Raw genomic sequence first — 96593 nt, 5'->3', positions numbered from 1 at the left:
GTGGAAGCCGGGGTCGTCCAGTTCGAGGCCGAGCGCGTACTTGAAGTCGATGCGACAGCGCACGGCCTCGGCGGCATCGCGGTCGGAAAGGTCCAGCACGAACTGCAGCACGCTCACCGTGGCCAGTTGGGCGGGTGAGAGTCCCGGCCGGCCGTCGCGGGGATACCACTGCGCGAAGTCCTCATCGCTCCATAACCCGTCCAGCCGGTCGCGGATCCACATGGCCGGGGTGCCACGGGGATTACTCGCTCGTGCTACCTGGGCGGTGAGCTCCGGGATCTCCAGCGCGGACCGGGGACGAACCGGTAGAGACACCTGACCACCTTGGGGGAATGACCGACTTCGCCGACCCCAGAAGCCTCACAGTTACTGATCAGTCGCCCTTCGCGACATGCCGGATGTTTTCAAGATTCCCGACAGAGTCAAGCTGAGGCCTCCGCCGACGCCACCCGGAAACTCATGAGCTATTACGGGGCCCTGATCGCCGACCGCCGCGCGCACCCGGGCGACGACATGGTTTCCGCCCTCATTTTGGCCGAGGTCGACGGGGAGCGGCTCAGCGACCAGGACGTGGGTGCCGTGCTGCTGCTGCTCGGGGTCGCCGGAAACGAAAGCACCACGAAGATCTTGGGTAACGCCTGGCTCCAGGCCGCCCGCCACCCCGAGCAGCGGCGCATGGCGTTCCAGCCTGGCCGGACCGACGACTGGGTGGAGGAGACGCTTCGCTATGACTCTTCCGGCCAGATGACCGCGCGGCTCGTCACCCGCGACGTCGAGTGGTACGGCACCATCGTCCCGGCTGGATCTCGGCTGCTGCTCATTTTCGCCGCGGCCAACCGCGACCCCCGCGTCTTCCCGAACCCCGACACGTTCGACATCGATCGCGACCACAGCCGCACACTCGCATTCGGGACAGGCCCGCACTTCTGCCTGGGTGCGAGCCTGGCCCGCCTCGAAACTCGTATTGTGCTGGAGGAACTGATCGCCGCCATCCACGACGACTACGATGTCGGCACCCCCGTTCGCGTTCACCACCCAAACATCCACGGGTTGAGCAGCTTGCCGACCGTCATCAAGCCGCGCTAGGGAGCGGGACACGGCCGAGGCCGCCGAGGATGCCAATCTCCTGGCCGCTGACCCCTTCGGAGATTCCGTCCGGATGCCAGTCGGTGATGGGGACCAACCCGGGCTCGATCAGTTCGAGCCCGGTGAAGAATCGGTCAATCTGTGCCCGGGTGCGCATCTGGTATGACATCGCGTGCTCGTACACCGACCGCACGCCGGCGACCTTTTGGGGGTCAAATCCGTCGAGGGTACCGTGACTGATGACCAGGTAACTGCCTGGCGCGAGCGCGCTGACGCAGGAGGCGACCGCCTGGTGGGCTCCTTCCTGATCGCGGACGAAATGCAGTAGGCCGACCATCAGAAGCCCTATCGGCTGCCCGAAGTCGAGGTGCTCGATTACCTGCGGGTCCTCGAGTATCGCATTCGGATCGCGCACGTCGCCTTGAATGACCCGCACCTGGCCGCCGTCCCCGCCAGCCATCAGCACCTCCGCGTGTGCGATCACCACGGGATCGTTGTCCACGTAAACTACGCGCGCTTCCGGCGCGATCTCATGCACATTGCCCGCAGAGGGTAGACCTGCGCCGATGTCGAGGAATTGCCGAACCCCGAGCTGGGTCAGGTGCCGTACGGTACGGCGCAGGAAGTGGCGGTTCTCGCGCGAGGCCGCCATGGTGATCGGCACCAGATCCTGAACCTTACGAGCCGCCGCAACGTCTGCGTCGAACCTTGCCGCCGATGAAGTAGTTATACATGCGAGCAGAGTTGGGGAGATTCGGGCGAACTCCGGTGCGCCAGTCTACGGAGGAATCCTGATCTTTCATGAAGATCACCATAAATCCGGGCGTCGCTCCTGTCAGCTCCAACGTCAAAGTAATGACACGACATCCCGACTAAGGACTGTTTCTTAGATCAGGTGCGGAGCCAGATGGCCAGGGCGGCCAGGGTGACGGTGCCGAGGAAGATGTAGGCGCGTTTGTCGTATCGCGTGGCCACGGCCCGGAAGTTCTTCAGCCGGTTGATCGCCCGTTCGACGACGTTCCTGCCTTTGTAGCGTTCGGCGTCGAAGCCGGTGGGCCGTCCTCCGGCCGAGCCGCGCCGACGCCGGTTGGCGCGTTGATCGCGTGGTTCGGGGATGGTGTGGCGGATCTTGCGACGGCGCAGGTGGGCGCGGTTGGCGCGGGAGGAATACGCCTTGTCCGCGGCCAGGCTGTCCGGCCGGGTGCGCGGGCGTCCCGGTCCGAGCCGGGGTATGCGGATGTGGCCCAGCACCCGCCGGAACTGCGGGCTGTCGCCGTACTGGCCCGGCGTCAGGACCAGCGACAGTACCCGGCAGCGGCCGTCCGCCGACAGGTGGATCTTGGTGGTGAACCCGCCCCGGGAGCGGCCTAAGCACTCCCCAGTCTGACCACCTCCGCCAGCCGGGCGGTCAGTGTGGCCAGCACCGGATCGCCCCGGTTTGTCCCGGCGACGTCCCCCTTTTTACCGCCCGGCGCGGAAGACGGCGAAGCCGCCGACGGCGGCGTACGTGGCGCGCCGGCGGCGTGCTGGTGCGCCCGGACGGTGGTGGAGTCCACCGAGATGTCCCAGTCCACCCGACCCTCGCCGTCCTGCTCGGCCTGGATCGCCGTCAGCAGCATCTGCCACGTGCCATCAGCCGACCAGCGGCGATGCCGCTTGTAGACCGTGATCCACGAACCGAACCGCTCGGGCAGATCACGCCAGGGCAACCCGGTCCGAGCCCGATACAACACACCGTCGATCGTCGTGCGATGGTCATTCCACCGCCCGCCCCGACGACCCCCCTCGGGCAACAGCGGCCTGAGCCGCTCCCACTCGGCGTTCGTTAAGTCACCACGACCCATGCGCCAATCGTGACAACATCACCACGAATAGTCATCAGATCTAAGAAACAGCTCTTAAGAGCTGAACGTCCTGTCAATCCATTGCCCAGGCGGCTTCCCGCTCCACCCGCGCTCGAATCCTCACCAGCTCCTCCATCGCATGCTGCGGTTTCGACGAGGACAGCGCCAGCCGCGCATGAGCCATGGAATACGCCATCACGCTCGGAGCGTCGGCCACCAGCATGTCCTCCGAGAGCTCCGGCACCCACACCACATCCGGCTGCCCATCCTCCGGCAGCCGGAAAAGCATGAACGTGCCACCCCGCGGACGATAGCAATCCGGCCCCCCGCGGTTGATCTGAATGCTGACATCGCGCCTCTGGGCCAGCTCTATCAAATGGTCGATCTGGCGTAGCTGTACATCCGTCCCGCCCACATCGTTCAGCAGTGCTGACTCCTGCAGCACCGCCCAAATTGGCACCGGGCGCTCGTCCAGCAACCGCCGCTGCCGCTCGCGCGTCAACTCCATCGCGAGATCGATCTGGTCAACCGGCACCTCTGGATAATGGGCCGACCGCCGCACCGCCACGGCGTAGTCCTCGTGCTGGAGCAGAGCTGGCAAAGTCGCGTCGGCGTACATGCGTATCTGGTCGGCGCTGTCCTCCATCTCCAGATTCATGATCAGCCACAAGGGCAGGCGCTGGAAGTAGCGGAACCACCATCTCGTATCCAAACGGCCCAAGGCGGCCGACACGAACAGTTCCTGTCGGTAGGAGTCGCTCACCCCGTATCGGGTCAGTAACGTCCGCAACATGGCGATAGGCGGCATGGTGCTGCCCGCCTCGATCCCTTCCACCAGGCCCCGCTCCCCGCCGATTACCAGGTCAGCCTCAGCCTCAGACAGTCGTGCCAACTTGCGCAATTCACGCAGCCGGCCGCCCACCCGATTCGGCGGAGTGTGGTCTCCTCCCGGTGCGAACGCCTGCTGGACGTACTCGAACGGAAATGGATGATGAATCCCCTGGCTGGCCGAGTTGGCGGCCGGGTTGGGCCGTCTCCGTGCCGGCGGATTACTGCCCCAGCCCACTGGGGGCAGTCGATCTGCCCGCCGCGCCAACGCAAGCACCACTCGCATCACGTCGCGCGACTCGTTCGACAAGCTGGCGAATGGTGCATCATCAGCAGGGTCGGATTCACCCAGGAGGTACGACGCTCGCACCTCCAGCACGTGGGCCAGCGCCGTCAGATGCGCGATGCTCGGATTCTTGCGCGCGTCAGTCCGCAGTTGCGCAACGTATTCGCGGGTTATCTTTACGTTGGTCTGGTCGCAGACCATGGCCGCCACCTGAGCGTCCCTCAGTCCACGACGTTCCATGACTTCTTGCAGCCGCGCGGCGAACAGTTCCACCCGGTACTCCTCCTATTGGCGCTTCAGCGCATTCGGCTCAGGGTGACACAGCCGCCCATCATCGGCGTGCACATGTTGACATAGCGTGCCCGAAGCGCGACTATCGAACGCCTTGCTTGTAACTGACGACCGCACAAATGTAACTGGCGCCGCAAGGCGCTGCCTACTGTCACGCGGGGGCGGATGGTGGACGGGTGCGGCCGCGTCTGTCGTCGTACCGGCCGTCGCCCAGAGAGGCCCGGATGTCCCCGCAAGTCGCAATTCGTTTAGTTGCCCCGGCCGAGCTCGGTCTCGGCCGAGTCGTCACCCGACAGCGCGGCGGGAGCCTTGAGCTTCTACTGGACCGGACCGTCGTTGACCCCGCTGCGCTCCCTGCACTGCTTGAAGCGCGGGATATCGCGTTCGCCAGAGTCCTCCCGATAATCGAGTCGGACCGTCCACCGCCCCTGATCCGCTATTTCATGGAACGCAACATTCCGGGCGGCGGACTTGTGAGTGTGGACGTTCACCCCGTGCAGACCGACGTGTATCTGCAGTACGGCCTCATGCCGCAGGACATGGCCGACGAGGTCGCCGGCCACTCGACAAATATGCTCCGTCATTTCACCCTGTAGGAGATCGTGATGGCAAAACCCGTCAAACGATGCAACTGCCGTGATGGGAACGGCAAGTTACTCGGTAAGGCATGCCCCAGGCTGACCAAGCGCGATCATGGCGCCTGGTGGCAGCGCTACGAAGCACCACGCGGCCCCAATGGCGAGCGGCGGCGGCCCTGGGCCGGACCCTATAAGACCAAAACCGAGGCCGAGCGAGAGGCCTCGAAACTGGCCCACAGCGTCGCGTCCGGCGCCCCAGTCCCTGACCGCTCGCTCAAGGTAGGGGCGTACCTGCGTAGCTGGATCAAGGGCAAGAAAGGCCTCAGCGAGAGGACACGAAGCGGCTACACCGAGCACATCGACCTTTACCTGGAACCCGGACTGGGCCATGTGGTGCTCAACGAGCTCCGCGAGGAGCACGTTAGCGAGCTGTATGAGGCGATGGGGCAGATTAACCGACCGTTGAAGGGCGAGCCCAGCGAGATACTGCGCCGGCTACTCGCGGTACGTGCGAAGGCCACTTGGGATTCGGCTCGGCCGAATCAGCTGCACAACAGAAGGCCGTTGTCGCCAGCGCGGATCGTCCGCGTGCACGCCACGCTGTCCAGTGCAATGTCGACGGCGAAGCGCCAGAAGAAGATCAGGCACGATCCCTCAAAGAATGTCGAGTTGACGCGACCGAAGAAGCGCCGTCCCCTGCTGTGGACTCCGGAGAGGGTGGACCGGTGGCGGGCGATGATGGCCGCCGAGGCGGCCAAGCCGTCCGAGCGTAAGCCGATGCCGCGGCCAGGACCGGTCATGGTGTGGACGCCGGACCTCGCGGGTGAGTGGTTGGACCTGCTGGTGGAATGGGAGGTGCGGCTGTATCCGCTGTTCCACTTGATCATCACCCGCGGGCTACGCCGCAGTGAGGCGTGCAATCTGGAGTGGCCCGACACCTCGCTCACCGGTCCCGGCCCCAAGACGATCAGCGTCCTGGAGGATGAGGACGCCGAAGCCGAAGCCGGGATCAAGTCGGAGTCATCACGCCGTACGGTGGTGCTCGATGACATCAATACCAATCTGCTGCAGAGTTGGCGCAAGCTGCAGCGGGCCGAGCAACTCGCCGCCAGCGAAAAGTGGCCAGACAGCGACAAGATCTTCACCGACGAGTCGGGGAGACCGCTGGACCCTGCCAGACTGTCGGACCACTTCGAGTGGCTGATCAGGCGATCTGGCCTACCGCCGGTGCGGCTGCACGACCTTCGGCATTGTGCGGCCACCATCATGCTCGCGTCCGGCGCCGACATGAAGGACGTATCGGCCACTCTCGGACACCGGCAGTTCTGGTTCACGGCTGACACCTACACCGTGGTGTTGCCCGAACTGGCCGCAGCCTCGGCCCAGGCCGCCGTAGCGATGATTCCACGACGCAAGCCGGCGTGATGACGTCGATCCGCCGGAGGCAGAACAAGAGGCGGCACGCACAGCAAGACGTTCGACTGGCGGCAGCAGGCCCGTGACTGGGGACTTCAAACGGAGCAGGCGATCCGGCACGGTACGTGGGAGGACCCGCGGCTCGCGCAAGCAACGCCATCGCTCGGATCTTCGCAGAAACGCGGTCCTCCGCCGGATGGTCCAGCAATGGTCCGATTCAGCGATCATTCGACAGTCGGACCCTAGTAGACGATCAAGGAAATGCCTGGTAGAAGCTAAGCGCGCCCTGCAGGATTCGAACCTGCGACCGTCGGATTAGAAGTGAGGGCGACATCGAACGGCTTTCATGGCACTGACCTGGGGAGATGCTTATAGCATCAGCAACGCCCATCATGCGCGGGGAACGTATTGGGAATCGACACCCGCTGAAAGCGCCTTCGTAGAGACGACAGCCGCCCCTGAGCACCGAGTCCAGACAGAAGACGTATGACCCCTCTCCAGGACACTGGAGAGCTTGATTGATGGATCGAATCTTGGCTGCGACGTAGCTCCATGAGCCACACAGCCCTACACGGAGTGATTGCCGTGACCTTGACATTCCCTCTCGCAGTCGGGCTCTGCCCAAGCGCACCGGACATGCATGAACATCTCCGATACGATCAGCCCGGCGAGCATGGACGAGAGGTGTCACATGAAAAAAGGCTTGGCGTTGCTATTGGTCGCCATGACAGGGATTGGTGGATGCGGAGGTTATGGCGCAGCTGGATCTCATCAAACGCTAGACGAGTGCTACAAGGAAGATGGCCGCAAGAGCCAGCAGCTCGCGAGAGAGATAGGACCTCTGTTGGAGCCGGATGTGCGGTCGACGCTTCATGAGGGCAGTGCCTGCGACTCCGAGCCAGAGGGAGGTGCGTACGTAACCTATATTCTGGATCCTCATGTCCCTCTAAAAGAAGTTATGGAAGAATTCTATTCCACTGGCTGGGTTGATTCGCCGCAGGCTATAAGGCCCTGCCCAGACTCCTGCATCGCGGGGGTAGGCAAGAAGGTCGATGGCGGACGCATTGAGGCAACGGTGGAAGAGTCTGACCAAGGATCCCGTACGCTTGACGCTTCATTCATCGATAACAGCTAATCATTCGCCGTAGCCCTCTGGGTGACATTGATATCCACGGCAGCCATTGCCTGATGATCTTCTCGTTGGCGACTGTTATCACTCCTCGCACACGCAAGTTGAGACGTCCATTCGGGCATGTTGATGACGAGATCCAGATAGGCACGGCCCGTGACGAAGGCTGGGGAACGAGCAAGTCGCGAGGCGGTGTTAACTTGGCCAAGGCGGCTCCGGAGGGCTCGCCCTCACTCTTGTTTATGGACCTATCCGGAAACTTCCCTCTCTCCTTCCAGCAGGCACTGACACCGTTGACACTGTTGACGCCGTCGGCCTACGGGGACCATGCGAAGCCACTGCCCCGCTTCTTCCTGCGTTGACGAGTGTTGACCAGCGTTGACACTGCTCCGAACCCGCCCCGCTCTGTCACCGAATGTCATCAGCAGTCAACACGGCTGGCTGGCGAGAAAGTCACACCAACTTGTGCTCCTGCGTGCCCGTCAGCATCGTCACCTGCGTCAACACTCTGTGAGTCTCATCATCCTGCCCCACGCTCATCAGAGTGACCTCGTCAGGGAGAGTCGAAGGTGACTTGCCAACCAACCTATCCATGCCACCGGTCCGAGCCGTCCCCATGCCGACTCCGTCCAGGGCGCCCGACGTGCAAAGATGAAAGACTTAGTGGATTACAGCGGTTGCGGGCAGAACGGTTGCGGGGATATCCGCCACCTTAATGATTTGGTTCGGACCGATGAAACGTGCCCCCACTAGTACTCCTGCATCATGGGCCATCTGGCCCGCATGACTCGCTGAGGCGTCTTCGATGAGCCAGGGCGTAAGGTCCAGTTCGAACGCATCCACGGCTGTCTTGAGTACACAGCTCTCCGTGGCAATGCCACAGACGTAGAAGTCTGTCCAGCCATTCTCACGTACGAGGCGAAGCCCTTCGTTGTTGAAGAGGCTATACATGGTCTTGTCCACAACAGCCTTCGCCCTCTCAGCGTATGGCATGAGTTCGGGCACGATGTCGATCTCTGGCGACTCCATGCACTTCGACCAATCGAAGAGCTTCTCAAAGTTGCTCCCCGGATAGTTGAGATAGCGCGTGAATACGACGTCAGCGCCAGCCGCCTGCCAGCGCGCCACTAGATTGACGATTACTGGGACTACATAGGCTGACTCTTCGCGAATGAAGCCATTCTGAACATCTACGACAATTAGGACGGCCGAGTTGTTCGGCATTGGACCTACCTCTCGCTTTCACGAAGGACGTCGATGGCTTGAGCGAGGTGGTCTAGGAGACCACTCGTTTCCAGTATGGCTGATCGCATAGAGCGGTGCTGGGAAGTTTCCTGTGGCCTAGCGTTAGTAAGCCGGGAGCGCACGCCACGCAGAAAGCGCCAACCATATTCGTCTGGCACATAGGGATCTTTGCCTTGCTCGACCTGGCCATTGATATGTTCGCAGTAGGTCCACATTGCTTGCGTCGCGAGTTCCGTCGTCACCAGTTCCTCTTGCGTCAGCGCGCGCCGAGGAGCAAGCGGACAGTAGACGACACCAGACCATGAGGCATGGCCGATCGCAATGCCCTTCAAGCCGAAGGGGACGATCTCGGCGTGGTCGAAGCCTTGAGTGAATAGCGAGCGCTCGACCAGCTCGGCGTGCCCAAGTGAGGCATCGTTTTCCTCGTCATCTCGCTCAAGGAGCACACGCGGCGTGGACATGATGCGGACCGCAGTGTCCAGCTCGCCGCCAGACCATATCGGCGAGTGCAGCCAGTAGAGGCTGAGGACGTAGGAGGCATTGACGGCTTCGCCAACGAGGCTTGAAAGATGGCCGGACGCCCACCGCAGGTTCTCCACATACGACCGGCGACGCCATATCGCCAGGTTGGCGATGTTGGGGAGGTTCAAGTCCTCTGCGAGATGAAGGATGGCCGTGCCGAAGGGCCACGCGTACAGGTGACAGGGGCCACTCGAGTGGGACGCTTCGGCGACGTGGCACGCGAGGCCGAAACACGGTTCTCCGGGCGCGGCCTGGCCGGTGGCCACGAGGCCGGCGGCCTGCTCTGCGCCGATGAAGGCGCACACGAACTTGTGGGAGCGGACGCCGAAGGTATCCGCCTGAGACGGGGCCGGAGCCGTGACGTGGCCGAACAGTTCGTGCTGCGTGGCCTCGTAGACCAGGCAGTACAGCTCGATGTAGAGCGGATCGCGGCAGGCGGCCCGGCCGGTCTCGTGTCGATACAGGGCCTTCTCGATCGCGTCGGCGTCAGGGACGCTGAGGCCGCGACCGAGCCCGGCCCGTTCGAGTTCGCGCGCCGCCCGTATGCGGCTCCACCCCTTCGCCTCCCGGCGGGTGATGAGCACAGTGTTCGGCATCAAGCGCTTCGCCGCCTGACTCCCGTCTCCGGACATGACGCGTGTCCCCCCGTGTCCTCTCCGTCATCTAGATCTCACTCAGTGTGACGGGCACTGTTGATGTTGTGAAGGACACGGCGACTGAATCAGTCGGAGGAGGTGATGCGCAGATGAGCTTCGATGGCGGCCACTCGTTCGCGGAGTTCCGCCAGCTCGTTGCGGAGCTCCGCCACGGTGGCGGACTCCCCCGACGACTGGACGGGCTCGCGGCCAGTGTCGGCTACCTCCTGGAGGTAGGCGTCAGGCAGGCCGAGCGCGCGGGATATAGCCGTCAGCAGGGCGGGCTGCCGGTTCTTGTCTTGCCCTTGCTGGATCTGTCGCAGGGTGGCCGTCGAGACTCGCGAGACCTCCGCGAGCTTCTTCTGAGTCCAGCCGAGCGAGGTAAGGCGCTCGTTGATCACTCGTGCCACGGCGGGCCAGTCGCCCACGTGGGCCTCCTAGGTCGTAGGTAAAGATTCGCCTGTTCGCAGCGTAACCAACCGACTGCGCTATTGACAGCGCTACTTCTAGCGCTGAAAATAGCGCTAGAAGTAGCACCAAGCCAAGGAGACGTGCTTCATGACTGACCGTTCGCACCTCGTCAGCGTGGATCTGACCAGGACCGACACCGTCCCGACCATCGACGACCTTCGAGACGACCTCATCGACGCCGGACCGCTGTGCGGGCCGGAGGACGGTGAGCTGTTCACCGGCCCCGACGAGGACGAGGCCGACGACGTACGGCTCGCCAGGGAAGCGCTGGCCAAACAGATCTGCGCGGGTTGCCCGGCGATCACCGAGTGTCTCGCCTATGCCCTGGCCGTTCGCCCCGAGGTGGGCGTCTGGGCGGGCCGTACGGCTGAGGAGATCAACGCCATGACCGCCCTGAGCGGACGGGAGGTGGCGTGATGAGCCTCTTCCAGTGCCCCGACTGCGGGACCCGCTCGCGCAACGGCATCAGTTGCCGCCGCTGCGGCACCACCGCCCACCGGCAGATCCAGGTCTGCCAGATGCACGGCACCCGCTGCCTGCCTGGCTGCCGAGTGTGCCGCATCCTCACCCGCTCTCAGTCCGACCACTGATGGGAGGCCAGACCATGAACGCACAACAGCCCCGCCCGCTCAGCGAGGGCGAGCACACCGCCGTCATGGTGACCGCTGCGGTTACCGGCGTGCTGGGCCTGCTCGGCTTCGTCAACAGCTTCGACCGAGTGGCCGAGGCTGCCGCGCCATCGTTCGGATGGTTCGCCTGGACCGTTCCACTCGGCATCGACCTCGGTATTGCGGTCTTCTCCGCCCTGGACATCGTCCTTGCCCGCCTCGGTATGCGGCTCCCCTGGCTGAGGCTCATCCCGTGGGCACTGACCGCCGCCACCATCTACCTGAACGTCGAGACCTACCTCCTGGCCGACCAGATCGACGGGTTCGCCGTCGTCTCACACGCGGTGCTGCCGCTGCTATGGGTCCTGGCCGTCGAGGTCGGCGCGCACGTCATCCGGAAGCGCGCCAATCTCACCAAGGCCGACCGGATGGACGGCATCCGCCGCTCCCGCTGGCTGCTCGCTCCCCTGCCCACCTTCGCCCTGTGGCGCCGCATGGTGCTCTGGGAGATCCGCTCCTACCCCGACGCTCTGGGCCGCGAGCGTGACCGCATCCTGGCCAAGACCGACCTGCAAGACCGCTACGGCCTCATGTGGCAGTTCAAGGCCACGCGCCGCGAACGTGCTCTGTACCGCCTGGGCGAACTCGCTCCCAAGGACACCATCACGGTGGAGGCCATCCAGATCACTCCCCCGGTACCGGCACCTGCCGCTCTCCCGCCCGCCCCGCCGCGTAAGCGGACCTCACCGGCGAGTACCAAGCGGACCCGCGCGACCAAGCGCCCCACGCCTGATGTGGACGACCTCATGCCGCTCGGCTGGAGGATCGCCGCCGACCTCAAGACCAAGGACCTGCCGCTGACCAGAGACCGACTGCTGTCCGCCGTCCGCGAGACCGGACAGTCCCTGTCCACCGAGCGCGCCTCAGCGCTGCTGACCCGCCTCAAGACCGAAGAGCCTGCGACCGAACCGACGCCACTCGTAGCCGTACAGAGCAAGCCGGAAGACGAGGCCGCCTGATGAACCGCCCCACCAGCACGAACGACCCACCCACCACTGACGGGACCGTCCGACCGGACGACGCGCGGATCGACCGCACATCGTCCCCGACCACAACTGAACAGGGCGCGGCCCCAACTCCGCCAAGAACCGTGACCGCGCCCCGCCACCCCGCCGCCAGCAACGACCACGAGGTGACCTCATCATGACGCACAACCCGGACCGGTCCGACGACATGCCAGAGCAGCCCGCCACGCCAGACGAGGACAGCAAGGGCGCGGACATCGTCAACCTGAACGCAGCCCGCGACCGCCGCCACCCGAACACCCCGGACGAGTCCGCCGGACCGGACGCGGACCGTCCGGCGGACGGACCGCCCGTCAGTCCGCCGGTCGGTCCGGTGCTGGAAGGCGAGATCGTCCGCGTGGACCAGCCGGGCGGCGAACGCCTCGACTGGCTCACCGACCTGGAGAACAAGGCGCGGACGCGACGCCCGATCGTCCCACTGTGGCTGCGCTCCCGTGGCGAAGCCGTCGCCACCATGAAGTGGGTCAGCCTGCACTACCTGCACGTCGCCGGTTACCAGGCGAGCCGAACCCCGCTCTACGCCGGTCGGCTCACCTTCCGGTCTCCGCGCGGACTGTTCCGGCTCGTCGCGGGCGTGATCAAGTGGACGTTCGACCTGGAGGGCGTGCCGGTCCGGCTGGCCGCCGTACAGAAGGCCGACCACGAGGCATACCTCAAGCTGTCTCGGCAGCGAGATGTGCGGGTTCGCGGACGCGGCATCGTCGCTCTGATCGCCCTGGGCACGGTGATAGCCGCAGGCATCTTCGTCGCCTTCGCGCCGACCGCAGCGCAGTGGGCCGCACTCGCCGCGACCGTGGCGGTGCTGGGCACGCTCGGCAAGCCCGCCGACCGGCCGCTGATCAACCGCGCGGTCATCCCGACCACGGTAGAGAAGCTGACCAGCGACATCGTCATCCGGGCTCTGAGTGCCATCAGCGTCGCGGGACTGAACGGCAAGAACTCCGACATCCGGTTCGTGGCCCCGATCACCCGCGACGGCCCCGGCTGGCGCGCCGACGTGGACCTGCCCTATGGCGTCACTGTCACCGACGTCATGGACAAGCGCGACCGCCTGGCCTCCGCGCTGCGCCGCCCGATCGGCTGCATCTGGCCCGAGGGTGACAGCTCCATCCACGAGGGCCGCTTGATCCTCTGGGTCGGCGACAAGGACCTCTCCAAGACGACCGTTCGCACTCCGCTGGCCAAGGCGACCAGCCACGACGTGTTCAAGGGCGTGCCCTTCGGTGCCGACCCGCGAGGCCGAGCCGTGGTCGTGCCGCTCATCCAACACAACATCCTGATCGGCTCCCAGCCGGGCCAGGGCAAGACCGCCGCCGTGCGCGTGCTCGCCTCCGGCGCGGTGCTCGACCCGTCGGTGGAGCTGTGGATTCAAGAACTCAAGGGCACCGGCGACCTCGACCCGCTGGAGCCGAACTGCCACCGGTACGTCTCCGGCATCGAGGACGAGGCCATCGCCTACGCCGCCGACTCGCTGACCCTGCTGCGTAAGGAGGTCATGCGCCGGGCCGCCGCGCTCAAGACGCTTCCCGCGGATCTGTGCCCGGACAAGCGCATCACCCGTCAGATCGCCGACAAGCGGTCCCTGGGCCTGCACCCGCTGGTCTGCATCATCGATGAGTGCCAGAACTTGTTCGCGCACCCGGACTTCGGCGACAAGGCCGGTGACGACGCCGAGTTCATCATCAAACTCGGTCGCGCCCTGGGCGTGGTGCTGATCCTCGCCACCCAGCGCCCCGACAAGGACAGCCTGCCAACCGGCATCTCCGCCAACGTCTCCATCCGGTTCTGCCTGCGGGTGGCCGGCCAAATCGAGAACGACATGATCCTCGGCACGTCGGCCTACAAGAACGGCATTCGCGCCACGGTCTTTCAGCCCGGCGCGGACGCCGGTATCGGCTACCTGGTCGGCGCTACGCCGATGGCCAAGGTCGTCCGAACCGCCTACCTCGACACCCCGGCCACCCAGCGCATCGCTGACCGCGCCCACGCGCTCCGCAAGGCCGCTGGAACGCTCTCCGGGCACGCGATGGGCGAGCGTCCCGAGGCCATCACTCCGGCCTACGACCTGCTGGCCGACATCATGGCCGTCGTCCCGACGAGCGAGGCCAAGGTGTGGAACGAGGTCGTCGTGGATCGCCTCGCCGAGCTGCGCGCCGAGATCTACGGCGCATGGGCCTCTCTGGAGGGCGGGGCCAAGACCGCCCAGCTCACGACGGCGCTCAAGCCGTACGGCATCCGCACCATGCAGGTGTGGGGCACGCCGCAGGGCGGCGGCAAGGGAGCCAACCGGATCGGGATCGCCCGTGAGGACATCCTCACGGCCATCACCGAGCGTGATGGCAGGAAGGGTTCTGGGGCCGCCTCGTAGCCCTCAGTAAGCCTCTAGGTCTAGAGGCCAGCACCTCTAGACCTAGAGGCCCGCCTAGACCCAAAAACCGATCTCCACCAGGGATCTAGCAACTAGACCCTGACCTGCGGAAATCCACGAAAACGGCTCTGGAGGCCCCTGTGGCTACCGTCATCGTCCTTCTAGCACTCTGCCTACTCATCGTCACTCTGAGCTATCTCGTCTGCTGCCTCGCGTCACCCTGGGGCACCTGCCTGCGGTGCCGACCGGGCGGCAAGAACCGCACCTGCCTGGCCTGCAACGGCACCGGCAGACGGCCGCGCATCGGTTGGCAGCTCTACGTCTATCTGCGCCGCTTGCACCGCGACGGCGGCCAATGAGCAGCCGTCCCGCCGACATGGAACGGCCCCGGCGCATAGCCACCAAGCCCGACGCCGAGGCCACGCCCCAACCGAAGACCAGCCCCAGCGGGCCGGTAGAAGGAGCAACGCCCATCATGACACTCGCATCCAAGAGCGCCCAGGCTCACCGCCTGGACCACGCCCTGGCCGCCGCCCGCCGAGGCTGGCACGTCTTCCCGCTCCGCCCCGGCGACAAGCGGCCCTTGAAGGGCTTCACCGACTGGGAGCACCACGCCACCACCGACCCGGAGGTCATCCGCCGCTGCTGGTCCCGCGCGCCGTACAACATCGGTATCGCCTGCGGCCCGTCCCACCTCGTGGTGCTCGATCTCGACACCCCGAAGGACGGCAAGCGTCCGCCCGAGCCGTACGACGTGCCCGGCGTCAACGACGGGGCCGACGTGCTGGCACTGCTGTGCGAGCAGCACGACCAGCCACTACCGCTGGAGACGTTCAGCGTCCGCACGCGCCGCAACGGCCTGCACCTGTACTTCACCGCCTCGGAAGGGCCGCCACTGGCCAACACCTCGGGACGGCTCGGCTGGCTGATCGACACCCGCGCCTGCGGCGGGTACGTGGTCGGCCCCGGCAGCCACGTCACCCTGCCGGACGGCACGGGCGGCTATGACGTCCTGCACGCTCCCGAGCCCGCGCCGCTGCCTGCCTGGCTCGCGGTACTACTCGCACCCACCGTCCCGGCCGCCGCGCCGACGACTCTCACAGCCGCCGACGTGCTGACCGCGACCGGCGGGAGCCGAGCTGCTGGCTACGCCCACGCGGCGCTCCGCAACGAGCTGGAGCGCGTCTTCGCCGCCGCACCCGGCACCCGCAACGCCACGCTCAACCAGGCCGCGTTCGCCCTCGGCCAGCTCGTCGCCGGTGGGCTTCTGCCGCGCCACCTCGCCGAGACCGCCCTGCACACCGCAGGCCACGCCATCGGCCTGTCCGTCACCGAGACCTTCGCCACCACCCGCTCCGGCCTGGACGCCGGAGAGCACCGACCACGCAGGAGCGCCGCATGACCGCCAGCAACGCCAAGCCCGCAGATCGCGCCGCCGCTCTGCTCGCCAACCTCGGAACGGACCAAGTCCTGAACGCCATGCACGCACCCGCCTGGGACCCACCAGTCCCGCTCAACGCCCGCGCCGCGCTGCCGAGCTTCCCGGCGCACACGCTCCCGGCCTGGGCCGGAGACTTCACCACGGCGCTCGCCGAGGAGACGCAGACGCCGGTGGACCTGGCCGGATGCATCGTGCTCTCCGCGATCTCGACGGCCGCCGGGGGCCGCGCGCTGGTGAACGTACGCGGCACCTGGTGCGAGCCGGTCAACCTGTTCATCGTCGTCGCGATGCCACCCGGCTCCCGCAAGTCACCGGTCTTCCGCGCCATCGTTGGGCCGCTCCAGGCCGCCGAGAAGGCCCTCCAGGAGAAGGTCCGGCCCATCATCACCGAACGCCAACTCGCCCAGAAGGTCGCCGTCGAAGCAGCCGACAAGGCCGCCCGCACCGCCGCCAACGCAAGCGGCGCATCCGCACACGACGCGCTCTCTGACGCCACGTCTATGGCACTCGCGGTGGACGGCATCAGCGTGCCAGCCGAACCCCGCCTGATCGCCGACGACATCACACCCGAGGCCGCCGCCACCCTGCTCGCCGAACAAGGCGGACGCCTGGCCGTCCTGTCCGCCGAGGGCGGCATCTTCGCCACCCTCGCCGGTCGCTACTCCGGCGTGGCCAACCTGGATCTCTTCCTCAAGGGTCACGCCGGAGACCTGCTGATCGTGGACCGCCGCAACCGGCGCGAACGCGTCGACCACGCCGCGCTCACACTCGGCCTGGCCGTCCAGCCCGACATCGTCACCGAGATGGCCGCCTCACCCGGTTTCCGAGGCAAGGGCCTGCTCGGCCGCATCCTCTACAGCCTGCCCGCCAACAACGTCGGCTTCCGCCGCATCGACCCGCCCGCCGTACCCGACGCGGTAGCCGAGACCTACCGCGCCAACCTGGAACGCCTCGTCACCACCATGTGGGCCTGGGAAGACCCTGCCCGCCTTCTGCTTTCACCAGGAGCCGCCGACCTCATCCACGCTCAACGCGAACGCACCGAACCACGACTGCGCCCCGACTCCGGAGACCTCTCGCACATCTCCGACTGGGCCGCCAAGTTCGACGGCGCGGTAGCCCGCATCGCCGGACTCCTGCACCTGGCCACTCATGTAGACGACGGCTTCCGCCGTCCGATCGAGGCCGACACCATGGCCGCCGCCATCGAACTCGGCGAGTACTACACCGCCCACGCCCTGGCCACCTTCGACGCCATGGGCCAGGACCCGAACATCGCCGCAGGCCGCACCCTGCACGCCTGGCTCACCCGCACCGGCAAGACCCACGTCACCAAGCGCGACGCCCACCGGGCCCTGCAACGCCACTTCAAGAAGGCCGCCGACCTGGAACCCGCCTTCGACTACCTCGAACAGCTCGGCTGGCTCCGCCGCGAGCCCGAGCCGCCCGGCACACGCGGCAACCCATCGCCCCGCTACGCCATCCATCCCGACCTGCACAAGCCCGGCGCATAGCCACCAAGCCCGCCGCCGGCCACCCAACCGAACAGCACCAAAACAGGGAGCACCACCATGCCAACCGGCACCAAACCACGAGGGACCATCACCCTCGCCGAACTCTGCGAAGAACTCCAGATCGCCCGATCCACCTTCTACGACTGGCGAGCCAAAGGCCGCGCCCCGCGCTGCCTCAAGCTCCCCAACGGCGACCTACGCATCCGCCGCATCGACCTGGACCGCTGGCTCGCCGACCTGGAGGACGCCGCCTGATGAAAGACATCACCTACAGCACCCGCGTCTACGCCATCGAGACGCGCAAGAACACGGACGGCAAGGTGACTTCCTACCGCGTGGCCTGGCGAACCGGCGTACGGACGTGGAAGCGATCCTTCAAGAACATCGCCCAGGCCGACACCTTCCGAGGAACCCTGCTCACCGCAGCACGAGGCGGAGAGGCATTCAGCCTGCTCACCGGAGAGCCCATCTCTTGGAAGAGAACCGAGGCCCCGGTTATGGGCTGGTACGAGTTCGCCTGCAAATTCGCAGACATGAAGTGGAAGGGAGCGTCCGCGAAATATCGCCAGGACATCGCCCGTGCACTGACCGCAGCCACGCCCGCCCTACTCACAGGTCAGCGTGGGAAGCCTGACGACCTCGTTCTTCGCACGGCCGTGCGCCGCTGGGGCTTCAACAAGAAGCAGAGGGACGAAGCCCCAGAGGAGATGGCCGCCGCGCTGCGGTGGCTCGCGAACAACAGTCAGCCCGTTTCCGCACTCGCGGACAACCCGACGCTCATGAGGAGCGTTCTCGACACCGCCACCTCGCGGCTCGACGGCAAACGCGCCGCGACCAGCACCGTACTAAGGACCAAGACCATCCTGCAGAACGCTCTCGACTACGCCGTAGAGCTCAAGCTTCTACCGACCAACCCCATCAAGGGCCTGAAGTGGAAGCCGCCAAAGAGCACCTACGAAGTGGACAGTCGCAGCGTCGTCAACCACACCCAGGCCCGCGCGCTGCTGGCCGCCGTAAAGGCCCAGAAGCCGAGCGGAGAACGGCTCGTGGCCTTCTTCGCGCTCATGTACTACGCCGCTCTCCGGCCGGAGGAGGCCATCAACCTGCGGGACTACAACATCAACCTCCCGCCCCTGCTCCTGGACGGGAAGTCAGGGCAGATGATGGAGCCCACGGAGGAATGGGGAGAACTGCGCCTTACCAAGGCTGCGCCCTTCGCCGGACGTGAATGGACCGACGACGGCACCCTCCGCGAGGAACGCGCTCTCAAGCATCGCGCGGACGGCCACAGCCGCCACGTCCCGATCCCACCCGCACTCGCCACCATCCTGCGGGCTCACCTGGCCGCCTCGTACGGCAAGAACCCCGGCGGCCACCTCTTCCGAGGCACGCGCGGCGGCGAGCTGCCAGACATCACCTACCGACGCGTATGGGCTAGGGCACGCACCGACGCGCTCACGACGAAGGAGGCCGCCTCACCGCTGGCCAAGCGGGTCTACGACCTGCGCCATGCCTGCGTCTCCACCTGGCTCAACGCAGGCGTACCGGCCACTCAGGTAGCTGCCTGGGCCGGACACAGCGTGGAAGTGCTGCTGCGCATTTACGCCAAGTGTGTCGCTGGTCAGGACGAGGCCGCCAAGCGCCGCATCCTGACCGCCCTCCAGCAGGACTGATCGCCTGGGAAGGCATTGGGAAGGATCATCCGGTGATGCCTGGCGATAGCCGTACACCACCGGACTCATAAAGAGGGCCTCTGACCGGCGTTACCGCAGGTCAGAGGCCCTCTTGTGCTGCTTGTGAGTTGCGCGCCCTGCAGGATTCGAACCTGCGACCGTCGGATTAGAAGTCCGGTGCTCTATCCAGCTGAGCTAAGGGCGCTCCCGCCTTATTGTGCATGATCCGGCGACTTGTCACGCACAAGTTTTCCCCGTGTCAGCCTGTCAACCCGATCACACCCCACATGAACAGCGTTCCCGCCACCGTCATCATCAGCGTCCAGCCCGTGGCTCGGCGGGGTGTGTGGGCCTCCGGGAGGATGTCCGAGGTGGCCAGGTAGAGCAGGAAACCCGCGAAAAACCCCAGGTACGCCCCCAAGGCCCCGTCTGGGATCGTGATCACGGTCGTCAGGGTGGCCCCCGTGATGGGGGCGAGGGCGTCCAGGAGGAGCAGGGTGAGGGCGCGGCGGCGGGCGTTGCCGTACAGGGAGGTGATCGTGTACGTGTTGAAGCCGTCCGTGAAGTCGTGAGCGATGACTCCTATCGCCACCGCCACGGCCAGGGAGGTGTCCGTCTGGTACGCGGCGCCTATGGCGGCCCCGTCCAGGAAGCTGTGGATGATCAAGGCGGAGCCGGCGGTGAGGCCGACGCCCGCTCGGGCGTGTCGGTGGGTGGCGTAGTCGCCTTCGTGCGCGTCGTGCATGCCCATCGCGCGCTCCACGATGTGGATGCCCAGGAAGGCCAGGGCGAGGGTGAGCATGGGGACGGGTACGCCGTGCAGGCGCGCCGGGTCCAGGGCCAGGGACTCCGGGAGGAGGTCGAAGGCCACGACGCCCAGCATGACGCCGGCCGCGAAGCCCAGGACGAGGTGGCGGCGGTGGCCGACGCGGTCGGCGACCAACCCGCCGAGGAGCGTCATGAGGAACGCCGCCAGCGACAGCAGGATGGGCACGGAGGCCCACGCTAGTGGGGGCGGTACGCGGTGCCCAGCTTGGAAAAGGCCAGGCGGGGGCGGGGCAAATTGGTCTAAGCTGTGGTCGCATGGTCGCGACGCTCCTGCGTGAAATTCCCTTGCAGGGCGGGGACGTGACTGACGGGGTGGTACGTGTTGGTGACACCGTGCGCAGACCGTCCAGTACGTCGACGCCCTCCGTGCACGCCCTGCTGAGGCACCTGGAAGCCGCCGGGTTCGACGGCGCGCCCCGAGTCGTGGGGATGGACGGTGCCGGGCGCCAGATCCTCACCTATGTCCCGGGTACGACCGGGTTGCGGCTGGAGAGCGTGAGTGATGGGGCGCTGGCCGAGTTGGCGGTGTTGCTGCGGCGGTATCACGATGCGACCGCGGGGTTCCCGCTGTCGGCCAAAGGCTGGGAAGGCGGGTCGAATGACGACAAATCGCCAGAAGTCATCGGGCATTGTGATTTAACGCCAGAAAACGTGATCTTTCGCAACGGGAGCCCCGTCGCGGTGATCGATTTCGACCTGGCCCGCCCGACCACCCGGCTCTTCGACATCGTCACCACCCTCCGCCACTGGGCCCCGCTCGCCGACCCCCTCGACCGCCACCCCCTCCTCCGCTCCCTCGACGTGGGCGCCCGCCTGCGCCTCTTCTGCGACGCCTACGGTGTCCCGTCCCGCGACCGCCGCCGCCTCCTCGAGCTGGCCAGGGTCCGGTTCCAGCGTTCCTACACGGTCATGCGCACCCGCGCCACGACCGGCGGCAACTGGGCGAAGATGTGGGCGGGCGGCGCCGGTGAGCGGATCCGCCGGGCGGCGGCATGGCTGGACGTGCACGAAGATGAGCTTCATGCCCATTTGGTATGACCCCCTGGGCCTCGCTCTCGGCGTGGCCCTCGACCGGCTCGTGGCCGATCCGCAGAGCCCGGCCCATCCTGTCGCGCTGTTCGGCCGGGCGGCCGGGCGGCTGGAGACGGCGCTGTACCGCGACGAGCGGCCGCGCGGGGCCGTCCACGTCGTCATCTGCGTCGGGAGCGCCGCCGCCCTCGGCGTGCTGGCCCAGCGGGTGCCGGGCCGCGCCGCGCGTACGGCCGTGACCGCCGTCGCCACCTGGGCCGTGCTCGGCGGCACCACGCTCGCCCGCGAGGGCGCCTACCTGGCCGACGCCCTCGAGCACGGCGACCTGGAGCGCGCCAGGGCCCGGCTCCCCCACCTCTGCGGCCGCGACCCGTCGCGGCTGGAGGCCCCCGAGCTGGCGCGGGCCACGGTGGAGTCGCTGGCCGAGAACACCTCTGACGCGGTCGTGGCGCCGCTGTTCTGGGGGGCGGTGGCGGGGGTGCCGGGGTTGCTGGCGTACCGGGCGGTCAACACGCTGGACGCCATGATCGGGCACCGCTCCCCCCGCTACGAGCGCTTCGGCTGGGCAGCCGCGAAGCTGGACGACGTGGCGAACTACGTACCGGCACGCCTGACCGGGCTGCTCACGGTGCTGACCGGGCCCGACCCGCGGCAGGCGCTGGCCGTGCTGCGGCGGGACGGGCATCGGCACCCCAGCCCGAACGCCGGCAGGTGCGAGGCCGCGTTCGCCGGCGCGCTCGGGGTCACGCTGGGTGGAAAGAACGTGTACGGCGGGCGGACGGAGAACCGGCCCACGATGGGCGACGGACCGAAACCCGGCGTCAAGGACATCCGCCGCGCCGTACGACTGACGCGCGCCGTGAGCCTGGCCGCCGCGGGGACCGCCATCATCACGGCCTGGGCGCTACGGCGCGCGATCGTTCGGTGATCGGCTGATCACCGTCCTCACATGACGCGGTTGAGGTTGAGCACCAGCCAGACCACGAATATGGCGAACAAGGTGATACCGATCATCGACCTCGCGGCGTTGTGCGCCGTCACCTTCCTGGCCGTGACCTGCCTGGCGCTCTGTTTCCAGACCTGACGGGTGAGGAGCATGGTCTGGAAGCGGCGGCCCAGCGCGAACACGGCCAGGCCGATGAGGATGAACAAGATGACGCGACCGTCTGCGGGTTGCATGGAGATCCCCCCTGCACCTGGAAGAGACGCAACGCCCCCGAAACATTTGCGAACACAGAATACTCGGGCGACAGCAAGATGTAATGGGATTTATGCCTCCATGTCCACCACGATCGGCGCGTGATCGGACGGACCTTTCCCCTTGCGGGCCTCGCGATCGACGTACGCCGACCGCACTCGCCCGGCCACGTCCGCGCTGGCGTACACGAGGTCGATGCGCATGCCCTTGTTCTGGTGGAACATCCCGGCCCGGTAGTCCCAGTACGTGAACGGGTGCGGCCCCTTCATCGGCGTCGGCACCACGTCCCGCAGCCCCAGCGAGAGCAGATCGTCCAGCGCCTGCCGCTCGGCGGGGGTGACGTGGGTCGAGCCGACGAACAGGGCCGGATCCCACACGTCGGCGTCCGTCGGCGCCACGTTGTAGTCGCCGCACGCCACCAGGGGCCCGGCCGCCAGCTCGGCCGCCAGGGCCTCCCGCAGCGCGGCGAACCAGTCGAGCTTGTAGGCGAAGTGGGGCGAGTCGACCGTGCGGCCGTTGGGCGCGTAGAGGGACCACACGCGCATCCCGCCACAGGTCGCGCCGATCGCGCGGGCCTCGGGGCGGGCCGCGCCGACCCCGTCGGCCGCGGCGAAGCCGGGCTCGCCGGGGAAACTCAGGGTCACCTCGTCCAGCCCGGCCCTGGACAGGATCGCGACCCCGTTCCAGCGCCCGTCGCCGTGGGCGGCGGTGGCGTAGCCGAGCGCGCCGACCTCCGCCGCCGGGAACGCCTGCGCGGGGCACTTGGTCTCCTGCAGGCAGACGATGTCGGGCCTGGTCTCGGCCAGCCATTCGAGCAGGCGGGGCAGCCGTGCCTTGACCGAGTTCACGTTCCAGGTTGCCAGGCGCATCCTCCTAGCCTGCCATCGACGGCACCCGTTCCGGGGCCCGGCAGGCGCGGCGCACCGGCGACGGCCGGGCGGCCGTCGCCGGATCACCCCGGATTCCGGGTTCAGGCCGTGGTCACCGGATTCCGGGTTCAGGCCGTGGTCACCGGATTCCGGGTTCGGGCCGTGGTCAGCGGATTCCGGGTTCGGGCCGTGGTCAGCGGCTGGACCAGAGGGGCTTGTTGTCCTTCGAGTAGATGATGACCCGGCCGTCATTCGTGACCGCCAGCCAGGCGCCGGGGTTGCCGGCCGTCTTGGTCGTCCACAGCGCCTTGTCGTTACGGTCCACCACGACCCAGTTGCCCTCGGGCTGCATGATCGATCGGGCGCCGGGGTTGCCGGCCGTCGGCGTGGTGAACAGGGGCTTCTGGCCGTCGTACAGGACCGCGTTGCCCTCGTCCTGCTGGATCAGCCGGTAGCGGCCGTCGGCCGACTGGATGGACTGGCCGGGCCGCAGCACGTGCCCCGAGGGCAGCTTGCCGACGTGCGCCTTGGTCGACCACAGCGGCCTGTCGTCCCTGGAGTAGATCACCAGGTTGCCGCTCTCCTTGGGGAGCAGCAGGTACGCGCCGGGGTTGCCGGCGGTCGGGGTCGACCACAGCGGCTTGTTGTCGACGCCGTAGATGACGAGGTTGCCCTCCTTCTGCATGGTCGCGCGGGCGCCGGGCTTGCCCGAGGTGGGCGAGGTCCACAGCGCCTGGGTGCCGTCGTAGAACACCAGGTTCCCCTGCGCCTGCTGGACCAGCTTGAACCGGCCGGAGGTCAGCGACCGCCCGGGCAGCAGCCATTCGCCGGGGCCGAGCCTGTCCCCCCTGAGCGTGGTCACGGCGCCAGCCGGCTGTGCGAACGCGACAGTGGCCACCGGGCCGGCGAGGAGCGAGCCCGCCAGGACGGCGATCGCGGCCTTCTTCGTGATCAACTTTCGTCTCTTCCTGTGTAGGCGTAGATCGTGAGCCCAAGACGTTGGCAGAGGCCGTTGGCGTTTCGTTGGCGTCCGGGGACGTTTAGCGCACTTTTAGCGCGTTGCAGCATGCTGTGACAGGTGGATCACTTGGAGTTTCGCCTGTTCGGCTCCATTGACGCCTGTGCTGGGGGACGCCGCCTGGAGCTCGGGCCGCGTAAACGTCGTCAGGTCCTGGCCGCGCTGCTGCTGGACCTCAACCGTCCGGTCCCGGTGGAGCGGCTGATCGACGCCGTGTGGGAGACCGATCCCCCTGACAGCGCGCGGATGACCGTGCAGGGACACGTGTACCGGCTGCGCCGCGCACTCGCCGGCGCCGAGGGCGCGGAGGTGGAGACCGATCCGTCCGGCTATGTGCTGCGGGCCGACCCCGAGCGCGTGAACGCGCTGCGCTTTCGCCGCCTGATCGCCGAAGCGGCCGGGGAGGGCGACGAGGCGGGCGCGGCGCTGCTGGAGGAGGCGCTCGAGCTGTGGCGCGGCGCGGCGCTGGGCGAGTCGGGGGGCGGCAGGTCGCTGGAGGTGGCGGCGGTCGAGCTGGAGGAGGCGCGGCTGGCGGCCGTGGAGGAGCTGGCCCGCAGGCGGTTGCGGCTGGGCCAGCCCGAGCGGGCCGTCGCGCCGCTGCGCGCGATCGTGACGGCCGGGCCGCACCAGGAGCGCCTGGTGTCGCTGCTCATGACGGCCTTCTACCGGGTGGGCCGACAGGCGGAGGCGCTGGAGCTGTACGAACGCACGCGCCGCCTCCTGGCCGACCAGCTCGGCGTGGACCCGGGCCCCGAACTGCGCGCCACGTTCGAGTCACTCCTCACCACCCAAGCCTGACCCGGGCACCGCGATACCGCTCAAGCCCGACCGAGCCGCCGCACACCGCCCCGCTCAAGCCCGGTCGAGTACGGCCAGCGCGGCGGCCTCGTCGAGCCGGTGCCCGTACGCGCGGTGCAACTCGGCGGCCTTGCGCGCGTGCTCGCGCCCGGGCGGGCAGGCCCTGGCCAGCACGGTGAGCGCCTGCCCTTCGAGCCGCCGCAACCCGTGCCGCCCGGCCGCGTCGCCCGCCTCGCGCGCCAGGTCCGCGGCCTCCTCGGTCCGCCCACCCTCGAGGAGCACCTCGGCCAGCCACACCCGGGCGCGGACGTCGATGTAGGGATAGGTGCGATCCCGGTAATAGTCCAGGACGTCTCGCAGCACCCGGATCCGCTCCCCGATCGCCATGGACGCGTCCACCTTGGCGAGCGTGCTGCGGGCCTCCTCGTACTCCCTGACCATCCCCCCGGACGCCGCCACCTGGACGGCCCGCCGCGCCAGCTCCACCGCGCCGTCTCCGTCGTCCCGCGCGTGGGCGACGATGGCCGCGCTGGACAGCGCGGCGGCCAGTTCGCCGCTCTCGGCCTGCTCCAGGCCGCGCTCGAACGCCTCCATGGCTGCGCCGAGGTCGCCCAGCGCCAGGTGGATGTCGCCCAGGATGGAGTAGGACCTGCCCCGCCAGCCCTGCGGCTGACGGTCCGGGTGCTCCTCGCGCAGCCGTACGGCGCGCTGCTGCCGTTCCAGTGCCTTGCCGGCGAGCCCCGCCCACATGAGCTTGATCGCGAAGTTCTCCAGCAGCGCGGGCAGCCGGGACGGGTCGTGGGCCTCCCACAGCCGCACGATGCGCTCGTACTGGTCGAGGCCCTGGTGCAGGACGCCGAGCGTGCCGCCGGCCACGACGAGGTTGCTCAGCGCGACCAGCACGCCGGTCTTCCAGCCGATCTCCTCGTAGAGCTCGGCGGCCCGCTCGCAGTGGCGGGCGGCGGGGCGCGGCTCATTGAGCGTGAACCAGGCCCCGGCCAGCGTGTGGTGCATGGCCGCCTGCGCGCTCGGTCTCCGCCAGCACCCGGCTCGCCACCGAGATCACCACGCGGGGGTGGTAGTCGGCGTACGTGAACGCGCGCGGTGTGCAGATAGTACGCCTGCAGCGGCGCCGGGTCGTCGTCCTCCGTGCAGTGCCCGCGGGCGTAGAGCCCGACGAGGTCGTGCACCCGGAACCGGCCGGGTACGTGCACCTCGACCAGGTGGGCCGAGGCGAGCCGGGCCAGCACCCGCCTGGCCGCCGCCGGATCGCCCCCGGCCAGCCTGGCGGCGGAGGACGCGGTGAAGTCGCAGCCCGGTGCGCCCGATGAGGTTCGCGCCCGCGATGGCCAGGGCCAGCGGCAGGTGGCCGCAGAGCTCGGCCAGCTCGGCCGCCCCCTCGGGGTCGGACGTGAGCAGGTCGCCGCCGACGAGACCGGCCAGGAGGTCGCGGGACTCGCCGGGCTTAGCGTGGCCAGCCGGACGGGCCGGGCCCCCTGCAGGGCCAGGCCGCGCAGCGTGTCACGGCTGGTGACGAGCGCGGCGCAGGACGGGCCGCCGGGGAGCAGGGGGCGTACCTGCTCGGCGTGCGCCGCGTTGTCGAGCACGACGAGCACCCGCCGGTCGGCCAGCGTCGAGCGGTAGAGGTCGAGCTGCGCGGCGGCCTCGCCGGGGACGGGCACGCCGAGCGCGCCCAGCAGGCGGGGCAGCACCCGCTCGGCCGGCAGCGGCTCGCCCTGGCCGTGGCCGCCGAGGTCGACGTGGAGCTGCCCGTCGGGGAAGTCGGCGGCGACCTGGTGGCCGACGTGCACGGCCAGCGCCGACTTGCCGATGCCGGCCGGGCCGGTCACGACGGTGACGCGGCCGGCGCGCAGCAGCGTCCGCAGGTGCTCGGCCTCGGCCTTCCTGCCGACGAAGCCGGCACGTCCCTGGGGAGCTGGCGCCGTCATGGCCAGCGCGTGCGGGGTCTCCCTGAGCGGCTCCTCGTTCCTGAGCCCCTGCAGCAGCGTGGGCACCTCGCGGTGGCGGCCCAGCCCGATCAGGCCGGCGGCGTGCTCTTCGAGCAGGTCCCAGAGCTCGCGCAGCAGCGGCACGCGTACGCGCCGCTCGACCCAGGTGGCGCCGACGCCCTGCAGCGGCTGCCCGCGCCACAGCTCGATCGCCCGCTCCCAGGCGGCGGCCGCCTGTTCGGGGCCGCGCGCCGAGCGGCCCTCGGCGGCCAGGCGGCGGAAGCGGGCGAGGTCGACCTCCTCGTCCGGCACGGCCAGTGAGTAGCCCGCCGTCGTGCTGGAGATGCGCCCGGCCAGTGTCTTGCGGAGCTGCGAGACCTTGAGCTGCACGATCGTCTTGGCGGTCTTGGGCGGGTCGTCCTCCCAGAGGGCCTCGATCAGGCGTTCCACCGGCACGTAGGAGCCGTGGTAGGCGGCCAGGACCCCGAGCACGCACTGCTGCTGGGCCCCCTCGATCGGTAGCTCGGTGCCGCCTTCGCACACCTCGACCGGGCCGAGCACGCGGATGTCCATCCCGACCGAGCATAATGCGTCAAACCGCCTTCATCAGCGCACCCGACACCTCCGTCAGCAGCCCGCCGACGCCCTGGTCCATGGCCGCCTTGGCGTGCCGCGCGGCGTCGAGCGCGTTGCCCGCGGCGCTGGGCGAATCCTCCACGACCATGCGCAGCTCCAGCTCCAGCGGGGATCCGCCGAACCCCTCGCCCTGCAGCCGGATGAAGGCGATCTTGCGGTCGTCCATGAACGGTACGTACTGGGCGCCGACGTGCGTCGAGGTGCCCGCGCCCGTCGTCTTGGTGGCCTTCTTGCTCTTCATGCGGGCGGGGTCCTCCAGGTTGACGAAGTCCATGTTGCCGCCGCCGAGGAGCTGGTAGCCCTCGGTGAGCCGGACGCCGCTGCCGGTCAGGGCGTCGACCAGCGCGCGGTGCACGAGCGTCGCGCCGAACGAGCTCTTCAGGTCGTCGCCCACCAGCGGCAGCCCGGCCCCGGCGAAGCGGTCGCGCCACTCGGGCGAGCGGGCGAGCACGGCGGGCATGCAGTTGACGAACGCGCATCCGGCCTCGATCGCCGCGCCCGCGTACAGCTCCGTGGCCCGCTGCGCGCCGGTGGGCAGGAAGTTGAGCACGACGTGCGTGCCCGTCGCCCTCAGGTGGGCGGCGACCTCCCCGGGCGTCGCGCCGCCGCGTGGGTCGATCAGGCCGGCCGAGCCGGGCCCCACGCCGTCGGCCAGGATCCCCTCCACGACGGGCACGCCCAGACGGGGTACGCCGGCGAACCTGCGGGAGTTGTTGGGCGGCGTCCAGATGGCCTCCGACAGGTCCAGGCCGAGCTTGGCCGCGCCGACATCGAACGCGGCGGTGAAACGGACCTGGGAGATCGCGTAGCCGGCGCAGACCGGGTTCGGCAGGCCGGGGGCCTTGCCGTCGCGGTAGTGCTCGACGCCCTGCACCAGGGAGGAGACGCAGTTGCCCACGCCGATCACGGCGACGTTCACAGAAGTCATGCCGGGATTAGATCAGGCCGGTACGGCGGGCCAGCGCGGCGGCCTCCACCCGGGAGGCCACGCCCAGCTTGGCCATGATGTTGGACACGTGCACCCCGGAGGTCCTGGCCGAGATGAACAGCCGCTCGGCGATCTGCCGGTTGCTCAGTCCCTCGGCGACCAGGCCGAGCACCTCGCGCTCCCTGGCCGACAGCACCAGGCCGTCGGACAGGCTCACCCGCAGCGTGGCCGCGGCCGTCTCGACCTCGCGTCGCAGCGGCTCCGAGCCGAGGTCCGCGGCGATCGCGGCGGCCTCGCGCAGCGGCCCGGTGGCCTGCGCCGGGTCCTGCTCGGCCGCCCGGACGAGGGCCTGGCCCAGCGCGTACGGCTGCCCGACCGCCCGCCAGCCCGCCACGGCCGTCGTCCAGGACCCGCCGCACTCGGCCTCGAACGTCGCCCGGTACGCCTCCTGGACCCGCCCGGTCGTGGCGATGCCCGCGGGAGCCCGGCGTACGCGGCCGATCCTGGCGGCCAGGGCCAGCAGCGGCCAGGCGTAGCGGCGGCTCAGCGTCAGGTCGTGCTCGGTCAGCACGTGGTCGACCGTCCGCCGTGCCGCCTCCAGGTCGCCGCGGGCCACGGCGAGGCGGCATTCGAGCAGGTCGGGTTCGAGGCACGAGTCGTAGCCCCGTGACCGTCCCCGCATCAGCGGCCGGGTCCGGCCGACGATCTCCGCCGCCTCGGCGTGCGCGCCCTCCCAGACGGCGACCGTGCCGAGCACCATGAGGATCCAGGCCCGGTGGATGGGCGGCGGATCGAGCGCGAGCGCCGTGCGCATCACCTCGCGCGCCTCCCGCCAGCGGCCGAGCGAGGCGAGCGGCTCGGCCAGGTTCGCGGCCAGGTGCCCGCCTCTCGATCGGGCCAGGCCCAGGCCGCGGGCCCTGGCGATGCCCCTGCGGGCGACCGACTCGGCCCTCGTGTGCTCGCCCGCGGCCTCCAGGACGTCGGCCTCGCTGGCGTACGACATGAGCAGGGTGTCGTCGTCGGGCGCGGACGTCCTGGCCTCGGCGTACAGTCTCGAGGCCGCCGCGAGGTCGCCGTCCAGGGCGGTGAGGGCGGCCAGCGTGATGAGGGACCGGTCGTCACCGAGCAGGAGCGCCTCCTCGGCGTGGGCGCGGGCCTCGGCGTCCTGGCCGTTCCAGGCCAGCACGGTGGCCAGGGCTCCGATCAGCCTGGACTCGCGCGGCGCCAGGCGTACGGCCTCGCGCAGGTCGCCGAGCCCCTCCTCGCCGAGCAGGTCGCGGATGGCGACGCGCAGCTCCAGCAGGTGCGCGGCCCTGAGCGGGTCGTTCACCTCCTCGATCGCCCGGGTCGCCAGCTCCTCGGCCCGCTCGGCGTCGCCCTCGGTCAAGGCGTCGCGCGCGGCCAGCTCCAGCACCCTGGCGTGCTCTCCGGCGTCATCGCCCGCCGCCTGGTCCCACAGCTCCAGGACGCGCTCCCAGCGGCGGGAGCGCCAGGCGGCCTGGAAGGCGCGCCGCCGGTCGCCGGCCGCGTACCAGTGGTCGGCGGCGAGGTCGGGCTGGGCCTCGGCGCAGCGGGCGTGCAGCCGGCGCCGCTCCCCCGGCAGCAGGTCGTCGTAGACGGCGTCGCGGATGAGGGCGTGCCGGAAGGTGTAGCCGTCGCCGTCCACGAGCAGCAGCCGGGCGCGTACGACCGGCCGCAGCGCCTCGTCCAGCGCCAGGTCGTCCAGCCCGGCGACGGCCCGCAGCACCTCGTGCGGCGTCCTGCGCCCGGCCACGGCGGCGATCCGCAGCACGTCGAGCCCGTCGGGCGGCAGCCGCTCGGCCCCGGCGAGCAGCACCTCCCGCAACGAGGCCGGGGTGGCGACCCCGGCGCGGCCGGAGGAGGCCCGGGCGCGGGAACCCGCCTCGGCGTCGGCGAGGGCCTCGGCGAACAGGGGGTTGCCCTCGCTGCGCGCCACGATCGACTCGACGTCCTCGCGTCCCAGCATGCGCGCCACCTCCTCACGCCCCAGCGGCGGCACCCTGATCACCTCGGCGTCCGGCAGCCGCAGCGGCTCCCTGGAGGTCGCGACGATCAGCACGCCGGGCGTCATCAGGTTCCGCAGCAGGAACAGCAGCAGGTCGATGGCGGCCTGGTCGGCCCAGTGCAGGTCCTCCAGGACGATCACCAGCGGGCGCCGCTCGGCCGATCGCTCGACCAGCAGCAGGACCTCCTCGAACAGCCGCGCCCGCCCCAGGCCGGGCAGGTCCTCGACCTCGCCCAGCTCGGGCAGCAGCCGGGCGAGCCCGCGCCGGCCACCGCCCGGCAGCAGCCCGGCGCCGTACTGCCGCACCAGGCGGCGCAGCACCGGCACGAACGGCGCGTACGCCGTGCCGCCCGGATCGGCCCCGCCCTCGGCGACGAAGACACCGAGAGGGCCGGGGGCGCCGAGCCCGGACACGAACTCGCGGACCAGCCGCGACTTGCCGATCCCGGCCTCACCGACGACCAGCACGGCGCCCGGGGTGCGCTGCCGCGCCGCGGTCAGGCGGGCCAGCTCCGCCTCACGTCCCACGAACACGCCACCCATTATGAAGAAGCGGCTAAGCATCATGCCCGATGTGCCCGGAACGCCGTTTCGCGACCGTCGTACGCATGATGACGCGCTCGATGAACCTGATGATGGCCGCATCCACGGCCGGGCTGCTCGGCTTCTATCTGCTGTTCTCCGCCGTACCGCTCTATGCCACGACCGGCGGCGCCGGTGGGCTCGGCGCCGGGTCGGTCACCGGCGCCATGATGCTGGCCACGGTGGCGGCCGAGCTGGCGGTCCCGTGGCTGCTGTCCCGGCTCGGCTACCGCGCCGTGATGGGGCTCGGCCTGGCGCTGCTCGGGCTGCCGGCGCTGCTGCTGCCGCTGTCGGCCGCGCTGGGCTGGGTGGTGGCGATCAGCGTGGTGCGCGGGGCCGGGCTGGGCGTCCTGGTGGTCACGGGGACCGCGCTCACCGCCGAGCTGATCCCCGCCGAGCGCCGCGGCGAGGGCCTCGGCCTGTACGGCGTGGCCGTCGGCGTCCCGTCCGTGCTGGGCCTGCCACTGGGGTTGTGGGCGAGCGACGCCCTCGGCCACGCTTCCGTGTTCGTCGTGGCCGGTCTGGTGCCGCTGGCCGGGCTGCCCGCCGTGCTCGGCCTGCCGGCGACGCGGCCCGTACGCGCCGTGGGGAGCCGTGAGCGAGGTCAGGGGACGGGCGAGGTGACGCGGCTGGCGGTGGTGTTCGCGGCGGTGACGACCGCGACGGGCGTCATGGTGACGTTCCTGCCGCTGGCGGGCTCACCCGAGCTGGCCTCGGTCGCGCTGCTCACCCAGTCGCTGGCCACGCCGGCGGCGCGCTGGCTGGCGGGCCGGCACGGCGACCGGCACGGCTCGGCCGGGCTGCTGAAGCCCGGCCTGCTGGCCTGTGCCGCCGGGATCGGGCTCCAGTTCTGGACCGGGGGGCCGGTCGCGGTGGTGGCCGGGATGGCGCTGTTCGGGGCGGGGTTCGGGGTGCTGCAGAACGCGACGCTGGCGCTGATGTTCGAGCGGGGCGAGGCTTCCAGGGTCAGTGCCCTGTGGAACCTGGCGTTCGACGCGGGCATGGGCGTGGGCGCGATGGGGTTCGGGCTCGTGCTGGGGCACACCGGCTATCCGGTGGGGTTCGCGCTGGTGGCCGTGCTGATGGCGGTCACGCTCCCGCTGACCCGGCTCAGGACCGCCGCGTACGCTCCACTCCCACGGTGATCTCGTTGCCCAGCCTGCGGCCCAGCAGCAGTTCGAGGTCGTCGCCGCTCCAGAACCGGCCCGGGTCGTACCAGTTGGGGCGGCGGCCGGTGGGCAGCAGCCCCATCTCCTCGTAGGTGACGGCCACGACCTCGGCGCAGTAGGCGCTCTCCAGCGTCTGCTCCTTGCGGCTCCCGCGCGGGACGCGCCCCCTGGCCCAGCGGGCGGCCAGCCGGGCGGTGGACGGGAACGGGGTGCCGTCGAGCCGGGCCACCGTGCGCAGGGCCGCGTCCTCCATGTCGGGGGTCGCCTCCGGGTCGAGCTGGCGCAGCCACGCCCGCTGGTCGTAGCGGTCGGCCCAGGTCGTCACCGCCGCGCGCAGGTCGTGGAGCTGCACGCCGCGCTGGTGGGTGCCCGACCACAGGTCGAGCAGCGACCTGCCGAGCTCGGCGTGCCACATCATCGGAGGCAGGTCCTCGACCACGATGGCCATGCCCACGTGGTTGACCGGGCTGTTGGTCATCGTCTGAATGGCGCGATCGGGTACGGAACGCCCGCGGAAGATCCAGAGATCACCGGTTCGCGTCACCTTGACGGCCTCATCGAGAGTCAGCACAGGACTAGCCTAGGCAACATGCGCTGGTGGAAGATGCTCGGTCTGGCCGGAATCATGGGTGTGGCGGCCACAGGGGTGGTGATCGCGCGGGCCGAACGGCGCCGCCGGGCCTACACCCCGGAGGAGATCAGGACGCGGCTGCGTGAGCGCGCCTCGGAGATCGAGAGCGCGGGCGGGGATCAGCCCGAGGGCCGCAGGTCGTAGACGAAGACGACGTCCGGGTAGGCCGGGTTGTCGTCGTAGCCCTGGACGGCGCCCAGGTAGGCCCGCTGTGACTTGACCACCCAGGTCATCGCGGCGGCCGCCCGCTGCTCCAGCACCCTGTCCGTGGCCTGCTCGTAGATCCGCTGCGCGGCGGGTTTGTCGGTCACGGTCAGCTCGGGCGCGTTGTCGAGCAGCGCGTCCAGGCCCTGGTCGTTGAGGTAGGCCAGGTTCAGCACGGGCGGGTCGGCGCTGCGGAAGACCTGGCCGAAGTAGGAGTAGCCGTCGGCGTAGTCGGGCCACCAGTACATGACGAAGATGTCCTGGCCGCGTTTCTTGCCCTGCTCCCACTGCTCGTTCCAGTGCATCCCCCGGGTCTCGAGGGTCACGTTGAGCCCGCGCAGCGTGCTCTGCAGCCGCCTGGCGAGCACCTCCTCGTCGGCCTCGCCCTCGCCGTACGTCAGCCGCAGCCGCAGCGGCCTGCCCCCTGGCCCGTAGCCGGCCCGCTGCAGCAGCCGCGTGGCGGCGGCCAGGTCCTGCTTGGGCACCTGGTCGGGGACGTGGCCCAGCAGCCCCTCGGGGATGATGCCGCTGGCCGGCATCACCGAGCCCTTGAGCCGCTTGATGAGGCCCCGGTAGTCGACGGCCTTCTGCACGGCTCGGCGTACCCGGATGTCCTTCATCGGGCCGGTGGCGGTGTTGAACAGCATCATGGCCGTGGTGAACGACGGCCGGTCAGACGTGCGCACACCCGGCGCGGCCGTGGCCTTGGCGAACAGCTCGGGGTCGAGCCGGTCCACGAAGCTGGCCTCGCCGCGCTGCAGCATCCGGTACGCCCGCTCGGGGTCGGGCACGGCCTTGTACTTGATCGTGTTGTAGTGCGGCCGCCGCCAGCCGCCCCAGTAGTCGCCGTACGCCGAGAGCGTGAGCTCGTCTTCCTTGCCCTTGTTCCACTTCGTCACCGTGTACGGCCCCGACCCCGCGTCCCTGCCCTCCTTGAACCACTTCCCGAGGTCGGGTGCCGCCTTGGTGTCGTAGACGTAGGCGGCGTACCCGGCGGAGGCCACCAGGTCGAGCGGGACCGGGTACTTCAGCGCGAACGTGACCGTGAGCGGCCCCTCGGCCCTGATGGAGGAGACCGCGTCCCAGATGTAGGAGGCGCCGGTCTTGGCCGCCATCGTGCGCTCGATCGACGCCTTGACCGCCGTGGCGTCGAGCGGGTTGCCGGTGTGGAAGGTCACGCCGGGGCGCAGGCTGAACGTCCAGGTCCGGCCGTCGGCCGACGAGCGCCATGACGTGGCCAGGCGGGGGGCCGACTTCTTGGTGACCGGGTCCCAGAGCGTGAGGGTCTCGTAGACGTTCTGGAAGGCGATGATCTCGTTGGAGTAGGAGCGGCTGGGGTCCCACTCGGTGACGATGTCGGTGTTCTTGACGTAGACGAACGGCGACTCACCCACCGGGGCCTGCTGGGGCTCCGGGGGGACCGAGCAGGCCGCGAGGAGGATCAGCGCGGCGGCCGCTGCGAGTCGACGGCGCAACGCATCTCCCTCTGTCGCCTATGTATCCCGGGAAACCTACTCCAAGATCAGGCAGACGGTGGCCGCGTGTCCAAAAGTCCCGAAAAATTGGGCATTTTGGTGATCCAATTGCTATCCTCGGGCGTTGTCCCGTCCGGCCTTGCCAGCAGGGGACCGACCGGGGAGAGGTGCCATGGGTCGTAGCCGAACGATCCGTATGAAGATCATCGGACTACTGCTCGTGCCACTGACCTCCATGGTGGTGTTGTGGGGGGTCATCACCGCCGTCACCGCGAGCGAAAGCCTGGAGCTGCGCCAATACAAGACAGTCTGGACGAACCTCCGTCTTCCCGCGTACAAACTCATCAGCGAGATCCAGCGTGAACGTCTAGTCTCAGCCAGGCACTTGCGTAACATGGCGGACAAATCCTCTGTAACCGCACAGCGCACCCGGACTGACACCGCCAGGGACGCGTTCAGACAGCTCTCCAGCAATTCCAAAGACAGATCGGAAGAGATCCGCACACAGGTGGACGCGGTGGACACGCAACTCGAGAGGCTCGACTCGATCCGAGGTGAGATCGACACGGGCCTGTCCGACCGTCTGCACACGGTGGAGGCGTACAGCTCGATCATCGACACGCTGTTCGGCCTGCACCGGCGCGTCGCGCTCATCGACGACATCCCGATCTACGAGCAGTCCCGCGTGACCATCGACATGAGCTACGTCAAAGAGCTGCTGACCAGGGAGCAGGCCATCGGGCTCGGCACGGTCGACGCGGCCGAGCGGCGGCTGTTCACGCGGCTCGCCGGCAACCGGCGCTTCCTGCTCGACCAGGCGCTCGCCGAGCTCGACCGGGAACTGCGCGATCCCCAGGTCGCCCTGATCACCTCCCCCGCCTACCAGCGGATGCGGATGATGGAGGACCAGATCATCGCGGGCGGCACGCCGTCCGGCTGGCTCAGCACCACGGAGGGACTGGCCGACTCGTTCCAGAAGGCCCAGATGCGGGCCAGCAACATCCTGAACGAGCGGGCCGACCCGGTGGCCGACCAGGTGCTGTCCAGGGCGTTCCTGCTCGCGGGCACCGCCCTGGCGCTGGTGATCGTGTCTATCGCGTTCTCGCTGCGCATGGGCAACCGGCTGTCGAAGGAGCTCGGCGCGCTCCGGCTGGCGGCGCTGGAGGTGGCCCAGGAGCGGCTGCCGCAGGTGGTCGCCAAGCTGCGCAAGGGCGAGACGGTCGAGATGCCGGAGGTGTCGGTGGCCGGCACCACGGTCGAGATCGACGACGTGGGGCAGGCGTTCTCCACCGTCCAGCAGACCGCGGTCGAGGCGGCCGTCGGCCAGGCGCAGCTCCGCGAGGGCGTCGGGCACGTGTTCCGCAACCTGGCCAGGCGCAGCCAGACGCTGCTGCACCGCCAGCGCATCCAGCTCGCGGACATGCAGCACCGGGCCACCGACCCCGACCAGCTCGAGGACCTGTTCAAGCTCGACCACCTGACCACGCGCATGCGCCGCCACGCGGAGGGCCTGATCATCCTGTCGGGCGCCACGCCGGGGCGCGGCTGGAGCAGGCCGGTGCCGCTGCACGACGTGGCCCGCGGCGCCGCGGCCGAGGTGGAGGACTACCAGCGGATCGTGGTCGAGCCGATGACCGGCCAGCGCCTGGCCGGGAACGTCGTCGGCGACGTGATCCACCTGATCGCCGAACTTGTCGAGAACGCCACCGTCTACTCCCCCGCGCACACCCCGGTCATCGTGCGCGGCGAGGAGGCCGCCCGCGGCTTCGCCTTCGAGGTCGAGGACCGCGGGCACGGGATGGAACCAGAGGAACTGGCCGACTACAACGAGCGGCTGGCCAGCCCGCCCGAGTTCGACCTGGCCGACAGCGACCGGCTCGGCCTTTTCGTCGTCTCCCGCCTGGCCGCCAGGCACGACATCCGCGTGACCTTGCGCGGTTCACCATATGGAGGGACCACCGCGATCGTGTTGATCCCGGAAGAGCACGTGGCCGAGCCGGAGGCCCCGGCCGCCGTCGAGGAACCGGCTCGCCCCATGCGGGTGGTGCGAAGTGAGTGAAGAGCGCTGGCTGGACGAGGATGCCGGCCCGATCGTCCCCGCCTATCTGCTGACCAGGGGCCGGACGGTGCCCGCGAGCGAGGCCATCGACCTCATCGCGGTCATCATCACCTCCGGCGGCCTGACTCCGCCCCGCGGCCTCGCCCCCGAGCATCTGATCATTCTGCAGAAGTGCACCCAGCCGACCCGGCTCGTGGACGTCGCGGCCGAGCTGAACCTGCCCATCGGCGTGGTCAGGGTGCTGGTCGGCGACCTGCACGCGCAGCAGCTCGTCCAGGTCGAGCTGCCCCCGCCCGCTCCGGACGCCAAGGTGCTGCTCGAGGTGATCAGCGGACTGAAAGCCCTGTGACCGCCGCGCGGTTGAGGCGCCCGTACACGGCCGCGAACAGCGCGGCCACGACGCCCGCCGCCGCGGCCGCGCCGAAGACCCACCGGAAGCCGTCCAGACCGGGCTGGGCGGCCAGGATGGCGGCGATCGCGGCGCCGGCCGTGCTGCCGCCCACGACCCGGACGAGCGCGTTCACCCCAGCCGCCGTGGCGGTCTTGGCCGGGTCGACGTGCTCGACGGCCATGGTGCCGAGGGCCGCGTATCCGATGCCGAGGCCGATGCCCATCAGCGAGGACGCCACGTACAGTTGCGCGGGGGCGTCGTGGGCCGCCACCAGCCAGAGCGCGGCCAGGGCGGTGGCCCCCGAGCCCACCGCCACCATGGTGGAGGCCGCGAAGCGGCGCATGAAGCGGCCCGCGAACAACGAGATCACCAGCATGAACAGCGTGCTGGGCAGCAGATAGATCCCGATCTCCAGGGTCGACGCCGCGAAGGCCGCCTGGGCGAAGGCGGACATGCCGGTCAGCAGGGTGAAGAACGAGAACCCGAGCAGCATCGAGGACACCGTCGCGCCGACCGTGCCGCGGTGCACCAGCATCGCCATCTCCACCAGCGGCTCGGCCACCCTGCGCTCGACCAGCACCCAGACGGCCGCCAGCCCCGCCGCGGCGGCGAAGAGGCCGAGCACGCCCGGTGAGGTCCAGCCCCACGGGCCGCCCTCGCTGATGCCGAGCAGCAGGGCCACCAGCCAGGCGGCCAGCAGCGCGGCGCCGAGCAGGTCGGGGCGGCCCCGTACGGGCTCGGCGGTGTCACGGACGAGGAAGGCCACCACGACGGCCGCCACCAGCGAGATGCCACCGGTGATCCAGAAGACGAGGTGGTAGTCGCCCGAGACGAGCCCGGCCAGGATCATGCCGCCGCCGCTGCCGAAGCCCATCGTCGCGCTGAGCACGCCGATGCCGGTCGCGAGCTGCTCCCTGGGCAGCGTGTCGCGCACCACCCCGATCGACAGCGGTATCAGCGCGGCCACGAAGCCCTGAAGCACCCGGGCCACGATCAGCCAGGTCAGCGTGGTCGCCAGCGCCGCCATGACCGAGCCCACCACCAGGAGGGCGAGGGCGCCGAGGATCATCCGGCGCCGGCCGTACATGTCTCCGAAGCGCGACAGCAAGGGCGTGGCCACGGCGGCGACCAGGAGGCTCAGCGTGAGCGTCCAGGTCACGGCGGGCAGCGAGGCGTTCAGCTCTCGCTGCAGCACCGGCAGCAACGGGACCACCGCGGTGTTCTGCAGGGCGGCGATGGAGGCCGCGAAGGCCAGGGAGATCACCGCGGGCCAGGGGTTCCCGCTCCGCGTCCCCCGTGCTGCGGGCACGGTGATTGTCGCCACGTTGGGCTCCTTTAGATAACTTGGGTAAGTAACGAGAACCGATAATACATACCTAAGTTAGGTAAGCAAGTCGATGGACGAAGACCTCCACACCGCGGTGGCCGCCTTCCGCAAGGTCGTGACCACACTCAACCGCGGCAAGACGCACGAACGGCTGACCGCGGCCGCGGGCGTCCGGCTCGACCGTCCGGACGTCCAGATCCTCGTCGACCTGCTGGACGCGGGCGAGCCCCGCAGAATCGGCATGATCGCCGAGAGCCTGCAGGTGGAGAGCCCGCACGTGACCCGGCACGTGTCCGCGCTCGAACAGCGCGGGCTGGTCGAGCGGGTCCGCGACCCCGACGACCGCCGGGCCTGGCGCATCGCGCTCACCGAGGCGGGCGTCGAGGCGGCGGGCAAGTGCCGCCGGGTGACCTCCGAGTGGTTCGAGGGCGCGCTGGCGGGCTGGTCCGAATCGGACAGGCACGAGCTGGCCCGGCTGATGGGCAAGCTCTCCGACGACCTGGGCGAGCAGCTCAAGGCCCGCGCCGTGGTCAGGTGACCAGGACGTCCTCCGCCCGGTGGCAGGCCACCTGACGCCCCCGTACGTCCCGCGGCTCGGGCGCCTTCTCGCACTCCGGCACGGCGAGGGGACAGCGCAGCCGGTACGGGCAGCCCGTCGCCGCCGGCACGGCCTCCGTCCGCCCCTTGGCCACCGGCGGGTCGCCGCCCAGCCTCGGCACGGCGTCACGCAGGGCCAGCGTGTACGGATGCGCCGGAGCGGCCAGCAGGTCGCCCGTCGGGCCCGACTCCACCACGCGCCCCGCGAAGAGCACGTGCGAGGTGCGACAGAGCCGCTCCACCACGGCCAGGTTGTGCGTGATCAGCAGGCGCTCGGTGTCCAGGGAGGCCAGCAGGTCGAGGACCCTGGCCTGGACGGTGACGTCGAGGGCGCTGGTGGGCTCGTCGAGGATGAGCAGCCGGGGGCCGACGGCCAGGGCCCTGGCGATCACCACGCGCTGGCGCTGGCCGCCCGAGAGCTGGTGGGGCCGGCGGGTGGCCAGGTCCGGGTCGAGCCCGACCTGTTCGAGCAGCTCCCCGACCCGGGATCGGGCGGCACGGGGCAGGGCCTCGGCGATGGAGGCGCCGACGCGCATCCGAGGGTCGAGGGCCTCGGCCTGGAAGACGGGCTGGACGTCCTTGCGGAACTTCCGCAAGTTGGCTTTTTTCAGGGTTTGGTCGCCGTACCAGATATTTCCGGACATGGGGGTGAGGAGGCCCAGGAACGCGCGGGCCAGCGTCGTCTTGCCCGAGCCGCTCTCCCCGATCAGGCCCACGCCGCCCTCGGTGATGTCCAGGCTGACGTCGTGGACGACCGGGCGGCGGGCGTACCCGAGCGTCACGCGCTCGGCCCTGAGCATCGTCACGGCAGCGCCTCCAGCAGCTCGCGGGTGTAGGGGTGGGACGGCTCGGAGAGCACGCCGGCGGCGGGGCCCGACTCCACCACCGCGCCGTCCTTCATCACGAGCACCCGATCGGCGATCGTGGAGACCAGGGCCAGGTCGTGGGAGACGATGAGGAGCGCGAGCCCGCGCTCCGCCCGCAGTCCGCGCAGCACGCCGACCACCTCGGCCTGCACGGTCACGTCGAGGGCGCTGGTGGGCTCGTCGGCCAGGATCACCTCGGCGCCCAGCGCGATGGCCAGCGCGATGGCGAAGCGCTGGGCCTGGCCGCCGGAGATCTCGTGCGGATAGCGGCGCAGGATCTCGCGGTCGAGCAGGACCGCCTCCACCGCCTCGGCCATGGCCTGCTCCGCGCCGTCCCGGCCGTGCAGCCTGAGCGCGCGGCGCATCAGGACGCCGAGGCGGGTGGCGGGGCTGAGCGCGGCCTGGGGCGACTGCATCACGAGCGCCGCCCGCGCGCCCCGGATCGCGCGGAGGGCACGCGGCGTGGCCGTGCGGACGTCGACGCCGCACACGCTGATGTGTCCTGAAATTTCAGCATTCTCGGTGAGCCCGAGCAGCGACAGCAGCGTCGTGGACTTGCCCGAGCCGCTCTCCCCCACGAGGGCCACGCACTCCCCCGGGCCCACGTCCAGCTCCGGCACGTCGGCCACGAGCCGCCCGTCGTAACGCACCTGAAGATCGCGCACCTCGATCACTTGACCACCCTTCGGGGATCGAGAGCGTTGCGCAGCCCTTCCCCCAGCACGTTGAACGCGAACGCCGTCACCAGGATCGCCAGCCCCGGGAAGGTGACCACCCACCAGTTCGTGGTGAACAACGTCTGCCCCTGCTGCACCATCAACCCCCACTCCGCCGTCGGCTCCTGCGCCCCCAGCCCCAGATACGACAGCGCCGCCGAGGTCAGGATCACCCCGCCCGCGTCCAGCGACATCTGGACCAGCACGGGCGTGAGCGAGTTGGGCACCACGTGCCGCAGGATGATCAGCGGGGCCGGCACGCCGAGGCAGCGGGCGGCGTCCACGTACCCCCGGGTCGCGATCGAGGCGGCCACGGAGGCGGCCAGCCGGGTGTACCAGGGCCACCAGGTCACCGCGATGGCCAGGATCACGGTGTTCACGCTGGGCTGCAGCACGACCGCCAGGGCCAGGGAGAGCAGCAGCGCGGGGAAGGCCAGGAAGACGTCGGTGACGCGCATGATGACGTCCCTGAGCCAGCCGCCCGCGTACCCGGCCACCACGCCGAGCGCGACCCCGACCAGGGCCGAGGCGCCGAGCACGGCGACGGCGATGAACAGCGAGGTGCGGCCGCCGTACAGGATTCGGGTGAGCACGTCGCGCCCGACCTGGTCGGTGCCGAACCAGTGGGCGCCGCTCGGCGGCAGCAGCGCCTCCAGCGGCTTCGGCTCGTCCACCGGGTACGGCGCCAGCCACGGCGCGAAGATCGCGGCCAGCAGGACCAGCACGATGAGCACCGCGCCCAGGGCGGCGAACCGGTCGGGCGGCCTCGGCAGTGTGCGGCGCAGCGGCGCGGCCTCGACGCCGGCCTTCGGGTCCGTCATCGGGTCCGTCATCGGATCCTCGTTCGGGGGTCGACGAAGCCCTGGAGGATGTCCACGACCAGGTTGGCCAGGACGTACACCAGGGCCACCAGCAGGGTGACGCCGGCGATGGCCGGGGTGTCCAGCGAGCGGATCGATTCGACGGCGTAGCGGCCCAGGCCCGGCCAGTTGAAGATGGCCTCGACGAGGAAGCCGTTGACGATCGCGTACGCGAAGACCAGGGCGATCAGCGACAGGACGGGGTTGAGCGCCGGTCTCAGGGCGAACTTGGTCAGGATGGACGTCTCGCCGAAGCCGAGCGCGCGTTCCATCCTGGCGTGGTCCTGGCCCGACTCCTCGATGAGGGCGGCCCGGGTCATCTGGGCGATGACGCCGGCCGGGTAGGCGGCCACGACCAGCGCGGGCAGCACCAGGTGCTGGAGCGTGCTGGTGAAGATGGGCCAGTTGCCGGTGATGAGGGCGTCGACGACGGTGATGTTGGTCCAGAGCGTGAGGGGGCTGGTGGTGTCGAGCGAGGAGTCGTACTCGCCGGCGATGGGGAACCAGCCGAGGTTGGTGGCGAACACCGTCTGGAGGACCAGGGCCAGCCAGAAGACCGGTACGGAGACGGCCAGCACGCTGCCGAGCCGCACCCCCAGGTCCGGAAGTCTCCTCTTGTAGCGGGCGGCGAGCACGCCGATCGGGATGCCCGCGACGATCGCGATGAGCAGAGCCGTGCCCACCAGTTCGAGGGAGGCGGGAAAGGCCACGTACAGGTCGTCGCGCACCGGCTGCCGGGTGCGCAGGCTCGTGCCCCAGTCGCCGGTGACCAGGTCACGCGCGTAGTTCACGAGCTGGACGTAGAGCGGGTCGTCCAGCCCGAACAGCGCGCGAGTCTCGGCGAGCTGCTCGGGCGTGGCCTTCGGCCCGGCGTACGCGACCGCCGGGTCACCCGGCACCAGCCGCATGACCGCGAAGGTGAGCACGACCACGCCGGACACGACCAGGAGGGCCTGGCCGAGCCGGCGGGCCAGATAGCGCAGCATGGTCAGCCGACGCGCTTGAGGTCGTAGAAGAAGACCACGTTGGGATAGGCGGGGTTGTCCGCATATCCCTGGACGTCGGAGGACAGCGCCCGCTGGTACGTCTGCACGTACGGCACCGCCACCGCCGCCTCCTCCTGGATGATCTTCTTCTGCAGCTCCTGGTACTCGCGCTCGGCCATCCCCTTGTCCGTGGCCGTCAGCTCGGGCAGCTTGCCGATGCCCGCGTCGATCTCGCCGTTCTTGAGGTAGGACAGGTTGAACTGCGGCTTGTCAGCGCTCTTGAACACGTTGAGGAACCAGGAGTAGGCGTCCGGATAGTCCGGATACCAGTACATGACGAAGATGTCCTGGCCCTCCTTCTTGCCCAGGTCCCACTGCGCGCTCCAGGTCATCGGCTTGGCCTGCAGCGTCACGTTGAGCTTCTTCAGCGCCGAGCTGAGCAGCGTGACCAGCAACTTCTGGTCCTCGTCGCCCTGGGCGTAGGTCATGCTGAGCTTGAGCTCCGGGTTGTCGGGGCCGTACCCTGCCTCGGCCAGCAGCGCCTGGGCCTGGGCCAGGTCCTGCTTGGGCTCCATGCCCTCGGCGTGGCCGAGCAGCCCCTCCGGCACCAGGCCGCTGGCCTTCTGTCCCGCGCCCTTGAGCGCCGCCGCCAGGCCGTCGTAGTCGATGGCGAGCTGCAGCGCCTGCCGTACCTTGAGGTCCTTGGTGGGGCCGGCGGCGGTGTTGAACAGGACCAGCAGGTTCTGGAACGACGGCGACTGCGAGGTCTGGACCGCCTGGCTCGTCCCGGCCTGTGCGAAGAGCTGCGGGTTCAGGCGTTCCACGAAGTTCACCTCGCCCCGCTGCAGGAGCTGCCAGGCCGTGGTGATCTCGGGCGTGACGCGGAAGGCGACCTTCCTGTACTGCTCGGGCTTCCAGCCGCCCCAGTACCCCTCGTACGCCTTCAGCGTCAGCTCGGTCTCCTTGCCCTTCTGCCAGGAGTCGATCGTGTACGGCCCCGTCCCGGCGGTCGTCTTGCCGTCGGCGTCCACCGCGTCCACGTCGTAGATGTGGGCGGCGTAGCCGGAGGAGGCGACCAGGTCGAGCGGGGTGGCGTACTTGAGCGTGAACTTCAGCGTGCTCGCGTCCACGACCTCGATCTTGTCGACCGGGTCCCAGATGTAGGCCGCACCGCCCTTCTTCTCGATCGTGCGCTCGATGGCCTTCTTGGCGGCCTCGGCGTCGAGCGTGGCGCCGGAGTGGAACTTCACGTTCTGCCGCAGCTTGAACGTCCACTCCTTGCCGTCGCTCGAGGACGTCCACTCGGTGGCGAGGCGGGGCTCGGCCTGCTTGGTCTGGGAGTTGTACCTGGTCAGGCCCTCGTAGATGTTCGACAGGGCGACGATCTCGTTGGAGTAGGAGGTCGCGGGGTCCCAGTCGGTGACCACGTCCAGGTTCGGCGCGTAGACGAACGTGCCGTCGTTCGCCTGCGCGGCCTGGGTGGCCGCCGGCTGACTGCCGGTGCTCGCCTCGGGTTCGGGCGTTCCGCCGGCGCCGCGTACCTGGCCGCCCGCGCACGCGGAAGCGGTCAGGGCCAGGACGCCGGTGACCCCGGCGACGAGCAGGCGCTTGTGCCAGCGCATGGTGGGGGGATCCTTTCGATCTGTCACCGGGCGAGGGGTCCGGCTGCTTTGACGTGTACCCGCACGGCGGGCTCGGAGAGGTAACTCAGCGGCACCTCGAGGAGGTCGACGATCTCGACGCCGGAGGGATCGGCTCCCGCCGCCACGGCCCGCGCCCGCGCCTCCTCTTTGGCCCGTTCGATCGCTTCTGACCGGTTATCTCCCGCTGGCAAGATCGTATCGACTCTGCCGCTCGCGAGTGCGATGGCGGCCCCGACGGCGTTGGCGACCTCGGCGTGCTCGGGGCGGATCACCCGGCTCACACCAGGGATGCGGTCCGGCAGCAGGAACGCCCCGCCACCCACCGCCACCAGGGGCCGGTCGGTCCGGCCGAGCGCCATCCGGTCGACGGCGTCGATGATCATCTCGTCCGCGAGGGCCACCGATCTTTCCAGGGTGTCGGCGATTCCTTCCGACATGTCACCCGCCTTGAGCCGGTCGCGCCACTCCTCGGCCTCGCGCGGGACCCGGCCCGCCGCCACCGCCGCGTCCGTCATCGTCGCCGTCGTACCGCCGAAGACCAGGGCCTCGCGCACGATCCGGTAGCCGACGGAGTCGGGGCCGACGCCGTGGGGCCGTACGACGGTGCCGCCGCCGAGGGCGATCGCCAGGATGTCGGGCATGCGGAAGTTGGTCAGCACCCCGCCGATCTCGACCGCCGCCGCCGACTCCCTCGGGAAGCCCCCGGCCAGCACGCCCAGGTCGGTGGAGGTGCCGCCCACGTCCACCACGATCGCGTCCGCCACGCCGGACAGGTACGCGGCGCCGCGCAGCGAGTTCGCCGGGCCCGAGCCGATGGTCGAGACCGGCAGGCGGGCGGCGTGCTCGACCGTCATGAGCGTGCCGTCGTTCTGCGCCAGGTAGGGGCGCGCGCCCAGCCCCCGCGCGCCCAGTCCGCGCTCGGCCAGGGCCGTGACGAGGGCGTCGGTGACGTGGGCGGCGACGCCGTACAGGGCGGCGTTCAGCACGGTGGCGTTCTCGCGTTCGAGCAGGCCGAGCGAGCCGATCTCGTGGCTCACCGACACCGGCAGGCCGTACTCGGTGCGGACCAGCTCCTCGACGACCCGCTCGTGCTCGTCGCTCGCCGGGCTGAACACGCTGGTGACGGCCACGGCGTCGGCCCGCACGCCGTCCAGGAAGCGGCGCACGGCCGCCAGGTCCGGCGGGCCGATCTCGCGGCCGTCCACGTAGTGGCCGCCGCGCACGATGGCCTCGCCCGCCGAGACGGCTTCGCGCAGGTCGTCGGGCCAGTCGGAGAGCGGGGGCACGGCCGTGGTGGCGGGCGCGCCGAGCCGCAGCACGGCCACCCGGCCGAGGCCGCGCCGCTCCAGGATGGCGTTGGTGGCGTGCGTCGTGCCCAGCATGACGCGGGTGATCCGGTCGCGGACGGCGCCCTGCTCCGCCAGGACGGCGTCGAGCGCGGCCCGCAGGCCGCCGGTCACGTCGGGGGTCGTCGGCCGCTTGGCCTTGGCGATCACCCGTCCCTCGGCGTCGAGCACCACCGCGTCGGTGTTGGTGCCGCCGACGTCGATCCCGATCCGCAGGTCAGCCATGCGACGTCAGCTCCTCGACGGGTACGTAGTCCAGGTCGTATCCGAAGGCCCGCGGCCCCGCCGTCTCCAGGCCCTTGGGCGTGCGCCACAGCGCGTCGCAGGGCCAGGCGAGGACCGTGACGCGCTGGCCGTACCGGAGGCTCTCGGTCTGGACGGCGGCGGCGGTCTCGGTGTCCACGACCGTGATGAGGTCGGGCACCATGGCGCGCACGCGGCCGTTCTCGAGGGCGACCAGGTTCTCGTTCTGCAGCTCCAGGGTGAGGCGGCGGCCACGCTCGTCGCCGGTGCCCTCGATCGTGGCCGTGCCCCGGACGAACCCGCCCGTGGTGCGCCGCTCGACGTCGGTCAGCTTGCCGGTGATCAGGCGGACGGCGCCCAGCCGGCCCTGGAGCGCGCCGAGCGGGTCGGCCGCGCCCTCGGTGGCCCGGCCGACCTCCAGGGCGCGCGTGACCGTCCCCTCGATGACCGCGCCCCTGGCCCGCGCCGCGGTGAGGACGTAGTCGGCCATCAGCGCGTGCGAGCCCGCCGCCACGCAGACGGCCCGGGCCAGGCGTTCGGACCAGAGGCCGTCGATCGGGCGGATGGTCACGGTGTTGCCCACGATGTCGGTCATGATCACGAGGTCGGCGGGCAGGCCGGCCACGTACATGGAGACCATCTGGACCTCGGGGAACGCCCGTCCCATGCCGTCGGCGTCGAGCAGCGGCAGCCCGAGCTGGGCGGCCCAGGCGACGGGCGCGACCCCGTTCGCGCCGCCGATCTCAGAGGACATGATCGCGCTCGGCGGCCGGCCGAACAGGCGCTCGACCTCCCCGGCGATGCGGCCGGGCTCGTCCTCGCCGTGGATCATCTCGTGGCCGACCGTGGGGGCCCCGATGCCGGACAACGGCACGACCAGCGCGTCGTCGGGCAGATCGGCCAGTTCGACCAGCGGCACCTCGCCGTACCGGCGGATCGCCCTGATCGCGGCCAGCGATCCCGTACGGACGTCGCCCCCGCCTCCCGTGCCCAGGACGGCACACCCTCGGGCGAGAGCCGGAATATCCTTCACGTCAATACTCATATGGCGACACAACCAAGCACAGACCACCTCATTGCGCCAGTCCTGCGCGTGTGCTCCTGGTAGATCTGGAGGTGAGCAACCGGGAGGGCGCATGCGGATTTCGGTGGCCGCCGACAGCAAGGACGGCGTGGCCGAGCGGGTCGTGACGGAGCTGCGCGGGCGGGGACACGACGTCGTGACCCACGGCGCGCTCAGCGACGAGGAGCGCGACGACTGGGCGTGGGCCTCCGAGCTGGCCGCGAAGGACGTGAGCGAGGGGCGGGCCGACCAGGCGGTCGTGTGCTGCTGGACCGGCACGGGCGCCTCGATCGCGGCGAACAAGGTGCCGGGGGTGCGGGCGGCGCTGTGCGTGGACGCGTACACCGCCGACGGGGCCCGCAAGTGGAACGACGCCAACGTGCTCGCGCTCAGCCTGCGGCTGACGTCCGACGTGGTGCTCGACGAGATCCTCGACGCCTGGCTGAAGGGGCGTCCGAGCACCGACTCCGTGGACGTGGCGAACGTCTCCCACCTCGACGAGATCCGGTGACCGGGCGGTCACGGAGGGAACCGTCTCGGCGGAGCCACGGAAATCGTCGGCCCCGCCCTTTAGGGTGCTGGGCATGACCGACGTGCTGCTGCGGGGCGGACACCCCTGGCGCTCCGGCGCGCCTTCGCTCCCCGGCGCCCCCATCGCGCCCGCCGACGTCCTGGTCCGCGACGGCCGCATCGACCGGATCGCCCCGGCGATCGAGGCCCCCGGCGCCCAGGTCGTCGACGTCACCGGGCAGCTCGTGCTCCCCGGCCTCGTCGAGGCGCACTGCCACCTCGACAAGACCCTCTACGGCGGGCCCTGGGTGCCCCACTCCGCCGACGACACGCTCGCCGGCCGCATCGGCAACGACCTCGGCCGCCGCGAGGAGCTCGGCGTCCCCAGCGTGGCCCGGATCGGCGCGCTGCTGGCCCGGATGAGCGCGGCGGGCACCACCCACGTCCGCACGCACACCGACATCGACCCCGCGGCCGGGCTGCGGGGCGTCGAGGCCGTGCGCGAGGCCGCGGCGGCCTCCCCCGTCGACGTGCGCCAGGTCGCCTTCCCCCAGCACGGCGTGCTCACCAACCCGGGCACGGCCGAGCTGCTCGAGGCGGCGCTGAAGAGCGGCGTCGAGGCGGTGGGCGGGCTCGACCCGGCGGGCATCGACCGCGACCCGGTGCGCCACCTCGACGTCGTCTTCGGCCTGGCCGAGCGCTACGGCACGCACCTCGACCTGCACCTGCACGACGGCGGCTCGCTGGGCGGGTGGGAGCTAGAGCTGATCACCGAGCGCACGAAGGTGCTCGGGCTGGGCGGCAGGGTGGCGGTCAGCCACGCCTACGCGCTGGGCCAGCTCGACGACGCCTATCTGGGCCGCCTGATCGAGGGCTTCGCCGAGGCGGGCGTGGCCCTGGTCACGGGGGCCGTCTACAGCTTCCCGGTGCCCCCGGTCAAGCGACTGCGGGCCGCCGGCGTCACCGTGGCCTGCGGCCACGACGGCATCCGCGACCTGTGGGGCCCCTACGGCAGCGGCGACATGCTGGAGCGGGCGATGCACGTCGCCTACCGCAGCACGTTCCGCAGGGATGAGGACATCGAGCTGGCGCTGGAGGCCGCGACCTTCGGCGGCGCGCGGGCGCTGGGGCTGGAGGGATACGGCCTCGGCCCGGGCGATCGGGCCGACCTCGTCGCGGTGCCCGCCTCGGGCCCGGCGGAGGCGGTCGTCGTTCACCCTGCGCGCACTCTGGTCATGAAAGACGGCGTAGTCCTGCACAATTGACCGGCGGGACCATCGAAAGGCAGGCAAGTGCTCTCTATTCACCAGCGGATCGCCGCAGAGCTCGGCGTACGCGACGGGCAGGTGCAGGCGGCCGTCGACCTGCTCGACGGCGGCTCGACCGTGCCGTTCATCGCGCGATACCGCAAAGAGGCCACCGGCGCCCTCGACGACGCGCAACTGCGCACGCTCGAGGAGCGGCTGCGCTACCTGCGCGAGCTGGAGGAGCGCAGGGCGGCGATCCTGGAGTCCATCGAGTCCCAGGGCAAGCTGGACGACGAGCTGCGCGAGCAGATCATGGCGGCCGAGACCAAGGCCCGGCTCGAGGACATCTACCTGCCTTACAAGCCCAAGCGGCGCACGAAGGCACAGATCGCCAGGGAGCTCGGCCTGGAGCCGCTGGCCGACCAGCTCCTCGCCGACCCGACGCTCGACCCTTCGGCCACCGCCGAGAGCTTTGTCACCGAGGGCGTGGCCGACGCGGGCGCGGCGCTCGAAGGCGCCAGGGCCATCCTGATCGAGCGGTTCGCCGAGGACGCCGACCTGATCGGCGGCCTGCGCGAGCAGTTCTGGACCCACGGGCGGCTGGCGTCGAAGGTCCGGGAGGGCAAGGAGGAGGCGGGGGCCAAGTTCTCCGACTACTTCGAGTTCGGCGAGCCGTTCACGAAGCTGCCCTCGCACCGGATCCTCGCCATGTTCCGGGGCGAGAAGGAGGAGGTCCTCTCCGTCACCCTGGAGCCCGACGAGAGCCCCGACTACGAGCTGCGCATCGCCTCCCGCTTCGGCGTCTCCGACCAGGGCCGCCCGGCCGACAAGTGGCTGAGCGAGACCGTGCGGTGGGCCTGGCGCACCCGCATCCTGGTGCACCTCGGCATCGACCTGCGCATGCGGCTGTGGCAGGCGGCCGAGGACGAAGCGGTCCGGGTGTTCGCGGCCAACCTGCGCGACCTGCTGCTGGCCGCCCCGGCCGGCACGAGGCCGACGATGGGCCTCGACCCGGGCCTGCGCACCGGCGTCAAGGTGGCCGTGGTCGACGCCACCGGCAAGGTCGTCGAGACCGCGACCATCTACCCGCACGAGCCCAAGCGGCAGTGGGACCAGTCGCTGGCCGTCCTGGGCGCGCTCGCGCAGCGGCACGGGGTCGAGCTGATCGCCATCGGCAACGGCACGGCCTCCCGCGAGACCGACAAGCTGGCCGGTGAGCTGGTCAAGCACCTGCCCTCGGTGACCAAGATCGTCGTCTCGGAGGCCGGGGCTTCGGTCTACTCGGCGTCGGCGTACGCGTCGCAGGAGCTGCCCGAGCTCGACGTCTCGCTGCGCGGCGCGGTCTCCATCGCCCGCCGCCTGCAAGACCCGCTGGCCGAGCTGGTCAAGATCGACCCGAAGTCGATCGGCGTCGGCCAATACCAGCACGACCTGGCCGAGTCGAAGCTCTCCCGCTCGCTCGACGCCGTCGTCGAAGACTGCGTCAACGCGGTGGGCGTCGACGTCAACACCGCCTCGGCGCCCCTGCTCACGCGCGTGTCGGGCATCGGCTCCACGCTCGCCGAGAGCATCGTCCGCCACCGCGACTCCAACGGCCCCTTCAGGAGCCGCGTCGCGCTCAAGGGCGTGCCGCGCCTGGGCCCGAAGGCGTTCGAGCAGTGCGCGGGCTTCCTGCGCATCCCCGACGGCGACGACCCGCTCGACGTGTCCAGCGTGCACCCCGAGGCCTACCCGGTGGTGCGGCGCATCCTGGGCTCGGTCAAGGCCGACCTCAAGTCGCTGATCGGCAACACGGCGGCGCTGCGCACGATCAAGCCCCAGGACTTCACGGACGAGACGTTCGGCCTGCCGACGGTCACCGACATCCTGCGCGAGCTGGAGAAGCCCGGCCGCGACCCGCGACCCGCCTTCAAGACCGCCGCGTTCAAGGAGGGGGTCGAGAAGATCTCCGACCTGACGCCGGGCATGATCCTGGAGGGCGTGGTCACGAACGTGGCGGCGTTCGGCGCGTTCGTGGACGTCGGCGTCCACCAGGACGGCCTGGTGCACGTGTCGGCGATGTCGCACAACTACGTGAAGGACCCACGCGACGTCGTCAAGCCCGGCGACATCGTCCGCACCAAGGTCCTCGACGTCGACATCCCCCGCAAGCGCATCTCCCTGACGCTGCGCCTGGACGACGAGATCACCCAGGGCGCGCCCGGTGACGGCCCCCGCAGGTCCACCGGCCGAGGCGAAGGCACCCGCGGCGGCACCGCCGAGGGCGGAGGTCGCGAGGGCAGAGGCCGCGAAGGCGGCGGCCGTGACGGCGGCCGCGGAGAAGGCGGCGGCAACGGTGGTGGCGGCAATGGTGCCCGCGGCGATGGTGCCCGCGGTGCCGGCGGCGGTCGCGGTCAGGGTGGCCGGGGTCAAGGCGGCCAGAGCGGTCGCGGCGACGACGGCCGTGGTCAGGGCGGTCAGGGCGGTCGCGGTGACGGACAGCGCGGCAGCGGCGACGGCGGCAACCGCGGCCGGGGCGACAACCAGCGCGGCCGAGGCGACGGTCGCGGCGACGGCCGAGGCGGCCAGCGCCGCCAGGACCGCCCCGCTCCGACGGGCGCCATGGCCGAGGCCCTCAGAAAGGCGGGCCTGGGCGGCGAAAACCGCTAACCGACTCCCGGCGGGACGGCCACAGGCACCACCAACCGCCCGGCCGCCCCGCCCAGCCATCGGTCTCTCCAAGACCAGGTCACCTGAGCCCTCGCCACGCGGCGGCTCGTCAAGCGGCCTGCACGTCACCCGCGTGGGCTCCCATGCCGGGGGCTTTCACCATGGGGGTTCCGCCACACGTAAGGGCTCCTCACACGCAGGCCCGACATGCCGAGGCCCCGCATGGGGAGGGGCCGCATGGGGAGGGGCTTGCCGCATGCAGGGTTAGCCGTGCGGAGGGCTTCTCATGCGGAGGCCCGCCATGCCGGGGCCTCGCTACACGCAGAGGCTCGCTGCGCGGAAGGCGCCTCATGCGGGTGCCCATGCTGGAGCCGCATCGTGCGGAGGCCCGCCATGCTGGGGCCTCGGGAGGCCCGCCATGCTGGGGCCTCGCTATGCCTGAGGCTTAGCCACACGCGGAGGATCGCTGCGCGGAGGACGCCTCATGCGAGACCCTCATTGGGGCCTCGTCACACAGAGGCTCGCCGTGCGGAGGGCTCGCCATGCGGCGAGTTCACCGTCGTGGCAGGCTCGCCGCGTGGGAGTTCGCTGTGTGGGGGAACTTGCCGCACCGGGGGCTCGCTGCATGGGGTTGCCACGCTGAGGCCGGTGAGCTGGGGCTGGGGTACCGGCAGTTTGGCGTTCAGCCGTGGGGAGCGGCTGGACGTTGCTGGGTGGCGGCGCGGAGTGGCGTGGCGATCGATACGGTTTAGAGGTGAGCACGACAGCGTTCGACACAGTGATCGCCCAGGCCCGTGACCTGCTCAGATGGCGTTCTCCGCTGCGCACTGAGCTCTGGGCCGCCCGGCTCGCCGCCGATCTGGAGTCGAACGGCGAGGTGGAAGGGCTTCTGGGACGGCTGATCGAGGATGAGCGTCCGGAAGCACGGTTGACCCTCGCCGCCCTGGCAGCCGTCCACAGCGCCGACGCCCATGGATCCGCCACCTACGGGTCCGACGTCCCCACCTCCGAGGTTCTTCCCGGGCCTGACGTTCACGCTGCTGAGGATTCAGGCGAAGGTGTGGATGCCGGTGACGCTGGGGCGCGGGCCTATGTGGTTGCCGGCCGGGGGCAGGCGGAGAGTCTTCCCGGGTGGGTGCGGCGGATGGGGCGGGTGGTGTGCGAGGGCGGGTGGTTCGGGAAAGCCGATCCCTTTGGGGAGCAGGTGCTGGCGGTCCTGTCCTTCCGGTACGAGAACGGCAAGGAGCCCCACATCATCGTCGTCGGCATCGACCAGCCCAACGGCGGCCTGGCGGTGGACGCGCTCGTCGAAGAGGTGAAGTTCCTCGACGACCTCGGTCTTCGGGAGGCTGAGCCGGGGGTGGTCGCGGGCCGGATCCTGGACGCGTTCGAGCTCGGCGACCGGATCATGGGCGCGGCCGTCGCCGAGACGCTGCCGGCCGTCCGCCCGCTCGCCATCGGCCGCGCCCGCGCCGTCCCCGCCCTGGTACGCGGCGCACCCGACGCCACCGTCACCGGCTTCCACGACCTGCCGGACATGCCCGGGGCGAGAGAGGCGTTCGAGAAGCTGGCCGAGTTCGTCGGGGATCGGCCCCTATGGTGGAGCCCTTCCCGGGCGGCGCAGTTCCTGACCTCGTGGCTGCCAAGGGAGGCGATCCTGTCGGAGGACGCGATCGCCGCGATGCCCGAGGTGGCCAGGGCCTGGACCCGGCACTGCGGCGGAGATCCGGCGGCGGTGCTGCGTCAGATCGACGAGGACGCGCCCCGACTGCCCGCGCGAATGGCCGACGACTCACTGGCCGGGCTCGGCAAGCGCATCGCCCAAAGCCAGCACCGAAACCAGGACCAGGGCAGGGGCGAGGGCGGAGACGGAGGCGAGGACCAGAGTTAGGGTCAGCGCCCAGGTCAGGGCCAAGGTTGGGGTCGCAGCCAAGGCCAGAACCAGGATTGAGGTCTAAGTCAAGGCCAGGGCCGAAGCCCAGAGCCGGAACCCGGAGCCGAGGCCGATGCTTGGGGCCGGAGCCTGGGGCCGGAGCAAGTGCTGAAGCCGGAGGCAGAGCGAGGCCGGGGCAAAGGGGCGGGGGCGGGGCGGGGCGTTTTGGTTAGAACGCGTAGCGGATTCGGCAATACGGCAGTCGCGTCGCGATCAGGTCCGTCAAGGAGGTCACGTAGCGGACCCTTGTGGCCGGTGCGGTAGCGGACGTTCCAGCCGCCCGTCTCCAACCGCTTGGCCTGCTGCAGCTCCGCCCAGCTCTCCAGCCGCCCTTCACCCACCACCACGGGGCTGAAGTCGACGTGCACCTCGTAACCGGCCGCCACGAAGTCGTTGATGGCGGCGATCCGGTCGGCGACCGGCGAGGTGCGGATGTCGAGCAGCTTGGAGTCGGCCACCGGCATGAGGCTGAACCGCACCCGGGTGCGGCCCCGCGGCTCCCACTCCAGCAGCTCCCTGTCGACGTATTTGGTGGCGAAGCCGGCCTTGGCGTTGGGCAGGTCGCGGAACAGCTCCACCAGGTCCCGTACGTTCTCCGGCACCGTCGCGTCGAGCGAGCAGTCGGAGGTCTCGCCGATGTCGTAGCGATCTCGACGCGCTCGGCGCCCGGACCGGGCGAGGATCTCCCGGCCGCGCGGCAGCTCGGCGGCGGCGGGCTCCACGTGGATGCGCCGGATGTCCAGCAACCGATTACCTGAAGTGATCGTCATGTTACTACCCCGCTCAGGCCACCCCCGGCGACCGCCTCAGCCGAGCGCGGTGGCCGCCCGGTGAGCTGGGCCGACGCGCTGGACAGCAGCATGTCGAGCGCCGTCGGGTAGGCGCTGTCGTTCATCCGGGCGACCAGCAGCGGCGCGGTGGCGGCGATGTGGGGGTGGGTGTCGGCGGGCAGCCGCGCGTACGTGTCGCGCCACACCTCCTCGTCGGCCTCCCGCGCCGCCTTGGGCAGGGCCAGCGTGGCGGCGTCGAGGATGGCGAAGGCCAGGCTCTGGTCGATGAAGGCGTGGTAGATCCGTACGGCGTCCAGGTCGCGGAACCCGGCCCCGCGCAGGATGCCGAGGATGGTCTCGTCGCTGCCCACCTCGTTCGGCCGGCCCGTGACCCGGCTGGCGGTCAGCACGGCGGCCTGCGGGTGGGCCTGGTACGCGTGGTGGATGCGCAGCCCGAGCTCGCGCAGGTCGGCCCGCCAGTCGCCGGTGGCGTGCCAGTCGGCCATGGCGTGCCCGAACAGCTCGTCCGCGATCGCCAGGATCAGGTCGTCCATGCCCCGGAAGTACCGGTAGACGGTGCTGGCGTCGGCGCCGAGCGCCAGACCGAGGCGGCGCGCGGTCAACCCGGCCGCGCCGTGCTCGCGCAACATCCGCAGCGCGGTCTCCACGATGAGCCGGTGCGTCAGCACCTGTCCCTGTTTGGTGGGCCGCCGCCGTCGACGGCCGGCCTCGGGCACGACGCGCTTGGCCATGGGGTCCGCTCCTTATGCCAACACCATTGACGTTGATGAGACTACTGACGTTGGATGAACGGCACACCCCCCAAACAGCGTTAAAAGGGGATTTATCGTCATGCGCATCCTTCTTGTGGGAGCCGGCGGCGTGGGAACCGCCATCACCCGGATCGCCGCCCGCCGCCCGTTCTTCGAGCACATGGTGGTCGCCGACTACGACCTTCCCCGCGCCAAGTCGGCCGTCGCCGCGCTCGGCGAGCGGGCGGACCGGTTCACGCCGGTCAGGATCGACGCCGCCGACTCGGCCGCCGTCACCGGCCTGCTGGCCGAGCACCGCTGCGACGTCCTGCTCAACGCCACCGACCCGCGCTTCGTGCTGCCGCTGTTCGACGCGGCGCTCGCGGCCGGGGCCGACTACCTCGACATGGCGATGTCGATGTCGAAGCCGCACCCCGACCGGCCGTACGAGGAGGTCGGGGTCAAGCTCGGCGACGAGCAGTTCGCCCAGGCGCGGAAGTGGACCGCCCAGGGCCGGCTGGCACTGGTCGGCATGGGCGTCGAACCCGGCCTCGCCGACGTCTTCGCCCGGTACGCCGCCGACGAGCTCTTCGACGAGATCGAGGAGATCGGCATCAGGGACGGCGGCAACCTCACCGTCGAGGGCTACGAGTTCGCCCCGTCGTTCTCCATCTGGACCACCATCGAGGAATGCCTCAACCCGCCGCTCATCTACGAGAAGGAGCGCGGCTGGTACACCACGGAGCCGTTCAGCGAGCCGGAGGTCTTCGACTTCCCCGACGGGATCGGTCCCGTGGAGTGCGTGAACGTCGAGCACGAGGAGGTCGTGCTGGTCCCGAGGTGGATCCCGGCCCAGCGGGTGACGTTCAAGTACGGCCTCGGTGAGGAGTTCATCGGCACGCTCAAGACCCTGCACGCGCTGGGCGTGGACCGCACGGAGCCGGTCGCCGTCCGGACCGACCGCGGCACCGCGCAGGTGTCCCCGCGCGACGTGGTGGCCGCCGTGCTGCCCGACCCGGCCCAGCTCGGCGACCGCATGCACGGCAAGACCTGCGCCGGCACCTGGGTCAAGGGCGTCAAGGACGGCCGGCCGAGGGAGGTGTACCTGTACCACGTGGTGGACAACCAGTGGTCGATGCGCGAGTACGGCTCCCAGGCCGTGGTCTGGCAGACCGCCGTCAACCCGGTGGTCGCCCTGGAGTTGCTGGCCGAGGGGGTCTGGAAGGGTTCGGGCGTGCTGGGGCCGGAGGCGTTCGAGCCGCGGCCGTACCTGGACCTGCTGGTCGAGTACGGCTCGCCATGGGGCATGCGCGAGCAGTGAGGGGGCCGAGGGTCGCCGGGTGAGCCGGGCGCAGCATCATTGAGATGCCACGACCCGCACACCGGAGGAATCCCTTTGAGCATCGCCGACGATCCCGACCGCGCACCGGCCCGCTCCCACCTGTACGCCATGGGCCTGACGGAGGAGGAGATGCGCCGCCCCGTGGTCGGCATCGCCTCCACCTGGACCGGCACCATGCCGTGCAACCTGACCCACCGCGAGCTGGCCGCGGAGGTGGCCGAGGGGGTGCGGGCGGCGGGCGGCCTGCCGATGGAGTTCAACACCATCGCGGTCTCCGACAACCTCACCATGCACACGCCCGGCATGCGCACTTCGCTGATCAGCCGGGAGGTCATCGCCGACTCGATCGAGCTCATGGGGCGCGCGCACGGCTTCGACGCGCTGGTGGCCATCGTCGGCTGCGACAAGACCGTGCCCGCCGCGATCATGGCGCTGGCTCGGCTCGACGTGCCCTCGGTCGTGCTCTACAGCGGCAGCATGATGCCCGGCCGCTGGCGCGGGCGTGACGTGACCATCCAGGACATGTGGGAGGCGCTCGGCGAACGCGAGGTCGGCCGCCTGGACCAGGCCGAGCTGGACGACCTGGCCAAGCACGCCTGCCCGGGCGCCGGCACCTGCGCCGCCCAGTACACCGCCAACACCATGGGCGCGGTCGCCGACTTCCTGGGCCTGGCCCCGTTCGGGATCGGCGACATCCCGGCGGTGGCCGATGACAAGAACGCCGCGGCGCGCCGGGTCGGCGAGATCGCCATGGAGGCGCTCGCCCGCGACGCCCGCCCCTCCCGCGTGCTCACCGAGGACGCCCTGCACAACGCGATCGTCTCGGTGGCGGCCATGGGCGGCTCGACCAACGCGGTGCTGCACCTGCTGGCCATCGCCCGTGAGGCGGGGCTGCCGCTGGAGATCGACCGGATCGGCGAGGTCTGCCGCCAGGTCCCGATCATCACCGGGCTCAAGCCGAGCGGCGGCGACTTCACGGCCCTCGACCTGTGGCGGGCGGGCGGCACCTCGCTGGTGGTGCGCCGCCTGCTGGAGGCGGGGCTGCTGCGCGAGAGCGTCACGCTGGTGGACGGGCGCACGCTCGCCGGCGTCGCCGCGGACGCCAGGGAGACGCCGGGCCAGCGGGTCGTGGCGAGCGCGGACAAGCCGTTCAAGAAGCGCGGCGCGCTGGCCATCCTGCGCGGCTCGCTCGCCCCCGACGGCTGTGTGCTCAAGCTGGGCGGCAAGGAGGACTTCCGGCACGAGGGCCCCGCCAGGGTGTTCGACTCGGAGAACGACTGCTACGATGCCATCCAGGAGGGCCGGATCGTGGCGGGCGACGTCATCGTGGTCCGGTACGAGGGGCCGGCGGGCGGTCCCGGCATGCGCGAGATGCTCTCGATCACGGGCCCCCTCGTCGGCCGGGGGCTCGGGAGCTCGGTGGCGCTGGTCACCGACGGCCGCTTCAGCGGGGTCTCGCATGGCCTGGTCATCGGGCACGTGGCGCCGGAGGCGTACCGTGGCGGGCCGATCGCGCTGGTGCGCGACGGTGACATGGTGGTGATCGACAGCGCGGCCGGAACCCTCGACCTGGTCGTGCCCGAGGCGGAGCTGGCGGAGCGCCGGGCCGCGTGGCGGCGGCCGGAGCGCGAGGTCGAGCGCGGAGTGCTGACCAAGTACGTGGTCACGGTCGGCTCCGCCTCCGACGGCGCGGTCACGGCCTGACACCGGGGATCAAGCAAGCGACCGGGGCGGCTATGCTGCGCAGTGACGTTTGCCGTGCCCTCACCTGAAGGAGACCTGCGCGATGTACAAGGAGTTCGCTGTCGAGGCCGTGATGTGGCTCGTCCCGGTCGTGGTTCTGATCGGGCTGGCGCTCCTCGTCACCGCGTGAGCCGCAGGGGCCGAGCCGCCACCGGCCGGCCCCTTCTTCATGCTCAGCGGTAGTACCGGTAGGACACGTAGGTGCTGGCGCGGCGGTTGAGGCTGGTGTAGCCGTCGAGGTAGTTGTTCCAGATCTGCGCCAGAGTCCTGGTGCGCACGGTGCAGGAGGCCCAGCGGACCCTGCGCGCCCCGATGCTTCCGACGTAGTCGTAGCACGAGCCGGCTTTCCTGCCGTTGACCTTGAGGCTCGCGTTGAGCTTGACGTTGTAGAGGTTCCGGCGCGAGATGTTGGTGATCCGCACCTTGATCCGGCACGTGTCCTTGCACCGGCCGAAGTAGACCTTCGTGCGGATGAGCTGCGGCTTGGCGGTGACCGTCGCCGTCGTCGCCGCCTCCGTCGCCGTCGTCGTCGCCGCGCTGGCCGGAGCCGCCATGAGCGAGGTCGCGGCAGCCGCCACTAAGACCATCCCGGCAAGACTCTTGAGCATCATGCCCCCTGTGTAGAGATCGTCGCTCCCCCCTCTGGCAGCGACGCGTACCGATCCGACTACTATCAGGAAGCCGATAGATCCGCTTTTATCGACAAAGATCCGATATAAAACGGTTATCCTTTTATGTAGAGCTTATGAGGCCCACGCCAGCAGCGGCCCCCCTTGCCTGAGACGTCTGAGCGCCTGCCTTTCGAGCTGCCGGATCCGCTCCCTGGTCAGCCCCAGGTGCTCCGCGATCTCGGTGTACGTCTGGGTCTCCGCCCCGCTCAGCCCGTACCGGCGCCTGATGACGAACGCCTCCCGGGGCGGCAGCGTCGTGACCACCTCGCGCAGCTCGGCGCTCAGCGCCCGCCGCTCGGTGAACTCCTGCACCTCCAGCCCGTCCTCGTCGGCGATCATGTCGCCCATCCGGCCCTCGCCGGCCTCGCCGACCGGGACGTCGAGGCTGACCATGTCCTGGCCGAGCCGGCGTAACGCCGCCACCTGCTCCAGCGACCGCTCGGCCGCCTCGGCCAGTTCGTCGTCCGCCGGCTCGTGGCCCAGCTCGGAGGCGAGCTGCCGCGAGACCCTGATCAGCCGCGACAGCTCCTCCGCCACGTGGATCGGCAGCCGTACCGTGCGGCTCTTGTCGTGGATGCCACGCTCGATGGCCTGGCGGATCCACCACATCCCGTACGTCGAGAACTTGTATCCCCGCGTGTAGTCGAACTTCTCCACCGCTCTGATCAGTCCCAGGTTGCCCTCCTGGATGACGTCGAGCAGCGGGAGCCCCCGGTAGGAGTAGCGCCTGGCGGCGGATACCACCAGCCGGAGGTTGGACCTGATGAGCAGGTCCTTGGCGCGCTGCCCGTCCAGTACGACGAGTTCGAGCTCTGGCGTGCCCTCACCACGCTCGATCAGATGGCCCGCGTACAGGCCTGCCTCGATCCGCCGGGACAGTTCGACCTCGTCCGCAGCGGAGAGCAAGGGGGTCTTTCCGATCTGCTCCAGGTAGGTGCCGAGCAGGTCGGGCTCTTCGGCCGACATGCACGGGGACTACCCGGTAAACGGCGGCGAATTCCCGGCTTCGTTGAGTTCTGCGATGGCCAGCTCCGCGGTGCTGCGGATGTCGAAGAACTTGTCGAGCGCGGTGATCGCGAACAGGTGCTTGCACCGGCCGTTGAGCCCGGACAGCAGCAGCCTGCCGCCGGAGGCCGTGACCGCCTTGTGCAGATAGACCAGGACGGACAGGCCGGAGGAGTCGCAGACGCTGACGGCCTGCATGTCGATGACGAGCAGCGGGGGCTGAGTGAGGTCGAGGGCCTTCGTGACGCGGTCGCGGACCTCGGCAGCGGAGCCGAAGTCGAAGTCCCCCGTCAGCCGCGCGATGACGCAGGGTCCCTGGAGCCCGAGGCTTATCGACAAGGCCTGCTCCGAAGTCACCCAGCTCCACCTACCCGCGTCGCTCTCCCGATCCGACCACTCTACGAGAAGTAGCGCTTCGGGTTGAACACCAGCATCTGCTCAATCTGGTCATCGGTCACACCCGAGTCCAGCAGTGCGGCCAAGACGTCGTCGTGAATGTGATCGTAGCGCCAGTTCGGCGCGAGCGCTGGGCGGGCCTCGTCCCAGGCTCCGCCGAAATAGTCCATGAAGCAGGCCGTGTCGTGGCTGAGGACCATCCGATCGGCGTATCCGCGCTGGCAGAGGGCCGCGACGGTGGCGACGCGCTGCGGGGTCGTGTTGTAGACGTCGAGACCGAAACGATCCATTCCGAGCGTCGCCCCGGTGTCGGCCAGGCGCATGAGGTAGTCGAGGTCGTTGCTGTCGCCCGCGTGCCCGACGACCACCTTCCGCAGATCGACGCCCTCCTTGGCGAACAGGTCGAGCGCGAGCGGCCCGCTCTGCGCAGAGGAGTTCGTGTGGACGGTGATCGGCGCCCCGGTGCGTACGTGCGCCTGGGCGACGGCCCGGCAGATGCGCTCGACGCCCGGTGTCAGCCCCTTCTCCTCGACCACGCACTTGAGGAAGGCCGCCTTGACCCCGGTGTCGGCGATGCCGACGGTGAGGTCGCGGACGAAGTCGTCGATCATCGGGTCGGGGCCGTCGAAGAGCAGGCCGGGGCCGCGGAACGCGTACGCGTGGGGCATTTCCTCGAAGACGTAGATGCCGGTCGCGACGATGATCTGCAGCCCGGGCACCTGCTCGGCGATGCGCTGGACGCGCGGGATGTAGCGACCCAGCCCCCACACCGTCGGGTCGACGATCGTGCGCACGCCCTTCGCGGCCACCGCGTTGAGCTTGGTGATCGCGTCCGCCACCCGGAACTCCTCGTCCCACCACGCTCCCCGGCCGTAGTTGTTCAGGTGTTCGGTGGAAACGACGAAGACGTGCTCGTGCATCAGGGTCTGCCCGAGCTCGTCCACGTCGACGGGGCCACGCAGGGTCTCGACGGTGGGCATACGGCGCCTCCATACCGGCCGGTCTGTCGCGCCAACGTAGGCTCCCACGGGATCTTCCGTCAACCGGCCAGCCGGCGGAACAACGGTCGCGGCCTGGGCAGCCGCTCGCCGGCCACCGCCGCCGCCACCCGCACCGCCGCCGTCGGCAGGAACGGCTCAAGCTGTACGGCAAGCTCCCGGCAGGCGTGCACCAGCGTGCCCAGCGACGCCTCGCGCCCGCGCGGGTCCTGCTGCCACGGCCGGGTCCGCTCGACGTACTTGTTGGCCTGCTCGACGATCTCCCACACGCCCTGGGCCGCCCGCCGGAAGTCGAACGCCTCCAGCGCCTCGTGCACCGTCCCCGACACCTCGGCGAGCGGCTCCCCCGCCGGGGGCACGTGGCCGTCCAGGAAGCGGTGGACCATGGTGGCGACCCGGTTGACCAGGTTCCCCAGGCCGTTGGCCAGGTCCTCGTCGGATCTGGCGATCAGCCTGGCCTCGGTGAAGTCGGCGTCGCCCACGCGCGGCACCTCGCGCAGCAGCCACCAGCGCACGGCGTCCACCCCGTACGCGTCCACGAGCGCCACCGGATCGGCGGCGTTGCCCGACGACTTGCTGATCTTGCGGCCGTCGGCCGTCAGGTAGTCGTGCACGAAGATCGCCGTCGGCAGCGGCTCCCCCGCCGACAGCAGCATCGCCGGCCAGTAGACGGCGTGGAACCGGATCACGCCCTTGCCCATCAGATGCACCTTGCCCGGCTCGCGCACCCACCAGCGGTCGTAGTCGCCGCCTTCGAGCGCGGTGACGTAGTTGGCCAGCGCGTCCCACCACACGTAGACGACCTGGCCGGGATCGTCCGGCACCGGAATGCCCCACCCCCTCGCCCGGGCGGCGGAGCGGGAGACGCTGAGGTCGTCCAGCCCGGCCTCGACGAACGCCAGCACCTCGTTGCGCCGCGCGGCGGGCTCGATCCTGAGCCGCCCGCTCCTGATGAGGTCGAGCAGGGCGTCCTGGTAGCGGGAGAGCCGGAAGAACCAGTTCCGCTCGGACACGAGCTGCAGCGGCGCCTCGTGCCCGTCGGGACAGGGCCCCTCGGGGTAGAACTGCTCGCAGCCCACGCAGTAGAGCCCCTCGTAGTGCCGCTGGTAGAGGTCGTGCGCGGTGGCCCGCCAGATCCGCTCGACCCCGGCGCGGTGCCCCGGGTGGGAGCTCGTCCTGATGAAGGAGTCGAAGGACAGGTCCAGCGTCCCCCGCAACCCCTCGAACGCGGCCGCGTTGCGGTCCACCAGCTCCCGCACCGGCACGCCCTCGGCCTCGGCGGCCAGCACGTTCTTCAGCGAGTTGTCGTCGGTGCCCGTCTGGAACCGCACGGGCTCACCCCGCCGCCGGTGGTGCCTGGCCAGCGCGTCCGCCTGGACGAGCTCCAGGGCATGGCCGAGATGCGGCCGGGCGTTGACGTAGGGGATGGTCGTCGTGATGTACATCGGATGCCTCCATGGGGCCCCGGACACGACGAGAGGCCCCGGCTAGCAGGGCCTCGGTTGGACGTCGCCGATGAAACCCCCTAGGGGGCCATCATCACCGGACATGTCGTCATGGCCTCATGGTAGGGCTTCGCCGCCACGATCACTCGTTCTTTTCCGGGCCGGGCACCACCAGCACGGGCCGGTGCGCGTGGTGCAGCACCCGGTCGGACGTGCTGCCGAGCAGCAGCGAGCGCACCCCGCCCATGCCCCTGGTGCCGGTCACGATCAACTTGACGTCCAGTTCGTCGGCCACGTCCACGATCGCCGACCAGACGGCCACGGCGTCGGCCTCACAGCGCGGGACGGCGTCGAGCCCGGCCTGGCGGCCCAGCTCCGCGCCCTGCTTGGCCAGCTCGCTCATCGCCTGCCCGATGGCCTCATCCTCCAGGCCGGACTGGTCGATGGTCACCATGAGCCCCGCGGAGGCCCGCGCCGAGGTCACCGCCAGCCGCTCCCACACCGTCAGCACCACGGCGGACGCGCCGGGGAACATCTCACCCGCCAGGGCGACGGCGGCCTTGGCGTCGTCGGAACCGTCGTACGCGATCAGAATCGTCATCTCGGCCACTCCTGAAGAGGTAGGGGCCCTTCCTCTTTCCCGAGCGGCGCGTTTCACGCGTCAGGCCAGGGCCGGCGCCACGCCGCGCCGGGCGGACGGCTTGAGCATCGACAGCCCGGCCAGCGCCAGCACACCCAGCTCGGTGATGACCACGGCCCGCTGGGTCAGGCCCGCGGGGATGTCGTCGTTGGTCAGCGGGATGCCGATCATGCGCACCACGTACGGGACCACGACCAGCACCAGCGCGCCCAGCGCGAGGCAGCTCAGGATGCGCATCGCCCTGGCGTACCGGATCTTGGCCTGGGCCAGCAGCAGGCCCGCCACCGGCATCACCAGGAAGGCGGCGAGGGCGGCATAGCGATGGATGCCGCCCGACAACGACAGCGGCACTCCCGGCCGGTCGGTGGGGAAGGCTCCGATCAGGAACATGCTCGTCCCCCACGCCAGCAGCAGCGTGACGATCCAGCGGTTCATCCCGGCCCGGCGCGCCGCCTCGGCGATCAGGGCGGAGCCCACGGCGAAGAGGGTCAGCGAGGTGGGCAGCAGCCAGCCGGCCGACTGCCAGACGTACTCACTGATCACGCTGTGCAACGGGTCGAGGTCCGATCCCGCGTGCAAAGTGAGCATGGCGCCGCTTCCGGTGCCGATGGCGGCGAATCCACTGACGAGCAAACCCTTCATGCCTTAAAGCTCGTGGAATGCGGGCTTTGCGAGTATCGGAGATGGACCCGAACCGGCCCTGAAGGATCCCCTAATACCTTAGTCTGACGGGCCCCTAGGGATCGTCGCTGACCTGCGCGGACGTGACCCTGGGTAGGGTCTGCCCCCTCAGGGTGGCTACGGCCGGCGGCACCCGATTTGACGCGGGGTGCACTCCAGGGGCGAACCTGGGCCTGAAGGGTGAGCACACAGTACAGGGGAGGCAGCGATGGACAGGCGCACTCTCGGCGCGGACGGCCTTCAGGTCTCCGCGCTCGGCCTCGGCTGCATGGGCATGTCCGAGTTCTACGGCCAGGGCGACGAGAAGGAGTCGATCGCCGTCATCCACCGGGCCATCGACCTGGGCATGAACTTCCTGGACACCGCCGACATGTACGGCGGCGGCGCCAACGAGGAGCTGGTCGGTCGGGCCGTCAGACCCCACCGCGACGAGGTGGTGCTGGCCACCAAGTTCGGCGTCAAGCGCGAGGGCGGCACCCGCACGGTCGAGAACCGGCCCGAATACATCCGGGCCGCGTGCGACGCCTCACTCCGGCGTCTCGGCGTCGACCACATCGATCTCTACTACATGCACCGCCGCAACCCCGACGTGCCGATCGAGGAGTCGGTGGGCGCCATGTCCGAGCTGGTACGGCAGGGCAAGGTGCGCTGGCTGGGCCTGTCGGAGGTGCGCGCGGACACGCTGCGCGCGGCGGCCGCCGTGCATCCGATCGCGGCGCTGCAGAGCGAGTATTCGCTGTTCACCAGGGGGCTGGAGGAGGAGATCCTGCCGGCCGCGCGGGAGCTGGGGGTGGGGCTGGTGGCGTACTCGCCGATCAGCCGGGGCCTGCTGTCGGCCACGCTGCCGAGCGCCGAGGAGCTGCCCGCCGACGACTTCCGCCGCCGCATGCCGCGGACGATGGGCGAGAACGCCGAGCACAACCGGGCGCTGGCGGCCGGGGTGAAGGAGATCGCCGACGCGGCCGGCGTGACCGCGGCGCAGATCTCCCTGGCCTGGCTGCTGGCCCAGGGCGACGACATCGTGCCGATCCCGGGCACCAAGCGGCTGCGGTATCTGGAGGAGAACGCCGCCGCGGCCGACGTCACGCTGGCCGCCGAGCAACTGGCCGCGCTGCTGGAAGCCGTGCCGGCGGACGCCGTGCGGGGCAGCCGCTACCCCAGCATGACCGAGATCGAGCACTGAGCGCTCAGGGGAAGGGGTGGTGCGGGTCGAAGTAGACGCGGATGGTGGTGCCGCCGGGCCGGGTGTGGACGCGTACGAGGTCGCTGAGCAGGTTGACGATGAGCAGGCCGCGTGAGCCCGCCTCGCGCGGATCGACCGGGGTGCGGCCCGCCAGCGGGTCGATGATGTGACCTTTGTCACTGACCTCGCACGCCAGCAGGCCGTCCACCCGCCAGACCTTGATCGTTCCGGCGCCGCCGCCATGATCGAGGCTGTTGGCGCCGAGCTCGGCCACGGCCAGCCGGATGTCGTCGACCCGCTCGTGGTCGAAGCCCATGGCGGTGGCCTCGCGGGCGGCCAGGTTGCGCGCCGCCGACAGGTTGGTGTTGTCGAACCGCAGCGACAGGCACTCCTGGGGCGGGTCGAGCGGCCGGTTGTGCCCGTCGATCACCAGCTCGGGCGCGTAGCCGGTGCTGGCCCGCTCTCCCGAGGCGTCCCGCAGCACGGGATGGGTGCGCTCCGCCTCGAGCAGGATCTCCGCGGACAGGTTTTCCACGTCGTACGGGCACAGGATCGTCACCCGCCGCCCCGCGAACGACAGGTTGATCAGCGCCTCGTGCTGGGCGCAGGCCGGATATTCGGTCGCGGTGCGGCCCGGCCAGATCGGCTCGCCGATGATCCGCACGTGACGCCGGGGATGCCGGTCGGCGAACTCACGCAACACGGCCGGGATGATCCGCCCCGGGTTGCGCCCGGCCCTGGTCATGTCGAGGCGCAGCACCGAATCGGCGTCCGTGCCCAGCTCACCCTCGATCAGGGCGAGATTTCGCGCGGGCACGGCCACCGCTACCGGCTCACCAGCGGCCAGACCCTCGCGGATGAAAGCCGTGGTGGCAGTGGTGTACTCCCGGCCGCTCCGGTAGAAGAGCGCCGGATGCACGAACGGTTCCGCCAACATCAGTCCTCACGCTACCCAAGGTTGAGGAGTTCAAGGCAATCCGTTGGGTACCTAATAACTTGTGAAGAGAGTCCAGGTCATCCAACGCCCCCGCCCCGGACAGCAACCCCTTCCTCTGGATCTGCGCACCCCTTCTGGCCGACGACTCCCGTTCTGACTCCCATGAACCTATGCTCAGGGCATGTCGGAATTGCAGATGCGGGTCTCCGACGAGGACCGTGAGCGCACCACGCAACAACTGCAGCGTGCATTCAGTGAAGGCCGTCTTAACCAGGTGGAGCTCGAAGACCGGCTCGAGATCGCCCTGACCGCGAAGACGTACGGCGATCTGCTGGGTCTCCTCACCGACCTGCCTGCGGACCAGCCGCCGCCCGCCGACGACGTGGTCGAATTCGACTCGACGTACGGCCACTTCAAGCGCTCCGGCGACTGGGCCGTGCCGCGCCGGCTGCGGGCGATCTCCAAATACGGCAGCGTCGACCTCGACCTGTCCGAGGCCGTCGTCTCTCACTCCGTCGTGGACATCGAGCTGGACCTCGGGTACGGCTCCGCCAAGATCATCCTGCCCGAGGGCGCGGTGGTGAACGTGGACGGCTTCCAGAGCGACTGGGGCCACGCCACGACCTCCAACGTGCCGGGCAGGCCCCGGCCCGGCGCGCTCCGCGTGGTCATCAGCGGCCGGGCCAAATACGGCGGTCTCACCGTGCGCTATCCGCGCAAACGCTGGTTCACCCACTGATGGAACAGGGAGATGTGGTGCTCGCTGGGCACGAGCACCCCGCCCTTGCGGTAGGCCCGTGACGACATCCCGGGCTGGGTGCGCTCGCAGGCGTCGAAGTCCTGCTCGTTGACCCGGTGGAACAGCTCGACCGACCGCGACAGGTCGGCGCCCGAGGCGACGACGTCGGGGTGGTAGAGCCAGTCGCACTCCACCACGGTCCGGTCGGCGGCCATCGGGAACATCCGGTGCAGGATCACGTGGTCGGGGACCAGGTTGACGAACACCTGGGGCTTGACCGTGATCGCGTAGTAGCGGCGGTCCTGGTCCTGCGAGACGTCGGGCAGCCTGCCGAAGCCCGCGCTGCCGTCCACGGTGAACCCCTCGGCCCGTTCGGCGAACTCGGCGCCGTGGCCGACGTAGTACTGCGCCGCGTAGCCGCCGGCGAACTCCGGCAGGACGGCGGTCAGCTCCGGGTGGATGGTGGCGCAGTGGTAGCACTCCATGAAGTTCTCGACGATGAGCTTCCAGTTGGCCCTGACGTCGTAGACGATGCGGCGACCGAGCGCCAGCTTGTCCACGTGGTAGCGCTCGATGGCGGCCGGGTCGCCGAGGCGTTCGGTGGCCGCGTACGTGACGGTCTCCTCGAACGAGGGCGGCTCGGCGGCCAGGCACACCCAGGCGTAGCCGAGCCATTCGCGCAGGTGCACGGGGACCAGGCCGTACTCGGCGCGGTCGATGTCGGGCATCTTGGCCAGGTTGGGCGCGGCGGCCAGCCGGCCGTCGAGGTCGTAGGACCAGGCGTGGTAGGCGCATCTGATCGTCCGCCGGACCTCGCCCGCCTCCTCCAGGCATAAGCGGGCGCCGCGGTGGCGGCAGACGTTGAGGAAGGCGCGCAGGACGCCGTCGCGGCCGCGTACCACGATCACACTCTCCGCGCCGACCTGCATCGTCCTGAACGCGCCCGGTTTCGGCAGATCCTCGGCCTTGACCGCGCAGAACCAGAGGTTTTCGAAGATCTTGGCCTGCTCTTCCGCGAACACCTCGGGGTCGGTGTAGGAGCGGCCGGGAAGCGTGGAGATCAAGCTCGACGTGGTGGTCAACCGACACCTCTTGTTGCGTATCACGCACCGAGTTGCTCTATATGCGACATCGTCAGACGGCCCTCAGGAGGCTGTCAAGAGCCGGTTGCTGTACCTGCGCAGCAGCGCCGTGTAGAAGCCGGTCACGAGCCCGTCGGGCAGCAGTCCGACCCAGCCGCTCTGCATGTTGGTGGCCTCCGTCGCGGCCAGCCGGGCGGGCCTGCGCACCACCTTCGAGCGGGCCCGCTCGTAGCCGCGCAGGTCGCCGAGCGACCTGGTCAGCAACCAGGCGTCCTCCAGCGCCTGGTTCGCGCCCTGCGCCATGGTCGGCGGCATGGTGTGCGCGGAGTCGCCGGCCAGCGTGGTCGGGCCCTTGCCCCACACCCCCGGGATGGCGTGCCGGTGGTGCGGGAAGAAGTCGATGTCGTCGAGGGAGCCCAGAATGCCGGGCACCGGCTCCGCCCAGTCGCCGAACCGCTCACGCAGCCGGTCCGCCACGTGCGGGTCGTCGCTCCAGAACGGCTTGCCCGGCGCCGACCTGACGTCGAACCACCACAGCAGCCGGTCCCCGCCCGCCGGGATCAGCCCGCACAGCCCGTTGCCACCGGCGATCATCACGGCCCTGCGCTCCTCGGTCAGCGCGGTGGGCCTGGTGGTGAAGCCCTGCCAGGTGACCCAGCCGCTCAGCGCCGCCGGGTCGTCGCCCCAGAGCGCCCTGCGCACCGCCGACCTGCGCCCGTCGGCGCCCACGAGCACGTCGCCCCGCACCGTACGCCCGCCGGCCAGCCGCACCTCCGCCCGTTCCGGCACCACGTGCTCGGCCGCCGCCCCGTAGGTCACCGGCACCCCGTCGGCGAGCAGTTCGACCAGCTCGCTCCTGGCCACGTGCACGGTCGGGTGGCCGTAGCGGCGCTCGGGCACGGTCAGGTCGATGGTCAGGAGCCGGCGCCCGTCGCGGGCCCACGACTCCATGGTCTCCAGCCGCCGCCCGATCCCCGAGTAGTCGGCCTTGAGCTCCTCGAGGATGGCCGTGCTGCCGGGCCAGAGCGTGACCGACCCGCCGGCCGTGCGCAGCTCGGGGGCCTCCTCGTAGACCTCGACCTCGTGCCCGGCGTGGAGCAGGCCGCGCGCCAGGGCGAGCCCCGCGACGCCGGCTCCGATCACGATTACTCTCATAGCGACCCTCTTTAATGAGACCCTGAATATCAGATACTAGGAGTATCGCAATGCCTCCGCGTGGCCGCAAACCCGACCCCACGGTTGACCACCGCATCAGGCAGGCCGCGACCGGACTGATGCTCTCGCAGGGCCTCGACTTCACCATGGACGACGTCGCCGCCGCGGCGGGCGTGGGCAGAGCGAGCGTGTTCCGGCGTTACGCCACGAAACGCGACATGCTCCTCGAAACCATGACCGGCCTCATGGACACGCACGTCGCCATCCCCGACACCGGCTCCCTGGAGGGCGACCTGCGCGTGGTGGTCTCCGACACCCTCGCCCTGTGGCGGCATCCGGGGGTGGCCCCCCTGGCCAAACAGGTGCACGGCGAGGCCGGCCGGGACCCCGCCGTCGCCGAGATCATCCGCACCGGCATGCGCACCCGGATGGAGCGGTCATGGGTCGTGTACGAGCGCGCGATCGAACGCGGCGAATTGCCCCCAAATGTGGACTTGTGGCTGCTCACGGACATGTTCGCCGGATTCGTGGCCTACCGGGGGCTCCTGGATCTTCCGCTGCCCGAACCGGAGGAGATCGTGCAGGTCCTCCTGCACGGCTTTACGCCCGCTTGATACCCGTGGTGTTAGTGGGGTGCAAGCGATGGTCAAGTCCGGGCCCATAATGTTCCCTTCGTTCGCTAAACCTACGAAGGGCACAAAATGACTCCCCCTCGTCGTCGTCTCGCCGTTGCGGCCGCGACGCTGACTCTTGCCGTTCTCACCACCGCCTGTGGTGCCATCGGGCAGGCGGTGGACTGCAACGCCGCCGCCAATGACGCGAGCAAGATCATCACCGAGTGGACCAGCGCGCTCACCGCGAACGCCACCGACGAGAAGGCCATCGGCGACGCCTCGAAGACCGCGGCGGACAAGACCAAGGCACTCGCGGGCAAGTACGACGGCGAAGTCGCCGCCGCGCTGAACGACCTCGCTGACAGCTTCACCAGCCTGGAGGGTGGCGACCTCAGCAAGGCCACCGAGTTCACGGGCAAGATCACGGGCTTCCAGACCAAGATCACCTCCGCCTGCTCCTGACAGGCCCGCGGTCGCCGCACCACCTGCGGGGGGCAGGCTGGGGCGGCGGCCGCGTCAGGTTGGGGAGGATTCGTTCTAGTCTTGCTGCTCGTGACGGGTGAGACTGCTGTGGCGCGAACGGGGGCGAGCGCCGCTCCCTCCCCCTGGAGGTTTTCCGGCCACCGCGTGCGGGTGGGCGCCGTCGCGCTCGCCGCCGCGGTGGCCTACGCCGTACTGGGCCTGGTCAAGCTGGCCGGCTTCCGGGCCACCACCTTCGACCTGGTGATCGTCGACCAGGCCGTGCGCAACTACGCCAACCTCCGGCCCCCGTACATCCCGGTGCTCGGCATGTCCCACGGGCGGGGCATGGAATACGTGCAGCTCGCCGATCATTTCTCGCCCGTCTACGCGCTGCTGGCGCCGTTCTACTGGATTCACGACGGGCCCGAGACGCTGATCGTCGCGCAGGCGCTGCTGTTCGCCGCCGCGATCCCGTTCCTGTGGCGCTTCACCCGGCGCGTGCTGGGCGTCGCGCCCGCCTACCTCGTCTCCGTCGCGTACGCGCTGTCGTGGCCGATCGCGCAGGCGGCCGCGTTCGACGCGCACGAGGTCATGTTCGTCCCGCTGCTCACCGCGATCATGATCGAGCGCTACCACGCGGGGCACGTGCCACCCGCGTTCCTGGCGATGCTCGCGCTCCTCCTGGTCAAGGAGGACATGGGGCTGATGGTGATCGGGGCCGGGCTGTGCCTGATCGTCATGGGCGACCGCCTGCGCGGCCTGATCGCCATGGCGGTCGGGGCCGGGGCCGTGCTGATCGTCCGCGGCCTGCTGATCACCTCGTTCGGGGGCGACTCCAAGGACTTCTGGGCCTACAACCACCTCGGCCCCGACCTGCCGGGCGCGATCCTGGCGCTGCTGCGCGACCCGATCGCCGCCGTGCTGCTGCCGTTCAGCGAGGAGGCCAAGGTCGACACGCTGTTCCTGCTGGCGTGGCCGACGCTGCTCCTGTGCCTGCTCTCGCCGCTGTCGCTGGTGGCGCTGCCGCACGTGCTGGAGCGCATGCTGTCCGACCGCGCCCAGTGGTGGCAGGCCGACTTCCAGTACAGCGCGTTCACCGTGGTGATCCTCTTCTGCGCGGGCGTGGACGGGCTGGCCCGGCTGCTGCGCCACGTCAAGCGCTCCGACGACGCCTCGCTCAAGCTGGCCTGGGCCGCGGGGGCCTGCGTCGTGGCGCTCACGCTGGTGCCCAGGTTCGCGTTCGACCAGCTCTACCATCCGTCCTTCTACCAGGAGCCGAAGGCGGCCGCCGCGGCCGAGGCCGTCGCACGGGTCCCCGCCGGGGTCGTCGTCGAGGCCGTCAACTCAGTGGGGCCCGCGCTCACCTCGAAGGCCACCGTGCTGCTGTGGAGCGGCGACCCGAAGGGCTCGCCGTGGGTGGTGGCCGACGTCTCGCGCTGGGAGTTCCCGTTCGGCTCCCTCGACGACCAGCGCGCCGAGGTCAACGAGCTGCAGGGGCAGGGCTACACGAAGGAGTTCGAGCGCGACGGCTATGTGGTGCTGCGCCGCGGCTGACGCGCGATGGCCGCCTCCCATGAGCCGAGGAAGTCCGCGTAACCGGCGGCGAACTCACGCAGCTCCTCCTCCCCTTCCGGCGACAGGGCGGTCAGCTCGTACGTGACCCCCACCTCGCTGCCGCCGTGCCCGTCGCCGCTCACCTCGACGGTGACCGTCCCGGCCCGCGAGCCGGGCGTGACCCTGGCGTAGGAGACCCAGTGGCCCGCCTCGCGGCCGACCACCACCCACGTGGTCGTGCCGGTCTCGAACACGGTGCCGGGGGCGGAGTCGTCGCCGGTGTCCAGGGGGAAGCGGGGGCTCCATCCGTCGACCCACCGCTCCTCTCCACGCGGCGTGAACAGCTCGAACGCCTCGGCTGGCGGCAGCGCGACCGACAGCCGCCCGGCCAATGTGTACTGGGCTCCGCTCATCTCTCCTCCAGCCGGTGGGCGTCGGCCGAGATCAGCGTGAGCCCGTGGACGAACACTAGCGCCTGGCCTCCTCGTACGCCCGCTCGAACCCCTCCAGCACGACGGGCCACGAGCCCGCGGCCGGAGGCGTGCTCCTGTTGTGGGTGGCGATCGTCTCGCGCAGGTCTGTGTCCTCGCACAGTCGCGCCACCGCCCGCGCCAAATCGTCCAGCGTGCGCCCGAGCAGCCCCTCCGTGCCGTTGACGACGAAGTCGGCGACGCCGCTCTGCGCCCTGGCCACGACGGGCAGCCCCGCCGCCCGCGCCTCGAGCGCGGCGATGCCGAACGACTCGCGGGGCGCGGGCGCCACGAACACGTCGGCCGACTCCAGCACCTTCGCGATCTCCTCGCGGGTGTGGCGGCCCGGCAGCGAGACCCAGCCGGACATGCCGTGCCGGGCCAGGAAGCGCTCCATCTGCCCCCGAGCCGGACCGTCCCCGACGATCGTGGCCCGCATGGGGATCCGGGCGGGCACGCGCGCCCGTGCCGCCTGCAGCAGTTTCAGCAGGCGTACGGGCTGCTTGCGCGGCGCCAGCCGGCCCACCGCCACGATGTGCACCTCCTCGTGCCGGGCGGGCGCGCCGGGCGGAGGCGCCCAGCCGGACAGGTCGAGGCCGTTGGAGACCACGCGCACCGGCACCTCGGGCCCGGCCACGGCGCGGATGGGGACCGCGGCGGCGTTGCTGACCGTGGTGGCCACCAGCCGCCACCGCTGCCAGCCGAACGCCAGCCGCAGCAGCCGGTAGATCCCGCGGGTGACCGGATCCCACATGCTGTGCACGGTGACCACGCACGGCACCCCGGCCCTGAACGCCGCGCGCACGCCCATCCAGGCGAACGGCGAGACCGCCCCCGTGTGCACGTGCACCACGTCGGGGCGGACCGAGGTGATCCGGCGCGTGAGATGCCCCACTCCGAACGGGTGCACGGGAAGGTCGAACGGCATCCTCGCGACGATCCGGTGCACGCCGGGCAGCGCCTCGCCCCTGGTCGCCGTGGCCACCGACACCTCGTGTCCGGCCTGACGCTGCATGCGCACGAGATCGGCCACCTGGACCTCGATCCCCCCGAGTCGCGGCAGGTAACAGTCGCTCACGTGAAAGATCCGCACCCCTCCCAGACTAATCTGGGCGTGTGCCTCCACGTACCGCTGTGTTCTTCCATGCCCACCCCGACGACGAGGCCCTGCTGACGGCCGGCACCATGGCGCTGCTCGCCGCCGAAGGACACCGCGTGGTGCTCGTGGTGGCCACCGCCGGCGAGCGCGGCCTGGCCGAGATGGAGCCGGGCGACGAACTGGGCGAGACCCGGCTCAAGGAGCTCTACGAGTCGGCCGCCCTGCTCGGCTGCGCCCGCGTGGAGTGTCTCGGCTACGGCGACTCCGGGCTGAGCCCCAAGGGCGGGAGCGCCGAGGAGCGGCCCGACAACGCCTTCATCGACGCCGACACCGAAGAGGCCGCCAAGGCGCTGGCCGCGATCCTCCAGGAGGAGAAGGCCGACCTGCTGGCGATCTACGACCCGGCGGGCGGCTACGGGCATCCCGACCACGTGCAGGTGCACCGGGTGGGCAAGCGCGCGGCGAAGATCGCGGGCACGGAGATCGTCCTGGAGGCGACGGTCAACCGCGATCCACTGGTCAGGCTGCTGCGGCTGGCGGGCCGGTTCTACAAGTTCCCGCCGGAGTTCGACGTACGGACGTTCGAGAGCGCGTACTCGGCGAGTGAGACGATCACCCACCGCGTCAATGTCCGGAAATATACGAAACAGAAGCGGGCCTCCATGGCCGCGCACGCCTCCCAGGCCAGCGGCGGCGACAGCGACCGCACGCTCGCCGTCATGCTCAAGGTCCCGCGCGCGATCTACCGCTTCGTCTTCGGCACCGAGTGGTATGTTCGCCGCGACCTTCCCCCGGGCGCCCGCCTCACTCATCCCTTCGACCGGTGGCCCACGTAGTACTCAGGGTTGACGTGGCCGCGCCGGCCACCCGGCAGACTGGACCCCGATGAAGAACAAGTGGCTCCAGATCACCCTCTCCGCGCTGTCGCTCGGCCTGGCCGTGCTGCTCATGGTCTACCTGCCGCAGATCGTGCGCACGCTGACCGGCAAGGACGTCTCGTGGGCGGAGATCGGCGCCGTGTTCGCCTCGCTCGACGCGGGCGAGATCGCGCTGATGACCTCGGTGTGGCTGCTGAGCCTGCTGGCCTACACGTTCGTGCTGACCAACTCCCTGCCCGGCCTCAACAACCTGCAGGGCCTGACGCTCAACGCCGCGGGCAGCGCGGTGAGCAACCTGCTGCCGTTCGGCGGGGCCGTGGGGGTGGCGCTGTCGTTCGCGATGACCAGGGGCTGGGGCTTCGCCAACCGGGCGATCGTGGTGATGACGCTGGTCAGCGGCATCTGGAACACCTTGTTCAGGTTCATCCTGCCGGCCATCGGCATCATCGGGCTGCTGCTGGCGGGCAAGGCGCCCAACACGACCGTCGCCAACGCGGGGTGGACGGGCGCGATCTCCATCCTGGTGCTGTGCGCGATCGTGGCCGCCGCGCTCTACTGGCAGCGCGCCGCCGACCTGCTCGGCCGGGCGCTCGACAGGCTCGCCCGCCTGCTGCGGCTGAAGGTCCACGCCTCCGAGTCGTTCCATCGGCTGCGGGCCGACACCGCGGGGGTCGTCAGGACGCGATGGCCGGGGCTGTCGCTCGGCATGATCTTCTTCCTCGGTTTCCAGTGGGCGATCATGGCCGTCTGCATGCAGGCCACCGGCGCGTGGCCCGGCCTGGCCGAGTCGATCGCCGTCTTCGCCCTGTCGCGCGTGCTCACCAGCGCCGTCATCACGCCCAGCGGGGCCGGGATCATGGAGAGCGGCGTGGTGTTCCTGCTGACCTCCGCGTTCGGCGTGCCGCCCGCTCCGGCGACCGCGACCGCACTGCTTTTCGGCTTCTGGACTTACACTATCGAGATCCCGTTCGGCGGCCTGGCACTGGGCGCATGGGCACTCCTGCGCAGGCGCAACGGCCGGAACGCCGGCGCGGAACCCCCGTCCGCGATCTCGAAGGCCACCTAGTGACAATCCCAACTCCATCAAAGACCTTGTGCGTGATTCGTAGGCCCGCATAGCGTGGCGGCTGACATGGTGGCGTTCCGAGTTCTGGGGCCAGTCGAGGCGTACGAAAACGACGAACTCGACCTCGGCGGGTTGCGGCAGCGGGCCGTCCTCGCCCGGCTTCTCGTGGCCAGAGGCCAGGTCGTGCCCGTTGACACGCTTCTCTACGATCTGTGGGACGACGATGCGGCGAAGGGTGCCCAGTCCGGCCTGCAGGTCTACATCTCGCGCCTGCGCAGGGTGCTCGAGCCCGGCCGCCCGCGCGGCGGGCCCAACCGGCTGCTGGTGACGGTCGCGTCCGGCTACGCGCTGCGCGTGGCCTCCGAGCAGGTCGACGCGCTCAGGTTCGAGCAACTCGTCCGCGCGGCCGGCGAGCACCTCGAGGAGGGCGACCCGCAGTCCGCCCGCGGCCGGCTGGAGAAGGCGCTCGGGCTGTGGCGCGGCACCCCCTACTCCGACTTCGCCGACCAGGCGTGGGCGGAGGCCGAGGTCAACCGGCTGACCGAGCTGCGCCTGGTGGCGCGCGAGCGGCACTCCGACACCGGCCTGCGCCTCGGGCTGCACGCCGAGACCGTGCCCGACCTCGAGGCGCTCACCACCGAGCATCCGCTGCGCGAGGAGGGCTGGCGGCTGCTGGCGCTCGGCCTCTACCGCTGCGGCCGGCAGGGCGACGCGCTGGCCGCGCTGCGCCGGGCCAGGAACATCCTGGCCGACGAGCTGGGCATCGACCCGGGGCCCGCGCTGCGCAAGCTCGAGTCCGACATCCTGGCCCAGTCGCCCGAGCTGGAGCTGGCCACCCCCGCCCGCCCCGCGCGGCCGGCCGCGCCCGTCACCGACACCTGGCCGCCCCGTCCCGCCGCGCCCGTCGAGCCGCCGCCGCTGGAGCCCGAGCCGTTCGTCGGCCGCGACGCCGAGCTGGCCAGGCTCACCACGGCGGCCTCGCGCACCGGCAGGTTCCAGGTCGCGATCGTGACCGGGGTGGCCGGCGCGGGCAAGACCACGCTGCTGCGCCAGCTCGAGGGCAGGCTCGGCGCCGACGGCTGGATCACCGCCTCCGGCGCCTGCCCCGACTCCAGCGCCACCCCGCCCGGCTGGGCGTGGGTGGAGATCCTGCGCACGCTCATCGGCGTGACCGGCGCGGGCGAATACGCCCAGCTCCTGGCGCCGCTGATCGACGACGCGGCTCCCGACCCCGACGAGGACGAGGCCTCCGGCGGTTTCCGGCTGCACCGCGCGGCCGGCGGCTACCTCGCCGGCGTCGCGCGACGCTCGCCGGTGCTGCTGACACTCGAAGACCTGCACTGGGCCGACGACCAGACCCTCGCCCTGCTGCGCGCACTGCCGAGCCTGCTGGCCACCAGCCGGGTGCTGCTCGTGGTGACGTGCAGGGAGAGCGAGCTCGACGACCGCCAGTCCGACGTGCTGGCGGCGCTGGCCAGGCTGAGCCCGGTCCGCGTGGGCCTGTCGGGGCTCGATCCGAAGGCCGTGGCCGAGCTGGTCAAGGCGACCTGCGTACGCGAGATCGACGACGACGCGGTCGAGTCGATCGTCGAGCGCACCGGCGGCAACCCGTTCTTCGTCCGCGAGACCGTGCGCCTGCTCGACTCCGAGGGCGCCGCCGACCGGGCCAGCGCCACCGAGGTGCTCTCGCAGGTGCCCTCGGGCGTGCGCGACGTGCTGCGGCGGCGCATCTCCCGCCTGCCCGCGGGCGCGCAGCAGATCCTGCTGCAGGCCGCGGTGATCGGGCGCGACGTCGATCTCGACGTGCTGGTCGCCGTGGCGGTCGACGAGGAGTCGGTGATCGAGGCCGTCGAGGCGGCGCTGCTGGCCGGACTGGTGACCGAGCCGGGGCCCGGGATGCTCCGCTTCGACCACGACCTGGTGCGCGACACGATCTACTCCGACGCCTCCAGACTCCGCCGCACCAGGCTGCACGCGGCCGTGGCGGCGGTCATCGAGCAGCGCACGCCGTCCGACGTGGCGGCGCTGGCCCATCACTACTACCTGGCCGACGCGGCGGAGAAGGCGGTCCACTACGCGGGGCTGGCGGCCGAGCAGGCCGAGCGGCGCTTCGCCCACCGCGAGGCGGCCTCGCTGTGGGAGCAGGCCATCGCCGCGTTCGACCGCTCGCAGAGCGGCGAGCAGCGGCCCGAGCGGGCCAAGGAGCGGCTGCGGCTCATGCTGCGCCAGATCAGGGCGCTGGCGCTGTGCGGCGACATGACGGCGGCCCGGACGCTGCGGCGCCAGGCCATGGACGCCGCGCTGCCGCTGGGCGACCTCGAGATCACCGCGAAGGTGGCGGCGTCGCTGGCCGTGCCGCACAAGGGCATGGCGCGCGACTTCACCCGCACGGCGTGGGAGATCGTCGACGTCACCGAGCGGGCGCTCATCGAGCTCCCGGCGGGCGAGCAGCAACTACGAGCGAGCCTGCTGACCACGCTGGCCCTGGAGCTGGAGGGCTCCTCCTCGCCCGAGCGCGGCCGGCAGGCGTCGCTGGAGGCGCTGGAGCTGGCCCGGCAGAGCGGCGATCCGACCCTGCTCGCGGCGGCGCTGAGCGGGCGGCTGCGGCAGTCCTACGACATCCCCGCCGTCGACTCGCGCGAGAGCATCGGCAGGGAGCTGCTGGAGGTGGCCCAGCTCTCCGGGCAGATGGCCACGCAGGCGCTGGCCCACCTGGTGCTGCTGGAGTGCGCGGCGGCGCGGGGCGAGTTCGCCGTCGCCGACGAGCACGCCGCCGCCGCCGACCAACTGGCCAAGCAGTACGACCTGTCGGCCCCCGCCGCGGTCGTGGTCTGGTACTCCGGCCAGCGGCTGATGATCTCCGGCGACTACGAGGGCGCCGAGCGGGCCTACCGCGACGCGGCCAGGATGACCGCGCGGGCCGGCATGCTGGAGGGCCGCCAGGACCTGCCGTTGATCACCGCGTTCTGCCTGCACCTGGTGGCCGGCCGGGCGGCCGACATGGTGGGCCCGCTGGCCGAGAAGCACATGCGCGGCGCGAAGTGGACACTCGACGCCTACGCGCTGGCCCTGGCCTCGGCCGGGCACCTGCAGGACGCCAAGGCCGTGGCCGCCACCCGTCCCCCGGTGCGCCCCGACTTCCTGTACGAACTGGCGATGACCTGGCGGGCCCTGGCCGGCATGCTGCTCGACGACCGGGAGCGCATGGTCGACTGCTACGACAAGCTCAAACCGTTCGCCGACCGGGTGGCGGGCGCGGGCACCGGCGTGGTGGCGCTGTGGCCGGTGGCGCTGACGCTCGGCGACCTGGCCATCCGGCTGGGGCAGCCCGACGCCGCCCGCGAGCACTACAAGAAGGCGCTGGAGGTGGCCGAGCGGGTGGGCGTGCCGCGCTGGGTCGAGGCGGCGCAGCAGTCGGTCAGCAGCTCACCTGGAAACGGTCGCTCTTGACCGTCTTGGCGCCCTCGATCGACAGCTCGACGCGATACCAGCCCGGGTTGCCGGAGATCTGGGGGCGCCACTCGACGGCCTGCTCGGATCCGGCGAAGCCGTCGAAGTCGGCCAGGTAGGTGCGCCAGGTCTTGGTGCCGGGGCTCCAGCGGGCGAGCGTCCAGGCGTAGGCCACGGTGTCGTCGGGGTCGGGGTTGGCCACCACGGTGCGAGCCACGTACGACCTGAGGCAGCCGGCGTCGCCGTCGGCCAGGAGCGTCACGGTGACCTCGCCGGCCCTGGCCGGGGCGGCCGGCGCCTGGGCCGGGGCGGTGATGGGCAGCTCGCGGGCCGACAGGGTGATGGGGCTGTCCGCCTGGGCCGCCGAGCTGGCGTTACTGTAGGCGGAGAAGCCGACGTACGCGCTGGTGAACGCGAGGGCCGCCACAAAGAGTTTGGCCGCGTTCGCGGTGCCACTGGCCAGGACGGCTGTGCTTCTCGTCGACATCGTCAACACCCCTTCTTGCTCACCCATAGAGTGAGACCGGGTGGTTGAGTCCTGGTTGTCGGCGGGTTGCACCTTGCGCGGCAAGGCTTGCAAGCCGGTGTGGCGATCACTTGCAGCTTGAACTAAGGTAAGGCTGACCTTAGGTGGCAGGAGGGGTGGGGGGCAGCACATGCGGCATGCGATGATCATCGTACCCGCTCCCACGGAGCCGTTCTGGCTGGGGCTGCCCTACTGGCTGGTGGGCGCCATCCTGATCCTCGCCCTGTTCGGCGCGTTCCAGGTCTACTACTGGGTCGGCCGCAAGCTCGGCGAGCGGCTCTACGACTCGCGCATCGGCGTCAAGGTGGGCCGCGAACGGATCGCCAAGATCGAGCATGTCGTCGAGAAGTGGGGCGCGCTGGCCGTCTACGGGTGCTTCTGGGTGCCCATGCTGCGGCACACGCTGCCGTGGGTGGCGGGCGCGCTGCGCGTCTCCTACCCCTGGTACGTCGTCGCCAGCGCCCTCGGCTGCCTGACCTGGGCGCCGATGTGGTGGTTCGGCCTGACGGCGATCGTGTGGGGCTGGCTCGAACTGGCCTCCGCGTCGCCCGTCACGGCGACGGTCGTGGCCGTGCTCGCCGTCGCGCTCGTGGCCTGGATCGTGGTCCGGCGCAGGCGGCGGCGCGGCGCCGAGAAGCAACTGATCTCCTAGCCCTCCCGCACGCACTGGTCGTCGATGGGGGCCTCGGGAGCGTTCCTGCGGACGGTCTCGATGCCGTTCACACAGGCCACCTTGCTCGCGAAACCCTCGCCGACCGCCAGCGTCTGACCGTTGTTCGCGACGAGCGCGAAACGGTAGCCGCCTCGGCCGTCCTCGCTGATGACGAACCTGCCTGTCATGGCTGCCGCCCCCCGCCATATCGGATCTATCAATGATTTACCCCTATCTGATGATGACTCATGGCCGAGTTACGCAAACGAACCCGCGTTCTCCTGTCACCATGTTCAGCATGCGTATTGGGGGTTTCATTAGCTCTGCCGTAGTCGCGGTGGTTGTGGGGTTCTCGTCCCCGGCCATGGCCGCGGACGCCCCTGCCGTGGGCGCCAAGGAGGCGTACGTCGTCGACTCGGCAGGAACGGTCCACTTCGGCAAGCGAGAGACGAAGCGGGTGCCGGTCGCCAGCCTGGTCAAGATCATGACGGCGTACGTGGTGCTCCGCGAGGCCCGGCTGACCGACACGGTCACCATCACCGCGGCGGACGTGAAGTACGCCGCCGCCGGCGGCGCCGCCACGGCCGGGCTGAAGAAGGGCGAGCGCTTCACGACCAGGGACCTGCTGTACGCCCTCATGCTGCCCTCGGGCGCGGACGCGGCCCACGCCCTGGCCCGGCACTACGGCCCCGGGAAGACGGCCTTCATCGCCAAGATGAACCGCTACGCCCGCGCCATGAGCCTGACCGACACCCGCTACACCAATGCGGACGGCATGCCCACCCCGGCCAACGGTGGCTACTCGACCGCCGCGGACCAGGCGGTGCTGGCACAGCGGGCGCTGGCGAACGACGTGTTCACGGCCGTGGTGGGGAGCAAGGTGCACAAGGTGGGCAAGACGGCGGTGCACCGGGCGCACACGTGGCGCAACACCAACAAGCTGCTCGGGCGGGCGGACGGGGTGCTCGGTGTGAAGACCGGGTACACGAACGCGGCGGGGCACTGCCTGCTGTTCGCGGGCGACCGTAACGGGGTGCGGGTGGTGGGGGTGCTGCTGGGCGACCAGAACGAGCGGCGCTTCACCACGGCCGAGCGACTGCTGGACTATGCCGGCGAGCAGGCCGCCTTCGGGTCCGCGGCCGTGCGGCGGCGGGCCACCCTCAACTGATCGCCGCCGCCTGGCCCGGGGTCAGCCGAAGGTGATGCGGCCGTGGCCCGGCAGGGCGGCCATGCCCTGGGTGGCGCAGCCGAGGATGGCCGCCGGAGGCGTGATGCCGCCGCGTACGTGCTTGCCCAAGAGCCGGCCCGCCGAGACGTCGCCGGTGAGCAGGGTGTCGGCCGGTTGCTGGGCGACGAGACGATCGGCCCTGATGCGCAACGTCGAGGTGCCCAGCGGACGGCCGGTCACGCCGAACCAGGTGATCACGGCCCGGCCGCGCACCTGGCGGGCGCTGGCGCAGGACGCCTGCGCGTCGGCCCGCACGCTGGCCCACCCGGAGCGCAGGAACGTGGCCGAGCCGTCGGGCGACGTGCAGCCGGTGAGTTCGAGGTGGCCGCGGGCGGTGACGCGGCGTGGGGTCAGGCCGACCCGGGGCGAGAAGACCAGCGGTCGGCCTGACGGGGTGGAGACGGCGCAGGCCAGTGCGGTGGCCTGGGGCGCGGCCGGGCTCGGCTGCGCGAAGGGCCGGCCGGGCACCTGGAACGAGGCCGGGCTCGGCCGAGGCGGGGTACGGATGGGGCTGGTGGCCTGGGCCGGTGCGGCTGCCAAGGAGCCGGCACCGGCGACGACTGCGACGATCCAGGCCACGTTCATTGAGCCTCCGGCCTATGTTGCGATGAGTTGTCGATCACTCACATTGTGCAACATCAGGCCGCCCGGCATGCCGGGTCGAGGCGGTCGGCGGTCCATCTGAGCGAGTGCGCGAGCCGCAGGCGGACCCTCGCCGCGGGGCGGTGGGCCTGGCGCGGCGCGCCGGGCAGCGCTTCGCCCAGCGACTCCCGATAGCCCATCGCCGTCTGGTGGGCGAGTACTTGCATGGCGTCCATGACTCCTCCTTAATCAATTAAGACCTTAATTGATTAAGAATGCCTCGGCAAGGTCTCCGATACGGTTGGACGGTGGCCAAGGTGACGCTCCAGACCATCGCCGACCGGCTCGGCGTGTCCCGGGCCACCGTCTCCTACGCCTTCTCCCGGCCCGATCAGCTCAGCGACGGCCTGCGGCGGCGGATCCTCGAGGTGGCCGACGAACTCGGCTACGCGGGCCCCAACCCCACCGCGCGCTCGCTGCGGCTCGGGCGGGCGGGGGCGCTCGGGCTGATCTTCACCGAGACGCTGGCGTACGCGTTCGCGGACCCGTACGCGATCGGGTTCTTCCAGGGACTGGCCACCGCCGCCGAGGACGCCGGGGTGGGCCTGCTCATCCTGCCGCACGGCGCCCGGCGCAGGGAGACGGTCAAGGACGCCGTGGTGGACGCGTTCTGCGTGATGTCACTGCCCGATGGGCATCCGACGCTGACGGAGGTGTTCGCCAGGCGGCTGCCCGTCGTCGTGGTGGACGAGCCGTACGTGCCGGGTCATCCGTTCCTCGGGATCGACGAGCCCGCCGCGGGGGCCGCGGCGGCGCGGCACGTGATCGAGCTCGGGCACCGGCGGCTGGGGGTGGCCATGGTCGGGCTGAACTACGACGGGCACACCGGCTGGGCCGACCAGGCGCGGCAGGAGGGCTCGGCGTTCGAGGCCATGCGCAGGCGGCGCTCCGGCTACCAACAGGCCTGCGAGCAGGCCGGGATCGACTGGCCGGGGGTGCCGTTCTACGAGCTGGCGCGCAACTCGCGCGAGGCGGGCCACCGGGCCGGGCGCGCGCTGCTGGAGCGGGAGCCGCGGCCGACCGCGATCCTGACCAACACCGACGTGCTGGCGCTCGGCGTGCTCGACGCCGCCGCGGAGCTGGGGCTGCGGGTGCCGGCGGACCTGTCGGTGGTGGGGTTCTCCGACAGCGCCGCCGAGAAGGCGGGGCTCACCACGATCCGGCAGGCCAGTCAGGAGGTCGGTGAGGAGGCCGGGCGGCTGCTGTTGCTGGGGGACGCCGCGAAGCCGGAGCGCCTGGTGTTCCCGCACGAGCTGATCATCCGCTCCTCCACCGCCCCGCCGCCCTCTTGACCGTGCGTCCTTTGATGCCAAGTATGTGCGAGTTCCGGCCGGAATCCCGTTCCCCCGGTCGGTTCCAAACGTAGGGTGAGAATCACACCTCTCCCCTAAGGACAACCTCATGGCGGAATTCATCGAGGTCCGCACGACGATCGAGGGTCACGAGAGGGCTGCCGAGCTCGCCCACGGAATCCTCCGCGCCGGTCTCGCGACCTCCATCGACATCGCCGAAGTTCCGCATCCGGCCATCGCCGGAAACGGCGTCGCCTGGCAGCTCACCCTGATCACGACGCCGCCGAAGGTGGGCACTCTGGAGCGGCACATCAGGGAGGTCGGCGCGGACGCGCCGATCACCAGCGAGCCGATCATCCATGACGTCGACAGCTATCCCGACTGGCTGGCCGACGACCCGCAGTGATCGCCCGTACCGGATCGAGACCGTTCCCGGCCCGTCGGAGGGGCGCTGCTAGCGCCTGCGGTGGAAGGATTGGGCGCCCGCCCGCTGGACCGCGGCCTTGGTGAGACCGAAGATCGCGCCTTGGATCGCGGCGGCGACGAGCACCTCCGTCCAGCCGCGTTCGAGGTCGTCGGCATCCGGGGCGTCGTCCTGGCCGGAGGCCAGCTTCCACACCTGCTTGAACATCGCGGCCGCCAGCGCACCGCTGACCAGGCTCATTCCCAGCGCTGTGGCCTTCTCTACGGGCTGCATCACATCTCCTTACGACGACGTGGTCTTTGCCCGTGCCCCATGGCACGCTCCTAAACGCCCGCAGCGTTGACGCCCAAGTCATGATGAAATGCCGCCGATGGACTCGGCATCTCCCGCGCCGCCATCCGATCTCCCAGCCCGCCTGCTTCCTAACCTGCGAGAACACGAACATGGAACGGGGAGGAAAGCATGGGGCTGACGATCGTGAACCGCAGCGGCTGGGGCGCTCGCCCGCCGCGGAATCCGGGCGAGGTCGAGTATGTCGCGTGGCCGGCGCGCACAGAGTTCATCGTGCACTACACCGACGGGCCGACAACGCAGACGCCGCGGGCCGTACAGGACTACCACATGGACGAGCGGGGGTGGAACGACATCGGCTACAACTTCCTCGTGCGGGACGACGGCACCGCGTACGAGGGCCGTGGCTGGCTCATACGCGGAGCCCACGCCAGCGACCACAACATCACCGGCATCGGCTGCGCCTACATCGGCAGGAACAACCCGACCGAAAGGGCGAAGCAGTCGATCCGCGCCCTGTACGACGAGGCGTGCGCCCAAGCCGGCCACCTGCTCGCCATGCGCGGCCACAGCCACGTCGGCGACACCGACTGCCCCGGCGCCACGTTGCTGGCCTGGGTGGAGTCCGGCATGCCGGTCGACGACAGGAGGACCATGCCGGACAGCGAGCGGCTCGTGTGACGCGGCGGGGGACGACGGGTCATGCCACGACGGGTCATCCGGTTCCCCGCATCAATCCATGGCAGGCGATGGCCGCCGCGGCCACGACGTTCAAGGAGTCCACGCCCGCGGCCATCGCAGTCGCGCTCATCCGGATGCACACCGCCTCGTCGGCCTCCCGCAGCCAGTGGGACGACAGCCCGTCGCCCTCGGCACCGAGCAGCAGCGCGACCCGCTCGCCCAGCTTCACCACGTCCATGGGGGTGGCGGACTGGTCGGGGGTCAGGGCCAGGGTCTGGTAGCCCGCCTCGCGGAGCCGGCCGAGGCCGGCGAACCAGTCGTCCATGCGCGCGTACGGGATGGAGAACACCGCGCCCATGGAGACCTTGACGGCGCGGCGGTAGAGCGGGTCGGCGCAGCGGGGTGAGAGCAGGATGCCGTCCACGCCGAGCGCGGCCGCCGATCTGAAGATCGCGCCGATGTTGGCGTGGTCGACGAGGTCCTCCAGCACCAGCATTCGCCGGCCGCCGCCCTTGAGCAGGGTGTCCACGGTGGGCAGTGGCAGGCGTTCCATGGAGGCGAGGGCGCCGCGGTGGACCTGGAAGCCGGCGACGCCGGTCATGGTCTCCTCGCTCGCGACGTAGACGGTCGCGTCGCCGAGGACGTCCTTGAGCGAGGCCAGCCACCGGCCGGTGGTCAGGACCGACCGGATCGGGTAGCCCGCGCCGATGGCCCGCCTGATCACCTTCTCCCCCTCGGCCAGGAAGAGGCCGCGCTCGGCTTCGAGGCTCTTGCGCAGCTCCACGTCCCGCAGCCGGGTGTAGTCGGTCAGGCGCGGGTCGTCGGCGCCGGTTACGTACTCAAGCACCTTCCGATACTGCCATGCGCCGCCTCACCTGCCAGACCACCGCGTAGGAGACGAGGACCAGGCACAGGCCGATGACCGTGCCCGCGCCCGTCTTGGTGATCACGCTGGGCAGGCCGAGCGCCGGGCTGGGCTCGTCCACGAGGGGCCAGAGGAGGGCGCCCGCCACGACGCCGGCCGCCCCGGCCGCCAGAACGCTCCAGCGCAGGCGCGGCGAGCTCCGCAACCGCTCCGGTACGGGCGCCGCCGCCATCCCGGACAAACCACGCCACCCCCACCACACGACCACGACCAGCCCGATCGCGGACGAGACGTATTGGAGGAGACGGAACAGCCTGATCACCCCGAAGACGGGCACGGCCAGCCAGGCGCCCCACTCCACCGGCCCCGTCGAGTGGGTGAAGGAGTCCCACAGGATGTGGGTGGCGGCGCCGATCACGGCCCCGGTCGCCATGGGGAGGAGCCGGAGCCGTTCGGGGGTCAGGAGCGCGGCGCGGCCCGCGAGGGCCGGCGGCAGCAGCGCGATCAGCGGGTCACGCAGGACGAGGTGGAACAGGGGCAGCAGGACCAGGACCGCCAGCGGGTCGATCGTGACCACGCCGAGCCAGGAGTGCCAGTCGGCGTAGTCGGGCAGGAACGGCAGGAAGATCGGCAGGTCCGGCACCATCGCCCCCAGCGCCAGCGCCCATGGGTCGGCGAACCGGCGCAGCCGCGGTGAGGAGATGAGCGGTATCACCGCGGCGACGTGGCCGGGCGTGAACGGCATGACCCTTGCCCCCTTGAGGATCAGATGATCGACGCTCATTATGCGGCCGAAGCTTGACCATCCTTTGCCGACGCGATTCGGGGTCACGCCCGGTAGTGGGTACCGTACGTATCGCTGTCGACGGCCGGATAGCCGGGAGTTCGGGGGTTCATGGTGCCTGATCAGCGGATTCATGAGCGTCCGGCCGCGTCAGCCGAATGGCTGCGCGACGCGCGCGCCGCGCGCACGCTCTCCGTGGTCACGCTGGTCTGGCTGGGTGTGGAGAGCACGCTCGGGCTGGCGGCCGGCCTGGCCGCGCACTCGGTGGCGCTGATCGGCTGGGGGTTGTCCGCACTGGTGGAGGCGGCGGCCAGCCTGATCGTGGTGTGGCGCTTCACCGGGGCCCGCACGCTGTCGCCGAGCGCCGAGCACACCGCCGGGCGGGCGGTGGCCGTGAGCTTCTGGCTGCTCGCGCCCTACCTCGTCGTGCATGTCGCGCACGACCTGGACGCCGGGCATCGGGCCGTGCCGAGCGTGCTGGGGATCGTGGTGACGTCGTTCAGCCTGGTCAGCATGCCGGTGCTGGGCGTGGTCAAGCGGCGGCTGGGGGCTCGGCTGGCCTCGCCGGCCACGTCGGGCGAGGGGACGCAGAACCTGATCTGCGCGGCCATGGCGGGGGGCGTGCTCGCCGGGCTGTGGCTCAACACCGCGGGGTGGTGGTGGGTGGATCCGGCGGTGGCCGTGGCACTGGCGGCGGTCGCCGTACGAGAGGGAAAGCGGGCCTGGCATGGTCACGCATGCTGCCATTGACCGCCACAGTACGTAATCGCCGCACCAAAAGGGCTGTTTTGCCACAATGACTGCACCGAGTATCGTTCCCGGAGTATTGCGGAGTATCTCCCGCTAGGGTCTCCGGAAGGTCTCAAACACACCTAAGAGGACATCGTGGGGCGACACCGCACAGACGAGCTCGACGGCGGATACAGAGCCAACGAACCCTCACCCCGCAGGAGGGCCAGGAACGGCCGCGGCAGGGTGCTCGTACCGCTGGCCGGAGCCGTCGCGCTGGCGGTGCTTCTCGGTGTCGCCGCGTTCGTCATCTTCAACCGCGACCACGACTGCTCCGGCGGCAAGCTGGCCCTGCGCGTCGTCGCGACCCCGGACATCCAGCCCGCGCTCAACAAGATCGCCGGCAACTACAACAAGGCCATGCACTCGATCGACACCAAGTGCGTCGAGGTGACGGTGACCAAGGAGGCGGCGGCCAGGACGGCCAACGCGCTGGCGGCGGGCAAGATCGGCGCCGACTTCTGGGTGGCCGACTCCAGCCTCCTCATGGAGAGCCTGCGCGCGACCCCGGCGGGCGCGAAGCTGCCGGAGGTGGACGGCTCGATCGCGGCCTCGCCCGTGGTGCTGGCGGCGGCCAAGTCGGCGGCGTCGAAGCTGTCCGGCGCGCTGCAGCCGAGCTGGGTCGCCATGATCTCGGCCGCGAACGTGGCCAACGTGGACGGCCCCGGCAAGAAGGTACGCGTCCTCGCCCTCGACCCGCAGAAGAACTCCGCCGGCCTGGCCGCGCTGCTGGCCGCCGCCGGCACGGCCAAGGAGGCGGGCCAGGACAAGGCCCTGGTGGGCGCGCTGAAGGAGCTGTCGGGCCAGCTCGCCTCCGACTCGACGGCGCTGCTCGCGAGCCTGACCGTGAAGTCCGGCAGCAAGGTGCCCGTCGGCGTCACCTCCGAGCAGGCCATCTACGCCCACAACACCAAGAAGCCCGAGGCCCCGGTGGTCGCCCTCTATCCCAAGGAGGGCACGCTCAGCCTCGACTACCCGGTCACCATCCTCGCCAGGGACCCCCAGGTGCTGAAGGCCGCGACGGACTTCAAGCAGGACCTGTCGACGGAGTCGGCCAAGAAGATCCTGCGCGAGGCCGGCTTCCGCAGCGCCGACGGCAAGGCGGGCGCGGCCCTGTCGGAGGACAAGGGCTTCACCGCCGAGAACCCCGTGGCCCTGGACCCGCCCGACAGCGCGACCGTGACGCGGATGGTGCAGACCTGGTCCAGGCTGAACCTCGGCACCCGCCTGCTCACCCTGCTCGACGTCTCCGGCACGATGGCGCTGCCCGTGCCCGGCACCGGCATGACGCGGATGCAGGCGATCAACAAGATCGCCACGGAGGGGCTCGGGCTCTTCCCCGCCGGTTCCGAGATGGGCCTGTGGACGTTCTCCACGCATCTGGACGGAAAGGGCAAGGACTGGAAGGAGCTCGTCTCGGTCGGGCCGCTCAGCGAGTCGATCGACGGCCTGCTCCGCAAGGAGTCGCTGGCCAGGACGTTCGCCCAGATCACGGCCAAGTCCACGGGCGACACCGGGCTGAACGACACGGTCAAGGCGGCGTACGGGCAGCTCACGAAGACGTACCAGGAGGACAAGGTCAACACCCTGCTGATCCTCACGGACGGCGCGGGCAACGACGATCCCGACGGCGGCGTCAAGAACGCCGAGATCCTGCAGTACCTGAAGAAGACCTACAACCCGAAGCGGCCCATCAGCATCCTGCTCATCGCGTTCGGGCCGGACGCCAAGAAGGGCAAGCAGCAGATGGAGTCCCTGGCCAAGGCCACGGGCGGCGAGGCGTACATCGCCGAGAACATCCTCCAGGTGCGCGACTTCTTCCTGCAGGGCATGGAGCGCCGCCTGTGCACCCCGAACTGCGACGGGTGATCCCCGCCTGACCCGCCTGACCCCTTTGGCCCCTTTGGCCCATCATGCCTGTTCGGCATGGTGGGCGAACCTGGCCGATCGAGGCCGCGTCCTCTCCGCGTGGGGCTGAGTGCAGCTCTGAAATCGCGGGGAGGAAGTCCGTGCCCGGATGGCCGTCCATCGACCGTGCCGACGATCACGTGCTGGTCGAGGCTCTGCTGCGCGCCGACGCCGATGCTCCCGCCCGGCTCTACGACTCCTACGGCGAGCGGCTGCACGACTACGCCTTCTCCCTCGCCGGGTCGGCGGACATCGCCGCCGACGCCGTCCACGACGCCCTGGTCACCGCCCAGGGCCGGGCGGACCGGCTGAAGGTGCCCGGCAGGCTGCGCGCCTGGCTGTACGCCCTCACCAGGTTCCAGGTACGCGCCCGCCTGGCCCACCGCACCGGCACCCCCGCCGAGGGCCTGCCGATGCCTGAGAGCGGCGGCTCCGAGCTGGCCGACCAGGTCTACGCGACGCTGGGCGAGCTGAGCGGGGGTGAGCGCGAGATCCTTGAGCTGTCGCTGCGCCACGGGCTGACGGCGTCCGAGGCCGGCGCGGTGCTCGGGCTGACCTCCCGGCAGACGGCGGCCCGGCTGGGCAGGGCCCGTGAACACCTGGAGGTCGCCGCCGCGGCCGTGGTGCTGGCCAGGACCGGCCGGGCGCACTGCCCCGACCTGTCGGCGATGCTGGACTCCTGGGAGGGGCCGCTCACCCCGCTGCTGAGGCGGCGGCTGTCCGCGCACGTCAGCGGGTGCGAGGTGTGCACGGAAAGGCGGCACCGGCAGGTCTCGGCCGGGCGGCTGCTGGAGATGGTGCCGGTGGCGTACCCGGCGATCTCGCTGCGCCGACGGGTGATCGACACGTGCGTCAGCCCCGAGCAGGACCAGACCCGCACGCTGATCACCGATCGCGGCGACAGCTTCGACCGGGCGGGCTTCCCCGTGACGCCCGAGCGCCACCGCTCGCACCGGCGCGGGTCGCGCCGCCTGGCCCCGGTGCTGCTGGCGGGGGCGTGCCTGCTGGCCGCGACGGGTGCCATGGTGGCGATCAACGGCCGCGGCGCCTCCGACGACACGGCGCTGCGGCCCGCGCCCTCCCCCACGGTCACCCCCGAGGAGAGCCCCACGCCCGAGCCCGTGATCGAGGAGGACGAGCTCACGCCGGCGCCGACGCCGAGCCGTACCCCCACCGCCAGGAGCACGCCCGGCGGACGGCCCACGGCCGCGCGCCCGAGCGGCCGGCCCGCCGCCGTTCCGGCCCCCACCCGCCGCAGGCCCGCGCCCGGGGCCCGGCTCGGTGTCTCATGTCCGGAGACCGTCGGCGACACGGCCAGGATCGGGCTCAGGGCCCGCAACGGCGCGGTCTCGTGGGTCGCGACCGCCTCACAGGGGCTGGAGGTGCGCCCGGTGAGCGGGTCGATCAAGGCGGGCGCCGGTGCGACGATCTGGGTGACGGTGGCCGACCCGGCCGGCCCCGGCAGTGGCCGGGTCTCCTTCACCTCCAGCGGCGGCACCGCGACCTGCTCACTGAGCTGGCCCGGCACCAGCGAGACGCCCCCGCCGCCCACCGGCGAGCCCGAGGACACCGACGAGCCGACCGCGTCGCCGAGCGAAGGCGTGGCGACCATTTCGGCGGGCGCGAGCAAAGACGGCGTCAACGTACAGTAGATCCACAGATTGGGCAGACAAAGCGGGATAAATCGGACCCTGACTCGTAGATCCTAGGTTACATAGGGCATTCTGGTGTGCTTGGGGACCGCGTCGGGTCCGGAGGATGCTTGACCATGTGCTGAAGGTCACATGAGAAATCTCTGCCTGCCGGTAAACCGCAGCGCGTCGCCAAGCGTCGGCATTGACGTGTCCAGGCGTGGATTGGTCCCATGAACTGCGATCAGTCGAGCTTTAACCAGTAGGAGCAGGAGAAAAACAGGAGATGGTGAAGCAGCACCGCAGAGCTCTGGCCTGGCTGGTCGGGCTCGCCTGCATAGCGGGAGCGGTAGTCGCGCTGTTCGACATCGAGACACCGCTGCGCCCGTTTCTCATCTCCTTGTTCCTTCTGGTCGTTCCAGGGGCGGCCGTAGTGGGACTGTTGCGTGATCGTGACCCCCTTGCCGCACTATCCGTAGGAGCTGCGGCGAGTCTCGTACTGAACGTGCTCCTGGCCGAGGCCATGCTGCTGTTCAACGCGTGGTCGCCTCGAGCCGGTGTCGCGACGGTCGCCGTGCTCGGCGGGTTCATGTACGTGCTTCGGGTCTTGTACCGGGGGAAGAGCATGCAGACCGAACAGGGGGCCAGGGCAAGGTGAACATCCAGGTAGTTCGGCCGGGAGAGCTCGGGGGCTCCGAGCGCGCCCGATGGCGAGAGCTGCAGAAGGCCGACCCCAGTCTGGACAACCCGTTCCTGTCCGTCGAGTTCGCCGTGGCGATGGACCGCTTGCGCGACTACGTGAGGGTGGCGGTCATCTCCGATGGGGGCGGCATCGCGGGCTTCTTCCCGTACGAACGGCACAGCTTCGGCATCGGCAAGCCGCTCGGCGGCTTCCTGACCACGTGTCACGGCCTGATCTCCCCACCCGAGCTGAAGCTCGACGCCAAGGCTCTGCTGCGGGCCTGCAAGCTCAGTGTGTTCGACTTCGACCACCTGGTGGCGGGGCAGCCGACGTTCGCGCCCTACGAGGCCGACGTCCGGCCCGCGCCGGTGATGGACTTCACCGCCGGCTTCGAGGCGTGGCTCGAGCAGGTCAAGTCCAACTCCCCGAAGAACCTCAAGACCGTCCGCTACAAGGAGCGCAAGCTCGGGCGGGAGCAGGGCGAGCTGCGCTTCGAGTGGGCCTCGGCCGACCCCGAGGTGCTGCGCACCCTGCTGGCCTGGAAATCGGACCAGTATCGAAGGACTGGCCGGGTGGACAGGTTCGCGCAGCCATGGATTGTCGAATTGACGAACATGATGCATGCCGAAAAGTCATCGGACTTCGCGGGGGTCCTCACCATGCTTTATGCCGGGGATGTCCCGGTGGCCGGGCATTTCGGCCTCCGTACCGCCACCACGCTTGTAGGGTGGTTCCCCGCCTACGACACCGAGTTCGGCCGCTATTCGCCGGGCATCGTGCACCATCTCCAGATGGCCGAGGCCGCCGCGAATGACGGGCTCCACATGGTGGACATGGGCAAGGGCGGCAAGGAGTACAAAGACTGGCTCAAGAGCGGTGTCCTGTACGTCGCCGAAGGCCGTATCTCCAGACCGTCCCCGTCCGCGGCGGTCCACTGGATGGGCAGAACTCCTTTCAACAAAGCCCGAACAATTGTCATGGATCGACCGTCTCTTTATAGAGCGGCCGACCGTGTCCTCAAGGGCTTCGGCCGGGTCCGCAGCTCGATGCAGCAGCAAGAGTCACCAACGCAGTAGGCCAACGAACCGACCGAAGCAACACTGAGCGCTCCACCACCCCCTCTGGCACGGCACCACCCACCCTCACACTCCACAGGACCCGTCAATGCACCGTCCACCGGCTTCGCCATTCCCGCAGCACCCGGGAGTGGTTCCCTCCGGTCCGCAGCGCCGGGTCTCGGAAGGATCTACCTCGCCATGAGTCCCGAGATCACCAAGCACAACGGCAAGGTCCAAGTCGCCCCCTTGCGTTCGATGCCGCCCCCTTCGAGCTTCACACCCGTCACACCGCACCTGGCCATTTCCCCGACGGTGAGCGTGGTCGTGCCGGCGATGAACGAGGCGGAGAACCTGCCGCACGTCTTTGCCACGATCCCGCAGTGGGTTGACGAGATCGTGCTCGTCGACGGCAACTCCGTCGATGACACGGTCGCCGTGGCCAGGCGGCTGCGGCCCAACGTGAAGGTCGTGACGCAGACCGGCAAGGGCAAGGGTGACGCCCTTTCCGCCGGTTTCGCCGCGTGCACCAGCGACATCATCGTGATGATCGACGCCGACGGCTCGACCGACGGCCGCGAGATCATCAACTTCGTGGGCGCGCTGGTGACGGGCGCCGACTTCGTCAAGGGCTCCCGCTACGCCTCCGGCGGCGGCAGCGACGACCTGACGGTCAACCGGCGGCTTGGCAACAGGGTCCTCACCGGGATCGTCAACGTCATGTACAGCACCAAGTACACCGACTTGTGCTATGGCTACAACGCCTTCTGGGCCCGTCACCTCGACGTGCTCGACCTCGACTGCGACGGCTTCGAGATCGAGACCCTGATGAACGTGCGCGCGGCCAAGGCCGGGCTCAAGGTGCACGAGGTGCCCAGCCACGAGCACAACCGCATTCACGGCGAAAGCAACCTGCACGTCGTACGAGATGGCTTCCGCGTGCTCAAGACCATCCTGAGGGAGTGGCGTCGCCAGCCCTCTCCCCCTCAGCCTGAGCCGACCGCCACTCCTGCCGCTGACCGAGGCGTCGCTTAAAAAAGGATCGTTGTGAACACGTCTGTTGTCATCTGCGTCTACACCGAGGACCGGTGGGAGGACATCAGGCAGGCAGTCGAGTCGGTCGAGAACCAGACACGCCCGGCATACGAGCTGATCCTGGTGGTCGACCACAATCCGGACCTGCATCTCAAGCTCAAGCGCGAATATCCGCAGGCCATCGTGGTGGAGAACACGCACGAGCAAGGGTTGTCCGGCGGCAAGAACACCGGCACGGCCACGGCCGGCGGTGAGATCGTCGCGTTTCTCGACGATGACGCGGTCGCCGATGCCGGGTGGCTGGAGGCTTTGGAGGAGGGCTTCCAGGAACCCGGCGTGGTGGGTGTGGGCGGCCGTACCGAGCCCATCTGGGCCTCGGGCGAGCGGCCGGGGTGGTTCCCGTACGAGTTCGACTGGACGGTCGGTTGCACCTACCGCGGCATGCCCGCGGTCAGGGCGCCGATCCGCAACGTGATGGGCGGCAACGCCGCCTTCCTGCGTGAGGTCGTGTCCGAGGTGGGCGGTTTCCACAGCGGCATCGGGCGCAGCGTCCAAGGGCGCAAGTCACGCCCTCTGGGGTGTGAGGAGACCGAGTTCTGCATCAGGCTGACCCAGCGCAGGCCGGGCTCGGTCATGCTGTTCGAACCGCGCGCGATGATCGGGCACAAGGTGTCCAGGCAGCGCGAGCGGTTCGCCTACTTCAGGTCCAGGTGCTACGCCGAGGGGTTGTCGAAGGCCCTGGTGACGCAGGAGGTCGGCACGCAGGACGGGCTGGCCAGCGAGCGGGCGCACGCGATGAAGACGCTGCCGCTCGGCGCGCTGCGCGGGATCGGCGAGGCCTTCCGGGGCGACGTGGGCGGGCTCGGCAGAGCCGCCGCGATCGTGATCGGGCTGGCCTGGACGACCTGGGGTTACGTGGTGGGTTCCGTACGGTTGAAGGCGGCACGCTCATGATCCGGGTTCCGATCCTGATGTACCACTCCGTCTCCGACACGCCCAACGACGAGACGCGACCGCACTCGGTCCGGCCATCCGACCTGGCCGAGCAGCTCGCGTACCTGAAGGAGAGCGGGTTCACCCCGCTCACCCTCGGGGACCTGGTGGCCGCGCTCAACAAGATCGACGGGCGTACGGTGCCGGAGAAGCCGATCGTGGTCACCTTCGACGACGGCTACGCCGACTTCCACAGCCGTGCGCTGCCCCTGCTCGAGCGCTACAACTTCCCGGCCACGGTCTTCCTGACCAGCGGCTGGGTGTCCGACGCGGGCAAGGACGCGGCGGGCCGGCCCCTGGACGACATGCTGTCCTGGGGCCAGGCCCGCGAGGCCGCCCAGACCGGCATCGAGATCGGCGGCCACAGCCACAGCCATCCCCAGCTCGACCAGCTCCGCACCGAGGATCTGCGGCAGGAGCTGCGCAAGAACAAGGGCCTGCTGGAGGAGAAGATCGGGGCGCCCGTCGCCACGATGGCCTACCCGTACGGGTACTCCAGCGCCCGTGTACGAAGAGAAGTACGCAAGGCCGGATATTTCGCGGCCTGCGCCGTGGCCAACACGATCGCCGCGGACCGGCACGACATGCTCGCCATCCCCCGGTTGACGGTCGGCAAGGGCACGACCATCAACATGTTCAAGCGCGCCGTCGAAGGCAACGCCGTACCCCTGATCTACCTGCGCGAACGCATCCTCACCAAGGGATACGCGGTCGTGCGCAGGACGAGGTACGGGCTGCAGCGGGTGCGTAGAAATGTCTAGGGTCTGGGGAAAGATCCTCGTCGACCTCCGTAACCCGCTGTTCCGTCAGGGCTACTCGCTCATGATGAACACGGTGATCACGGGCGTCCTGGGCATGGGCTACTGGCTGCTGGCCGCCCACTACTACACCCCCGAGGAGTTCGGCCGCGGCCAGGCGGTGATCACGGCGATGCGGCTGTTCGCGTCGCTGACGGCGCTCGGGTTCGTGGGCGCGCTGGCCCGGTTCCTGCCGGTGGCGGGCCACCGCACACCCGACCTCATCCTGCGCGGGTACGGCCTGGCCGCCGCCACGGGCGGGGTCGCGGCCGTGGGCTTCCTGCTGACGCTGCCGATGTGGGGGCAGACCTACTCCGTGCTGGCCGGCTTCGGGCCCGGGCTGTTCTTCCTGGCGTCCGTGGTGGTGTGGGCCGTGTTCACGCTCCAGGACGTCGTGCTGACCGGGCTGCGCAGGGCCACGTTCGTGCCCCTGAACAACCTGATCTTCGGCCTGGTCAAGATGGGGCTGCTGGTCGCCGTGGCGGGGGCGCTGCCCTCGGGCGGCATCTTCGTCTCCTGGGTCATCCCGACCGCGCTCGCCCTGATCCCGGTCAACTGGCTGATCTTCGGCGTGATCGTGCCCCGGCACGTCAAACAGTCCGATCCCTTGCAAGAGCCACCGAAACTGCGCGAGGTCGGCAGGTTCCTGGCCGGCGACTTCCCCGGGACGCTGTCGATCCTGGCGATCGTCTACCTGGTGCCCGTGGTGATCGCCACGCAGGTGGGCGAGGCCACGTTCGGGCGCTTCTCGATGGCCCACACACTGGCCAGCATGATCGAGCTGCTGGCCATGAACATGGCGGTGTCGCTGACCGTCGAGGGCTCTTTCGACCGTGCCAAACTCGCCCTGAACTGCCGGCGGGCGCTGCGGCGCGCCTTCATGATCGTCATCCCGATCATCACGGTGGCGATCCTCGGGGCACCGCTCATCCTGACCATCTTCGGCTCCGAGTTCGCCGAGGAGGGCACGCTGCTGCTGCGGCTGATGGCGCTGGCCGTGCTGCCGCGGGTGCTGATCGAGGTCTACCTGAGCGCGCTGCGGGCGCAGAGCCAGGCGCGCAAGCTGGCCGCCGTGCAGATCGGGCTGGCCGTGCTCGTGCTGGTGTCCACCGTGGCGCTCTTCCCGTACTTCCATGTGAACGCGGTGGGGTATGGATTGCTCTTCAGCGAGCTGCTCGTCGCATTTTTGATCTTCGGAAATCTACGTAAAATTCTCAAATACGACGAAAGTGGTAGACCGACTGTCACCCAGGGGTCGTCCGGGGCCGCATGATGGTCAACGTGAGGCAACGGGACGGCGATGGCATGACAACGGGGACCACCGGCTCCTCAGACGTGGACAAGGAGAAGTCGGACGTGCCCTTCGATCCGGACGCTACCGGGATCATCCCCAAGCTGACGTTCGAACCCTCGGGTGAGGGTTCCGGGTCGGCTGAGGACACTCCTGAAGGCGCTGGGGAGGGTGCCGAGCCGGACGCCGACACGACCACGGCGATCCGGCTGCCCTCCATCCACATCGGGCACCCGCCGACGACGGGCTCCGAGGCGCAGGACGACCCCGAGAAGACCTCCAAGGCGCCGACCGCGCCCCGGAAGGCGGGGACGGGGGGTGCTGTCACGGCTGCGAAGCCGGGGGCGGCACCGTCCAAGACGGCGGGCGCCTCTGGGGCGCCGCCGAAGTCCGCCCCCGCCCCCGCCCCCGCTCCCGCCAAGCCCGGGAAGGCGGGGAAGGCCGGTCCCGGGCAGAGCCCGGCGGCACCGGCCGGGTCCCCTGCCGTGGAGCCTGAGGCGGGCGAGACCAAGCCGGGGCTGCGACCGCAACCGGCCAGCGGGCCGCAGAAGGTCTCCGGCGACGAGGCCGACACGAGCCCGGGGGCGGGCGGCAAGAAGCCCGCGACCACCGGTACGCCCGGCGCCTCAGGCGCGAAGCCAGGTGCCAAACCCGGAGAACCATACGCCAAGGGCACATCCACACCGCCCACAAGCACACCACCCAGCGGCACACCCTCCGCAGGCACGCCGCCCACCGGTGCGCCGTCCGCGAGCACGCCGTCCGGCAGCACGCCGTCCGCAGGCACACCGTCCAGCGGCGCACCGTCCGCGAGCGCGCCATCCACCGGCGGGCCATCGACCGGGAAGCAGTCCGGCGGGAAGTCCGCGTCGGATGCGGCGGTCGCGGCGGCGGCCGGGACGATGCCCTTCGCCATTTCGCCCGCCGAAGCACCGCCCGCTGGTGGCGCGCCCTCCAGTGGGACGGCCGCCAGTGGGACGGCCGCTGGCCGGCTCGCCGCAGGGGGTGCCCAGGCCGCAGGGCCGCACGCCGCGGCGGCGTCGGGTGCGGCTTGAAGTAGTCGGTCCACAGCACCCACAGGTGGTGCTTGACCAGCTCG

95 protein-coding genes, 1 tRNA gene and 1 pseudogene are annotated in these 96593 nt (G+C 70.2%); 50 read left to right on the top strand and 47 right to left on the bottom strand.

Annotated elements, in window-relative coordinates; genetic code table 11:
* A partial coding sequence (locus tag AB0I15_RS48535; protein WP_358112855.1) for a transposase occupies positions 1-285 on the bottom strand: 285 nt, incomplete at its 3' end.
* A 174-nt stretch (positions 286-459) separates the two neighbouring features.
* On the opposite strand from AB0I15_RS48535, the gene AB0I15_RS48530 reads away from it, so the two are divergent.
* Positions 460-1086 carry a cytochrome P450 gene (locus AB0I15_RS48530; RefSeq protein WP_358112839.1) on the top strand — a complete coding sequence of 209 codons (627 nt, stop codon included), beginning with the start codon at positions 460-462 and terminating at the stop codon, positions 1084-1086.
* Here AB0I15_RS48530 and AB0I15_RS48525 read toward each other — a convergent pair.
* From AB0I15_RS48525 to AB0I15_RS48515, 3 genes and pseudogenes are all read right to left on the bottom strand, one after another.
* Entirely contained in the window at positions 1073-1750 is a 678-nt protein-coding gene (locus AB0I15_RS48525) for an SAM-dependent methyltransferase (RefSeq protein WP_358112837.1), read from the bottom strand. The two genes, AB0I15_RS48530 and AB0I15_RS48525, sit on opposite strands and share 14 nt — an antisense overlap.
* A 227-nt stretch (positions 1751-1977) precedes the next feature.
* Positions 1978-2930, bottom strand: a pseudogene (locus tag AB0I15_RS48520) (IS5 family transposase).
* Positions 2931-3003: 73 nt separating this feature from the next.
* Positions 3004-4317 carry a Scr1 family TA system antitoxin-like transcriptional regulator gene (locus tag AB0I15_RS48515; RefSeq protein ID WP_358112834.1) on the bottom strand — a complete coding sequence of 438 codons (1314 nt, stop codon included), beginning with the start codon at positions 4315-4317 and terminating at the stop codon, positions 3004-3006.
* A 242-nt stretch (positions 4318-4559) separates the two neighbouring features.
* On the opposite strand from AB0I15_RS48515, the gene AB0I15_RS48510 reads away from it, so the two are divergent.
* From AB0I15_RS48510 to AB0I15_RS48500, 3 genes are all read left to right on the top strand, one after another.
* A complete protein-coding gene (locus tag AB0I15_RS48510) occupies positions 4560-4931 on the top strand; it encodes a hypothetical protein (RefSeq protein WP_358112831.1) in 372 nt (123 codons plus the stop codon).
* Between the two features lie 9 nt (positions 4932-4940).
* Positions 4941-6338: a site-specific integrase gene (locus AB0I15_RS48505; RefSeq protein ID WP_358112828.1), complete on the top strand. Its 1398-nt coding sequence runs from the start codon at positions 4941-4943 to the stop codon at positions 6336-6338.
* A gap of 631 nt (positions 6339-6969) precedes the next feature.
* Positions 6970-7464 (top strand): hypothetical protein, encoded by a 495-nt coding sequence (locus AB0I15_RS48500; protein ID WP_358112825.1) that lies wholly within the window; start codon positions 6970-6972, stop codon positions 7462-7464.
* A 654-nt stretch (positions 7465-8118) separates the two neighbouring features.
* Here the strand turns inward: AB0I15_RS48500 and AB0I15_RS48495 are convergent.
* The 3 genes from AB0I15_RS48495 to AB0I15_RS48485 all read right to left on the bottom strand — a co-directional run bounded on the left by AB0I15_RS48495 (position 8119) and on the right by AB0I15_RS48485 (position 10288).
* Positions 8119-8682: an isochorismatase family cysteine hydrolase gene (locus AB0I15_RS48495; protein WP_358112822.1), complete on the bottom strand. Its 564-nt coding sequence runs from the start codon at positions 8680-8682 to the stop codon at positions 8119-8121.
* A gap of 5 nt (positions 8683-8687) precedes the next feature.
* Positions 8688-9857, bottom strand: coding sequence for a hypothetical protein (locus AB0I15_RS48490; protein ID WP_358112819.1), 1170 nt, complete (start codon positions 9855-9857; stop codon positions 8688-8690).
* An 89-nt stretch (positions 9858-9946) separates the two neighbouring features.
* The gene (locus tag AB0I15_RS48485; RefSeq protein ID WP_358112816.1) at positions 9947-10288 is read right to left on the bottom strand and encodes a helix-turn-helix transcriptional regulator; all 342 of its coding nucleotides are present in this window, start codon (positions 10286-10288) and stop codon (positions 9947-9949) included.
* A 130-nt stretch (positions 10289-10418) separates the two neighbouring features.
* Here AB0I15_RS48485 and AB0I15_RS48480 point away from each other — a divergent pair, with 130 nt between their 5' ends.
* The 9 genes from AB0I15_RS48480 to AB0I15_RS48440 all read left to right on the top strand — a co-directional run bounded on the left by AB0I15_RS48480 (position 10419) and on the right by AB0I15_RS48440 (position 19020).
* Positions 10419-10748, top strand: a complete 330-nt coding sequence (locus AB0I15_RS48480; protein ID WP_358112813.1) for a WhiB family transcriptional regulator — start codon at positions 10419-10421, stop codon at positions 10746-10748.
* Entirely contained in the window at positions 10748-10921 is a 174-nt protein-coding gene (locus tag AB0I15_RS48475) for a hypothetical protein (RefSeq protein ID WP_358112810.1), read from the top strand. The genes AB0I15_RS48480 and AB0I15_RS48475 overlap by 1 nt, the downstream gene beginning before the upstream one ends.
* A 14-nt stretch (positions 10922-10935) precedes the next feature.
* Entirely contained in the window at positions 10936-11958 is a 1023-nt protein-coding gene (locus AB0I15_RS48470) for a DUF2637 domain-containing protein (RefSeq protein ID WP_358112806.1), read from the top strand.
* 184 nt (positions 11959-12142) lie between these two features.
* On the top strand, positions 12143-14392 hold the full coding sequence (locus tag AB0I15_RS48465) for a cell division protein FtsK (protein ID WP_358112803.1): 2250 nt from the start codon (positions 12143-12145) through the stop codon (positions 14390-14392).
* Between the two features lie 140 nt (positions 14393-14532).
* Positions 14533-14751, top strand: coding sequence for a hypothetical protein (locus tag AB0I15_RS48460; protein ID WP_358112800.1), 219 nt, complete (start codon positions 14533-14535; stop codon positions 14749-14751).
* Between the two features lie 116 nt (positions 14752-14867).
* Entirely contained in the window at positions 14868-15794 is a 927-nt protein-coding gene (locus tag AB0I15_RS48455) for a bifunctional DNA primase/polymerase (RefSeq protein ID WP_358112797.1), read from the top strand.
* A complete protein-coding gene (locus AB0I15_RS48450) occupies positions 15791-17347 on the top strand; it encodes a YfjI family protein (protein ID WP_358112794.1) in 1557 nt (518 codons plus the stop codon). Before AB0I15_RS48455 ends, AB0I15_RS48450 begins: the two co-directional genes overlap by 4 nt.
* A 57-nt stretch (positions 17348-17404) precedes the next feature.
* Positions 17405-17602 (top strand): helix-turn-helix domain-containing protein, encoded by a 198-nt coding sequence (locus tag AB0I15_RS48445; RefSeq protein ID WP_358112791.1) that lies wholly within the window; start codon positions 17405-17407, stop codon positions 17600-17602.
* Positions 17602-19020, top strand: coding sequence for an integrase (locus AB0I15_RS48440; protein WP_358112788.1), 1419 nt, complete (start codon positions 17602-17604; stop codon positions 19018-19020). The genes AB0I15_RS48445 and AB0I15_RS48440 overlap by 1 nt, the downstream gene beginning before the upstream one ends.
* 131 nt (positions 19021-19151) lie before the next feature.
* Here the strand turns inward: AB0I15_RS48440 and AB0I15_RS48435 are convergent.
* Both AB0I15_RS48435 and AB0I15_RS48430 read right to left on the bottom strand, forming a co-directional pair.
* Positions 19152-19225, bottom strand: a tRNA-Arg gene (locus AB0I15_RS48435).
* Between the two features lie 54 nt (positions 19226-19279).
* Complete coding sequence (locus AB0I15_RS48430; protein WP_358112785.1) at positions 19280-20014, bottom strand: ZIP family metal transporter; 735 nt, start codon at positions 20012-20014, stop codon at positions 19280-19282.
* A gap of 89 nt (positions 20015-20103) precedes the next feature.
* Here AB0I15_RS48430 and AB0I15_RS48425 point away from each other — a divergent pair, with 89 nt between their 5' ends.
* Together AB0I15_RS48425 and AB0I15_RS48420 are read left to right on the top strand one after the other, a co-directional pair.
* Positions 20104-20886 carry a phosphotransferase gene (locus tag AB0I15_RS48425; RefSeq protein WP_358112782.1) on the top strand — a complete coding sequence of 261 codons (783 nt, stop codon included), beginning with the start codon at positions 20104-20106 and terminating at the stop codon, positions 20884-20886.
* Positions 20870-21805, top strand: a complete 936-nt coding sequence (locus tag AB0I15_RS48420) for a cobalamin biosynthesis protein (protein ID WP_358112779.1) — start codon at positions 20870-20872, stop codon at positions 21803-21805. Before AB0I15_RS48425 ends, AB0I15_RS48420 begins: the two co-directional genes overlap by 17 nt.
* Before the next feature lie 17 nt (positions 21806-21822).
* On the opposite strand, the gene AB0I15_RS48415 is transcribed toward AB0I15_RS48420, so the two are convergent.
* The 3 genes from AB0I15_RS48415 to AB0I15_RS48405 form a co-directional block, all read right to left on the bottom strand.
* Positions 21823-22056: a hypothetical protein gene (locus AB0I15_RS48415; protein WP_358112776.1), complete on the bottom strand. Its 234-nt coding sequence runs from the start codon at positions 22054-22056 to the stop codon at positions 21823-21825.
* Between the two features lie 90 nt (positions 22057-22146).
* On the bottom strand, positions 22147-22944 hold the full coding sequence (locus tag AB0I15_RS48410) for an exodeoxyribonuclease III (RefSeq protein ID WP_358112774.1): 798 nt from the start codon (positions 22942-22944) through the stop codon (positions 22147-22149).
* A gap of 193 nt (positions 22945-23137) precedes the next feature.
* Positions 23138-23899 (bottom strand): hypothetical protein, encoded by a 762-nt coding sequence (locus AB0I15_RS48405; protein WP_358112772.1) that lies wholly within the window; start codon positions 23897-23899, stop codon positions 23138-23140.
* Between the two features lie 132 nt (positions 23900-24031).
* Here AB0I15_RS48405 and AB0I15_RS48400 point away from each other — a divergent pair, with 132 nt between their 5' ends.
* On the top strand, positions 24032-24760 hold the full coding sequence (locus AB0I15_RS48400; protein ID WP_358112769.1) for a BTAD domain-containing putative transcriptional regulator: 729 nt from the start codon (positions 24032-24034) through the stop codon (positions 24758-24760).
* Between the two features lie 54 nt (positions 24761-24814).
* Here the strand turns inward: AB0I15_RS48400 and AB0I15_RS48395 are convergent, their stop codons facing one another.
* The 4 genes from AB0I15_RS48395 to AB0I15_RS48380 are packed head-to-tail and all read right to left on the bottom strand — an operon-like array spanning position 24815 to position 30833.
* On the bottom strand, positions 24815-25762 hold the full coding sequence (locus AB0I15_RS48395; RefSeq protein ID WP_358112852.1) for a hypothetical protein: 948 nt from the start codon (positions 25760-25762) through the stop codon (positions 24815-24817).
* A complete protein-coding gene (locus tag AB0I15_RS48390) occupies positions 25648-27282 on the bottom strand; it encodes a BTAD domain-containing putative transcriptional regulator (protein ID WP_358112766.1) in 1635 nt (544 codons plus the stop codon). The genes AB0I15_RS48395 and AB0I15_RS48390 overlap by 115 nt, the downstream gene beginning before the upstream one ends.
* A gap of 19 nt (positions 27283-27301) precedes the next feature.
* Entirely contained in the window at positions 27302-28273 is a 972-nt protein-coding gene (locus AB0I15_RS48385) for an inositol-3-phosphate synthase (protein ID WP_358112763.1), read from the bottom strand.
* 7 nt (positions 28274-28280) lie between these two features.
* Complete coding sequence (locus AB0I15_RS48380; protein ID WP_358112761.1) at positions 28281-30833, bottom strand: AAA family ATPase; 2553 nt, start codon at positions 30831-30833, stop codon at positions 28281-28283.
* A gap of 74 nt (positions 30834-30907) precedes the next feature.
* Between AB0I15_RS48380 and AB0I15_RS48375 the strand changes: the two genes are divergently transcribed.
* Positions 30908-32026 (top strand): MFS transporter, encoded by a 1119-nt coding sequence (locus AB0I15_RS48375; RefSeq protein WP_358112758.1) that lies wholly within the window; start codon positions 30908-30910, stop codon positions 32024-32026.
* Here AB0I15_RS48375 and AB0I15_RS48370 read toward each other — a convergent pair.
* On the bottom strand, positions 31992-32618 hold the full coding sequence (locus tag AB0I15_RS48370; protein ID WP_358112849.1) for a hypothetical protein: 627 nt from the start codon (positions 32616-32618) through the stop codon (positions 31992-31994). The two genes, AB0I15_RS48375 and AB0I15_RS48370, sit on opposite strands and share 35 nt — an antisense overlap.
* 21 nt (positions 32619-32639) lie before the next feature.
* Between AB0I15_RS48370 and AB0I15_RS48365 the strand changes: the two genes are divergently transcribed.
* The gene (locus tag AB0I15_RS48365; RefSeq protein WP_358112755.1) at positions 32640-32825 is read left to right on the top strand and encodes a hypothetical protein; all 186 of its coding nucleotides are present in this window, start codon (positions 32640-32642) and stop codon (positions 32823-32825) included.
* On the opposite strand, the gene AB0I15_RS48360 is transcribed toward AB0I15_RS48365, so the two are convergent.
* Positions 32801-34360 carry an ABC transporter substrate-binding protein gene (locus tag AB0I15_RS48360; protein WP_358112752.1) on the bottom strand — a complete coding sequence of 520 codons (1560 nt, stop codon included), beginning with the start codon at positions 34358-34360 and terminating at the stop codon, positions 32801-32803. The genes AB0I15_RS48365 and AB0I15_RS48360 overlap by 25 nt on opposite strands.
* Positions 34361-34532: 172 nt before the next feature.
* On the opposite strand from AB0I15_RS48360, the gene AB0I15_RS48355 reads away from it, so the two are divergent.
* Both AB0I15_RS48355 and AB0I15_RS48350 read left to right on the top strand, forming a co-directional pair.
* Entirely contained in the window at positions 34533-36419 is a 1887-nt protein-coding gene (locus AB0I15_RS48355) for a nitrate- and nitrite sensing domain-containing protein (RefSeq protein WP_358112749.1), read from the top strand.
* Positions 36412-36768, top strand: coding sequence for a DUF742 domain-containing protein (locus AB0I15_RS48350; RefSeq protein ID WP_358112747.1), 357 nt, complete (start codon positions 36412-36414; stop codon positions 36766-36768). Before AB0I15_RS48355 ends, AB0I15_RS48350 begins: the two co-directional genes overlap by 8 nt.
* Here AB0I15_RS48350 and AB0I15_RS48345 read toward each other — a convergent pair.
* Positions 36746-38134 carry an MFS transporter gene (locus AB0I15_RS48345; RefSeq protein ID WP_358112744.1) on the bottom strand — a complete coding sequence of 463 codons (1389 nt, stop codon included), beginning with the start codon at positions 38132-38134 and terminating at the stop codon, positions 36746-36748. The two genes, AB0I15_RS48350 and AB0I15_RS48345, sit on opposite strands and share 23 nt — an antisense overlap.
* A gap of 73 nt (positions 38135-38207) precedes the next feature.
* On the opposite strand from AB0I15_RS48345, the gene AB0I15_RS48340 reads away from it, so the two are divergent.
* The gene (locus AB0I15_RS48340) at positions 38208-38675 is read left to right on the top strand and encodes a MarR family transcriptional regulator (RefSeq protein ID WP_358112741.1); all 468 of its coding nucleotides are present in this window, start codon (positions 38208-38210) and stop codon (positions 38673-38675) included.
* Here AB0I15_RS48340 and AB0I15_RS48335 read toward each other — a convergent pair.
* Genes AB0I15_RS48335 through AB0I15_RS48305 form a run of 7 tightly spaced genes read right to left on the bottom strand, consistent with a single transcriptional unit; the run spans position 38668 to position 46427 of the window.
* Positions 38668-39534, bottom strand: a complete 867-nt coding sequence (locus AB0I15_RS48335; protein ID WP_358112846.1) for an ABC transporter ATP-binding protein — start codon at positions 39532-39534, stop codon at positions 38668-38670. The genes AB0I15_RS48340 and AB0I15_RS48335 overlap by 8 nt on opposite strands.
* 2 nt (positions 39535-39536) lie before the next feature.
* Positions 39537-40274 (bottom strand): ATP-binding cassette domain-containing protein, encoded by a 738-nt coding sequence (locus AB0I15_RS48330; RefSeq protein ID WP_358112738.1) that lies wholly within the window; start codon positions 40272-40274, stop codon positions 39537-39539.
* Positions 40271-41149: an ABC transporter permease gene (locus AB0I15_RS48325; RefSeq protein WP_358112736.1), complete on the bottom strand. Its 879-nt coding sequence runs from the start codon at positions 41147-41149 to the stop codon at positions 40271-40273. Before AB0I15_RS48325 ends, AB0I15_RS48330 begins: the two co-directional genes overlap by 4 nt.
* Positions 41146-42162, bottom strand: coding sequence for an ABC transporter permease (locus AB0I15_RS48320; protein WP_358112733.1), 1017 nt, complete (start codon positions 42160-42162; stop codon positions 41146-41148). Before AB0I15_RS48320 ends, AB0I15_RS48325 begins: the two co-directional genes overlap by 4 nt.
* Positions 42163-42164: 2 nt before the next feature.
* On the bottom strand, positions 42165-43784 hold the full coding sequence (locus tag AB0I15_RS48315; protein ID WP_358112730.1) for an ABC transporter substrate-binding protein: 1620 nt from the start codon (positions 43782-43784) through the stop codon (positions 42165-42167).
* Between the two features lie 23 nt (positions 43785-43807).
* Complete coding sequence (locus AB0I15_RS48310) at positions 43808-45376, bottom strand: hydantoinase/oxoprolinase family protein (RefSeq protein ID WP_358112727.1); 1569 nt, start codon at positions 45374-45376, stop codon at positions 43808-43810.
* Positions 45369-46427, bottom strand: a complete 1059-nt coding sequence (locus tag AB0I15_RS48305; protein WP_358112724.1) for a DUF917 domain-containing protein — start codon at positions 46425-46427, stop codon at positions 45369-45371. The genes AB0I15_RS48310 and AB0I15_RS48305 overlap by 8 nt, the downstream gene beginning before the upstream one ends.
* A gap of 103 nt (positions 46428-46530) precedes the next feature.
* Here AB0I15_RS48305 and AB0I15_RS48300 point away from each other — a divergent pair, with 103 nt between their 5' ends.
* The 4 genes from AB0I15_RS48300 to AB0I15_RS48285 all read left to right on the top strand — a co-directional run bounded on the left by AB0I15_RS48300 (position 46531) and on the right by AB0I15_RS48285 (position 52754).
* Positions 46531-46968 (top strand): RpiB/LacA/LacB family sugar-phosphate isomerase, encoded by a 438-nt coding sequence (locus tag AB0I15_RS48300; RefSeq protein WP_358112721.1) that lies wholly within the window; start codon positions 46531-46533, stop codon positions 46966-46968.
* A 73-nt stretch (positions 46969-47041) separates the two neighbouring features.
* Positions 47042-48232, top strand: a complete 1191-nt coding sequence (locus tag AB0I15_RS48295; protein WP_358112718.1) for an amidohydrolase — start codon at positions 47042-47044, stop codon at positions 48230-48232.
* A 27-nt stretch (positions 48233-48259) separates the two neighbouring features.
* On the top strand, positions 48260-50863 hold the full coding sequence (locus tag AB0I15_RS48290; RefSeq protein ID WP_358112716.1) for a Tex family protein: 2604 nt from the start codon (positions 48260-48262) through the stop codon (positions 50861-50863).
* Positions 50864-51617: 754 nt separating this feature from the next.
* Positions 51618-52754, top strand: a complete 1137-nt coding sequence (locus AB0I15_RS48285; RefSeq protein WP_358112713.1) for a hypothetical protein — start codon at positions 51618-51620, stop codon at positions 52752-52754.
* Positions 52755-52822: 68 nt separating this feature from the next.
* Here AB0I15_RS48285 and AB0I15_RS48280 read toward each other — a convergent pair whose 3' ends face one another.
* Both AB0I15_RS48280 and AB0I15_RS48275 read right to left on the bottom strand, forming a co-directional pair.
* On the bottom strand, positions 52823-53566 hold the full coding sequence (locus AB0I15_RS48280) for a spore photoproduct lyase family protein (protein ID WP_358112710.1): 744 nt from the start codon (positions 53564-53566) through the stop codon (positions 52823-52825).
* Entirely contained in the window at positions 53563-54318 is a 756-nt protein-coding gene (locus AB0I15_RS48275; RefSeq protein ID WP_358112707.1) for a TetR/AcrR family transcriptional regulator, read from the bottom strand. Before AB0I15_RS48275 ends, AB0I15_RS48280 begins: the two co-directional genes overlap by 4 nt.
* Positions 54319-54418: 100 nt before the next feature.
* Here AB0I15_RS48275 and AB0I15_RS48270 point away from each other — a divergent pair, with 100 nt between their 5' ends.
* Both AB0I15_RS48270 and ilvD read left to right on the top strand, forming a co-directional pair.
* Positions 54419-55639 carry a saccharopine dehydrogenase C-terminal domain-containing protein gene (locus AB0I15_RS48270; protein ID WP_358112704.1) on the top strand — a complete coding sequence of 407 codons (1221 nt, stop codon included), beginning with the start codon at positions 54419-54421 and terminating at the stop codon, positions 55637-55639.
* A 75-nt stretch (positions 55640-55714) separates the two neighbouring features.
* The gene (gene ilvD, locus AB0I15_RS48265) at positions 55715-57364 is read left to right on the top strand and encodes a dihydroxy-acid dehydratase (protein ID WP_358112701.1); all 1650 of its coding nucleotides are present in this window, start codon (positions 55715-55717) and stop codon (positions 57362-57364) included.
* A 212-nt stretch (positions 57365-57576) separates the two neighbouring features.
* Here the strand turns inward: ilvD and AB0I15_RS48260 are convergent, their stop codons facing one another.
* The 7 genes from AB0I15_RS48260 to AB0I15_RS48230 form a co-directional block, all read right to left on the bottom strand.
* Positions 57577-58014, bottom strand: coding sequence for a hypothetical protein (locus AB0I15_RS48260; RefSeq protein ID WP_358112698.1), 438 nt, complete (start codon positions 58012-58014; stop codon positions 57577-57579).
* 132 nt (positions 58015-58146) lie between these two features.
* Positions 58147-59040, bottom strand: a complete 894-nt coding sequence (locus tag AB0I15_RS48255) for a sigma-70 family RNA polymerase sigma factor (protein WP_358112695.1) — start codon at positions 59038-59040, stop codon at positions 58147-58149.
* A 9-nt stretch (positions 59041-59049) separates the two neighbouring features.
* Positions 59050-59436, bottom strand: a complete 387-nt coding sequence (locus tag AB0I15_RS48250; protein ID WP_169789150.1) for an STAS domain-containing protein — start codon at positions 59434-59436, stop codon at positions 59050-59052.
* A gap of 41 nt (positions 59437-59477) precedes the next feature.
* On the bottom strand, positions 59478-60455 hold the full coding sequence (locus tag AB0I15_RS48245) for a phosphotriesterase-related protein (protein WP_358112692.1): 978 nt from the start codon (positions 60453-60455) through the stop codon (positions 59478-59480).
* Positions 60456-60514: 59 nt separating this feature from the next.
* On the bottom strand, positions 60515-61918 hold the full coding sequence (gene metG / locus AB0I15_RS48240; protein ID WP_358112689.1) for a methionine--tRNA ligase: 1404 nt from the start codon (positions 61916-61918) through the stop codon (positions 60515-60517).
* Between the two features lie 142 nt (positions 61919-62060).
* Positions 62061-62519: a universal stress protein gene (locus AB0I15_RS48235; protein WP_358112686.1), complete on the bottom strand. Its 459-nt coding sequence runs from the start codon at positions 62517-62519 to the stop codon at positions 62061-62063.
* A gap of 60 nt (positions 62520-62579) precedes the next feature.
* Positions 62580-63200, bottom strand: a complete 621-nt coding sequence (locus AB0I15_RS48230; RefSeq protein ID WP_358112683.1) for a DUF998 domain-containing protein — start codon at positions 63198-63200, stop codon at positions 62580-62582.
* A 247-nt stretch (positions 63201-63447) separates the two neighbouring features.
* Here AB0I15_RS48230 and AB0I15_RS48225 point away from each other — a divergent pair, with 247 nt between their 5' ends.
* The gene (locus AB0I15_RS48225; RefSeq protein WP_358112680.1) at positions 63448-64422 is read left to right on the top strand and encodes an aldo/keto reductase; all 975 of its coding nucleotides are present in this window, start codon (positions 63448-63450) and stop codon (positions 64420-64422) included.
* A gap of 4 nt (positions 64423-64426) precedes the next feature.
* Here the strand turns inward: AB0I15_RS48225 and AB0I15_RS48220 are convergent, their stop codons facing one another.
* Positions 64427-65359: a sensor histidine kinase gene (locus AB0I15_RS48220; RefSeq protein ID WP_358112677.1), complete on the bottom strand. Its 933-nt coding sequence runs from the start codon at positions 65357-65359 to the stop codon at positions 64427-64429.
* 181 nt (positions 65360-65540) lie between these two features.
* Between AB0I15_RS48220 and AB0I15_RS48215 the strand changes: the two genes are divergently transcribed.
* A complete protein-coding gene (locus AB0I15_RS48215) occupies positions 65541-66098 on the top strand; it encodes a DUF1707 domain-containing protein (RefSeq protein WP_358112674.1) in 558 nt (185 codons plus the stop codon).
* Here the strand turns inward: AB0I15_RS48215 and AB0I15_RS48210 are convergent.
* Positions 66068-67162, bottom strand: a complete 1095-nt coding sequence (locus tag AB0I15_RS48210) for an aromatic ring-hydroxylating dioxygenase subunit alpha (RefSeq protein ID WP_358112671.1) — start codon at positions 67160-67162, stop codon at positions 66068-66070. The genes AB0I15_RS48215 and AB0I15_RS48210 overlap by 31 nt on opposite strands.
* 81 nt (positions 67163-67243) lie before the next feature.
* A complete protein-coding gene (locus AB0I15_RS48205) occupies positions 67244-68335 on the bottom strand; it encodes an NAD(P)/FAD-dependent oxidoreductase (RefSeq protein WP_358112668.1) in 1092 nt (363 codons plus the stop codon).
* A 50-nt stretch (positions 68336-68385) separates the two neighbouring features.
* Here AB0I15_RS48205 and AB0I15_RS48200 point away from each other — a divergent pair, with 50 nt between their 5' ends.
* The 3 genes from AB0I15_RS48200 to AB0I15_RS48190 all read left to right on the top strand — a co-directional run bounded on the left by AB0I15_RS48200 (position 68386) and on the right by AB0I15_RS48190 (position 70965).
* Positions 68386-68949, top strand: coding sequence for a TetR-like C-terminal domain-containing protein (locus tag AB0I15_RS48200; protein ID WP_358112666.1), 564 nt, complete (start codon positions 68386-68388; stop codon positions 68947-68949).
* An 87-nt stretch (positions 68950-69036) separates the two neighbouring features.
* Positions 69037-69411 carry a hypothetical protein gene (locus tag AB0I15_RS48195; protein WP_358112663.1) on the top strand — a complete coding sequence of 125 codons (375 nt, stop codon included), beginning with the start codon at positions 69037-69039 and terminating at the stop codon, positions 69409-69411.
* 165 nt (positions 69412-69576) lie between these two features.
* On the top strand, positions 69577-70965 hold the full coding sequence (locus tag AB0I15_RS48190; RefSeq protein ID WP_358112660.1) for a DUF2079 domain-containing protein: 1389 nt from the start codon (positions 69577-69579) through the stop codon (positions 70963-70965).
* Here AB0I15_RS48190 and AB0I15_RS48185 read toward each other — a convergent pair.
* Positions 70941-71378 (bottom strand): hypothetical protein, encoded by a 438-nt coding sequence (locus AB0I15_RS48185; protein ID WP_358112657.1) that lies wholly within the window; start codon positions 71376-71378, stop codon positions 70941-70943. The genes AB0I15_RS48190 and AB0I15_RS48185 overlap by 25 nt on opposite strands.
* A 55-nt stretch (positions 71379-71433) precedes the next feature.
* Positions 71434-72528 carry a glycosyltransferase family 4 protein gene (locus tag AB0I15_RS48180; protein ID WP_358112654.1) on the bottom strand — a complete coding sequence of 365 codons (1095 nt, stop codon included), beginning with the start codon at positions 72526-72528 and terminating at the stop codon, positions 71434-71436.
* A 23-nt stretch (positions 72529-72551) separates the two neighbouring features.
* Between AB0I15_RS48180 and AB0I15_RS48175 the strand changes: the two genes are divergently transcribed.
* The 3 genes from AB0I15_RS48175 to AB0I15_RS48165 all read left to right on the top strand — a co-directional run bounded on the left by AB0I15_RS48175 (position 72552) and on the right by AB0I15_RS48165 (position 77928).
* Positions 72552-73370 (top strand): PIG-L family deacetylase, encoded by an 819-nt coding sequence (locus tag AB0I15_RS48175; RefSeq protein ID WP_358112651.1) that lies wholly within the window; start codon positions 72552-72554, stop codon positions 73368-73370.
* Positions 73371-73419: 49 nt separating this feature from the next.
* A complete protein-coding gene (locus AB0I15_RS48170; protein ID WP_358112648.1) occupies positions 73420-74478 on the top strand; it encodes a lysylphosphatidylglycerol synthase domain-containing protein in 1059 nt (352 codons plus the stop codon).
* A 66-nt stretch (positions 74479-74544) separates the two neighbouring features.
* Complete coding sequence (locus AB0I15_RS48165; RefSeq protein WP_358112645.1) at positions 74545-77928, top strand: BTAD domain-containing putative transcriptional regulator; 3384 nt, start codon at positions 74545-74547, stop codon at positions 77926-77928.
* On the opposite strand, the gene AB0I15_RS48160 is transcribed toward AB0I15_RS48165, so the two are convergent.
* Positions 77897-78415, bottom strand: a complete 519-nt coding sequence (locus AB0I15_RS48160) for a hypothetical protein (RefSeq protein WP_358112642.1) — start codon at positions 78413-78415, stop codon at positions 77897-77899. The genes AB0I15_RS48165 and AB0I15_RS48160 overlap by 32 nt on opposite strands.
* A 181-nt stretch (positions 78416-78596) precedes the next feature.
* Here AB0I15_RS48160 and AB0I15_RS48155 point away from each other — a divergent pair, with 181 nt between their 5' ends.
* Positions 78597-79106, top strand: coding sequence for a VTT domain-containing protein (locus AB0I15_RS48155; protein ID WP_358112639.1), 510 nt, complete (start codon positions 78597-78599; stop codon positions 79104-79106).
* Here AB0I15_RS48155 and AB0I15_RS48150 read toward each other — a convergent pair.
* Positions 79103-79294 (bottom strand): DUF1508 domain-containing protein, encoded by a 192-nt coding sequence (locus AB0I15_RS48150; protein ID WP_358112636.1) that lies wholly within the window; start codon positions 79292-79294, stop codon positions 79103-79105. The two genes, AB0I15_RS48155 and AB0I15_RS48150, sit on opposite strands and share 4 nt — an antisense overlap.
* Positions 79295-79443: 149 nt before the next feature.
* On the opposite strand from AB0I15_RS48150, the gene AB0I15_RS48145 reads away from it, so the two are divergent.
* The gene (locus AB0I15_RS48145; RefSeq protein ID WP_358112633.1) at positions 79444-80274 is read left to right on the top strand and encodes a serine hydrolase; all 831 of its coding nucleotides are present in this window, start codon (positions 79444-79446) and stop codon (positions 80272-80274) included.
* A 21-nt stretch (positions 80275-80295) separates the two neighbouring features.
* Here AB0I15_RS48145 and AB0I15_RS48140 read toward each other — a convergent pair whose 3' ends face one another.
* Both AB0I15_RS48140 and AB0I15_RS48135 read right to left on the bottom strand, forming a co-directional pair.
* Positions 80296-80919 (bottom strand): hypothetical protein, encoded by a 624-nt coding sequence (locus tag AB0I15_RS48140; RefSeq protein WP_358112630.1) that lies wholly within the window; start codon positions 80917-80919, stop codon positions 80296-80298.
* Between the two features lie 53 nt (positions 80920-80972).
* Complete coding sequence (locus AB0I15_RS48135; protein WP_358112626.1) at positions 80973-81152, bottom strand: hypothetical protein; 180 nt, start codon at positions 81150-81152, stop codon at positions 80973-80975.
* Positions 81153-81224: 72 nt separating this feature from the next.
* Between AB0I15_RS48135 and AB0I15_RS48130 the strand changes: the two genes are divergently transcribed.
* Both AB0I15_RS48130 and AB0I15_RS48125 read left to right on the top strand, forming a co-directional pair.
* The gene (locus tag AB0I15_RS48130; RefSeq protein ID WP_358112622.1) at positions 81225-82268 is read left to right on the top strand and encodes a LacI family DNA-binding transcriptional regulator; all 1044 of its coding nucleotides are present in this window, start codon (positions 81225-81227) and stop codon (positions 82266-82268) included.
* 109 nt (positions 82269-82377) lie between these two features.
* Positions 82378-82674 carry a hypothetical protein gene (locus AB0I15_RS48125; RefSeq protein ID WP_358112619.1) on the top strand — a complete coding sequence of 99 codons (297 nt, stop codon included), beginning with the start codon at positions 82378-82380 and terminating at the stop codon, positions 82672-82674.
* Between the two features lie 48 nt (positions 82675-82722).
* Here AB0I15_RS48125 and AB0I15_RS48120 read toward each other — a convergent pair whose 3' ends face one another.
* Entirely contained in the window at positions 82723-82965 is a 243-nt protein-coding gene (locus AB0I15_RS48120) for a DUF4235 domain-containing protein (protein WP_358112616.1), read from the bottom strand.
* A gap of 189 nt (positions 82966-83154) precedes the next feature.
* Between AB0I15_RS48120 and AB0I15_RS48115 the strand changes: the two genes are divergently transcribed.
* Positions 83155-83664, top strand: a complete 510-nt coding sequence (locus AB0I15_RS48115) for an N-acetylmuramoyl-L-alanine amidase (protein WP_358112613.1) — start codon at positions 83155-83157, stop codon at positions 83662-83664.
* 34 nt (positions 83665-83698) lie between these two features.
* On the opposite strand, the gene AB0I15_RS48110 is transcribed toward AB0I15_RS48115, so the two are convergent.
* On the bottom strand, positions 83699-84511 hold the full coding sequence (locus tag AB0I15_RS48110) for an RNA methyltransferase (protein WP_358112610.1): 813 nt from the start codon (positions 84509-84511) through the stop codon (positions 83699-83701).
* Entirely contained in the window at positions 84504-85274 is a 771-nt protein-coding gene (locus tag AB0I15_RS48105; protein ID WP_358112608.1) for a DUF4184 family protein, read from the bottom strand. Before AB0I15_RS48105 ends, AB0I15_RS48110 begins: the two co-directional genes overlap by 8 nt.
* Before the next feature lie 150 nt (positions 85275-85424).
* Here AB0I15_RS48105 and AB0I15_RS48100 point away from each other — a divergent pair, with 150 nt between their 5' ends.
* From AB0I15_RS48100 to AB0I15_RS48055, 10 genes are all read left to right on the top strand, one after another.
* Positions 85425-86063, top strand: a complete 639-nt coding sequence (locus tag AB0I15_RS48100) for a hypothetical protein (protein WP_358112605.1) — start codon at positions 85425-85427, stop codon at positions 86061-86063.
* Positions 86064-86198: 135 nt separating this feature from the next.
* Positions 86199-87971: a substrate-binding domain-containing protein gene (locus tag AB0I15_RS48095; protein WP_358112602.1), complete on the top strand. Its 1773-nt coding sequence runs from the start codon at positions 86199-86201 to the stop codon at positions 87969-87971.
* Between the two features lie 140 nt (positions 87972-88111).
* A complete protein-coding gene (locus tag AB0I15_RS48090) occupies positions 88112-89662 on the top strand; it encodes a sigma factor (protein WP_358112599.1) in 1551 nt (516 codons plus the stop codon).
* Positions 89663-89927: 265 nt separating this feature from the next.
* Positions 89928-90299 (top strand): hypothetical protein, encoded by a 372-nt coding sequence (locus tag AB0I15_RS48085; RefSeq protein WP_358112595.1) that lies wholly within the window; start codon positions 89928-89930, stop codon positions 90297-90299.
* 119 nt (positions 90300-90418) lie between these two features.
* A complete protein-coding gene (locus tag AB0I15_RS48080; RefSeq protein WP_358112842.1) occupies positions 90419-91399 on the top strand; it encodes a GNAT family N-acetyltransferase in 981 nt (326 codons plus the stop codon).
* Positions 91400-91579: 180 nt separating this feature from the next.
* Positions 91580-92413, top strand: coding sequence for a glycosyltransferase family 2 protein (locus AB0I15_RS48075; protein WP_358112592.1), 834 nt, complete (start codon positions 91580-91582; stop codon positions 92411-92413).
* A gap of 12 nt (positions 92414-92425) precedes the next feature.
* Positions 92426-93367, top strand: a complete 942-nt coding sequence (locus AB0I15_RS48070) for a glycosyltransferase family 2 protein (RefSeq protein WP_358112588.1) — start codon at positions 92426-92428, stop codon at positions 93365-93367.
* Positions 93364-94167, top strand: a complete 804-nt coding sequence (locus AB0I15_RS48065) for a polysaccharide deacetylase family protein (RefSeq protein WP_358112585.1) — start codon at positions 93364-93366, stop codon at positions 94165-94167. The genes AB0I15_RS48070 and AB0I15_RS48065 overlap by 4 nt, the downstream gene beginning before the upstream one ends.
* Positions 94160-95476, top strand: a complete 1317-nt coding sequence (locus AB0I15_RS48060; protein WP_358112582.1) for a hypothetical protein — start codon at positions 94160-94162, stop codon at positions 95474-95476. The genes AB0I15_RS48065 and AB0I15_RS48060 overlap by 8 nt, the downstream gene beginning before the upstream one ends.
* Before the next feature lie 32 nt (positions 95477-95508).
* A complete protein-coding gene (locus AB0I15_RS48055) occupies positions 95509-96549 on the top strand; it encodes a hypothetical protein (protein WP_358112580.1) in 1041 nt (346 codons plus the stop codon).
* Positions 96550-96593 lie beyond the last annotated feature (44 nt).

Origin of the sequence: Nonomuraea sp. NPDC050643 (assembly GCF_040654715.1) — a bacterium.
In the GTDB taxonomy this organism is placed as follows: Bacteria; Actinomycetota; Actinomycetes; order Streptosporangiales; family Streptosporangiaceae; genus Nonomuraea.
Note: the sequence above shows the minus strand (reverse complement) of the source record. Positions and strands in the feature narration are given on the sequence as shown.

Excerpts from the sequence above, each read along its gene's own strand:
- AB0I15_RS48510 (WP_358112831.1), top strand. The coding sequence starts at position 4,560 with ATGTCCCCGCAAGTCGCAATTCGTTTAGTTGCCCCGGCCGAGCTCGGT.
- AB0I15_RS48505 (WP_358112828.1), top strand. The coding sequence starts at position 4,941 with ATGGCAAAACCCGTCAAACGATGCAACTGCCGTGATGGGAACGGCAAG.
- AB0I15_RS48450 (WP_358112794.1), top strand. The coding sequence starts at position 15,791 with ATGACCGCCAGCAACGCCAAGCCCGCAGATCGCGCCGCCGCTCTGCTC.
- AB0I15_RS48315 (WP_358112730.1), bottom strand. The coding sequence starts at position 43,784 with ATGCGCTGGCACAAGCGCCTGCTCGTCGCCGGGGTCACCGGCGTCCTG.
- AB0I15_RS48170 (WP_358112648.1), top strand. The coding sequence starts at position 73,420 with ATGAAGAACAAGTGGCTCCAGATCACCCTCTCCGCGCTGTCGCTCGGC.
- AB0I15_RS48410 (WP_358112774.1), bottom strand. The coding sequence starts at position 22,944 with ATGCGCCTGGCAACCTGGAACGTGAACTCGGTCAAGGCACGGCTGCCC.
- AB0I15_RS48260 (WP_358112698.1), bottom strand. The coding sequence starts at position 58,014 with ATGATGCTCAAGAGTCTTGCCGGGATGGTCTTAGTGGCGGCTGCCGCG.
- AB0I15_RS48125 (WP_358112619.1), top strand. The coding sequence starts at position 82,378 with ATGGCGGAATTCATCGAGGTCCGCACGACGATCGAGGGTCACGAGAGG.
- AB0I15_RS48140 (WP_358112630.1), bottom strand. The coding sequence starts at position 80,919 with ATGAACGTGGCCTGGATCGTCGCAGTCGTCGCCGGTGCCGGCTCCTTG.
- AB0I15_RS48490 (WP_358112819.1), bottom strand. The coding sequence starts at position 9,857 with ATGTCCGGAGACGGGAGTCAGGCGGCGAAGCGCTTGATGCCGAACACT.
- metG (WP_358112689.1), bottom strand. The coding sequence starts at position 61,918 with ATGTACATCACGACGACCATCCCCTACGTCAACGCCCGGCCGCATCTC.
- AB0I15_RS48220 (WP_358112677.1), bottom strand. The coding sequence starts at position 65,359 with ATGTTGGCGGAACCGTTCGTGCATCCGGCGCTCTTCTACCGGAGCGGC.
- AB0I15_RS48185 (WP_358112657.1), bottom strand. The coding sequence starts at position 71,378 with ATGAGCGGAGCCCAGTACACATTGGCCGGGCGGCTGTCGGTCGCGCTG.
- AB0I15_RS48425 (WP_358112782.1), top strand. The coding sequence starts at position 20,104 with ATGGTCGCGACGCTCCTGCGTGAAATTCCCTTGCAGGGCGGGGACGTG.
- AB0I15_RS48055 (WP_358112580.1), top strand. The coding sequence starts at position 95,509 with ATGACAACGGGGACCACCGGCTCCTCAGACGTGGACAAGGAGAAGTCG.
- AB0I15_RS48200 (WP_358112666.1), top strand. The coding sequence starts at position 68,386 with ATGCCTCCGCGTGGCCGCAAACCCGACCCCACGGTTGACCACCGCATC.
- AB0I15_RS48355 (WP_358112749.1), top strand. The coding sequence starts at position 34,533 with ATGGGTCGTAGCCGAACGATCCGTATGAAGATCATCGGACTACTGCTC.
- AB0I15_RS48275 (WP_358112707.1), bottom strand. The coding sequence starts at position 54,318 with ATGGCCAAGCGCGTCGTGCCCGAGGCCGGCCGTCGACGGCGGCGGCCC.
- AB0I15_RS48195 (WP_358112663.1), top strand. The coding sequence starts at position 69,037 with ATGACTCCCCCTCGTCGTCGTCTCGCCGTTGCGGCCGCGACGCTGACT.
- AB0I15_RS48235 (WP_358112686.1), bottom strand. The coding sequence starts at position 62,519 with ATGACGATTCTGATCGCGTACGACGGTTCCGACGACGCCAAGGCCGCC.
- AB0I15_RS48160 (WP_358112642.1), bottom strand. The coding sequence starts at position 78,415 with ATGTCGACGAGAAGCACAGCCGTCCTGGCCAGTGGCACCGCGAACGCG.
- AB0I15_RS48340 (WP_358112741.1), top strand. The coding sequence starts at position 38,208 with ATGGACGAAGACCTCCACACCGCGGTGGCCGCCTTCCGCAAGGTCGTG.
- AB0I15_RS48415 (WP_358112776.1), bottom strand. The coding sequence starts at position 22,056 with ATGCAACCCGCAGACGGTCGCGTCATCTTGTTCATCCTCATCGGCCTG.
- AB0I15_RS48375 (WP_358112758.1), top strand. The coding sequence starts at position 30,908 with ATGATGACGCGCTCGATGAACCTGATGATGGCCGCATCCACGGCCGGG.
- AB0I15_RS48500 (WP_358112825.1), top strand. The coding sequence starts at position 6,970 with ATGAACATCTCCGATACGATCAGCCCGGCGAGCATGGACGAGAGGTGT.
- AB0I15_RS48280 (WP_358112710.1), bottom strand. The coding sequence starts at position 53,566 with ATGACGATCACTTCAGGTAATCGGTTGCTGGACATCCGGCGCATCCAC.
- AB0I15_RS48390 (WP_358112766.1), bottom strand. The coding sequence starts at position 27,282 with ATGGACATCCGCGTGCTCGGCCCGGTCGAGGTGTGCGAAGGCGGCACC.
- AB0I15_RS48325 (WP_358112736.1), bottom strand. The coding sequence starts at position 41,149 with ATGACGGACCCGATGACGGACCCGAAGGCCGGCGTCGAGGCCGCGCCG.
- AB0I15_RS48085 (WP_358112595.1), top strand. The coding sequence starts at position 89,928 with ATGGTGAAGCAGCACCGCAGAGCTCTGGCCTGGCTGGTCGGGCTCGCC.
- AB0I15_RS48225 (WP_358112680.1), top strand. The coding sequence starts at position 63,448 with ATGGACAGGCGCACTCTCGGCGCGGACGGCCTTCAGGTCTCCGCGCTC.
- AB0I15_RS48465 (WP_358112803.1), top strand. The coding sequence starts at position 12,143 with ATGACGCACAACCCGGACCGGTCCGACGACATGCCAGAGCAGCCCGCC.
- AB0I15_RS48150 (WP_358112636.1), bottom strand. The coding sequence starts at position 79,294 with ATGACAGGCAGGTTCGTCATCAGCGAGGACGGCCGAGGCGGCTACCGT.
- AB0I15_RS48255 (WP_358112695.1), bottom strand. The coding sequence starts at position 59,040 with ATGTCGGCCGAAGAGCCCGACCTGCTCGGCACCTACCTGGAGCAGATC.
- AB0I15_RS48470 (WP_358112806.1), top strand. The coding sequence starts at position 10,936 with ATGAACGCACAACAGCCCCGCCCGCTCAGCGAGGGCGAGCACACCGCC.
- AB0I15_RS48475 (WP_358112810.1), top strand. The coding sequence starts at position 10,748 with ATGAGCCTCTTCCAGTGCCCCGACTGCGGGACCCGCTCGCGCAACGGC.
- AB0I15_RS48155 (WP_358112639.1), top strand. The coding sequence starts at position 78,597 with ATGATCATCGTACCCGCTCCCACGGAGCCGTTCTGGCTGGGGCTGCCC.
- AB0I15_RS48295 (WP_358112718.1), top strand. The coding sequence starts at position 47,042 with ATGACCGACGTGCTGCTGCGGGGCGGACACCCCTGGCGCTCCGGCGCG.
- AB0I15_RS48445 (WP_358112791.1), top strand. The coding sequence starts at position 17,405 with ATGCCAACCGGCACCAAACCACGAGGGACCATCACCCTCGCCGAACTC.
- AB0I15_RS48120 (WP_358112616.1), bottom strand. The coding sequence starts at position 82,965 with ATGCAGCCCGTAGAGAAGGCCACAGCGCTGGGAATGAGCCTGGTCAGC.
- AB0I15_RS48205 (WP_358112668.1), bottom strand. The coding sequence starts at position 68,335 with ATGAGAGTAATCGTGATCGGAGCCGGCGTCGCGGGGCTCGCCCTGGCG.
- AB0I15_RS48245 (WP_358112692.1), bottom strand. The coding sequence starts at position 60,455 with ATGCCCACCGTCGAGACCCTGCGTGGCCCCGTCGACGTGGACGAGCTC.
- AB0I15_RS48065 (WP_358112585.1), top strand. The coding sequence starts at position 93,364 with ATGATCCGGGTTCCGATCCTGATGTACCACTCCGTCTCCGACACGCCC.
- AB0I15_RS48365 (WP_358112755.1), top strand. The coding sequence starts at position 32,640 with ATGCGCTGGTGGAAGATGCTCGGTCTGGCCGGAATCATGGGTGTGGCG.
- AB0I15_RS48455 (WP_358112797.1), top strand. The coding sequence starts at position 14,868 with ATGACACTCGCATCCAAGAGCGCCCAGGCTCACCGCCTGGACCACGCC.
- AB0I15_RS48530 (WP_358112839.1), top strand. The coding sequence starts at position 460 with ATGAGCTATTACGGGGCCCTGATCGCCGACCGCCGCGCGCACCCGGGC.
- AB0I15_RS48270 (WP_358112704.1), top strand. The coding sequence starts at position 54,419 with ATGCGCATCCTTCTTGTGGGAGCCGGCGGCGTGGGAACCGCCATCACC.
- AB0I15_RS48480 (WP_358112813.1), top strand. The coding sequence starts at position 10,419 with ATGACTGACCGTTCGCACCTCGTCAGCGTGGATCTGACCAGGACCGAC.
- AB0I15_RS48100 (WP_358112605.1), top strand. The coding sequence starts at position 85,425 with ATGGTGCCTGATCAGCGGATTCATGAGCGTCCGGCCGCGTCAGCCGAA.
- AB0I15_RS48165 (WP_358112645.1), top strand. The coding sequence starts at position 74,545 with ATGGTGGCGTTCCGAGTTCTGGGGCCAGTCGAGGCGTACGAAAACGAC.
- AB0I15_RS48300 (WP_358112721.1), top strand. The coding sequence starts at position 46,531 with ATGCGGATTTCGGTGGCCGCCGACAGCAAGGACGGCGTGGCCGAGCGG.
- AB0I15_RS48060 (WP_358112582.1), top strand. The coding sequence starts at position 94,160 with ATGTCTAGGGTCTGGGGAAAGATCCTCGTCGACCTCCGTAACCCGCTG.
- AB0I15_RS48420 (WP_358112779.1), top strand. The coding sequence starts at position 20,870 with ATGCCCATTTGGTATGACCCCCTGGGCCTCGCTCTCGGCGTGGCCCTC.
- AB0I15_RS48335 (WP_358112846.1), bottom strand. The coding sequence starts at position 39,534 with ATGCTCAGGGCCGAGCGCGTGACGCTCGGGTACGCCCGCCGCCCGGTC.
- AB0I15_RS48105 (WP_358112608.1), bottom strand. The coding sequence starts at position 85,274 with ATGCCGTTCACGCCCGGCCACGTCGCCGCGGTGATACCGCTCATCTCC.
- AB0I15_RS48135 (WP_358112626.1), bottom strand. The coding sequence starts at position 81,152 with ATGGACGCCATGCAAGTACTCGCCCACCAGACGGCGATGGGCTATCGG.
- AB0I15_RS48440 (WP_358112788.1), top strand. The coding sequence starts at position 17,602 with ATGAAAGACATCACCTACAGCACCCGCGTCTACGCCATCGAGACGCGC.
- AB0I15_RS48080 (WP_358112842.1), top strand. The coding sequence starts at position 90,419 with ATGGACCGCTTGCGCGACTACGTGAGGGTGGCGGTCATCTCCGATGGG.
- AB0I15_RS48310 (WP_358112727.1), bottom strand. The coding sequence starts at position 45,376 with ATGGCTGACCTGCGGATCGGGATCGACGTCGGCGGCACCAACACCGAC.
- AB0I15_RS48115 (WP_358112613.1), top strand. The coding sequence starts at position 83,155 with ATGGGGCTGACGATCGTGAACCGCAGCGGCTGGGGCGCTCGCCCGCCG.
- AB0I15_RS48230 (WP_358112683.1), bottom strand. The coding sequence starts at position 63,200 with ATGAAGGGTTTGCTCGTCAGTGGATTCGCCGCCATCGGCACCGGAAGC.
- AB0I15_RS48385 (WP_358112763.1), bottom strand. The coding sequence starts at position 28,273 with ATGACTTCTGTGAACGTCGCCGTGATCGGCGTGGGCAACTGCGTCTCC.
- AB0I15_RS48075 (WP_358112592.1), top strand. The coding sequence starts at position 91,580 with ATGAGTCCCGAGATCACCAAGCACAACGGCAAGGTCCAAGTCGCCCCC.
- AB0I15_RS48215 (WP_358112674.1), top strand. The coding sequence starts at position 65,541 with ATGTCGGAATTGCAGATGCGGGTCTCCGACGAGGACCGTGAGCGCACC.
- AB0I15_RS48320 (WP_358112733.1), bottom strand. The coding sequence starts at position 42,162 with ATGCTGCGCTATCTGGCCCGCCGGCTCGGCCAGGCCCTCCTGGTCGTG.
- AB0I15_RS48495 (WP_358112822.1), bottom strand. The coding sequence starts at position 8,682 with ATGCCGAACAACTCGGCCGTCCTAATTGTCGTAGATGTTCAGAATGGC.